Raw genomic sequence first — 111,303 nt, forward strand, 5'->3', positions numbered from 1 at the left:
GGCCGCGGGGTGCGCTCCCCGCTGTGGGCACCCGACTTCCTCGGCGGCGACGGCCGCAGCCGGGACGGCCGGGTGACGGACGGTCCGTTCGCCGCGTCCACCGGCGCCTGGCCGATCACCGTGCGGGTGGACGGCCGCACGTACCTCAGACGTGCGCTCGGCGCCGGCGGACGCTCTCTGCCGACGCGCGCGGAGGTCGAGTCCGTGCTGTCGATGCCCGTCTACGACACGCCGCCCTGGAACAGCGGCTCGGACGGCTTCCGCAACCACCTGGAGGGCTGGCGCGGCGTCAATCTGCACAACCGGGTCCATGTGTGGGTGGGCGGGCACATGGCCACCGGGGCGTCCCCCAACGACCCGGTGTTCTGGCTGCACCACGCCTACGTCGACAAGCTGTGGGCCGAGTGGCAGCGCCGGCACCCCGGTTCCGGCTACCTGCCGGCCGCCGGGACGCCGGATGTCGTCGACCTGGACGAGACCATGCGTCCGTGGCACGACACGACCCCGGCGGACCTGCTGGACCACACCCCGCACTACACGTTCGACACCTGAGCGGCCCGGTCAGGCACCGGCCGCCGTACGGCACTCGGGGTGGCCCCAGCCCTTGTCGTTCCGGGCGATGGCCTCGCCGGCCGCGTAGGAGCGTCCGCACGGGCAGCGCCCCGGGAACTTCGCCTTGACCGTGCGGGAGGACGATCCGCCGGCACGCTGCCGGGGTGCCTTCTTCCCGCCGGACCCGCGCCCGGCCGCACCCCCTGACGGGCGGTCGGGGGCAGGCGGCGGTTCGGGCGATCCCAGCGCGCTGCCGGCGTCCTCCTGGGCGGTGGCCGCCTGGCCGGCCGCCCGGTCGGCGAAGTCGTTGAGCCGGTCACCGTCGACCTGGTGGGCGGGGACGTAGCGGAACTCCACGGAGCGGTCCTGCAGCAGACCGTCGATGCGCACGACGAGGTCCTGGTTGGCGACCGGTTTGCCGGCCGCGGTGCGCCAGCCGTTGCGCTTCCAGCCGGGCAGCCAGGTGGTGACGGCCTTCATGGCGTACTGCGAGTCCATCCTGACCTCGAGCGGCACGTCCGGGTCCGTGGCCGTCAGCAGCCGCTCCAGGGCGGTGAGTTCGGCGACGTTGTTGGTGGCCCTGCCCAGCGCCCCCGCTTCCCAGCGGACGGGCGTCCCGGACGCGTCGGCGATCACCCAGCCCCAGCCGGCGGGTCCCGGGTTCCCCTTCGAAGCCCCGTCGCACGCGGCCACCACACGTTCACGCATGCCTCCGATCATGCCATGGCCGCGCGGACGGTCCGGCCCCGCTCAGTCCACGTCGGTGGTCCGCGGCGGCTCGCCCGTGGTGGCCGTGGTGTCGATCACCGAGAAGTGGGCGCCCTGCGGATCGCTGAGCGCCGCGAAGCGCCCGAACGGCGTGTCCATCGGCCCGAACCGCAGCACGCCCCCGCGCCGGGTCGCCCGGGCGACGGCCTCGTCGCAGTCGGCGACGGCGAAGTAGACGTTGATGTACGGCGGCACCTCGGGCGGGAAGTCGTCCGTCATCCTCATCCGGCCGAGCACGCTGCGCTCGCCGAGGTCGTAGATCCGGAAGTCCGGCTCGTCCGGGTCCTCGAACCGCTTGGAGCGGTAGGAGAAGACGGCGGGGAAGAACGCGTCGGACTTCTCCGGCTCACGGGTGAAGACCTCCGCCCAGCAGTACGCGCCGGGTTCGTCCACCGCCTGGAATCCCTCGTGGGTGCCGGCCTGCCAGAGGCCGAAGACGACCCCGCCCGGGTCGCGGGCCAGGCACATGGTGCCGAAGTCACCGACCGGCATCGGCTCCATCAGCAGCTCGCCGCCGTTGTCGCGGATCCTCTCCGCGGTCGCCGCCGCGTCCCGCGCCGCGAAGTAGAGGCACCACTGCGAGCTGCCCTCCTGGCCCGGCATGGGCGGAACGACGGCCGCCACCGCCTTGCTGCCGGCGTAGGCCTGGGTGTAGTTGCCGTACTCGGGCGACGTGTCGCCGAAGGTCCAGCCGAGGACGTCGCCGTAGAAGCCCTTGGCTGCCTCGATGTCGTCGAACATCGCGTCGGCCCAGCACGGGGCCCCTTCCGGTGGTGCGGCCATGGCTGCGGCCCTTTCGCGAGGGGTGTCGGTCCGTTTCCTCACGCTAGTCACCCCCGTCCCGGCCCGCGCGCCGGGCCGTCGCCGGGCCCGGTGGCACCCGCGTCTTCCCCGCCGGCCCCGGTTGTGCTTGCCTGGGGGGCCGTTTCGCCGGCCGGGGGGATGCCGCCGTATGCGCAAGCCGTGGATCGTGCCCGTGGTGCTCGCCGCCGCGCTGCTGGGCGGGTGCACCGATCCGTCGTCCGGGCCGGAGGCCCGGCCCGCTCCGGCGGCCCACTCCCCCGGGCCCTCGGCCACCACGCGGCAGCCGGCGCCCGCCGCCCCCGCCCCGCCCGCGGCCCCGCCGACGGTGCTGTACCTGGGCGACTCCCTGGCGACGGAGAACCAGCAGGTGCTCGGCGACGAACTGCGTGAACAGCTGCGGGCCGACTACACCGGCGCCCCGTACTCGGGCACCACCGTCTGCGACTACCTGGAGGGGTCGGCCGGGCGGTCCCTGGTACCGGCGTCCGACAAGGCGGCCGCGCTGGTGCGCGAGCTGCGCCCGGACTACGTGGTGCTGCAGTTCTGGGGCAACTCCTGGGGCTACACACCGTGCATGGACGGGATCACCTACGACGGGGCACCGGAGCGGTACTTCGCACGGTACGCGGCCGACGTGCGGCGCCTGACCGACCAGATCCGCTCCGCGGGCGGGCGGAACGGCCCGCGGATCGTGTGGGTGCTCCAGGGCCCGGACCCGGTCACTCCCGAGCGGGTGCGCCGGGTCAACGCGCTCTACGAGCGGCGTGCCGCCGGTTCCGGCGACCTCGTCGCCGACGCGGGCGCGGCCGTGAGCCCGGCGGGGGCCCGGTACACCTGGGCGCAGTACCTGCCGTGCGACGCCTACGAACGTGCCCGCCCCGGCCACTGCACCGAGCCCGGCCGGGACCGTACGGCGCTGCACCTCGACGAGGACCCCCTGCACTTCTGCCTGGCGCCCACGACGTCCGAGCCCCGGCCGTGCCCGGTGCCCTCGCCCGGTATCCGGCGCATCGCCCGGGAGATCACCCGGGTGATCGCCGGACACGTCCGCGCGGGCTGAGCCGACTCGGGAAAACCGTTCGACACGCGCGTGCGGGCGGCGCTGTGATGGACCGCATGTGCGCGCTGAGGATGCGTCCCGACGAAGTGGACGTCGACGCCCCGCTGATACACCGGCTGATCGCGGACAGCTTCCCGCGGTGGGCCGGGCTGCCGGTGCGGCGGCTGCGCTCCTCGGGGACCGAGAACGCCATGTTCCGGCTCGGTACGGAGCTGGTGGTGCGGCTGCCCCGGCATCCCGGCGCCGTCGGCAGCGTGGCGCACGAGCAGCACTGGCTGCCCCGGCTCGCGCCGCTGCTGCCGTTCGCGTCGCCGGAGCCGCTGGGCCGGGGGGAGGCCGCTCACGGGTTCCCGTGGCCGTGGTCGGTGTACCGCTGGCTGGACGGCGTGAACCCGGTCGCGGGCGAGGTGGAGCATGCGGACGCGCTCGCCCGGGACCTCGCCGCGTACCTCACCGCGCTGCGCGCGATCGACACGGCGGAGGCACCGGCCTGTTCCCGCGGCGTGCCCCTCTCCACCCGGGACACGCCGACGCGCGAGGCGATCGCGCGGCTCGCCGGGCGGGTCGACCGGCGGGCGGTCACCCGGCTCTGGGAGGAGGCGCTGACGGCACCGGAGCACACCGGGGCGCCGGTGTGGGCACACGGCGACCTGTCGCCGGGGAACGTGCTGACCGGCGGCGGCCGGCTCCGCGCCGTCATCGACTACGGCTGCGCCGGGGTGGGCGATCCGGCGGTCGACCTGATCGTCGCCTGGAACCTGCTGCCCGCCGGGGCCCGGGGGGCCTTCCGCGAAGCGGTGGGCGCCGACGACGCGCAGTGGGCACGCGGGCGGGGCTGGGCCCTGTCCGTCGCGCTGATCCAGCTGCCGTACTACTGGGACACCAATCCCCCGCTGGCGGCGAACTCCCGTCACACGATCGGGGAGATCCTGGCCGAAGGGCGGTAGCCGCGGGACCGGGCGGCCCCGGTCCCGCGCCGCCCCGGCCCCCTCACTCGCCCGCGTACGCCTTCTCCAGGGCGGCGATGTCGAGCCTGCCCATCGTCATCATGGCCCGCATGGCGCGGTCGGCCTTCTGCCGGTCGGGGTCGCTGATCATCTCGGTCAGCCGTGCGGCGTTGACCTGCCAGGAGACGCCGAACCGGTCCTTGAGCCAGCCGCAGGGGCCGTGTTCGCCACCGCCCTCGACGAGCTTCTCCCAGTAGTGGTCGACCTCCGCCTGGTCGGCGCAGTCCAGCTGGAAGGAGATCGCCTCGCTGAAGGTGAACTGGGGTCCGCCGTTCAGCGCGACGAACTTCTGGCCGTTGGCCGTGAACTCGACCGTGAGCACGGAGCCCTCGGCGCCGGGCGCGGCGCCGGTGTTGCGGACGACCTCGCCGAGCTTCGCGTTCTCGAAGACCGAGACGTAGAACTTCGCGGCCTCCTCGGCCCGGCCGTCGAACCAGAGACACGTGGTGAATCCGTCGGTGTTCATGCATACCTCCCGGGGCGTGGAACGCGGTCACCAGTGTCGACCGGTGCGGACCGGAGAACTCATCGGTGGCCGGGCGACGGGGACTACGGAGCGGCTCTGCCCGTGGCGAATCTGCCGCGGGCAGAGTTCTCCCCGCTCGCCGCCCCGGCCGGTCGACAGTGGGAGGCACGCGGTCGTCCCGGCCGCGTGTCCACCAGCCATCACAGGAGCGCCGATGTCCCGACTCATCGCCGTCCCCCGGCCGGCCCCGCTGCCCCGGGCCGCGGAGGGCGACACCCCGCCGACGCCGTACGACGACCATCTCGCCGCCCAGCTGCTCGCGCAGCGGATCGTGCTGCTCGGCACCCAGGTCGACGAGGTCTCCGCGAACCGGGTCTGCGCCCAGCTGCTGATCCTGTCCGCCGAGGACCCCCGCACCGACATCAGCCTGTACATCAACAGCCCCGGCGGCTCGGTCCACGCGGGGCTGGCCATCTACGACACCATGCGGCTCATCCCCAACGACGTCTCCACGCTGGCGATGGGCTTCGCGGCCAGCATGGGCCAGTTCCTGCTGTGCGTCGGCACGCCCGGCAAGCGGTACGCCCTGCCGAACGCGCGCGTGATGATGCACCAGCCCTCGGGCGGCATCGGGGGCACCACCGCCGACATCGAGATCCAGGCGGAGAACCTGGAGTTCACCAAGCGGACCGTCGAGCGGATCACCGCCGAGCACACCGGGCAGAGCGCCGAGACCATCTCCCGGGACGGCGACCGGGACCGCTGGTTCACCGCCGAACAGGCCAGGGAGTACGGGATGGTCGACCGGGTGGTGGAGTCGCTGGAGGACGTCCGTCCCGCCGCGACACGGCACAGGGCGGGGCTGCGGTGATGGGTTCCTACACGATCCCGCACGTCGTCGAGCGCACCCCGCAGGGCGAGCGGTCCTACGACGTCTTCAGCCGGCTGCTGTCCGAGCGGATCATCTTCCTCGGGACCGAGATCGACGACGGCGTCGCCAACGTCGTCATCGCCCAGCTGCTCCACCTGGAGTCGGCGGCGCCGGAGAGCGAGATCGCCGTCTACATCAACTCCCCCGGCGGCTCGTTCACCTCCCTGATGGCGATCTACGACACGATGACGTTCGTCCGGGCCCCCGTCTCGACGTTCTGCGTCGGGCAGGCGGCCTCCACGGCTGCGGTGCTGCTGGCCGGCGGGGATCCGGGACGGCGGTTCGTGCTGGAGCACGCGCGGGTGCTGCTCGGGCAGCCGGCCGCGGACGGTGCGCGCGGCACGGCGTCCGACCTGTCGCTGCGGGCGAAGGAGATGGTGCGGATCCGGTCCCAGGTGGAGGAGGTGCTGTCCCGGCACACCCCGCACGACGTGGCGACCCTGCGGGCGGACATGGACCGCGACAAGGTGTTCACCGCCGGGGAGGCCGTGGCGTACGGCCTCGCCGACGAGGTGCTGACCCGGCGCCTGGTGGGGGTGTAGCCGCCGGGATGTCCTTCAGGCGGCCAGGCACAGTCCGCCGTGCGGTGCGGAGGCGGGCACGCCGCGCGCGGCCGGGGCCCGCAGGGCGGTGACGCGGACCAGTTCGCCGTGGGCCCGGGCCAGCAGGTCGCCGAGGCCGAGACCGAGGGCGTGGGCGGCGGCCGCGAGGACCTCCGAGGAGGCCTCCTTGCGTCCCCGCTCGACCTCGGAGAGGTACGGCACGGAGATGCGGGCCTCGTCCGCGACGTCCTTCAGCGTGCGCTCCTGGGCGAGCCGCTCCCTGCGCAGCACGTCGCCGACGAGGTCGCGCCACAGCGGCTCTCTGGGCGCGGGCCCCGGAGCGGTCCGGGCCGCAGGCGGTCGCAGGGGAAGGACGGAGGTGTGGTTCGGCACTCGACTGGTCACCCGCTCAGCCTAGGAAGTTCGGTCCGCAGGGGAAGGGAGCGGCGTTCCGCCCTGAGTGAAGCCGTCCGGCGAAGAGGCGCCGCGCTGCCCCGCGCGACGCTTCGGCGTACCCTCGGACGCAGGACATGCGAACCGGTGCGCACCACGTCTTTCGAATCGGTCGGAAGGTGGTGTGCATGGATCGGCATGGGCTGGGTACTCGCGAGGCTCAGGCAGTCGCAGCCGTGACGTTCGTGGGGAGAGGAAATGGGGACCGCCGTGATCCGGTCGCAGGCACGGGTAGTGGATGAGCGCGCCGAGGCCGGGACGGGTGACGGCGAGCTGCGGAGGATCGATCCCCGGACCGTCGCCCCGCGCGACGCGCGGGAGCTGTCCCGCCAGTTCTTCCACCGGCTGACCGAGCTGGAGGAAGGCACGCGCGAGCACCAGTACGCGCGCAACACCCTCATCGAGATGAACATGTCCCTCGTGCGGTTCGCGGCCGGGCGGTTCCGCGGCCGCGGCGACGACATGGATGACATCGTGCAGACCGGCATGATCGGCCTGATCAAGGCGATCGACCGGTTCGAGCTGTCCCGCGAGGTGGAGTTCACCTCCTTCGCGCTGCCGTACATCGTGGGCGAGATCAAGCGGTTCTTCCGCGACACCACCTGGGCCGTGCACGTGCCCCGGCGGCTCCAGGAGCTGCGGGTCGAGCTGGCCAAGGCCCGCGAGGAGCTCGCCAGCAGGCTGGACCGGGAACCCACGGTCGCCGAGCTGGCCACCCTGATGAACCTCACCGAGCAGCAGGTCGTCGAGGGGCAGATCGCCGCGAACGGCTACAACTCCTCCTCCCTGGACGCGGCCCTCACCGGTGACGGCCCGGAGAACGGCGAGTCCGTCCTCGCCGACTTCATCGGCGTCGAGGAGGAGGGCCTGCGACTCGTCGAGGACTTCCACGCGCTGGCCCCGCTCATGACCGAGCTCAGCGACCGCGACCGCGAGATCCTGCACCTGCGGTTCGTGGAGGAGGCCACCCAGGCGGAGATCGGCGAGCGCCTGGGCTGCTCCCAGATGCACGTCTCCCGGCTGATCAAGCGGATCATCGCCCGTCTGCGCGAGGGCATGTTGGGCGAGCTCGGCTGCGCCTGAGACGGCGGCGGGCCGGGTCGGTCAGGCGTCGTCGAGGCTCAGTACGGCACGCACGCGCTTGCCGACCGGGACGCGCTCCACGGAGACGTCCAGCGCCAGCGCCCGGACGATCTCCAGTCCGTGCCGTCCGACGCGCTGGGGGTCGCGGGGGAAGACGCGCGGCAGGGTCGCGCTGCTGTCGTAGACGGCCACGGTGACCGAGGCGTCCGTGCCCTCCAGTTCGAGGATGTACGGGCCCTCACTGTGCCGGTCGGCGTTGGTGACCAGTTCACTGACCACCAGCAGCACCGCACCGTCCGACCGCGCGTCGATCGTGGCGCACCACTCGGTCCTGAGCTGCTGGAGGAACGCCCCCGCGAAGGACCGGGCCTCGGCGATGCATCCCGGCTCGCCGGTGAAGTGTGCGGCCCGCCGCAGCGGTTCCACGGGTACGTCGAAACCAGTCGGTATCACTGCCCCGTCCAAGTGATAGGTCATGCGCGTTCTCTCTGCGTAGCCGGCCCGGCCGGACGATGTGCACCAGTCCTGGTACCCCGACATCGGCGGCACAGTCCACCTGATCCGTGTGCGTCTCCGCCACGCGGGGAACCCGGTTCGCGCCGGTTCCGGCGGAAGAGGGTGCCATGAACGAACTGACGGCGGTGCGGAGCCTCGCGACGCTGCCCGTGGTGACGCTGGGCGGGGACGCCGTGGCCCACGTGAAGGACACGGTCTTCGACCCCTCGGCCGGGCGGATCGCGAGCTTCACGCTGACCGGACGGACCCTGCTGTCGGGGCCCCTGCCGCGGGATCTGCCCTGGCCCGCGGTGCACTGCCTGGGCCGCGACGCGGTCATGGTGCGTGACGCGGGGGCGCTGTGCGACCTGCCGCTGTCCGCGGTGCGCCGCGACACGGCGCGCGGGCGGCTGCTCGGCGCGCAGGTACTGACCGACGAGGGCGAGACGGTGGGGACGGTGCTCGACGTCCTGGTCGAGGGCGGTACCAGCGGCCGGCTCGTCGCGTTCCGGCTGGCGGCCCACCGGGAACTGGTGCACGGCTCACGGCACCGCCGGCACCGGGTGTACGTGCCGCGGGGCGAGGCGCTGAGCGTCAGCGGGCGGACGCTGGTGATACCGGCGCACGCCACGGCGTACGTCAGCGACGACGTGCCGGCCTTCACCGCGCGCGTGGGTGCCCGGCACGACCGCGGAAGGGGTGCGGCGCGATGATGCTGTTCTCCCGGGTGCGGGGGCTGCCCGTGCTGACTCCGGGGGACGCCGGCCGGGTCGGCGTGGTGCGGGCGCTGACCGTGGGCGGAGCGCCCTGGCGCGTGACGTCCGTCCGGATCGCGCGCGGGCGGTTGCGCAAGGACGCGGCGGTGGCCTGGAGCGCGCTGGGCGCCGCCGGAGCGGACCTGCTGATCGCCCGCTCGGGCGGGGGGTCCGACCCGGTCCCGGCCGGCCGCGAACTCGTCGGGAGCCGGGTGCTCACGGAGTGCGGCGAGGAGCGCGGCACGGTGCTCGACGCGGCGTTCGACCCGCTCACCGCCCGCATCGAGGCGGTCCTGACGACGTCCGGCGAGCTGCCGCCCGACCGCCTGCTGGGCCTCGGTGACCACGCCCTGGTCGTCCGCGCCCCGTCGGGCCGGGCGCCGGGCTGAGGCGCGCGGACGGACCTCCCGGCAGGCGGCACCGGCCCGCGCTGCTTAGCGTGCACACGTGAGCGCACGCACCTCTTCCGGCCCGGTGGTCTCCCGCCACGGCTGGGCGCACGCCCTGGTCACGGTCATCGGCGCGCTGGCCGCCATGGGCGCGGTGGCCGCGCTCGGCCTGTGGGCGGCCGGCGCCGCGGACCTTCCGGGCGGCGCCTTCCCCCAGGTGCTCGCGGCGACCCTGGTGACGGCCGTCGGCGGCACGGTGCGGCTGTCCGGGGACGCGGGCGGGCTGGCCGGCACGGAGGGCGGTCTGGCGGTCATCCCGTTGTCCGTCACCCTCGCCGGTGCGCTCGCCGTCGGCTGGGGCTTCCTGCGTCCACTGCGCCGGCGGGCGGTCGCCGGAGCACCCGAGCTGGGCGGGTGGGCGGCGCGGATCGCCGTGCTGTGGCTGCTCGTGCTCGTCGGGCTGGGGCTCGCCGCACGGCACACCTTCGAGATCCCGCTCGGGGACGGGCCGCTCGGGGACCTCGGTGAGCTGTTCGGCTTCAGGCCGGTGGTCGGCTTCGCCGCCGACGTGCCGCTGACCGTGCTCATCGGCCTGGTGTGGCTGGCGGGGGTGCTGCTGGTGGCGCTGATGGTGTCCGGCGGCGCGCCGCTGCCCGGGGGCCTGCTGCGCTTCCAGGCGTCGGTGCGTCCCGCGGCGCGGGCGATGGTGCGGCTGCTGCTCGCCGCCGTCGTCATCGCTCTCGTGGTGGCGCTGGTGGTGGCCGCCACCCGGGGCCACCCGGTCGAGACGTTCGCCCTGATCCTGCTGGGGCTGCCCAACGTGGCGTGGCTCGCGCTGACCGTCGGGCTCGGTGCCACCTGGGACGGCAGGGTGGAGGGACCGTTCGGGCTGCCCATGCCGCAGGTCCTCGACGAGGTGCTGCGCACTCCTGAGCTCTCCGAGCTGAACCTGGGCACCCTCGTCGAGCACGACGGGGCGAGGTGGTGGTGGCTGCTGGTGGCCGACGCGGTGCTGCTGCTGGCCGCCGCGTTCATGATGGCGGCCCTGTCCCCCGCGGACGTCCGGGTCCGGCAGCACGCCGTGCGCCTGGCGGTGGCACTGGCGCTCACGGTGCTGATGATCTGCCTCATGGCCCGGGTCTCCGCGCGGATCGGCCTGTCCGTGCTCGGCATCGGTGATCTGGGCGAGGGGTTCTCCGGGGAGGTCCTGCTGACGCCGCGGCTGTGGAGCGCCCTGGGACTGGCCCTGCTGTGGGGACTGGCCGCCGGGTTCGCGGGGGCGTCGGCGGCACGGGTGCTGCGCCGGCGGGGCGGCGGCGGGACCGGCCGCTGAGGCGCTGTCCGGCGGGACGGACGGGTCCGTCCTCAGGCGACCGGGACGCCGAGTGCGCGGGCGGCGCGCTGCATGCGCAGGGCGTCCACGGATTCGGCGAGCAGTTCGTACTCGGTGGTCTCGTCCCCCGTGGCCAGGCGCACCAGGCGCCCGGCGGCGAGCGCCTCGGCCACTTCTTCCTGCCGCACCGCGTCGCCGCACCAGGCACGCAGCACGGCGGGTACGTCGGGCACGCCGTCGGGGACGGGGACGAGCGCGCCCGGCGGTAAGTGCTCGGCCTCGGGCCGCGGGTCGAGCCGCTCGGCGATCCAGGAGGCACGGTCGCGCAGCCACCACAGGGCCAGGGCCAGGGTGGGCGCGCGGTAGGTGCCCAGGGGCACTCCTATGCGCCGGCCGTCGCAGACGCCGTAGGCCGTGACGTGGCACAGGAATTCGTCGTGCACGTTCCCTCCCCCGCTGCGTCGCGGGCCCGCCGGTACGGGCCGGCTGCCCGCCCGTGCGGCTCGCGTGCTGTGCGTGAGGGCGCCGTCGCGCGGTGTGAAGCGCTCTCCTTGTCGAGTATGTTCACGGCTGAATCACTGTCACCATGTGTTTCCGGCCAGTCTCCTGGCATATTCACGGTGCCGGCTGGCCGAAACGATGCGGTGCGTGGCCGGCGGCGCGCGTGACCTCGGGGGTCACCGGGCGCGCCGCCCGCACGGGGCGGGGTGGGCGCGGCCGGCCGGCCGCCGCGGGACCGCCTCGGCGCGGCGGCGGCGCCCCGGGCGCGGTCTCCGGCTGCCCCGGCGGCGCGCCGTCGCCGGCGGTGACGCCGGCGCGCGGAGGGGCCGGTTCGGTCCCGTCACCGGATCGCGGGCCATCACGCGCGGCGCCGGGGCCCGGGTCCGTGCCGGGACGGCGTCGCCGGCCGGGTGCCGACGGGGGCGGATCCGGCCGGGCGGGCCGTGACTACCCCTTGACGACCGCGTCGATGCGGGACAGCTCGTCGTCGCCGAAGTCGAGGTTGCGGGTGGCCGCCACGCTGTCCTCGAGCTGCTCCGGGCTGCTCGCCCCGACCAGCGCGGAGGTGAGCCGGCCGCCGCGCAGCACCCAGGACAGCGCCATCTGGGCCAGCGTCTGGCCGCGGCCGGCGGCGATGCCGTTGAGCTCCCGCAGCCGGCCCACCAGCTCCCCGGTGAGGGCGTCGGTGTCCAGGAAGGGGCTGTCGCTCGCGGCCCGGGAGTCCTCGGGGATGCCGTCGAGGTACCGGGCGGTGAGCAGGCCCTGCTCCAGCGGGGAGTAGGCGATGGAGCCGACTCCCAGCTCGTCCAGGGTGTCCATCAGTCCCTCGTCCTCCGGACGGCGGTCGAGCATCGAGTAGCGGGGCTGGTTGATCAGCAGCGGTGTCCCCAGCTCGCCGAGGATGCGGGCGGCCTCGCGGGTCTGCCCGGCCGAGTAGTTGGAGACGCCGACGTAGAGCGCCTTGCCCTGCTGGACCGCCGAGTGCAGGGCGCCCATCGTCTCCTCCAGCGGAGTCTCCGGGTCGAAGCGGTGCGAGTAGAAGATGTCGACGTGGTCCAGGCCCATCCGGCCCAGGCTCCGGTCCAGCGAGGACAGCAGGGACTTGCGCGAACCCCATTCGCCGTACGGGCCCGGCCACATCAGGTATCCGGCCTTGGTGGAGATCACCAGTTCGTCGCGGTACGGCGCGAAGTCGGCCCGCAGCGCCTCGCCGAGGGCGGACTCCGCCGCACCGGGCGGCGGCCCGTAGTTGTTGGCCAGGTCGAAGTGGGTGACGCCCAGGTCGAAGGCGCGGCGCAGGATGGCCCGCTGGGTGGCGGCCGGACGGTCGGGTCCGAAGTTGTGCCACAGGCCGAGCGAGAGCGCGGGGAGCTTCAGGCCGCTGCGTCCGGTGCGCCGGTAGGGCATGTCCGCGTAACGGTCGGGGTGTGCGGTGTACAACGCGACTCCAGGGGGTTGACACACGTCTCGGCGGTTCCGGCGAACCGCTCGCCCCACTCTGTCGTGACCTGCGGGCAGTGGTCCAACAGAAGAATCCGATGATATTCAGCGGATACGCTTCTCAATCATGGAACTGCGTCACCTCCAGCACTTCGTCGCCGTCGCCGAGGACCAGCACTTCACCCGCGCGGCGGAACGGCTGATGGTCTCCCAGTCGGGCCTGTCCGCGTCCATCCGCGCCCTGGAGCGCGAGTTGCAGACGCCGCTGTTCGTCCGGACGACCCGCAGGGTGACGCTCACCGAGGCCGGGCGGGCGCTGCTGGCGGAGGCGGAGCGGGTGCTGGCCCAGGTACGGGCCGCTCACGAGGCGGTGGCGGCGGTGCAGGGCGTCCTGCGCGGCACCCTGGCGCTGGGCTCGGAGCAGTGCATCGCCGGGGTGCACGTGGCGCAGCTGCTCGCCGCGTTCCGGCGCCGGCACCCCGACGTGGAGATCCGGCTGCGGCAGTGGGGGTCGGCCGCGCTGGCCGAGGAGGTCGCGGCGGGCCGGCTGGACCTGGCGTTCGCCTACCGGACGGAGGCGGACCCGGAGCAGCTGCGGTCGGTGCCCCTGACCAGCGAACCGATGACCGTGCTCTGCCATCCCGGCCACCGGCTCGCCCGGGCCGGGACGCCGGTGACCCCGCGGGACCTGGCCGACGAGGTGTTCGTCGACTTCCACCCCGACTGGGGCCCGCGCCGCGCCACCGACGCCGCCTTCGCCGCCGCCGGCGTACGGCGCACGGTGGCGCTGGAGGTGAACGACGTGCACAGCCTCCTCGACCTGGTGGACGAGGACCTGGGCGTCGCCGTCGTGCCGCGGCACTTCCGGCACAAGCGCGAGGCCCTCACCGCGCTCCCGCTGAAGGACACCGACGAGGCCGTGTACGAGACGGTCGCCCTGGTGCCGTCGCCGCGGGCGGCCAGTCCGGCGGCGCGGGCACTGATGGGTCTGCTGGACGGCGGGGGCGCGTGAGGCGCCCGGATGCGCGAAGGTGGGGGGCATGCATGCCAAGGACATCCTCATCGACGGCTTCGGCCGTGTCCGGGAAGAGGTCCACGCCGCCGTCGAGGGCCTCGGCCCCGACGGGCTGAACGCCCGGCCCGGCCCCGACGCGAACTCCGTGGCCTGGCTGGTCTGGCACCTCACCCGGGTCCAGGACGACCATGTCGCCGACGCCTTCGGCCACGAGCAGGTGTGGCTCTCCGAGGGCTGGGAGAAGCGCCTCGGACTCGGTCTGCCCCGGCACGACACCGGGTACGGGCACACCTCGGCGAAGGTCGCCGGGGTGCGGGTCGGCTCCGGCGACCTGCTGACCGGCTACCACGACGCGGTGCACGAGCGGACCCTGGGCGCGCTGCGCGCCCTGACCGCCAAGGACCTGGAGCGCGTGGTCGACGAGCGCTGGGACCCCCCGGTGACGCTGGGCGTCCGGCTGGTGAGCGTCCTGTCCGACGACCTTCAGCACGTCGGACAGGCCGCCTACGCCCGGGGGCTGGTGCGCAGCGCCGCGTCGTAGCCGGGCAGGACCACGTCCCGGAGCAGGGCGTTGCGCTCGTCGAACGGGAGGAAGGCGCTCTTCACGGCGTTCACCGTGACGGTCCGCAGGTCCTCGACGCTCCAGCCCGCCTCCTCGACCAGCAGGGACATCTCACGGGTCATCGTGGTGCCCGAGACGAGACGGTTGTCCGTGTTGAGGGTGACACGGAAGCCGAGGTCCTTGAGCGCCGTCACCGGGTGCCCGGCGATCGAGGTGGCGGCGCCGGTCTGCAGATTGGAGGTGGGGCACATCTCCAGGGCGATCCGGCGGTCACGGATCCAGGCGGCGACGCGGCCGAGCTTGCCGCCCGCTAGGTCCGGGATGTCCTCGGTGATGCGCACCCCGTGCCCGATGCGCTGGGCGCCGCACACCTGGACGGCCTGGTGGATGCTGGGCAGGCCGTGGGCCTCGCCGGCGTGGATGGTGAACGGCACGTTCTCGCGGCGCAGGTACTCGAAGGCGGCGAGGTGGTCGGCGGGCGGGAAACCGTCCTCGGCGCCGGCGATGTCGAAGCCGACGACGCCGGCGTCCCGGAAGGCGACGGCGAGGTCGGCGGCCTCACGGACGCGGTCGAACATCCGCATGCCGCACAGCAGGGTGCCGACCCGGACGGGCGTCCCGGCGGCCGCCGCCTTGGCCATGCCGGCGGCGAGGCCCTCCTGGACGGTCTCCACGACCTCGCGCATCGTCAGCCCGCCCCGGGTGTTCAGCTCGGGGGCGTAGCGCACCTCGCCGTAGACGACACCGTCGGCGGCGAGGTCGAGGACGTACTCCTCCGCGGTGCGCAGCAGGCCCTCGCGGGTCTGCATGACGGCGAGGGTGTGCTCGAAGGTGGCTATGTAGCGCACCAGGTCGCCGGAGTTCGCGGCCTCGACGTACCAGGCGGCGAGTTCGCCGGGGTCGGTGGTGGGCAGGGTGTGGCCGACCTCCCGCGCGAGCTCCACCACGGTGGCGGGGCGCAGTCCGCCGTCGAGGTGGTCGTGCAGGACGGCCTTGGGGAGCTGGCGGATCACATCGGCGTCTACGCGCGTAGCGGTCATGGCGGGGGCCTTCCTTGAGCGGGCGGTTCCGAGCGGAGGGAGAGAGGTCAGGCGGCGGGCTGGAGCAGGTCCCAGCGGTTGCCGTACAGGTCCTGGAAGACGGCGACCGAGCCGTACGGCTCCAGGCGCGGCTCCTCCAGGAAGGTCACGCCGGCGGCGGTCATCCGCGCGTGGTCGCGGGCGAAGTCGTCGGTGTACAGGAAGAAGCCCACGCGTCCGCCGGTCTGGTCGCCGACCCTGGCCCTCTGGGACTCCCCGTCGGCGCGGGCGAGCAGCAGGGCCGTCCCGGTGTGCCCGGCGTCCGGTTCGACGACCACCCAGCGGCCGCCGCCCGGCCGGGGCGTGTCCTCGGCGAGCCGGAACCCGAGGGCCCCGGTGAAGAAGCCGACCGCCTCGTCGTAGTCGTCGACGACGAGGGTGACCAGGGGGATGCGTCTCATCGTGACCTCTCGCAGGGGTGATTGACCGGAGAGGTTATACGTAAAACCGGCGCGTGCGCCAATCCCGTTCCGGGACGGTTTCCCCGGAACGGGACCGGTCGTCCGGCTACGGGAGGACGTACGTGTTGAGGGCGGTGACGGCGGAGGCGGGGTCACCCAGGTCGTAGCGGTCCACGGCGAGGTAGGTCGGCTTCTTGCGGGCGGCCGGCTGACAGAAGCGGCGGGCCCGGTCGGCGAGCTTGGCGTTGTCGGTGCCGGCCGTGGAGGCGACGGCGGCGTCCCGGAAGTGGTTCATGACGAACAGGGGGCGGAAGCCGGGCTCGGTGCGGGTCAGCGGGATGTTGGTGCCCGCGTCGTACCAGCGGCTGTAGCAGGACCAGTCGGAGGTGCCCACGCCCGGCCCCATGGACCAGTGGTTCTCGACCGTCCACTCCCGCTGGTACATGACGCCGAAGGTGTCCCGGGTCAGTCCGGCAGCCCGGTCGGCGGCGCGACTGCGGTCGGTGAAGATCAGCAGCCGCTGCCCCGCGGCGGCCAGCTCACCCATGGCCGGCCAGCCGTTCTCCCGGACCCCGGTGCGGTCCGGCCGGTACAGCACCTCCGACAGCCCCTGGACGCGGGCGAGTTCGGCGCGCAGCACGCCCGGGTCGACGTAGTCCTCCAGGAAGACGGTGACGAACTGGTCGGGACGGGCGCGCAGGAAGTCCACCATCCGCTGGAGGCCGACCCACAGGGCGACGGGTCTGCGGACGAGGGTGCAGCTGTTGTGGCAGAGGATCGCGCCGTCCGGGGTCTGGTGCACGTCCATCATGAATCCGCGGACACCGTCGGCGAGTTGGCGGTCGATGCCGCGGTTCTGGTTGGGGAAGAGGTCGATGAAGGGCGGGGCGAAGCCGCCGTCGACGCCGTTGGCGTAGGCGTTGTGGGCGGTGAGGAAGGTGACCTGGTCCAGGGTGCGCCGCTCCCACGGCGGCGCGGCCCGCGTCACCGGGTCGGCCGGGGTCAGGTACCAGCCGGCGAGGTCGCCGGTGCCGGTGCCGACGGCGAGCGGGGCGGGGTGGTTGGCGCCGGAGGGCTTGGGGGCGACGGTGAGGCGGTGGCCGGTGCCGGGGACGGCCAGCGTGAACCGGTCGGCTCCGGCGGGGCCGATCTCCCACCGTGCGTCCGGGCTCGCGCACGGGACGGTCCGGGCCAGGTCGCCGGTCCGGCCGAGGCAGGTGCCGGGGCTGTCGGCGCTCTCCAGGGTGCCGTCGGCGCGCAGGTTCCACTGCTGGCGGTCCTCGTCGCCGCGCGGCCGGTGCTGTTCGACCGCTCCCGAACGGTCGGCGGCGTTGAGTCCGGTGACGGCGCTCTGGACGTAGTAGGTGCCCGGGGGCGGGACGGCGTCCGCGGCGGAGACGGGTGCCGGTGCCACGACCGCCGCGGCCAGCGCGGCGGCCGAGACGGTCGTGGCGAGCAGGGCGTGGGGGGTGCGCATGGTGGGTGCCCTTCGTCCGGGCACGGCCGGGCGCCGCGGGGTGCGCGCGAGCCGGCCGTGCGGATGGTCAGGGGCATGACACCATGGCGGGCGGCGCCGCGTCAGCAGTACAGGTTGCCGCCGGGTGTGGTTCCGAGGAGCTGGGTGAACTGCTGGTACTTGGTCACCCGGCTCTGCACCTGCGCCGGGTTCTTCCCGTCGCACTCGACCCAGCCGTTGATGGCGCGGATGGTGTGACCGAATCCGGCCTGGTTGACCATGGCGCTGTGGGCGGTCATCGAACCGGGACCGGTCTGGGTGTTCCAGTACCACAGGGCCGTCTTCCAGGCGACGGCGGAGTCGTTCTGCACCAGCCAGGGGTTGTTCAGCAGGTCGATGCCGAGCGCGTCGCCCGCGGCCTTGTAGTTGTAGTTCCAGCTCAGCTGCACCGGCCCGCGGCCGTAGTACGCGGCCTGGCCGGCCGGACAGCCGAACGGCCGTCCCCAGTCGCAGTAGTGCGGGTAGTTGGCGGTGTTCTGCTCGACGATGTGCACCAGGCCGCCGGTCTCGTGGTGGACGTTAGCCAGGAAGGCCGCGGCCTCCTGCTTCTTCACCGTTTCGCTGCCGGTGGTGGTGAAGCCGGGGTAGGCGCTCAGCGCGGCGACGAGCCCGCTGTAGCTGTAGAAGCCGTTCCGGTTCGGGAACATCTGGTTGAACTGGGCCTCGGTCACGATGAACTTCCCGACGGGCGTGCCGGGCCCGTTGTCGCACGCGTACGGCTCCCAGTACCAGGTGCTGATGACCGGGTCGTAGCCCGGATTGGCGTGCTCGGCGACGTAGGCCCGGCCGTCGGTGTAGCGCACGACGTCTCCGGCGTTGTACCACTTCCCGGCCACCCAGCCGGGATAGCTGGAGCAGGCGGCGGCGGGGGCGGCGGACGCGGTGGCGGCGGGGAGGAGCACGGGGGCGCTGCCGGCGAGGACGAGGGCGGCGGTCACGGCGGCGATGCGGCGTCTCGACAAGGGGTCAACTCCTTCGCGGAACACGGCCGCCGCCGGGCCGGGACATGCCCGGCCGGATCCCGCGCGGGCGCGCCGGCGGGGCCGGGCGCGGCGTGGGGGCGGCCGTGGTGGGGGGTGTCGAGCACACTCAACCGCTTTGGTCTGTACCAGTCAAGGGTTCAGACCAGTGATCATGCCGGTGCCCGGTGACTCCCTGGGGAGTCACCGGGCACCGGCGGGTCGGGAGGGCGGGTCAGCCGTCCTCTTCGGACGGGACCACCACCAGGAAGGCGTCCGACTCCAGATCCATGACGACCGTCGCGGGTTCGCCTCCGGCGCGGTGCCGGGCCGCGCACTCCTCGGCGGGCCAGGATCCGCGGGGGGATCCTGCGGGGAACCGCTCCAGCACCTTCGCTTCCGTCACGGTTGTCATGTCGGTGGACACCTCCTGTCGGCCCGCGGCCCGGGGCCCTGCCCGGCGCCGCCCTTCGTCCGTGGGGTGCGTTTGCCCCGGATCGCGGGGGACATGTACGGGCCGCCGCCCACGCCCGACGGACCCCGTCCGCGGGACGGTCAGTCCCGTGCCTTCTCGCGTTCCCTGGAGATCCGGCCCGGCCACCAGGCCACCGGCCCGAGGTCCAGGGCGAGGGCGGGCACCAGCAGCGAGCGGACGACCAGCGTGTCGAGCAGGACACCGAAGGCGACGATGAAGGCGACCTGCGCCAGGAAGGCGAGGGGGATCACCCCGAGCGCCGCGAAGGTCGCGGCCAGCACCACGCCGGCCGAGGTGATCACGCCGCCGGTGCTGACCAGTCCGCGCAGCACGCCCTGCCGGGCCCCGTGCCGCAGCGACTCCTCCCGGACCCGGGACATGAGGAAGATGTTGTAGTCCACTCCCAGGGCGACCAGGAACACGAAGCCGTACAGCGGCACCGACGGGTCGGTGCCCGTGAAGCCGAACAGCGGGAAGACGAGGGCGGAAACCCCCAGCGTGGCCAGGAAGTTGACCGCGACGGTGGCGACGAGCAGCGCGGGCATCAGCAGCGAGCGCAGCAGCACGGTCAGCACCAGGAAGATGACCACGAGGACGACCGGGACGATGAGTCCGCGGTCCCGCTCCGCCGTCCGCAGGGTGTCGTACTGCTGGGCGGTGTAGCCGCCGACGAGGGCGTCGGCGCCGGGAACGTCGTGCAGTGAGGTGCGCAGCCGGGCGATGGTGTCCTTGGCCGCGTCACTGTCGGAGGCGGCGTCGAGGGTGACGTCGACGCGGACCCGCCCGTCGACGACCAGCGGTTCGCCGCCGGGGCGCCCCGAGGCCGTGACGCCGGCCGCCGAGGCGACCCCCTCGGTGTCCTCGGCGGCGGCCACGACCTGCTCCAGCCGGCCGGCGTCGGCGATGACCACGGTGGGGTTGCCGGAGCCGCCGGGGAAGTGCTCGGAGAGGGTCTCCTGGGCGGCCACGGAGGGCGCGTCGTTGACGAAGGTCTCGTCGAGCGGGACGCCCTTGGAGGTGAGCGCCGGCGAGAAGGCGGCGAACACGACGAGGCCCGCCAGCGTGAACGCCCACACCTTGCGCGGGGCGCGGTCGACGAGGGAGGCGACCCGCTGCCACAGGCCCTGGCCGGCGCGCCGTTCCTCGGCGCTGTGCGGCTTCGCCGGCCAGTAGGCGGCGCGGCCGAGCAGGACCAGCACGGCGGGCAGGAAGGTCAGGGTGCTGAGCACGGCGCAGACGATGCCGATCGCGCCGACCGGTCCGAGCGCCCGGTTGTTGGTGAGGTCGCTGAGCAGCAGGGCCAGCAGACCCAGGACGACGGTGGCGGCGCTGGCCACGACGGCGCCCCAGGTCTGCCTCAGCGCGGACCGCATGGCGGTGTACCGGTCGTGGACCGCCAGTTCCTCCCGGAAGCGGGCGGTGAGCAGCAGGGCGTAGTCGGTGGCGGCGCCGATGACGAGGATGGACAGGATGCCCTGCACCTGGCCGTCGACCCGCACGATGTCGTTCTTCGCGAGCGCGTACACCACCGCGCAGGCCAGGGCGAGCGCCATGACCGAGGAGATGATGATCACCAGGGGCAGCAGGACGCTGCGGTACACCAGGACGAGGATCACCAGGACGGCCGCCAGGGCGACGCCGAGCAGCAGGCCGTCGATGCCGGCGAAGGCGTCGCCGAGGTCGGCCTGGGTCGCGGCGGGCCCGGCCACCTGGACCGTGGTCCCGTCCACCTCACCGGCCGCCGCCCGGATGCGTTCGAGCACTTCGGCGAGCTGGTCGCCGTCGGCGGGTTCCAGCTGGACGACGCCCTGGAGCGCCTCCCCGTCCTCGGAGGGGAGCGCCGGGGAGACCTTGCCGGTGACACCCGGGGTGTCGGCGAGGGAGGCGAGCGCGCGGGTGGCCTCGCCCTGCCGGCCGGTCACCGGACCGCCCCCGTCGGCGGTCCACAGCACGATCGCCGGGAGCGTCTCGTCCTGCCGGAAGGCCTTCTGCTCCTCGATGACCTCCGTGGACTCGGCGCTGCGGGGCAGGAAGCCGGCCTGGTCGTTGGTGGCCACCTCCCCGAGCCTGCCGGCGTAGGAACCGAAGGCCCCGCCGACGCCGAGCCACACGACGACCAGCAGGAGGGGGACGAGCCGGCGGGCCCATCGTGTTGAGGCGTTCATCGCTCTCCAGGTGCGGCGGTAATCATCTGAATGAAAAACAATCTCAATGATTGAAATAGATTGCGGGTGTGATCGTAGACCACACCGGTTCCGCCGGTGCCGTCAGGCCCGTCGGTCAGGGTCGCCCGAAGGCTTCACGGAGCGCCAGTTCCTCGTTCAGCGCGGTCAGAAACCTCAGCGCCACGGCGAGCTCTGCGTCGTCGAAGCGGTCGAGGGCCGCACCCGCCGCCTGCGCGAGCGGACGGAAGTAGGTCCGGGCCGCCGGCCTGGCGTCGGCCGCGTAGTACAGGTGGACCACCCGGCGGTCGCTGCTCTCCCGGACCCGGGTGACGTGTCCGGCGCGCTCCAGCCGGTCCACGCAGGCGGTCACCGCCCCCGAGGTGAGCCCGAGGTGTTCCCTGAGGCGGCCCGGGGTCATCGGTTCGTCGGCGTCGAGGATCGCCGCGAGCGCCTGCACGTCGGTGACGTGCAGGCCGTTGTGGTGGGCGAAGCCGTGGACCATGCGGTTGATCTCGCCGTTCATCCGGCGCAACTGGACCGCGAAGGCCTGGAGGTCGGCCGGTTCCGGCGCCGGGGGCCCGTCCGGTCCGCCGCGTCCCGCCCTCTGCCGCCCCGTGTCGTCTGCTCTGGCCACGGGATCACCCTAGTAGAAACCCGCCGGTCACCCCGCCCGCAGCCCTTCCCCACCCAGCTCTACACATAAGGGAAAAATAAGTACAGAATGGAAGGGCGCGGCACTCACCGCACACCGCACACAGCGGTCCGGCCCGCTAGTCGAAGGAGACGACTCATGGCCAACGTCTCGCACCCGCGCGGTGACATCAGGAGCCACCCCGACGCACCGGAGATGCGGGCCCGGTACGACCGGATGCTCGGCGGTCGCGATGTGGCCCTCGTGGACGGTCCGGTGTTCCTGCTCGGCGTCTACTGCGCGGTCTCCCCGTGGATCCTCCACTACACGACGAGCCAGCCCGCCCTGGTGCCCCACAACCTCGTCGTGGGCATCGCGATCGGACTGCTCGCCCTCGGGTTCACCGCGGCCCCCGCGCGCATGTACGGCCTCAGCTGGGCCATGTGCGCCCTGGGCGTGTGGATGATCATCTCGCCGTGGATCGTCGGCAGCAACCCGGACGCCGGCGTGATCTGGAACAACATCGTCATCGGCGCCCTCGCCGTGGTGCTGGGCGCGGTCTGCGCCGCCACGGCGGCCAGGAGCGGGCCCAAGCCGTAGGCCCGCGGCGGCGGAAGGAGAGCCGGGCGCCGGTCCGCGTCACTCGCGGGCCGGCGCTTTCCCGTGCGGCGCGGAGTGTCCGTGCGGCGAGGGGGCAGACGCACTTCAGCGGAAGACGCGAGGAGAAGGGGCGAGATGGAGATCGACGGCATCATCAGTGCCATCGTCATCGGCATTGTCATCGGCATTCTGGGCCGGCTCGTGGTTCCGGGCCGGCAGCGCATCGGCATCCTGTGGACGATCCTCGTCGGCATCGCCGCCGCACTCCTCGGGTCGGCGATCGCCGCCGGCTTCGGGGTGGCCGACACCGACGGTGTCGACTGGGTCGAGTGGCTGATCCAGATCGGTCTGGCCGCGGTGGGCGTGGCCGCCCTGGACCGCTCCAAGGTCGGCCGCTAGGCCGGCCGGATCGCACGACGCCGGCATCCGGCGGCACCGTCGAGGGGTGCCGCCGGATGCCGGCGTCGTGCCGCGGAGGCGAGGAGGCCGGCGCGGCCGTCTCCGTCACGGGGGGGGCGACTGGGGGCGGCGCCTCACCGTACGGGCGCGTACAGATAAGGGGTGGTCGTGGTCAGGGGCGTGAATCCGAGGCGTTCGAGGATGGGACGGCTCCGGTCCGAGGCGTCCACCTGGAGGTAGCGGTAGCCGCGGTCGGCGGCGACCCGGGCCCGGTGCGCCACCAGGGCGCGGTAGATTCCCCGTCCGCGCCGGCCCGGTACGGTGCCGCCGCCCCACAGACCGGCGAAGCGGGCCCCCGGTGCCATCTCCAGGCGGGCCGCGCTCACCGGCTCGTCGCCGGCCAGGGCGAGCACGGCTACGACGGTGCCGGGAAAGTCGGCCAGCTGGTCGAGCAGCTGCCCGCGCAGCCACGAGGCGTCGGCGCCGAAGGCCCTCTCGTGCACCCCGGCCACCAGGTCGACGCCGGCCCGGTCGGTGACGGGCACGAGGCGCACCCCCTCGGGCGGCCCGGCGCCGAGGGTGAGTGCGGCGCTCTCGCCGGCCATCAGCGTCTCCTCCGGCTCCGGCGTGAACCCCGCCGCCACGAGCCGCTGCCCGAGGTCCGCGGGCAGGTCGTGGCCGTACAGCTTCCACTCGAACTTCCGCCCGAGCTCCGTGAAGTACGCGATCTGCTCCGCGATCACCGCGTCGGCGTCCGCCGCCGTCAGGGCGGACCAGAGGATGCCGTTCCAGCCGTGCCCGGGGGCGGTGCGGCGCACCACCGCGCCCACCCGCTCGACCCGGGCGCCGGGGCCGTCGGGCCGCGCCCCCTCGCGCATGTCGCGGTCGAACAGGGCGAGTACGGCGGCGTTGTCCATGCGGGCGACTCCAGCACGGACCGGCGCCCGCGGGCAACGGGATTAGGGTGACCGTGGAGTCGGATCCCCGTGAGGAGGCAGGACCATGGTCGTGAAGGATGACGAACTGCCGCACCTGCGGCGCTGTGTGGAGCTGGCGGCCGAGGCGCTGGAATCCGGTGACGAGCCGTTCGGTTCGGTCCTGGTCGCCGGGGACGGCACGGTGCTCGCCGAGGACCACAACCGCGTCGCCTCGGGGGACCGCACCCGCCATCCGGAGTTCGAGCTGGCGCGCTGGGCCGCGGCACGCCTCTCCCCCGCCGAACGGGCCGCGGCCACGGTGTACACCTCCGGCGAGCACTGCCCGATGTGCGCCGCCGCCCACGCCTGGGTGGGCCTCGGACGCATCGTGTACGTCGCCTCCTCCGAGGAGCTGGCGTCCTGGCTGACGGAACTGGGGGTGCCCGCCCCGCCGGTGCGGACGCTGCCCGTCGCCGAGGTCGCCCCGGGTGTCACCGTGGACGGCCCCGTCCCCGCGCTGACCGGGGAGATCAAGGAGCTGCACCGGCGCTTCCACCGGGGCCGGAGCTGACCCCGTGCGCTCGTGCCGGCCGCTCGTCCGCGCGCCGGTCGCGGCCGCGGGGCCCCGCCGGCCCGGCTGCCGGGGCCCCGCACGCCTGATCGTTCCTCCGGCCGGTCAGCCGACCGCCCCCGCCCTGGCCCGGCGGTACAGCGCCACCCCGCTCAGGAAGAGCGCCGCGCCGGTCGCGAGCACCGGCAGCGTCCGGTCGGCTCCCGTTTCGGCGAGGGCGACGGGCTCCCGCACGGCCGTCTGCGGGACCGGGGCGGGCAGGTTCCGCGGCGGGGTGGAGGGTTCGGGCCGCTCCGGGCGGTCGGGCCGCTCGCCGGTGTCGGCGGAGGAGTTGCCGGTGGAGGCGTTGCCGACGCCGACCACGTTCACGCTGTTGCCGGTGACATTGACCGGCAGGTCCACGGGCACCTGGACACCGTTGCCGGACAGCACGCCCGGGGAACCCTGAGTGCCGCTCCCGGCGGTCGCCCCGGTGGAGGAGTCCCCGGGGGCGCCCTGCTCCCCCCTGTCCTCGTTGACGCAGGTGTTGCCCGCGGCGGGGTTGAGCACACCCACCACGTTCACCGTGTTCCCGCACACGTTCACCGGGACGTGCACCGGGAGCTGGAGGGTGTTCCCCGCCACCACCCCGGGTGAACCGGCCGCGGCACCGTCCGCCCCGGCGCCGGCGTACGCCGGCATCGCCACGGCCATCGCGCCCGACGCGGCGGCGACGGCGATCACACCGTTACGGGTAACCCGTCTCATAGGTTCCCTGCCCTTCCAGACATGGTCGCGGGCGCTCGCCCGCACCGGATAGAACGCGGCTGCGGCATCCGGGTTATGGCTCATCCGTATGCCGCAGCCGGTTCACCCCATCGGGGGTCCCGCCGGTCGAACCGCGGGCAAAGCCCCTCGAACTGCCGGGGGACGAACACACGGACCTCGCGCGCGGGGACGCCCCCGGTCCGGCCGACAGGCAGGGGCCGCGGGGCCCGCTTATGGTGGGCGAGGATGCCGGTCGGAGCGTCCCTGGAGGCATCGATGCTGGTCAAGCTGTCCGAGCGACTCCGTCTCCGGCGGTGCGCGATGCGCCCCTCGGTCCGCCGCTGCGCGACCGCGGGAGTGGTCGGACTGGCGCTGCTGGGCACCGGCCTGACGGCGACCGGCCGCACCGGCTCGGACCTCGACCGGTTCTACGACCAGAGGATCACGTGGTCCGCGTGCGAGGGCCTGGACCTGCCGAAGGACCTGCAGTGCGGAAGGCTCACCGTTCCGCTCGACTACGGGGATCCCGGCAAGGGCACCCTCGAACTGGCCCTCGCCCGCTACCGGGCGACCGCCGGCCCGCGCGGCTCGGTGGTGCTGAACTTCGGCGGCCCGGGCGGTTCCGGGATCCTGGGACTCGCCCACGGCCGCAAGGACTTCCTGGGGCTGACCGACGACTACGACGTGGTCTCCTTCGACCCCCGCGGCGTCGGGCTCTCCTCACCGGTCAGCTGCGGCACCGACGCGACCCAGCAGGCGCTGGAGGCGACCGACGGCGAGGAGATGGCCGATCCGGGCGAGGTGCTGCGGCAGTTGCGCGGGGTGGCCGCCGAGTGCGCCGAGCACTCGGGGCCCGTACTCGGGCACATCGGCACCGTGGACGTCGCCCGCGACCTGGACGTGATGCGTCAGGCGCTCGGCGACAAGAAGCTCAACTACCTGGGGTTCTCCTACGGGACCCGGCTCGGAGCGGTGTACGCGGCCAAGTTCCCCCGGAAGGTGGGCCGGATGGCACTGGACGGCGTGGACACGCTGACGGAACCGCTGGCCGAGCAGGGACTGGCGAGTGCGCGGGGGCAGCAGACGGCTCTGGAGAACTTCCTCACGTGGTGCACCGAGGAACTCTCCTGCCCGTTCGGACAGGACGCGCGCAGCGCCCGCACGCAGGTCGTGGACCTGGTCGAGTCGCTCGACGAGAACCCGGTGCCGACCGACTTCGGCTACGAGTTCACCGGTCAGGACCTGGTCGGCGCCATCGCGCAGGGCCTCTACACCAAGGAGATGTGGCCGCTGCTGCAGCGGGCGCTCGCCGAGCTCGTCGAGGACGGGGACATCAGCGGGGTCGAGGCACTGGCGACCGGCGGTGCGGGCATGCCCGTGCCGCGGCGTGCCGACGAGCCCCTGACCGACCCGGAGGACGTGCCGCTGGACAACCTGCCGGCGGCGCTGATGGCGGTGAACTGCGCGGACGACCCCGACCGGCCGGACGCCGAGCGGCTGACCCGGGACGTGGCCCGGTTGCGGGAGGCCTACGAGGATGCCTCGCCGGTGTTCGGCCCGTACCGGCTCGCCCAGGTGGTGCTCTGCTACGGGCGGCCCAGGGGCACCGACTACATCCGGGAACGGGTCAAGGACGTCGACACGGCGCGGATGCTGCTGGTCGGCACCCGGGGCGACCCCGCGACACCGTACCGGTGGACGGTGGAGACGGCCGAGCGGCTCGGCTCCGCGGCCGTCGTGCTGGACAACCGCAGCGAGGGGCACACGGGCTACGGATCGTCCGACTGCGTCCACCGCACGATCGACGACTTCCTGCTGCACGGTTCCCTGCCGCCGAACGGCAGTTCCTGCGGCGGCGAGAACGAGGACCGGCTCTGACCGACGGGGCCGCCCGCCCTGGCCACCACCCCGCCCGCGGCGACGAAGGCGTGGAGACATCACGGCGCTGCCGCTCTCCGCGCCGACCGGCCCGGCCCTCCTCCCGCCGGCGGGCCGGCGCGTGCGACCGGCGCGCCGGCGGCCGTGCGTGCCTCCGGCCGCCGGGTGGCGCCCCCGGCGCACGGGCGGCCGGTCCCCCGAACCGCCGGAGAGCGCTCGAAGGGCCGTCTTCTCCGCCGGTCACCGGCCCGGACGGGCCGCCCCCGCCCGTGCGGGGCTTTGCCCCAAATGCCCTGGCGCGGAATCCGCCCTATGGTGCTGTCATGGAGCACGATCTGAGTCCCGCGACCCTTGCCGAGCTTCGCCGTCCGCGCCCCTACCCCGCGGTGTCCCTGCTGACGCCGACGCACCGGCGCGATCCGCTCGACACCCAGGACGCCGTCCGGCTGCGCAACATGGTGGCCGAGGCGAAGAAGAAGCTGGAGGCCGATCCCGCGGTCACCCGGGACCGGCGCGCCGACGTGGCCCGGCAGCTCGACGAGGCCCTGGCGGAGGTGGACCTGTCGCACACCGAGGACGGCCTGGCGATCTTCGCCGCGCCGGGTGAGCACCAGGTGTGGTCCCTCGCCCGCAGCGTGCCCGAACGAGTCGTCCTCTCGGACACCTTCCTGACCCGCAACCTGGTCTCCGCCCACACCGCGGAACAGCCGTTCTGGGTGCTGTCGGTGTCCGCCGACCGGGCCACCCTGTGGAGCGGCGGCGTGGACCGTGTCACCGAGGAACGGATCGGCGCCTTCCCGCTCGTCCGGCAGCAGCCGAACTTCGACCCCGAGCGGCAGGAACGGGCCGGCGACCAGCCCAGCAACTTCCGCGACGAGGACACCCGCCGGTTCCTGCGCGAGGCCGACACGGCGATGGGCGCCGTCCTGCGCCACCACCCGCGGCCGCTGTACGTCACCGGTGATCCCGCCGCCCTGTCCCTGCTGGGCGAGGCCGGCAGCGCCACCGCCAAGGACGCCGTGCACGTCCCGCACGGCGGGCTGGCGCACGGGACGCCCCAGGCGGTGTGGCAGGCCGTGCTGCCGGTCCTCGAGGACGAGGCGCGCAAGCGCACCGAGGACGTGGCCCGCTCGCTCGAATCGGCTCGCGGGCGCAAGGAGTTCGCGGCCGGTGTGGACGAGCTGTGGCAGAGCGCCCGGGAGGGCCGGGTCCGGCTGCTGGCGGTCGAGGAGAACTACCGGATCACGGTGCGGGACGCCGGCGAGCACCTGATCGTCGCCGAGGACGGCGACCTGGACGCCCGCGAGGACATCGTGGACGAGATCGTCGAGCAGTGCCTGGAGACGGGCGCCGAGGTCCGTTTCGTCCCGGACGGCACGCTCGGTGACGCGGACGGAATGGCCGCGGTCCTGCGTTACTGATTGCGGGGCTACCCGCCGGTCACCCCACGGACAAACACCTGAACGTCGAACGTGTGAGTGAGCAGATCCGCGACCCCGATTCGACCTCAAATCACTTGCGTATCATGAGAGTTGAGGCCGCGAACGCATCCCGGACGCAGGCTCCGAAGTGACCCCGAGAAGACGGTGGCATATGCCAACGGCACCGCCTTGTCGGGTGTTGCCGAATCTCTTACGGGCTGTCGCGGGCTGTGCAACAGTCGTAACGGTCCCTCCGTCCGCCCGAAGGCCGAACCGTCCCGCATCGGAGTGCGTCATGCCGTCCCACCTCTCCGCGGACCGCCCCGCCGCCCAGCCGCCACCGCGCGGCCCGGTCGACGCGCTCATCTCGCAGGCCCGGCGGCTCAAGGGCGACGTGGACGCCGTACGGCGCGGCACACCGGACGACGCGACGGACCCGAGGGAACGCTGGCGGCGCGCCCTGTACGACCTGGCACTGCACCAACTGGACGATCTGGACCAGCACTTGGCGCAACTGCGTGACGACCCGGCACCCGTGCCCGGTCCGTCGGGCCCGCCCGGCGCGGAGCCCGCCGCGGCGCCCGAGCCGCACCCCGACTCCCTCCTCGCCCGGGTCGGCAGCGCCGAGTGGAACCTGCTCACCGACGAGGTGAGCTGGTCCGGCGAGCTCTACCGCATCCTGGGCCGCGACCCGTCCGCGCCCCCGCTCACCCTCGACGAACTGCCGTCACTGGTCGTCGACGAGGACCGGCCCTCCCTGACCGCGATGGTCACCGGCTGTCTCGTCGACGGCCGCCCGATCGACGGCGAGTTCCGCGTCCTGCGCCCCGGCGACGGCGTCCGGACCGTGCACATGATGGGCGAACCGGTGCTCGGCGCCGACGGCGGCACCGCCTCGATGTGGGCCGTGCTGCGGGACGTCAGCGCACTGCGCCGCTGCCGGCGGGCGGTGAGCGAGACCCGTGACTCGCTGCACCACCACCGGCACGCCGCCGCGCGGACCGGGCACCGGCTCGCGGCCGGACCGCAGGAGGCCGGGCCGCCACCGTGGCACGGCTCCCTGCGGCTCCCGCCCGACGGGGCGCGGGTCCTGGACATCGCCGCCGCCCACCTGCCGGCGTCCGCACCCGCTCCGGTCGACGGCGACTGGTACGACGCCCTCGAACTGCCCGACGGCACCACGCTGTTCGGTGTCGGCGAGCTGACCGGACAGGGCGCCGGCGCCGCCCTGGACACGGCCATGCTGCGCGGCGCCGTGCGCGGCATGGCGATGACCGGCGCCGAACCGGGCCCGCTGCTCACCTGCCTCAACGGATTACTGGAGGCCGGGGCGCAGCCGGCCCTCGGCAGCGCCCTCTGTCTGCGCTACCGGCCCGCGACCCGCTCCCTGGCGTGGGCACAGGCCGGACACCCCGCACCGCTGCTGTTCCGCGACGGGACGGGGCGTGCCCTGGAGGCGCCCCGGGGCGTCCCGCTCGGCGCCGCCCCGGGCTCCTCCTACGGACAGGCCGAGGAGACCCTCGAGGCCGGTGATCTGCTGCTCCTGCACACCGACGCACTGGTGCCCGGGCACGCCGGAACGGGAGCTGCCCACCGGCTCCTCCCCCTCGCTCCCGTCCTCGCCGGAATCCGCACCGCCCGGGACTGCGTCCGGGCCGTGGTGCGGGAGTACGGCGGGAGGGAAGAACGCACCGGCCACGCCTGCGTACTGGTGGCGCGGATCGCCTCCTGACCCGGACCCGCAGGCGCCGGGCCGTCACGCCCGGGCGGTGTCGCCCTTGCGGGGCCTGGGCAGCGCCGACTCGATCTCCTCCCTGAGCTCCTGGATCTTCGGATAGGAGGAGTACTCGGCGGTGAGACGGTACATCTGGCGCAGCCGGTCCCAGGTGCGGCGCGAGGAGTTCTGGCCCATCGACACCAGGGCGAGCCGCGCGAACCGGTCCGCCTGTTCGGGATCGTCCGCGATGAAGCAGGCGGAGGCCATGGACAGGAAGTCGAAGATCTTGGACCGCTGCTGCGCCTCGACCCGGAGCGCCAGTGCCTTGTCCGCGTAGTGCTGGGCGTGCGCCGCGGCGTCCGGCTCGAACTCCGCGAGCGTCCGGTACGCCAGGGCCTGCATGCCGTACAGGTCCGCCTCGTTGAACAGCTGCATCCAGTTCGGCGGCGGCACGTCCCCCTTGTCGGAGACGAACAGGTCCTCGGCCCGGCCCAGGGTGCGGCGCATCGCCTGTCCCTTGCCCATGGACGCCTGCGCCCACGCCTCGATGGTGTGGAACATCGCGCGGGTGCGCGGCAGCACCTCCTCGCCCGAGCCGGACTGGGCGAGCTTCATCAGGTCCAGTGCCTCGTCGGGCCGCCCGAGGTGCACCATCTGACGGGCCGCCCGGGACAGCGCCTCACCGGCGCGCGGGCGGTCGCCGCCCTCCCGGGCCGCGTGGGCGGCGATGACGAAGTACTTCTGCGCCGTGGGTTCCATGCCGACGTCGTGGGACATCCAGCCGGCGAGCACGGCGAGGTTGGCGGCGACGCCCCACAGGCGCCGCTGGAGATGGGGCGGGTGGTGGTAGGCGAGCATGCCGCCCACCTCGTTGAGCTGGCCGACCACCGCCTTGCGCTGGAGGCCCCCGCCCCGGGCGGCGTCCCAGGCACGGAACACCTCCACGGAGCGCTCCAGTTCCTCGATCTCCTGCGAGCCGATGGGAGCGGCCTCGTAGCGGTCGAAGCCCGCGGGGTCGGCGTGCAGGGGATCGTGGAGACGGGGAGCGTCGGCGGTCAGGGCCGGATCGGTGTGCAGCCAGTCGTGCATGGCGCTGCTGAGTGCGGAGCCCGCGGTGAGCGCGGCGCCCGCGCCCACCAGGCCGCGTCGGTTGAGCATGAGGTCCATTCCCGTGAATTCGGTGAGGACCTCGGCTGTCCGCTCGGGCGCCCACGGCACTCCGTCGGGATGTTCCGCACTCCCGGGGCGTGGCCGTTTCCCCGTACGCCCGTGCCGGACCAGACCGAGATCCTCGATGGTCACGACACGGCCGAGACGCTCGGTGAACAGGGCCGCCAGCACCCGCGGCACGGGATCGCGCGGGATCTCTCCCATGTCGATCCACCGCCGCACCCGGGAGGTGTCGGTCGCCAGCTGGGGGTGGCCCATGGCCGCCGCCTGCCGGTTGACCAGCCTCGCGAGTTCGCCCTTGGACCAGCCGGCCAGGCCGAACAGGTCCGAGAGCCGGGTGTTGGGTTGTCCGCTCACGTCAAGCCCCCAGGTTCTCGGCTGAGTTGACAGTAGCCCGGTGCAGGTTGCCGGGCGACTATTCGCCAGGGTTCGCCAGGGTCCGCCAGATGGTGTGCCAGGGGTCATCCGGTGTCGAGTAGGAACGCGCCACCACGACCCCGTCGCCGCAGGGGCATTCCCCCAGGGTGCGCCCGGGCGGCAGGGCCGGGTGGTGCACTGACGTCACAGGCACACGAAGGGATCTGTATCACCCATGTACGCAGCATCGTCCTCCGTGTCCGCCCCGCCCCGGCCGCTGCGCCCGCGTCCGTCGGACAGCGGCCCCTACCTCTCCCCCGCGCGCCCGGCTGCCCCCGTCCTCGGCGCGGGCAGCCCACGGCGCACGGCGGGACCGGGTACCCAGCCGCTCAGCGGGAGGCTCGACCTGTCCGGCCCGCAGGGCGCCCAGCTGCGCACCGCGCTCGCCTCGGTGCACCGCATCTGTCCGGAGTTCGCCCCGGTCCAGGTGCTGCGCCGCACCGGCAGGTCCGTCCTGCTGGTCGGCACCACCGGGCGCAGCACCGCGGTCGCCAAGTGCTTACTGGACCACTCCCCCGCGTGGAGCGAGCGGATCCGCCACGAAATAGCGGCATACCGCTCGTTCGTCCGGCACCGCCCCCCCGTGCGGGCGCCCCGGCTGATCGCGGCGGATCCGGACAACTGCACGCTGGTGATCGAGCGGCTGCCCGGCCGCGTGGCGGCGCTCCAGCGGCACCCGGTGGAGGCGCCACCGCGGGCGGACATCAGGGCGGCACTCGGCGCGATCTGCCGGCTGAACTCCTGGCGGCCGCCGGCCGGTACGTTCGACGCGCCACTGGACTACGCGGCCCGTATCTCCCGCTACCACGAACTGGGGCTGCTCACCGACCGCGACCTCGGCGACCTGCAGAAGCTCCTGCACGGCATCGCGCTGGCGACCGGACGCCAGGGCATGGGCCAGTTCTGCCACGGCGACGCGCTGCTGTCGAACATCCTGATCTCACCGGCCGGACCGGTGCTGGTGGACTGGGAGCACGCGGGCTGGTACCTGCCGGGCTACGACCTGGCGACACTCTGGTCGGTCCTCGGGGACGCTCCGGTGGCCCGCCGCCAGATCAGCCAGATCGCCCAGTCGGCCGGGCCCGCCTCACGGGACGCCTTCCTGGTGAACCTGATGCTGGTGCTGACCCGGGAGATCCGCACCTACGAGACGGCGGTGCAGCGCTCCATGCACGAGGCGGCCCCGGCCCCTCACCCCGGTGGCACGCCCTCCGGCGAGGAGCAGCGGCTGCTGCTGCGCCGTCTGCACGACGACTGCCAACTCGCCCGGCGGGCAGTGCGCGCGGCGGTGGGCACCCGCTGAACCCGTGTCGGCTGCCCGCGACGGCGGGCAGTCGGGTGCGGGAGACCCACCGGGCCGGACGGACCGGAACACCCGCGCCGGGGCGCTCACCCAGGGGACCATTGGTGTACGCCACTGACGCACCGCAGGCCGGGACCGGCCGGTGAAGGCGGGCTCCTGAGCATGATTGACGGATGGTCAGCCGACCGGTAGCACTGACTCGCACCGCTCGGCTCCACACGGCGTTCCGTGCCCGTCCGTCCCAGGAGGCTGCCTTGCGACCACCCCCCGCCGACCCCGCGCGCGCGACCGGCCGGACCCGGCGCGCCCCCCTCGCCCGCGCTCGGCTGCGCTCGGCCGGGAGGACCCCCGTCGCCCTGCGCGCCCTCGTCGCCGCGGCCCTGACGCTGCCCCTGCTGGGCGTGGCGCCCACGCCCGCACCGCCGGCCCCCTCCCGGCTGCAGGAGGCGTTCGCCGCCGCGTCCGCCCGGTACGACGTGCCGCAGAGCGTGCTGCTGGGCGTCTCCTACCTCCAGTCCCGCTGGGACGCGCACGGGGGTGCGCCGAGTGTGACCGGTGGCTACGGGCCGATGCACCTCACGGACGCCCGGGCCGCGCTCGCCGCGTCCGGGCACCACGGCGAGGGCACGGAGGACCCCCGGGGCGACGACGCCCGGCCGCCGCTTCGTCCGCAGACGCGGGCGCCACGCACCGCCGAGCTGCCGGACCGGCTGACCACACTGCCCGAGGCGGCCCGGCTGACCGGGCTCGGACCCGAGCGGCTGCGCGAGGACCCGGCCGCGAACGTGGCGGGCGGCGCCGCCCTGCTGGCCGAGGCGCAGCGACGGCTGGGTGCGCCGGCGAGCGACGACCCGGCCCACTGGTACGCGGCCGTGGCGCTCTTCTCCGGCGCCGACGACACGGCGACGGCCGCCGCGTACGCGAACGACGTGTTCGAGGTGATCCGCGCCGGTGGGCAACGGGTCACGGACGCGGGGCAGCGCGTCGCGCTGGCCGCCCGCCCCGGCCTGGTGCCCGACACCTCGGCGCTGGCGCGCGCCGGACTGCGGGGGGCGTCCGCGGCCGGGACGGAGTGCCCGGAGACCGTGTCGTGCGAGTGGATCCCGGCACCGTACGAGGAGTTCGGGGAGGGTGACTACGGCAACCACGACCTGGGGAACCGGCCGTCCTCGCAGCCGATCCGGTACATCGTCGTCCATGACACGGAGGGCGCCTGGGAGGGTGTCCTCGACATGGTGCAGGACCCCACCTACGTGTCCTGGCAGTACAGTCTGCGCTCCACCGACGGTCACATCGCCCAGCACGTGAAGGCGAAGGACGTGGCCTGGCACGCGGGCAACTGGTACGTCAACGCGGCGTCGATCGGCCTGGAGCACGAGGGTTTCCTGGCGGAACCGGACGCCTGGTACACCGAGGCGATGTACCGGTCCTCGGCCCGGCTGGTGAGGTATCTGGCCGGGAAGTACGGCATCCCACTGGACCGGCAGCACATCCTCGGCCACGACACGGTGCCGGGGCCGACCACGGCCACCGTTCCCGGCATGCACACCGACCCGGGGCCGTACTGGGACTGGCGGCACTACTTCGAACTGCTGGGCCGTCCCCTGAAGGCGACGGCAGGCCGGAACGCGGGCGTGGTCACCATCCGCCCCGACTACGCCGCCAACCGGCCGGTCTTCACCGGCTGCGAGAGCGCGGGCGAGCCCTGCGCGACGCACGGGTCCAGCGCGGTGCGACTGTACTCCGACCACGACGAGAGCTCCCCGCTGATCCGGGACATCGGCCTCGGCCCGGCCCCGACCACCGGGGTGAACGACCTGTCCTCCCGGGTCTCCACCGGACAGCAGTACGCGGTCGCCGACCGCTGGGGCGACTGGACGGCCATCTGGTACCTCGGGCAGAAGGCCTGGTTCCGCAACCCCGCTGAGCGGCCCACCGCGGTGCCCGCCCGGGTCGAGGTCGTCACGCCGAGGAAGGGGCTCGACTCCGTGCCCGTGTACGGCAGGGCGTACCCGGAGAAGGAGGCGTACCCGGAGGGCGTGCCGGCGCAGGCGGTGTCACCGCTGCCGTACACGGTGCCGAAGGGACAGAAGTACGTGACCGGGGGCAAGGTGCCGGGCGAGTACTACTACGCGGTGACCTTCGACGGGGCGTCGCACCGGGTGGTCCGGGGCGAGGACCGGTACTACCAGATCCAGTTCGGCCACCGGGTCGGCTTCGTGCGGGCGGCGGACGTGACCGTCACGCCGTCGTAGCGGCGCGGGGGGCGTCATGACGCGGGCCGGGTTCCGGAGGGACCCGGCCCCGGGCGTCAGCCCTGCTGGAACAGTTCCGCGGGCAGGGGCTTGAGGAGGGCGTACAGGTCGTCGGTGATGGGGCGGTCCCAGGCGGCGATGGTCACCAGGACGTTGTCGCTGCGGTCGAACTGGACGCAGGAGATCCGGCCCTCGGACAGCTTGACGCGGCGCACGATCAGCAGGTTGTCGCCCTGCATCACCGGCACGTCCTCGGTGCCGACGACGGTCACCTCCTCGTCGTTCTCGAGCGCCAGCAGCAGCTGTCCGACCTCGAAGGGCACCTCTCCCTCGGGGACCTCCCGGGCCGGCGAACCCTCGGGCAGATTGCCGATGATCATCGCGGGGCCGCGGCCGCCGAACAGGTCGTACCGCAGGAAGACGCCCTGGCAGCTTCCGTCGGGGGCGGGCAGCAGCCCGGCACCCAGGTTGCCGGGCCAGTCGCCCGGGTCCATGGCCAGGACGTCGAAGTCGGGCCCGGCGGGCGTGGCACTGCGGCGGCGGAGGAACGACATGCCGCCATGGTACGTGCCCGGACCGGCATTCGGACGTCCGGGCGAGCCCCTCGGTCTACCCCGTCCGCCGGTGCCGCTCGTGGTGGCGGGCCACCCGGGCGCGGTTGCCGCAGGAGGGCTTGCACCACTCCTGGCGCGGGTGTTCCTTCAGGAAGTAGCGCACGCAGCGCGGGGCGTGGCAGGCGCGCAGCCGCTCCCGCTCGGGGCCCGCGAGGAAGGCGATGGCGGCCCGTGCGAGCACCGCGGTCAGCTGGTCCTCGCCGTCCGGGACGGGCCGGCGCCCGACGACGGGCTCCCCGCCCTCGTCCCAGGCGAGGACCGGGACGGTGGGGGTGCGGGCGGCCGCCTCGTTGAGGCGCCGCAGCGCCTCGGGGACGGGGAGGAGGCGGGCGCCGTCCGCGGGGCTGGGCCGCGCCGGGCGGACGGCGTGGGCGAACAGCGTGCGGACGGCGCCGCGCAGGTCACGGACGGCGGTGAGCGCGTGGGGGTCGGCGGTGTGGCGCCCGGCGCCGGGGAGCGTGTGGGGGTGGGCGTGCACCCAGGCGGTGAGGCCGGCGGGGTCGGTCAGGTCGTCGGCGACTTGGCCGGCGCCGTCGTGGCGGAGGGTGGAGGCCAGGTCCAGCACGAGCTGGGCGTCCCTGCTGATCGGGTCCCGCATGCACCCGATGATAGGGGGCTTCCGCCTTCGACCCGTCCGGCCCGGGAGCGGGAGCCGTCCCGTCGCGGGGGCCCGGGTCGAGGGGCCCGTCCGGCCCGGGAGCGGGAGCCGTCCCGTCGCGGGGGCCCGGGTTACGAGTCCTCTCCCGGAGCCGGGGGCACCACGGCCACGGGGCTCTCCGCGTGGAGCAGGACCGCCTGGGTGACCGAGCCCATCATCCGGGCGGGCGCCAGCAGACGGCGCCGGTGGCGCCCGATGATCACCAGTGCCGCCTCCCGGGACGCCTCGACCAGATGGCCCGCGGCGTCCCCCGGCAGCACCACGACCTCGGTCGTGACCCCGGCGTGCCGTTCCCGGTGCGGTGCGAGGAACCCCTCGGCGAGGACCCTCGTCTCGTGTTCGACCGCGTCCTGGTCGATGTCCGGGGGCGGCATCTCCCCCGGCAGCATCCAGGTCTGCAGCGGCCACGGATACGCGGCGACGATCCTGAGCCGGCCGCCGCGGAGCGCGGCCTCGGCGAAGGCGAAGCCGAGCGTGGCATCGTCGGGACTGTCGGCGTTCATGCCGACCACCACCGGCCCGCCGTCAGCGGCGGACGGGGCGGGCGGGGCGTCGTCGCCCCGCGCCGGGCGGGGCACCACGACGACGGGGCACTCCGCGTCCCGGGCCGCGGCCAGGGAATTGGAGCCGAGCAGCAGGCTCGCGAAACCGCCGCGTCCGCGCGAGCCGAGCACCAGCAGCCCGGACGTCGCCCCCAGCTCGGGCAGCAACGCGCCGGGCGCCCCCTCGAGCGCGACGTACTGCACGGCGGGCAGGGCGTCCTGCTTCGCCAGGTGGGCGCGCACCTGTTCGAGGACCGGGTCCTCGCCGGGGTCGGGCGGTCCGGCCGCGAGCACCTCCGGCTGGGTCCAGGGGGCGAGCTGGCGCACGTGCACGATCCGCAGCGTCGCCTCGCGCCGGCGGGCGGCGTCGAGGGCCCACTCCAGGGCACGCAGGCTGTCTTCCGAACCGTCGACCGCCGCGACGACCGGCTGGGTACTCATCATTCCTCGCCTCCGGAGTACGGACCTTCGCCTTGACCGGGCCAGCCTGACTCAGGCGCGGCCCGGCGACGGCACTTCAGCTCGCGTGTCCGGAAAAACGCGCGGAACACGTCCCGCGGCGGCCGGGGCTCAGGTCAGGTCGAACTCCCCTTCGCGGGCGCCCGACACGAAGGCGCCCCATTCGGCGGGGGTGAAGATCAGGGAAGGGCTCTCCGGGCGGCCACTGTTGCGCATGGCGATGAAACCCTCCACGAAGGCGATCTGGACATCGCCTCTGCCCCGACTGCTGGACTGCCAATGCGCGTTGCTGAGGTCCAGGTCCGGCTTGTCCCAGCCCGTGAGCGGGCGCTGCTGGGTGGTGCTCTCGGCCACGTCCGTGCTCCTCCCGATTCGTCGTCCGCGGTCAGCCTAGCGACAGGGTCCGGCCGCCGACAGGCCGTGGAGGAAGTACCGGCGGGCGGCGTGGGCGGGCGCGGGGTCCGGGCCGGCTACCCGTCGGCCACGATCCGTTCGACCGCGGCCCGCACCAGCCGGTCGCGCTCCTCCGGCGGGAGGACGTCGGGCAGGGTGAGCTGTTCGACGATCAGCCAGTTGAGCGCGAGGTACAGCAGCTTGACGGCGGTCGCGTCGCCGGGGAGACCGGACTCCTCGTGATAGCGGACGTTGGCCTCCATGTCGGCGCGGACCCGTTCGGTGAGCACCTGGCGCAGTCCGGGCCGCCGGGTGGCCTCCAGCCGGAGTTCGAGGAGGGCGAGGTAGCCGGTGCGGAACGAGGCGATGCGGCCGACCAGTTCGCGCATCAGCGTCACGTAGACCTGCCGGTCGCGCCCGGCGGCCCGCTGCCTGGCGACGGTCTCCTCGTCCGGCTGGAGCCGCTCGTAGACCCGGGCGCCGGCCTGGGTGAGGAGGTCGTCGCGCGAGGTGAAGTAGTTCGACGCGGTGCCCGGGGGCACGGCGGCCCCGGTGTCCACCGCCCGGAAGGTCAGTCCCCGGGCGCCGTCCCTGGCCAGCACCTCGATCGCCGCGTCGACCAGCGCGGCCCGCCGCTGCTCGTTCCGTCTCACCACTGCCGCCACCCCGCCTGCCGGTCGTCCCCTCACACCACTCCGGTCAGAGTACTGCGCCTGGAGTCGTCCCTTCCCCGCCGGGACACCCCGGGCGGCCGCGCACGCCCCATTGACACCGGACGCCCATGACAGGAAAGTTTCACCCCGCACGGGGATCGGCGAAAAATTCTTCCAGCCCTCGCGCGAGGGCCCGGCACGGGAGGAACCTGATGGCGGACGACGGGGCGAGAGGCATCACCCGGCGCCGGCTGGGCGCGGGCACACTGGCCCTGGGCGGTGCGCTGGCGTTCGCGGCCCTCCCGGCCGACCCGGCGTCGGCGGCCGCACCGTACCCCGACGGCCGTCCGACCCTGCGGTACGGACCGGCGCACCGCGCCGGCCTGCTCTCCGCCCCGCTGCGGCAGCTGGTCACCGACGCCGAGGCGTTCCTCGCCCCCTCCCCCGCACACCCCTGGTACGCGGGGGCCGTACTGCTCGCCGGCCGCGGCGGCACGGTGGCCCTGCACCGGCCCATCGGCATGGCGGTGCGCTACCGGGCGTACGACGAGAAGACCGACAGCGGGGTGGAGTTCCCGCCGGACCAGCAGATCCCGATGGCCGAGGACACCGTCTTCGACCTGGCGTCGGTGTCGAAGCTGTTCACCTCGATCCTCGCCGTGCAGCAGATCGAGCGGGGCCGGCTGGCGCTGGAGGGGGCCGTCGCCACGTACCTCCCGGAGTTCGGCCGCGCGGGCAAGCAGGACATGACGATCCGTCATCTGCTCACTCACACCTCGGGTTTCCGGGCCTGGATCCCGCTGTACGACGCGCCCACCCACGAGGAGAAGGTGCGGCTCGTCCTCGACGAGGCGCCGACCGCCCCGCCCGGGACGGTGTACCGCTACTCGGACCTGAACCTGATCTCGCTCCAGCTGGTGCTGGAGGAGGTCACCGGCCGTCGCCTCGACGTCCTCCTGCGCGAGGAGATCACCGGCCCGCTGGACCTGCGCAGTACCCGCTACAACCCGCCCGCCTCCTGGAGGTCCCGCATCGCGGCGACGGAGGACGCCCGCAGGCCGTGGTCCGGCCTGGACCGGGGGCTGGTGTGGGGCGAGGTGCACGACGAGAACGCCCACAGCCTGGGCGGGGTCGCCGGCCACGCGGGGGTGTTCTCCGACGCCTGGGACCTGGCGGTCCTCGGGCGGACCCTGCTCAACGGCGGTGCCTACGGCCGGGCGCGGATCCTGGCGCGGGAGTCGGTGGAGCTGATGTTCACGGACTTCAACACCGCCTTCCCGGGCGACGAGCACGGCCTGGGCTTCGAACTCCACCAGCACTGGTACATGGGCGCGATGGCCACCCCGCGCACGGCGGGCCACACCGGCTTCACCGGGACGTCCCTGGTGCTCGACCCGACGACCGACTCGTTCCTCGTGGTGCTGGGCAACTCCGTGCACCCGGTGCGCAGTTGGCGTTCCGGTTCGGCGCCCCGAGTGGCCGCGGCGAACCGGTTGGCCCGCGCGGTGCCGGTCCGGCCGGCCCGGGGCCGCACCGCGTGGTTCTCGGGGATGGCGAGCTCCGCCACGGCCACCCTCACCCTGCCCGCGCTGGACACCTCCTCCGGCGCGGCCCGGCTGCGCTGCCCGCTGTGGTGGGACACCGAGCCCGGCGCCGACGCCCTCGCCCTGGAGGCCGGCACGGAGGACGGCGCCGGGTGGCGGCCGGTGCCGTTCACCACCGTGCGGCGCGGCGCCGAGCCGGAGCCGCACCCGTCCGGGACGGCCACCGGCTGGTCCGGACGGGTCTGGCACGAACTGACCGCCGTGCTGCCCGCCGCGCGCGCCCTCACCCTGCGCTGGCGGTACACGACGGACCGGCTGTACGTAGGACGCGGCGCCTACGTCGGCACGCTGCGCGTCGAGACGCCCGGCGGGCGGCTCTTCGACGAGAGGCGCCCGGCCGACGCGGCGCGCCTGCGGGCGGAGGGCTGGACGCGGTCGGCCGACTGACCCCCGGCGCGTCACGCCTCCCCCGCCTCCAGGACCGCCATGGCCGCGTTGTGCCCCGGCACTCCGCTCACCCCGCCGCCGCGCACCGCGCCCGCGCCGCACAGCAGGACGTTGGCGTGCCGGGTCTCCACGCCCCAGCGGCCGGTGCCCTCCTGGGCGTGGGGCCAGGAGAGCTCGCGGTGGAAGATGTTGCCCCCGGGCAGCCCGAGGTCACGTTCCAGGTCCAGCGGGGACCTGGCCTCCAGACAGGGGCGTCCGTCGGCGTCGGTGGCCAGGCAGTCGGCGAGGGGCTCGGCCAGGTGGGCGTCGAGCTGGGCGAGCGTCGACGTCAGCAGTTCCCCGCGCACGGCGTCGTTGTCCCGCTCGAACAGCCGCGCGGGGGTGTGCAGTCCGAACAGGGTGAGGGTGTGGAAGCCCCGCGCGGCCAGGTCCGCCCCGAGGATCGTCGGGTCGGTGAGGGAGTGGCAGTAGATCTCGGAGGGCGGTGCGGCGGGCAGCTCACCGGCGGCGGCCTGGGCGTGCGCGGTGCCGAGTTGTCCGTACCCCTCGGCGATGTGGAAGGTGCCGGCGAACGCCTCGCGCGGGTCGACCGAGCTGTCGCGCAGCCGGGGCAGCCGCTGGAGCAGCATGTTCACCTTCAGCTGGGCGCCCTCGGCGGGCGGCGGGGGCGTGTCGCCGGTGAGCCGCGCGAGTTCCCGCGGGGAGGCGTTGACCAGCACGTGCCGCGCGCCGACGACGCCCTCGCCGTCGGCGGTGCGGTGGGTGACCTCGGCCGTGCGCCCGTCGGTGTCGACGCGTACCGCCTCGTGGCCGGTGGCGACGACCGCCCCGGCGGCGCGGGCCGCGTCGGCCAGCGCGTCGGTGAGGGCGCCCATACCGCCCACCGGCACGTCCCAGGCGCCGGTGCCGCCGCCGATGACGTGGTAGAGGAAGCAGCGGTTCTGCGCGAGCGAGGGGTCGTGGGCGTCGGCGAAGGTGCCGATGAGGGCGTCGGTGAGGACGACGCCGCGCACCAGGTCGTCGGCGAAGCGCTCCTCGACGGCGATGCCGAGGGGCTCCTCGAAGAGGATCCGCCAGGCCTCCTCGTCGTCGACGGCGCGGCGCAGTTCGTCCCGGGTGGGCAGGGGCCCGGTGAGGGTGGGGAAGACGCGGCGGGCGACGCGCCCCGTCAGGTCGTAGAAGCGCTGCCAGGCCAGGTACTCGCGGTCGGACCCGGTGAGCCGGGCGAACGCCTCGCGGGTGCGCTGCTCGCCGCCGCCGACGAGCAGCCCGGTGGGGCGTCCGCCGCGTTCGGTGGGGGTGTAGGAGGAGATGGCGCGGGTGCTCAGCCGGACGTCGACATCCAGGTCGCGGAGGATCTTCCGGGGCAGCAGGCTGACCAGGTACGAGTACCGGGAGAGCCGTGCGTCGACGCCGGCGAACGGGCGGGTGGAGACGGCCGCCCCGCCGGTGTGGTCCAGCCGCTCCAGCACCAGCACGGAACGCCCGGCCCGGGCGAGGTAGGCGGCGGCGACGAGGCCGTTGTGGCCTCCGCCGACGATGACGGCGTCGTACGTCCGGGGTTCCACGGGTGCGGTCATGGTCCTTCGTAACACGCGGTGATCCGCACCGGCCAGACGCGGTGCCCCGTCACGCCCCGCCGGCCGCTCCCCGCTGCCGGAGCGCAGCCACCCCGCGGTACAGCTCGGCGGCCTCCTCGTCGCGGCCCAGCCGCTCCAGGCAGTGCGCCTCGTCGTTGCGGGCGGCGAGAGTGTCGGGGTGGTCCTCGCCGAGGAGCCGCTCCCGGGCCTCGGCGACCGTCCGGTACTCGGCCAGGGCGTCCGCCCAGCGGCCGAGCCAGCCCAGGCCCACGGCGACCTCGCGGCGGCTGACCAGCGTGTCCGGATGGTCGGCGCCGAGGGCCCGCTCACGCAGCGCGCACACCTCACGGCTTTCGGCGAGGGCGTCCACCCAGTGGCCCAGCCGGCCGAGGTTGACGCCGATGCCGTGCCGGGCGCGCAGGGTCTCGGGGTGGGTGGGCCCCTGCACCCGGGTGCGGTCCGCGACGAGCGCCCGGTACAGGTCGAGGGCCTCGCCGGTGCGGCCGAGCCGGCCCAGGCTGATGCCGGTCTCGTGGCGGGCGGCGAGGGTGTCGGCGTGGTCGGGACCGAGCGCCCGGGCGCGGGCCGCGGCCACGTCCCGGTAGGTCTCCAGGGCCTCCGCCCAGCGGCCCAGCCGGCCGAGGGTGTAGGCGACCTCGTAGCGGGTGACGAGGGTGTCGGGGTGTTCCGGCCCGAGCACCCGGGCACGGGCTCCGGCGACCTCGCGGGCGGTGGCGTACGCGTCCTCGAGGCGGCCGAGCCTGCCGAGGTTGAAGGCGAGGTTGTGGCGGCAGCGCAGGGTGTCGGGGTGCTCGGTGCCCATGGTCCGCTCGCGTGCGGCGAGTACCGAGAGGTAGACCTGGTGGGCGTCGAGGGACCGGCCCAGCTGGGCGAGGACGTACGCCATCTCCTGGCGGGCGGCCAGGGTGTCGGGGTGGTCGGCGCCGAGCGCGCGGATCCGGGCCCCGGCCACCTGCTTGTACGTGCGCAGGGCGTCGGCGGCGCGGCCGGTGCGGCTGAGGGCGAAGGCGACCTCGTAGCGGCTGGCGAGGGTGTCGGGGTGCTCGGGGCCGAGGAGGTGTTCGCGCTCGGCGGCGACCGCGCGGTGCACCTCGCCGGCCTCCGTCCAGCGGCCGAGGCGTCCCAGGCTCAGGCCCGCGTTGTGCCGTCCGGCGAGTTCGGTGAGTGCCTCCGGCGCCGGGGCCGGCCGCTCCTCGGTCACGGTCGGCGGGCGGTGCCCGGTGGCGGGGCGGGCGATCCATTCGCCGGACAGGCCGGCCGCCGGGTCGGGGGGTGGGGTGCGCAGGACGGCGCCGGCGGCCTTGCGGCCGGTGGTCATGCCGCGCGTCCAGGACGGCAGGCGGCCCGCACGGCCCGGCGGCGCGGGGTCCTCCACGCCGGCCGCCCCGGCCGTGCCCGCGGCCTCACCGGGCGGCGCGCCGGGGCGCGCCCCGGCCGCCACCGGGGCGGCCCCCAGCGCACCGATCCGGCCGGCGAGTTCACGGGCGTTGTCGGGCCGCTCGCCGGGCTCCTTGGCCAGCAGGTCCAGGATGATCCGTTCCAGGCGCTCGGGCAGCTCGGCGCGGTGCCCGCGCGGCGGGCGGGGCGGGGTGTCGCGGTGGCCGACGAGGATCGCCCAGGCGTCGTCGAGGTCGAACGGCGGTGCCCCGGTGGCGATCTCGTAGAGCACACATCCGAAGGAGTACAGGTCGCTGCGCCGGTCGACCTCCGAGCCGCTGATCTGCTCCGGCGACATGTAGTGCGGGGTCCCCATGGCGACGCCGGTGCCGGTCAGCCGGGAGGTGAAGCCGATGTCGTGGCCGAGCCGGGCGATGCCGAAGTCGCAGATCTTCACCGTGCCGTCGTCCAGCCGCACGATGTTCGCGGGCTTCAGGTCGCGGTGCACGACGCCCTGGTCGTGCGTGTAGGCGAGGGCCGCGGCGACCTGCCCGGCCACGTCCACCACCTCCGCGACCGGCAGCGGATGCTGTTTGTTGTCCTCCAGGAGCTGGCTGAGGTTGCGGCCCTGGAGCAGTTCCATCACCAGGTACAGGACGCCTTCGGACTCGCCGAAGTCGTGCACGACGGTGATCCCGCGGTGCTGAAGGGCCGCGGCCACCCGGGCCTCCCGCCGGAACCGCTCGCGCAGCACGCGGCCGACGGCCCGGTCGGCTTGCGCGCCGACGGGTTTGAGGCACTTCACCGCGACCTGCCGGCCCAGCGACTCGTCCCGTGCCCGCCAGACCTCTCCCATGCCGCCGCGTCCGATCCGGTCGAGCAACCGGTACCGGCCGTGGAGCAGCCTGCTGTCCCCCATCTCCTCCGCCCGCCCCCGTCGCTGTCCGCCGCGCCCTCCCCTGGCCCGTCCAGTATGGCGACAAGCCGCCCGGTTCTGTACGGTGCCGGACGTGCGGCCCGCGCGACCGGGGGCCGGTCAGTCGAGGGTGGCGAGGAACTCGGTGCAGGCCCGGGCGCAGGCGCGGCAGGCCTCCGCGGTCTCCTCCGCACCGGGGTGCCCGTCGAACGCCTGAGCGCTCTCCAGGCACACCTGCCGGCACCACTCGACCTGGACGCGGATGGTCTCCTCGTCCACCTGGTTCTGTTCGGACAGCACACGGCAGGTCGCGTCGCAGACCTCCGCGCACATGATGCCCTTGCGGCGTACGAGTTCCTGGTTCCCGGATCCGTCGGGGTCCACCAGACTGGCCCGGGTCGCGCAGGCCCGTGCGCACTCGGTGCAGGCCTGGGCGCAGGCGAAACGGTCCTCCAGGAACCGGAACAACTCTTCCTGCGATGTCGTGGTCACATGGCGCGGGTTGCCGCCGCCCGGGCGGCCAAACGTCGGTACGGCGGACGGGGCGGCGCGGGCGTCCGCCGCGTCGGGGTGAGCTGGTTCGTGCCCGTGAGCGGGGGTACCCGCGAGCCATGACGAACACCGCATGGATGGAGACGGCGGCGGACCTCGCGGCGAGCCGCGGCGCGCTCGGCATCGGCCTCGGGGCGGCGGCCCTGGTGGTGGTGGCCCTGTTGATCGGCATGTTCGCCTTCGGCAGCCGCCGGACCAGAAACGGCAGCCGCAGGCCCCGGCCCGAGGAACAGCCCCGGATGCCCGCGGGCGGACCGGTCCGTGAGGTACGGGAGCAGCGCGAGCCGGACGAGGTGCCGAGGAGCGACGAGCGGATGACGCCGCACGAGCTGAACGGTCACGGCAACGCCGGCAGCCGCACCGGCGCCGCGCAGGAACGGCCCCGCTGGGACGAGGGCAGCAGCGGTTCGTTCGGCAGCGGCGGCCCGGGCAGCCACTGACCGGTCCGCCCCCGCGCGGGGCGGGCCGAAGGACCGCAGTCGGACAGGGGCCGACCCGTCACTCCACAGGGCGGGCCGTGCGCTTCACCGATCGCCGGAAGGCGGTCGTGGCGCACGGCCCGCCCTTTCGCATGCCCGGAGGTGAGGTGGATCACAGCCGGCGGGTGCATCGTTTCGCCGGGTCCCGGGTCTTTGAGGGGGTGTAAGGGGTTGTCCGCAGGCGGGACGGTGGGGATGGAGCGGTATCGGGCCGACGGCTTCGACGAGTTCGTGGCCGCGCGCTGGTCGGCGCTGCTCCATGTCGCGCGTCTGCTCACCGGCGGCGACCGGCAGCGCGCCGAGGACCTCGTCCAGGAGGCCCTGGTGAAGCTGTGGTTCGCGTGGCCGAGGGTCGCCGAGCAGGCCCCGGAGGCGTACGTGCGTCAGGTGCTGGTGCGGATGGCGGCGCGTTCGGCCCGCCGGCGCTGGTGGGGCGAACGTCCGGTGGGAGAGCTTCCCGACCGGGCCGGGCCGGGCGATGTGTCCGCGGCCGTCGCGGAACGGTCGCGGCTGGAGGCCGCGCTGGCCCTGCTGCCGCCGCGGCAGCGGGCCGCGGTGGTGCTGCGCTACTGCGAGGACCTGCCCGAGGGCCAGGTGGCACAGGCCCTCGGCTGTCCGGTGGGCACCGCCCGCTCCCACGCGTCGCGCGGAGTGGCTCGGCTGCGGCAGCTGCTGTCCGACTCCGTCAGACCCGTGGGGTGAAGGGAGAAGCGATGGATGACTTCGAGCGCGAGCTGACGCGCCTGATGCACGACGGCCGGCGGCACGCCCCCTTCGAACCCGGGCAGCGCGCCCGGTTGTACGAGGGAATCAGGGTGCGGCGCAGGTCGCGGGTGCTGTGGCGGGCCGGGGGCTCGGCGCTCGCCGTGGCCGGACTCGGCATCGGGCTGGCGCTGCTGCCCGGCACCGGTACCCGGTCGCTGCCCGCCGACCGGCCTCCCCTGCCGGCGACGAGTCCCACGCCGCCCCCGCTCTCCCCGGTGCCGACGAGCCCGGCTGCGAGCACCTCGCTCCCGGCCACCGGCATGCCCGGCACCACGGCGCCCGGCCACGCCGCCCCACCGACCTTCCCGCCGTCCGGCACACCCGACGCGTCACCCTCGGCGACGCACACCCCGTCCTCACCGCCGGTCTCCACCCGGCCGCCGGACACACCGCCGGCCACGCAGGAAGCCACACAGGAGGCCACTCAGGAGGTGTCCCCCTCCATGACGGCCGGCGGCGGCTGACACCCGCACCGCGTCACCGCCCGGGGTCTCTCCCCGGGCCACCCCCGGGGCCCGCCCGCCCCGGGTCACTTCACCCGACCAGCACCCGGGCGCCCCCGGCATGCCCGCACGGGCCCCCACCGGGGTTCCGCCATGCCGCGCGCCGGAGGAGACCGTGAGATCCGTCATGACCACCGCGAAGCGGCCGGCCCGGGCCGGCCGCCGCACGACCGCCGCGTCCGACGCACGCCGGGCGCTGCCGCGCCGGGCCCCGCTGACCACGCCCCACCCGGATCCCGTCCTGGAGGTGGTGGTGCCGGTGCACAACGAGGAGAACGACCTCGAGCGCTGCGTCCGCCGGCTCCACGCCCACCTGACCGGGACGTTCCCCTACCCCTTCCGGATCACCGTCGCCGACAACGCCAGCACCGACCGCACCGGGCACATCGCCGAACGGCTGGCCCGGGAGCTGCCCGACACCGCGTGGCTGCGGCTGGCCGAGAAGGGGCGCGGCCGTGCCCTGCACACCGCCTGGTCCCGCTCGTCCGCCCCGGTGCTCGCCTACCTGGACGTGGACCTCTCCACCGACCTCGCGGCCCTGCTGCCGCTGGTGGCCCCGCTGATCTCCGGGCATTCGGACATCGCCATCGGCACCCGGCTGGCCCGCGGCTCCCGGGTGGTGCGCGGACCCCGGCGCGAGATCATCTCGCGCTGCTACAACGGGCTGCTGCGCGGCACCCTCGCCGTGGGGTTCACCGACGCCCAGTGCGGTTTCAAGGCCGTACGCCGTGACGTCGCCGAGCGGCTGCTCCCGCTGGTCGAGGACCGGGAGTGGTTCTTCGACACCGAACTGCTGGTGATCGCCGAACGGGCCGGACTGCGCATCCACGAGGTGCCGGTGGACTGGGTGGACGACCCCGACAGCCGGGTGGACGTCCTCGCCACGGCACTGGCCGACCTGCGCGGCATGGCCCGGCTGGGGTGTGCCCTGACCCGTGGCCGGCTGCCGCTGACCGCGCTGCACCGCACCGACGGGCTCGACGCCGGACTGCCGCCCGCGCTGCTCCCCCAACTGCTGCGCTTCGCCGCCGTCGGTGCCGCCAGCACCCTGTTCCACCTGCTGCTCTTCCTCGCGCTCCGGCCCGCGACGGGCGCCCAGGCGGCCAACGCGCTCGCCCTGCTGGCCGCCGCGGTCGCCAACACGGCCGCCAACCGCCGGCTCACCTTCGGGGTGCGGGGGCGCGGCGGGGCGCTGCGCCACCAGCTCAAGGGGCTGACGGCCTTCCTGGTCGGCCTCGCCCTCACCAGCGGTTCACTGGCCGTCCTGCACCGCGCCGCGCCCGGCGCCGGTCCCCGCGTGGAACCGGCGGTGCTGGTCGCCGCCAACCTCGCCGCGACCGTGGTGCGCTTCCTCCTCCTGCGGGCCTGGGTGTTCCCCGGTCACCGCTCCCGCCGTGCGACAGGACCCTCCGCCTCATGACCACCGTCGGGACACACGGGGCCGGCCCCGCCGCCGTCCTCCTCCCCCACCCCCCGCCGCCGGCCGCCCCCTCCCCCCGCGAGCGGCTGCGCCGGGCCGCCGTGTACTGCGGTCCCGTGTTCGCGGTGTACGGGGCGCTGAAGCTCGCGGGTTTCGCCGTCTTCATGTTCCTGCTGGACTCCGCGGGCGACTTCCGTGAGAAGCATCCGCGGTTCGGCGGCGGCGCGCGTCCCTGGGACGTGCTGGGCAGCTGGGACGGCTGGTGGTACCAGCAGATCGCCCTGCACGGCTACGACCCGGCGCTGGTGCCCGTCCCCGGCGCCACCGGCATGATCACCCTGGAGGGCAACTCCGCCGCGTTCTTCCCCCTGTACCCGGCGCTGATGCGGATCGTCTCGGAGCTCACCGGTCTCGGCCCGTACGGCGCCGGCCTGACCGTGTCAATCGTCTTCTCCTTCGTCGCGGCGCTCGGCATCCACGCCGTCACCGCCCGGCTGGCCGGACACCGGGCCGGTCTGGTCGCGGCCGGGCTGTGGGCGGTGTGGCCCGGCTCGGGCGCGGAGTGGGCGGTGTACTCCGAGTCCGTCTACACGGCGTCGGCCGCCTGGGCCTGCTACGCCGTGATGACGCGCCGCTGGCTGACCGCCGGGGTGCTGGTCTGCGCCGCCGGGCTGGCCCGGCCCACCGCGGCCACCCTGGTCGTGGCGCTGGCGGTCGCGGGACTGCTCGCGATGCGGCGCGGGGAGGGCGTACGGCGTCCGCTGACCGCGGTGCTGATCGCCCCGCTGGGCGCGGCCGGCTATCTGGGCTGGGTGGGCCACCGGATGGGTGACTGGGGCGGCTACAGCAAGCTCCAGGAGGGCGCCTGGGGCCACACGTTCGACTACGGGCGGCACAGCTTCGACGTGCTCACCTCCGTCCCCGTGGGTCACTTCGACTACCTGTTCGCGATGCCGATGGAGGACACGATCGGCGTCGGGGTGGTGCTGCTGGTGCCGGTGCTGACCGTGCTGCTGATCCGGCTGCGCCCGCCCGCCGTTCTCGTCGTGTACACGGTGCTGTCGTACCTGATGGTGATGGCCACGCAGCAGTACTTCGGCAACGTCTCGCGCTACCTCCTCCCGCTGTTCCCCCTCCTGATCCCCCTCGCCGCGGCCATGAGCCGGCTGCGGTGGCCCTCCCTGCTCGCCGTCCTGGGCACGGCGGCCCTCGCCTCCGGCTCGTACGCGGGATACGTCCTGTTCGAGCTCGGCGTGCCGTAGCGACGCCGTCGGCGGCCAGCGCGGCGGCGAGCCGTCCGGCAGGCGCCGTCAGTGCTTCGGGGACGGCGTCGAGCGCCCGGCCGGTCGGGGTTCCGGGGCCGGTGAGTGTGGCCTCCAGGGCGGCCAGGGCCGTGCGGCCCCGGCGGGCCCGCACGCCGGTGCCCAGGTCGAGTTCGACGTCGGTGGGGCCTGCGGCCTCCTGCACGGCCTGCCGGGCCGCGTCCGAGAGCGGGGCCCGGCCCAGGACGGTGTGCAGAAGCACGCCGGTGGCGTTGATCACCGGCCGCAGTCCGCCGGCCGACCCCGGCAGCAGCGACACGGCTGTGTCGGCGACCGCCTCCGGCGGCAGGGCGCCCTCGCGCGCCCGCTGCTGGGCCGTGGACCGCCGACTTCACCCGGCCGGTCCCCAGCCGGTGCGCGGCCCGCAGCAGCCGCGGATCGCGCAGCACGGCGTCGGTGCGCGGGATCAGCCGCCGTGCGTCCGCTTCCGCGCCTGTGCCTGCGCCTGTGTCCGGGGGGTCCCCCCGCGTCCTTTCGGTCGGGCCCGGTGGCCGGACGGTCGGACCTTCATGGTCCACCAGTGCCCCGGCCCGGGGACCCGGCACGCCGGTGCGCAGGGGGCCCCGCGCACGCGGCGGGACGCACGCCGGGTGCGGGCGGCGGGGCCGCAGTACGCTGGCCGCATCCGGCCCACGGGAGTCCCGATGTGGAAGCGCAGGAAGCACGCACGGCGTCCGGAGACCGTCGCACCGGAGCTGTGCGACCTCTGCGCGAGGACGTTCCCCGAGGCGGAGGCGGTGCGCGGATACGTGGCGGACTCCTCCTCCGCCCACCCCACCGACGAGTGGCACGACGGCCTGCGCCGCGTCACCGCCTGCTGCGGGGCCCACCTGGACGTGTTGCGCGAAGCGTACGGGCGGCGCCCGTTCGTCGTCGAGGAGCTCTGGGCCGCCAAGATCAGCCGGGTCATGATGGCCGGCCCGCCGGAGCTGTCCATGGAGCGGCTCGCCTGCCGCACCGGCCTCGACGAGCCCGACATCCGGCGGGCCATCGCCTGGCACAACGAACGGCGGCGTCGGCTGAACGGGTGATCCGGGCGGCCGGGCGACGTCGCTCCTCCTCTCCCCCGCCGTCCCGCGCGTGGGGCGTGCCGCCGCCGCGGGGCGGGCGCGCCCCCACGCGCGGGCGCCCCGCCCGGCGGGCGCCGGGCGGGGCGTGGTGGGACCACGGAGCGACGCGGTCCGCCGGGCGGTCCCGGACCGCTAGGCCGCCTGGGGCTGCAGGAAGCGGGCCAGCAGGTCGTCCAGGGTCACCAGGCCGGTCAGGTCGCCGGAGGCGTCCCGGACGACGGCGAGCGAGGAGCGGCGGCGGCGCAGCAGGTCGATGGCCTCGGCGACCGTCGCGTCCTCGGTCAGGCCGGGTACCGGGCGGGCCAGCGCGCGGGCGCTGGTGGCGCGGCCCCGGGCGCGGGCGACCACGGCGTCCCGGGCGTGGACCGAGCCGAGGACGGTGTCGTGCTCGCGGACCAGCAGCCGGGTGCGGTCCCGGGAGGCCGCCACGCGCAGGATCTCGTCGAGGCCGGCGGCGCCGTCCACCCAGACGATCCCGGCGGCCGGCACCTGCAGCTCCCGTACCGGGGTCTCGGGTTCGGTCAGTGAACGGGTCAGCAGTTCCGAGTCCGTCTCGCTGATCAGGCCGAGCCGTTCGGACTCCACGACCAGGTGGGTGAGCTGTTCCCGGTTGTGCACCGAGGCCAGCTCGTCGCGCGGGGTGACCCGGCACAGCCGTACGAGGGCGTTGCTCACCGCGTTCAGCACCCGGATCAGCGGCCGTACGACCTTCACCACGGCCCGGAAGGACGGGGAGAGCAGCATCGCGGAGCGCTCGGGGTGGGCGATGGCCCAGGACTTGGGGGCCATCTCGCCGACGACCATGTGCAGGAACACCACGACGATCATGGCCACGGCGAAGGCCACCGCGTAGCTGAGCGCGCTGGGCAGGCCCAGGCTGTGCAGCAGCGGGTCGAGTTCGTGGGAGATCGCGGGCTTGGACACCGAGCCCAGGCCCAGCGTGCACACGGTGATGCCGAGCTGGGCGCCGGCCAGCATCAGGGACAGCTCGCGCATGCCGGCCAGGGCCGCCTTGGCCCCGCCGCGGCCCTCGGCCGCCGCCTTCTCCATGCGGTGCCGCTTGGCGGCGACCAGCGCGAACTCGGCGGCCACGAAGAATCCGCTGCCGATCAGCAGCAGCAGGGTGACGAAGAGCGCCATCGGGAAACTCATGCCTGCTCCTCCGTGTCCACGGCCTCGGCCCGCCGCTCGATCCGCACGCGCTCGGGCACGTGCCGGTCGAGGGTGCGTACGTCGATGACGGCGCTCGCGCCGTCGGACAGCCCGACGGTGAGCCGGTCCCCGATGGCCGGGAAGCGGCCGAGCCGGTCGACGATCAGGCCGGCGACGGTGTCGTAGTCGTCCTCCTCGGGCAGCTCGACGCCGGTGGCCTCGGCCACCTCGTCGATCCGGCGCCCGGCGTCCACCAGCCAGCCGTCGCCGCTGGCGACGGCGACCTCGGTGACGGTGTCGGACTCGTCCGCGATGTCGCCGACGAGTTCCTCGGCGATGTCCTCGTAGGTGACGATGCCGGCGATGCCGCCGTGCTCGTCCAGGACGACGGCGAACTCGTCGTCGCGCTCGCGCATCTGGGTCACGGCGTCGGGCAGCGGCAGGGTGTCCGGCAGCAGCAGGGGCCGCCGGGCGACCGCACCGGCCGTGGTGGCGGCGAGGCGGCCGGCGGGCAGCCGCATCAGCTCGGCCACGCCGAGGACACCGCCGATGTCGTCGGGGTGGTCGCCGAGGACGGGGTAGTTGGAGTGGCCGTGGGCGGCGATCAGGTCGACCGCCTCGGCGGCGGTGGCGTCCCTGCGGACGAAGACGGCGTCCACGCGGGGCACCATCACCTCGTTCAGTGTCCGCTCGGAGAACTCCAGCGCGTGGTCGAGCAGGGCGGCGGTGTCCTTCGGCAGGGCCCCCTGCTCGTGGGACTCGCCGATCAGGTGGCCCAGTTCCTCCAGGGTGGCGCCGTGGTGCAGTTCCTCGACCGGTTCGATGCCGACCCGGCGCAGCAGCTTGTTCGCCGTGCTGTCGAAGACGTGCACGAGGGGGCCGACGACCTTCAGGTAGGCGAGCGTGGAACCGGCCAGCGCCTTGGCCAGCCGCTCCGGCACGGCGATGGCGAGGTTCTTCGGGGCCAGTTCGCCCAGCACCATCTGCACGACCGTGGCCAGCACGAAGGCGAGCACGATCGCGATGCCGCTCACGGCGGCGTCGGGGATGCCCGCGCCCGACAGCACCGGCCTGAGCAGCGCGGACACCGAGGGCTCGGCGATGAAACCGACCACCAGGCCGGTGACGGTGATGCCGAGCTGGGCGCCCGACAGCATGAACGACAGCCGCTCCAGCACCTTCAGGGCGCGGGCGGCTTTGCGGTCACCGGTCTCGGCCTCGCGGGCCAGGGCGAGGCGGTCGGCGGAGACGTAGGCGAACTCCTGGGCGACGAAGTAGCCGGTGCCCGCGGTCAGGACGAAGACGGCCAGGACGCCGAGGAGGGCGTTCGCGGCACTCATCGAACACCATCCCGCCGTGTGCCGTGCTCAGGTGCTGCCTGGCGGGATGGTCGGGGACTGTGCCCCGGGGGGTCCGTCGGTCTGGCGGACAAGGACGTGCTCCTTCAGTGGGTGTGCGATGTGCCAACGCTCCCGGCCGGTGCGTTGTTCCCGGCCGGGCGGGTCAGGCGGTGGCCGGGGCCGCCGGTCCGACCAGTTCGGACAGGACGTCCTCCATGGTCACGAACCCGATGACGGTGCCACTCTCCCCGACGACGGCGGCCAGGTGGCTGCCCTCGCCGCGCAGGGCGGTGAGCGTGTCGTCGAGCGGGGTGTCGATGCGGACCCGGGTGACCTTGTGCAGCGCGGTGCGCGGGAACGGCCGGTCCCGCTCGGTGACCCCGAGGGTGTCCTTGACGTGCAGGTAGCCGAGGAGGGCGCCGTCGGGGCCGGTGACCGGGAACCTGGACAGGCCCGCCTCGGCCGCCAGCCGTTCCAGCCGGGCCGGGGTGACCGTGTGGTCGGTGGTGCGCATCCGCTGCACGGGGACCAGGATCTCGCCGACCGGGCGGGTGCCCAGCTCCAGGGCGTCGCGCAGCCGCTGTCCGTCGGCGGGGCCGAGCAGGCCGGCCTCGCTGGAGTCGAGGACCATGCGGGCGAGCTGGTCGTCGGTGAACACCGACTCGACCTCGTCCTTCGGTTCGACGCGCAGCAGCCGCAGCAGGACGTTGGCGAAGGCGTTGATGCCGAAGACGAACGGCCGCACCGCCCGGGTGAGCGCCACCAGCGGCGGGCCCAGCAGCAGGGCGCTGGGCACGGGCGCGGCGAGGGCGATGTTCTTGGGCACCATCTCGCCGATCAGCATGTGCAGGTAGGTGGCGAGCGCGAGGGCGATGACGAACGCGATCGGGTGCACCAGGGCGTCCGGGATGCTCACCGCCGCGAAGCCGGGCTCCAGCAGGTGCGCGATGGCGGGTTCGGCGACCGCGCCGAGCACCAGGGAGGAGGCGGTGATGCCGAGCTGCGCGGTGGCCATCATCGCGGACAGGTGCTCGAGCGCCCAGAGGGTCATCCGGGCGCGCTTCTCGCCCGCCTGGGCGCGCGGTTCGATCTGGCTGCGGCGCACGGAGATCAGGGCGAACTCGGCGCCCACGAAGAACGCGTTGGTCAGCAGGGTCAGGGCGCCGATGGTGAGCTGCAGGGCGGTCATCGGGCGCCCTCCAGGGCCTGGGCGAGCGGGGCCGGGGCCGGCTCGGTGACGCGTACGCGGTCGGCGCGGTGGTGCTCGACCTCCAGCACCTCCAGCCGCCAGCCGTCGAGTTCCACCACGTCACCCTTGACGGGGATGCGGGACAGGTGGGTGGCGATCAGTCCGGCGACGGTCTCGTACGGGCCGTCAGGCGCGGTGAGCCCGATCCCGGCGAGCCGGTCGAGGCGGACGCTGCCGTCGGCCTCCCACACGGAGCGCCCGTCCCCGGTGTGCGGGGCGGGGGCCAGGTCGGGCGTCTCGACGGGGTCGTGCTCGTCGCGGACCTCGCCGACGACCTCCTCGACGATGTCCTCCACGGTGGCCACGCCCGCCGTGCCGCCGTACTCGTCGATGACGACGGCCATGGTGCGGTGCGCGCGCATCCGTTCCAGCAGGCGGTCGGCGGGGAGGCTGTCGGGGACCAGCAGGGGCGGGGCGGTCAGCTCGGTGACCCGCGTCCCGGCCCGCCGCTCGGGTTCCAGGGCGAGGACGTCGCGGATGTGGACGGTGCCGACCACCTCGTCGAGGCTGTCGCGGTAGACGGGGAAGCGGGACAGTCCGGTGGCGTGGCTGAGGGCGGCGGCGTCGGCGGCCGTGGCGTGCACTTCGAGGGCCCTGACGTCGACCCGGGGGGTCATCACGTTCTCGGCCGTCAGCTCGCTCAGGTGCAGGGTGCGCACGAACAGCTCGGCGGAGTCCGCCTCCAGGGCGCCCTCGGCGGCCGAGCGCCGGGCGAGCGCGCCCAGTTCCTCGGCGGTGCGCGCGGAGGCCAGTTCCTCGGCGGGCTCCAGGCCGACGCGGCGCACGAAGCGGTTGGCGGTGCTGTTGAGGTGCCCGATGAACGGGCCGAAGGCGGCGGTGAACGCCCGCTGGGGTCCGGCGACGACCTTGGCGACCGCGGCCGGCCGGGAGATCGCCCAGTTCTTCGGGACCAGCTCGCCGACCACCATCAGCACCACGGTGGACAGCGCCACACCCAGCAGGGTCGCCACGGTCGGGGCGGCGCCGCCCAGGCCGAGGGAGCGCAGGGGGCCGCGCAGCAGGGCGGCGAGGGAGGGTTCGGCGAGCATGCCGATCACCAGTGAGGTGACCGTGATGCCGAGCTGGGCGCCGGACAGCTGGAGGGTCAGGCGCCGCACCGCGCGCAGTGCGCCCTCGGCCCCGCGCTCGCCGGCTTCGGCGGCACGCTCCAGCTCACCGCGCTCGACGGTGGTGAGGGAGAACTCGGCGGCGACGAAGACCGCGCAGGCCAGGGTCAGCAGCAGAGCGAGCAGGAGCAGCAGGACTTCGGTCACCGTGCCACCCCCGCTCCCCTGCTGGCCTTACGGCGCGGACGGGCGGTGGTGGCACGGCGGCTACTGGGAGGATCACCCATCGGGAGACCGTCGCTCCTTCTCGGACGCGTGGGAGGAATGGTGTGGAAGCAGGATGGCCTGTTTCTACGCCAACTGTAAAGGAGCCGCAAAGTCACCGGTCCGGGCACCACGCCCGCGGGGCACCGCCGCGCGCCGCGCGCGGAGGGGGCGCGCACCCGTCCGGGCGGGTCCGGTGGCCGCCTTAGGTGATCTCCAGCACGTCCCGCACGGGGCGGCGGGGGGTGGCCGGGCCGCGGGGGCCGTAGCCGAGGCGCAGCACCATGTGCACCTGTCCGGTGCCGGACGCCGGGTCCCGGGCCAGCAGGCGCAGCTCCCGGTCCTCCAGGGCGTGCGAGGTGAGGGACGTCGCCAGGTCGGCCAGGGTGGCCTCCAGCAGGACGCGTTCCAGTGCCTGACCGGCCCGCAGCCAGTCGGCGGGACCCTCACCGCGGGTGCTGAGCAGTGCCAGGTGCGGGACGTCCTCGAACGCGGTGGTGCCGCGGTCGGCGACGGCGCGGCGGCCCGCGAAGTCACGGACGGGAGCCCGGCCGTCCTGCTTGCGCGGCCCGAAGGCGTACTCGGGGACGCCGTCGACGGCGGTGTCCGCCTCCGCGCCCAGCCGGGTCCAGCGGACCACGTCCTCCTCGGCGCCGGGGTCCGCGAGGTCCCGGCTCTCCGCGTCGCGGACCAGGTCGAGCACCGTCTCGGCGTGCCAGGCGCCGGGGAAGACCAGCTCGGCCCCCTCCTGGGCGGCGGCGTTCTCCAGGGTCGTCCGCACCTCGCCGGGGAGGTCCCGCTCGGCGAAGGGATGACGGCTGGTGCGCCGCCGGCTGATCGCCGGGTGCAGCCGGCTCAGCTCCGTGTCGGCGGGGCGGTGCGGGAGCGGGGCCGACAGGCGGACGGCGGCGAGCAGCAGGGGGTCGCCCGGGTCGGGCAGGAGGCCGGTGTCCGCGACCAGGTCCGCGTGGGCGGCGGCGACCCGCAGGTTGAACAGGGCCGCCCCGCAGCCGATGTGCAGGGACCGGTCGCCGGGGTCGGAGTGGGGCATGGCCCGTTCCGGGTCGGCGCGCAGCAGCAGGAGGTGCTCCGCCCCGCGGTAGTGGAAGCGCCACGGCTGGGCGTTGTGCATGGACGGTGCCGCGGTCGCCGCGGCGACCAGTGCGGTGACCGTCCTCTCGTCGAGCGGTCGCGATGCCATGCCGTCCTCCTCACCTCACGGTGCCGGCGCCGGTACACCGGCGGGTTCCCCTTCGTACCTCCCGGAACCGGGTGGCCCCGGCCGGCGTGCGGCCCGGGGTGGCGGTCAGTCCTCCACCCTCGCCGGCTCCACGCCGCCCTGGGGGCGTCCGCCGGCGAGCTCGCGGCCGGTGACCGGTTCGGGCTCGATCCGGACGAGGACCTCGTGCCGTGCCGGTACCCGGGAGACCGGGCCGCTCCGCAGCGGCCGGTCGCGCGCGGCGGCGTCGGTGACCACGGCGGCGGGGCCGGTGACGGCCACGCTCCGGGCCGCCCGGCGGGCCACGTCGACGTCGCCGGTCCTGAAGGCGGCCACCGCGCGGTCGATCGCGCGGGCCGGTGCGGAGCGCCGTGCCTCCGAGTTCGCGGACACCGTCCTGGGGGTGCATCGGCCCGTCCGTCCGTTCGTCTCCGGTGCAGCGGTGCTGCGTACCGCGACCCTGCCACGGGCGGGCCCGGGAGGTGAGGGCCCGTCGGTCCCCTTCCCGGCGGCGAAGGGCCCGGCATCGGGTCCGCGGGGCGGCTCAGGGGCCGGCGAAGGGCTGTTCGGTCCAGATGACCTTGCCGGTGGAGGTGTGCCGGGTGCCCCAGCGGTGGGCGAGCTGGGCGACGATCATCAGTCCGCGTCCGCCCTCGTCGGTGGTGCGGGCGTGGCGCGGGCGCGGTGAGGTGCCGCTGCCGTCGGAGACCTCGCAGACGAGACTGCGGTCCCGGACGAGGCGCAGGCCGACCGGTCCGGAGGCGTGCCGGATGGCGTTGGTGACCAGTTCGCTGACGATGAGCTCCGTGGTGAAGGCCAGGTCGTCCAGGCCCCACTCGGACAGCTGCCGGACGGCGGCGGCGCGGGCGTCTCCGACGGCGGCCGGGTCGCTGGGCAGATCCCAGGAGACGACCCGGTCCGGCGGGAGGACCCGGGTCCGGGCCAGGAGCAGGGCGGCGTCGTCCGCCGGCGGTCCGGTCAGCAGCGTGCCGACGGCGCCCCGGCCGAGTTCGTCGAGGGTCCTCCCGGGCACGGCGAGCGCGCGGCCCAGCCGGGAGATCCCGACGTCGATGTCCCGGTCGGCGGTCTCCACGAGGCCGTCGGTGTAGAACGCCAGGAGGCTGCCCTCGGCCAGCTCCCGTTCGGCGGATTCGAACGGCAGGTAGCCGAGGCCCAGGGGCGGTCCCGCGGGCAGGTCCAGGATCTCGGCGTCGCCGTCCGGGGTCACCAGGACGGGCGGGAGGTGGCCGGCGCGGGCCAGCGCGCACCGCCTGCCGACGGGGTCGTACACGGCGTACAGGCAGGTCGCTCCCATGAAGCCGGCGCCCGCGGCGTCCGTCTGCCCGCTGTCCTCGTGCGCGCCCATGAGTCCGATGACCAGGTCGTCGAGGTGGGCGAGGAGTTCGTCCGGGGGGAAGTCCAGATTGGCGAGCGTGCGCACCGCGGCGCGCAGGCGGCCCATGGTCGCCGCGGCGTTCATGCCGTGCCCGACGACGTCCCCGACGACGAGGGCGACCCGGGCCCCGGACAGCGGGATGACGTCGAACCAGTCACCGCCCACGCCGCTGGGCACGCCCGCCGGCTGGTACCAGGAGGCCACGTCGAGCGCCGAACCGCCGGTCAGCGCCTGGGGCAGCAGGAACTGCTGCATGGCACGGGAGGCGGTGCGCTCGCGGGTGAAGCGGCGGGCGTTGTCGACGCTCACCGCCGCGCGGGAGACGATCTCCTCGGCGAGGCGCACGTCGTCGTCCTCGAAGGGGGAGACGTGCCGTGACCGGGCGAAGGTCGCCACGCCCAGGGTGACGCCGCGCGCCCGCACCGGGACCACCATCAGGGAGCGGAAGCCGTACTCGAGGATCGACGCGCCCAGGGAGGGGTCCTCGGTCACCCAGGGGCTGGAGGTGCGGTCCAGCGTGCGCTCCACGAGGGTGCTGCTGCGCTGCAGGCAGTGCGTCACGGGCGAGGAGGGGGCGCGCCGGACCGCCTCCCCCACGGCGAGGGAGCCCTCCGGGCAGCCCTCGCGCAGGGACGCCTGCCCCGCGCGCCGGATGACGGGTGCCATGCCGACCGGCCCGGGGGCCGGTTCCTCGCCCCGCATGACGGAGTCGAGCAGGTCGACGGCGACGAAGTCGGCGAGCAGCGGCACGGTCGCGTCGGCCAGTTCCTGCGCGGTCCGCGGGATGTCCAGCGTGCTGCCGATCCTGGAGCCCGCGTCGTTGAGCAGGGCCAGGCGTTCCTGGGCACGCCGGCGTTCGGTGACGTCGATGAGCATGTACAGGATGCCCACGGTGCGGTCGCGGCGGTCCTTGAGGTCGAAGAAGGACGCGGAGATGGCGCGGGAACGCTCGGGGGTGCCGACGGTGGTGAGGAACTCGTGGTCCATGACGGGACGTCCCGTGTTCAGCACCGAGCGCATCTGCTCCTCGAAGAGCGCGGCCTCCGCCTCGGGCAGGACGTCACCCGCCCGCCGCCCCAGGCGGTCCCTCAGCGGCACCAGGCGTTCCAGGGGGTCGTTGACCCAGACGTAGCGCAGGTCGGTGTCGAGGACCGCCAGGCCGACCGGCGCGTGCGCGAGGAAGGAGGTGAGCATGAGCTGGCTCATGCCTCCCCCGGGCATCCGCCAGAAGGCCCGTTTCGGCGGGCGGCCGGCGAAGCGCCCGAACACGAGGGCGGCGGCGGTGGCGACCAGGACGCCGGGGACCATCTCGTAGAGGTTCGACTCCAGCGGTCCGAGCAGGGGATTGATCCGGTCCCACAGGAGCACGGTACCGGCGCCGGCCACGATGCCGGCCATGGCTCCCGCCCAGGTCATGCGGGGCCAGTACAGCGACAGCAGGACGACCGGGCCGAAGGCGGCGCCGAACCCCGCCCAGGCGTGGGCGACGATGCTCAGCAGTCCGCCGCCCCTGAGCGCGACGGCGAAGGCCACGAGGATCACCAGGACCACCGTGGCGCGCCCCACCCACACCAGGGCCCGGTCGGTGGCGCGCCGGTTGAGGAACGCCCGGTAGAAGTCCTCCGTCAGCGCGACGGACGAGACGAGGAGCTGGCTGTCGGCGGTCGAGATGACGGCGGCGAGCACGGCGATCAGCATCACGCCGGCGACCCACGGGTTGAGCAGGGCCTGGGACAGGGCGATGTAGACCGTGTCGGGCGCGGCCAGCGAGGGGGCGAGCTCCCCGATGCCCGCGAGGCCGACGAGTGTGGCACCGGCCAGTACGACCACGACCCACGCCGTGCCGACGCGGCGGGCGGCGGGGACGTCCCGGGCGCTGCGGATGCTCATGAAGCGGGCCAGGATGTGGGGCTGCCCGAAGTAGCCGAGGCCCCAGGCGAGCAGCGAGACGATCGCCACCGCGCCGAGCGTCCCGTCGGCCGACCACAGACCGCCTCCGTAGTCGACCCGGGCGGCGGGGTCGCGCAGTGCCGGCTCGCGGGCGTCGAGGGCGTTGCCGAGGGCGTCGAAGCCGCCGAGGGCGACGACGGCGGTCACGGACAGCACGATCAGCGCGAGAGCCATGACGGTGGCCTGCATGACATGGGTGAGGCTCACCGCGAGGAAGCCGCCCAGGCACGAGTAGACGACGATGACCAGTGCGGTGACGGTGACGCCCAGCCCGAAACGGAGGTCGAAGACGGTTTCGAACAGCAGTCCCCCGGCCACCAGGCCGCTGCTGACGTAGAGGGTGAAGAACACCAGCGTGACCGCCGCCGAGACCAGTCTGAGCGTGCGGGTGCGGTCCTCGAACCGTTCCTCCAGGTAGGCGGACAGGCTCACGGCGTTGCCGGCCCGCTCGGTGTAGGTGCGCAGTCTCGGGGCGACGAAGAGCCAGTTCAGGTAGGTGCCGACGGCGAGGCCGAGGGCGATCCAGGCGGAGCCGATGCCCGCCGCGTAGACGGCGCCGGGCAGCGCCAGGAAGAGCCAGCCGGACATGTCGCTGGCGCCGGCGGACAGGGCGGTGACGGAGGGCCTGAGGCGGCGCCCGCCCAGGGCGAAGTCGGAGAAGGTGCGCGTGCGGGTCCGGGCCCAGAGGCCGGTTCCGACCATCGCGGCCACGTACAGGGCGAACGTGGTCACGATCGGCGCACTCAAGTTGAACATAGGTCCTCGCCCGGGACGTCCGCGATCAGGGGTACGCCCATCCGTCCGGCCGGTATTGCGTTACTTTGCCGCCAAATGTACCGACGTCACCCACGGTCAACCATGCGGCGGCCCCGGGACCGGCCCCCGGGCCGCCGCCGGACGGACTCGCGCCGCGCCAGGGCACCGCGGTTTCACAGGTGCGGCACGACGGCCACGGGGCAGTTGGCCTGCTGGAGCAGGGCGTGGGTGACCGGGCCGGTGCGCGGCGCCCTCGGCCGGCCGGTGAGCCGGTGGCCGACGACCAGCAGGTCCGCGGTGGACGCCGCCCGCAGCAGGGCATCCGCCGGCTTGCCCCGCACCACCGTCTCCAGGACGTCGACGTCGGGGTACTTGTCACGCCACACGCGCAGCACCGCGGTAAGGAAACCCAGCCATTCCTCCGCCCTGCCGGGGTCGCCGGCCAGGCCGACCTCGCCGGGGCCCAGGGTGAGCGGGCCGGGTGCGCGCCAGGCGTGCAGCACCCGCAGCCGTGCCCGGCGCAGGCGGGCCGACTCGAAGGCGCACCCGATCACCTCGTCGCACGGTTCGGTGACGTCGAGGCCGAGGAGGACGTCCCGCCGCCCGGCACCGGTCCCCTCGTCGCGGACCGGCGGTGTTCCGGTGTCCGCGCGGACGAGAACGACGGGGTGGGTGGCCTTCGCCACCACACCGAGGGCGACCGAACCCATGAGGTGTCCGGTGATCCGGCCCGGCCCGCGGGAGCCGAGCACCAGTGGGCCGGCGTCCCCGGCCGCCTTCACCAGGACGTCCACGGCCGGCCCCTCGACCTGGTCGTCGCGCAGACGCACCCCGGGGCTCGCGGCGAGGGCGTGTTCCTCCGCCTGCCGCAGCACCCGCCGGGCCTGGGTCCGGCGGGCCGCGCCGGCGATCGGCGCCTCATCGCGCGCCGCCCCCTCACGCACATGGAGCAGGTGGAGGGGCCGGCCGCGGCGGGTGGCCTCGCGCGCCGCCCAGGCGGTGGCGGCCAGGCTCTCGGCTGAACCATCGACTCCGACGACAACGGGCGACAGCATGATGCGCACCTCCGGGACGGGAGCTTCTTCCCCGCTTCCAGCGTCGTCGCCGCGACCTCGCCGGCCCAGGGCCCACCGGGTCGTCCACCAGGGCCGTCCGGCCCCGGACGGGCGGACCCAAGGGCCGTACGAGTGGCCGGGGACGTACGCCTGTGCGAACCCAACCGGCGCCCTTCGAGGGCGACTTGAGTCGGGTCGTGAGGACAGGGCCCGGTCGGACCCTCTATGCTTCTACGCGTTTGTAGAACGAGCGTCGCACGCCTCCGGGCGGGCGGCGCCGTCCTCCCGGAACGCACGTACGTCCAAAGGAGCGGACGCCCTCATGGTGTTCAAACGACTGCTCGGCTCGCTCGGCGTGGGCGGCCCCACCGTCGACACGGTCCTCACTCCCGGTGCCGTCCGGCCCGGCGGGGAACTGACCGGCCGGGTCCGCATCGAGGGCGGCGGTGCCGCCTTCGACATCGAGCACATCACGCTGGAGCTGGTGGCGCGGGTGGAGGCCGAGCACGAGGAGGGCGAGAGCGAGGGCGTCGTCCCCTTCGGCCGGTTCACCGTCGGCGGCGGCTTCCGGCTCGCCGAGGACGAGGTACGCGAGGTGCCGTTCGGCGTGACGCTGCCCTGGGAGACGCCGGTCACCGAGCTGTACGGACAGCCGCTCGGCATCGTGCTCGGCGTGCGCACCGAACTGTCCGTGGCGGGCGCCAGGGACAAGGGGGACCTCGACCCGCTGGCCGTCGGCGCGCTGCCCGTCCAGGAGGAGATCCTCGACGCGTTCGGCCGGCTGGGCTTCGGCTTCGCGTCGGCGGACCTGGAGTACGGGCACATCGGCGGGACGGGCCAGCAGCTGCCCTTCTACCAGGAGATCGAGATCACCCCGTCGCCCGAGTACGCGCACCGGGTGAACGAGATCGAGGTGACCTTCCTCGCGCACCCCGGCGGGATGGAGGTCGTGCTGGAGGCGGACAAGCGCGGCGGTCTCCTCTCCGGCGGTCACGACGCGCTCACCCGGTTCACCGTCGGCCACCACGACACCCGCGACTGGAACAGCGAGGTCGACGGCTGGGTGCGCCGGCTGGTCGAACAGGGCGGCCACGGCGAGCACGCCGGACTCCACGGGCACGGCGGTCACCACCACGGCGAGCCCCACCGCTCGGGCCCCGGCATGGGGACGGTCGTGGCGGCGGGCGCTGCCGGACTGGCCGTCGGTGTCGTCGGCGGCATGGTCGCGGCCGAGGTCGTCGACGAGGTCGGTGACTTCTTCGAGGGCGACGAGGAGGACTGACGGGGGCGGGTCCGCACCGGCCCGCCGCGCCCGCGCACCGGCGGGCGTCCGGGTCACAGGGGAGTGGCCGCGTACAGGATCAGCGCCATCGTCACGGCGGAGTTCGCGGACGACATCGCGGACATGACGGCCCCCGCGGTGGCGCCCCAGGCCGCCAGCCCCACCACCGTGAACAGCGACGGCCACCGCCGCACGGCCGGAGCGGGTCCCAGCAGGGCCGCCACCCGGCGCGGAACCGGACCGGCCGCGGCGAGGCCCGCCAGGGTGGGCACCGGAGTGCCCCGCGAGACCAGGGCCGCCCTGCCGATCGCGTGCGCGACGGTCCGGCGGCTGCCGACCCGCTGCGCGGCGTCCTCGTCCGCCCACCGTTCCGCCGTGTACGCCACCGCGGTCCGCAGCGGCCGAAGGAACGGGTTGGCCCGCGCGGCCAGCTGGACCGCCAGGAGGAACCGGTGGTGACGGCCCGCGAGATGGGCCCGCTCGTGCGCGAACAGCGCCCGGCGTTCGGCCGGCCCGAGCTGCTCCAGCAGACCGGTGGTCACCACCACCCGGTCCCGCCGCCCGCCCGGCAGCGCGTACGCGTACGGCACCGCGTCCGGGAGGACCGCCACCTCCGTCCCGCGCAGCCCGGCCAGCGCCCGGTGGGCACGGCGGCGCACCCGGCCGTGCCGCCACAGCGTCCGGCCGCACGCCACCACCACCGCGCACAGGGCGGGGATCGCGGCCTTGCCGACGACCTCGTCGAACGGGACGGCGGCACGCACCTCGGGGTCGGACCAGCCGTCGGGCAGGGGGTTGCCGGGCAGCTGGGCCGTGCCGACCACCATCACCAGGGCCAGGCACACGGTGCTGCACACCGCCATCACCGCGGCCACCCCGGTCAGCAGCCGGGTCGCGGTACGCGGGTGCAGATGGTGCTCGGCGAGGCGCGCGATCGGCCAGGCGGTCAGGGGCAGCACCAGCGGCAGGAAGACGAAGACCCCCATGGCGGCTCAGTCTTCCCCGTCGCTCTCCGGCCGTTCCAGCAGCTCCCTCAGGAGGCGCTCGTCGGCCGGGGCGAGACCGGTGACGAAACTGGCCAGTACCGCCTGCCGGTCACTCTCGCCGTCCAGCACCTTGCGCATCCGGTGCGCGGCCAGGCCCGCCTGGTCCGATGCGGGCGTCCACGCGAAGGACCGGCCCGCACGCCGGCGGGTGACCACGCCCTTGGCCAGCAGCCTGGTCAGGATGGTGATGACGGTCGTGTAGGCGAGGTCCGTGCCGAGGCGCTCCTGCACCCAGCCGGCCGTCGCCGGGCCGTCCGCCTCCCGCAGCGCCGACAGGACCATCGCCTCCAGTTCGCCCTGCCCCCGCCGCCGGGAACGCTGCTGTTCCTCCGCCACGCCCTGACTCCCTTCCGTTCACCGCCGCTCAGCCGGGCAGACATCGTATAGACGCCCTCCCGGAACGCCCGCGCAGCCCACGGAACCCCCCTCCTCATCTACAGTGATGTAGATTCACGCCCCGGTCCAGGAGAAGGAGCAGGACACCATGTTCGGACTGAGCGAGCTGGCCCTCGTCCTCGTCGTCGTCATCGCCGTCCTGGCGGTGAAAAAGGGTCCGGACCTCATCCGCTCGGCGGGCAAGGCGACCCGCATCCTCAAGGCCGAGACCCGCACCCCGAGGACACCCGGGCCCGGCGCGCCCGAGCACCCCGGCGGCCCCTCTCCGCGGGACGGCAGGCCGTGACCCGGCCCGCGTGAGGCCCCTCTCCCGGGAGGGACGGCGGGCCGCTCCGGCGAGGACATGAACGGGTACGGCGGCGGGCAGGAGGGTCACCGGCGGCGACGCGAACGGTCCCGGGCCGGGCGTCGCCCGGCGTGACCTTCGGTGCCGCAAGGCCGATACTGCCCATAGCAGGATCTCCCGCCCGTCGCCCGACCCTCTTAGGAGATACCCGTGAAGATGCTCATCAACGTACCGGAGACCGTGGTGGCGGACGCGTTGCGCGGCATGGCCGCGGCGCATCCCGAACTGGCGGTGGACGTGGAGAACCGGGTGATCGTCCGCAAGGACGCCCCGGTGGCCGGGAAGGTGGGCCTGGTGTCCGGCGGAGGCTCCGGACACGAGCCCCTGCACGGCGGGTTCGTGGGTCCCGGGATGCTCTCGGCGGCCTGTCCGGGCGAGGTGTTCACCTCTCCCGTCCCCGACCAGATGGTGCGGGCCGCCGCGGCCGTGGACAGCGGGGCCGGGGTGCTGTTCGTCGTGAAGAACTACACCGGTGACGTGCTCAACTTCGACATGGCCGCCGAACTGGCCGAGGACGAGGGCATTCAGATCGCGAAGGTGCTGGTCAACGACGACGTGGCGGTGACCGACAGCCTGTACACGGCCGGGCGCCGGGGCACCGGGGCGACGCTGTTCGTGGAGAAGATCGCGGGCGCGGCGGCCGAGGCGGGGCAGCCGCTGGAGCGGGTGGAGGCCGTCGCCCGCCAGGTGAACGAGAACTCCCGCAGCTTCGGCGTGGCGCTGAGCGCCTGCACCACCCCGTCCAAGGGCACGCCCACCTTCGATCTGCCCGAGGGAGAGCTGGAACTGGGCATCGGCATCCACGGCGAGCCGGGCCGGGAGCGGCGTCCGATGATGACCTCCGGTGAGATCGCCGAGGCGGCCGTCGACGCGATCCTGGCGGACATCACCCCGCGCAACCCGGTGCTGGTCCTGGTCAACGGCATGGGCGCCACCCCGCTGCTGGAGCTGTACGGCTTCAACGCGGAGGTGCAGCGCGTGCTGGGCGAGCGCGGGGTCCCCGTGGCCCGCGTCCTCGTCGGCAACTACGTCACGTCGCTCGACATGGCGGGCGCCTCGGTCACCCTGTGCCAGATCGACGAGGAGCTGCTGCGGCTGTGGGACGCCCCGGTGCGTACCGCGGGGCTGCGCTGGGGCATGTGAGAAACGCCGGGTGACGGTTCCGGTGTACCTACCACGCGAGGAGTTCCCGTGCTCGACGCCGACTTCTTCCGCCGCTGGATGACGGCCGCCGCCGCGTCCGTGGACCGCGAGGCCGACCGGCTGACCGCCCTCGACTCGCCGATCGGGGACGCCGATCACGGCAGCAACCTGCAACGCGGATTCCGGGCGGTGCGGGACGCGCTCGACAAGGAACCGCCCGCCACCCCGGGAGCGGTGCTGACCCAGGCCGGGCGCCTGCTCATCTCCACCGTGGGCGGGGCGTCGGGGCCGCTGTACGGGACACTGCTGCGCCGCGCCGGCAAGTCGCTCGGGGACGCCGCCGAGGTGGACGAACGGCAGCTGGCCGAGGCGCTGCGCGCCGGGACGGACGCGGTGATGCAGCTCGGCGGGGCGGCACCCGGGGACAAGACGATGATCGACGCGCTGGTGCCCGCGGTCGACGCGCTCGGCGACTCGTTCGCCGCCGCCCGTGACGCGGCGGAGCGGGGGGCCGTCGCGACGACGCCGTTGCAGGCCCGTAAGGGCAGGGCCAGTTACCTCGGTGAGCGCAGCATCGGTCACCAGGACCCGGGGGCGACGTCGTCGGCGCTGCTGATCGCCGCGCTCCTCGACGCCTCGGGCCCGGAGGCGGGCCGTGAGTGACGACGGGCGGGTGGGGATCGTGCTGGTGTCGCACAGCGCGGCGGTCGCCGAGTCGGTGGCGGAGCTGGCGAAGGGCCTGGCGGGCTCCGGCGACACGGTCGCCGTGGCCCCGGCGGGCGGCACGGCGGGCGGTGACCTCGGCACCAGCGCCGAGCTGATCTCGGCGGCGGCCGCCTCGGTCGACCGCGGGGCCGGGGTGGCGGTGCTCACCGATCTCGGGAGCGCGGTGCTCACCGTGAAGACGCTGCTCGCCGAGGGGGACGAACTGCCCGAGCACACACGGCTGGTGGACGCTCCGTTCGTCGAGGGGGCGGTGGCCGCGGTGGTCACGGCGTCCACGGGCGCCGACCTGGCCGCGGTGGAGGCGGCGGCCGCGGAGGCGTACACCTACCGCAAGACGTGACGGGCGCGGTGCCGCCCGGCCCGCCCGGCCCGCCCGGTCAGCCGACGCCGTCGACGAACGCGCGGGCCAGCCGCTCCCCCTCGGCGACCGCGGCCCCGTGGTCCTCGACGGGGGTCACCCGGCTGTCCCTGAACACGATGTAGGTGACCCCCGAGGGGGTACCGCCGCCCCGCGGGTCCGGGTCGATGCCGAGCGACTTCGCCGCGGCGTGGGAGGCCTCACCGATGATGCCCGCGGGGCCGGTGTCGCCCACGACCGCGTAGCGCACCCGGTCGCGGTACACCAGGGCCGCGACCGAACCGCCGCGCACCCCGTCGGAACGGTGGTTCCAGACGGCGCTGGGGGCGGGCACCACGACGTAGGGCAGTTTCTCGGCGCTCAGCGGCCGGCCGTCGGACTGGGCGAAGGCGGTGGAGGCGGAGAAGTGGGGGTCGGTGCGGGCGTTGCAGCGGCGGCCCGGCCGGCCGTCGCAGTCGATGTCCATGTCGGCCTTCCAGAACACGGCGTCGCGGGTGCCGCAGACCGGCACCGTGGCCCGGGCTCCCTGGTCCGTGCGGTAGCGGCCCCGGGAGACGGGCGTGCAGGTGCGCACCCTGTCCAGCAGTTCGGCGGCGCCGACGGGGGCCGCACCCCGCTCCGGTACCGGAGCGGCGCGGCGCGCGACGGCGGGGTCGGTGCGGCGCGCGGCGGCGGGGTCGGTGCGGCGCGGCGAGTCGGGGTCGGTACGCGCGGTGGCGGGCTCGGGGCGCCGCGGGGAGAGCGGTGCGGCGCGCCGCCCGGAGACGGGCGCGAGTTCCGGGCGCCCCGCGGTGACCGGTGACATCTGCCGTGGGGCGACCGGGTGCGCGCGCCGTGCCGCCTGTTCGGTGCGGGGCTGCGGCGCGGCGCCGGGCGGCGACGAGGGGGCCAGCAGCGCGACTCCGGCCAGGACCAGGGTGAGCGACGGGACACGGGACACGGTCAAGGGGGCCTTTCGTCGGGGACATGGACGCACACACTCGGGCACTTTGCCCCATTTCGCACGAATGTGACGACGTGACGGCCCCGTCCGGGGCGGACGGCACACGATCGCACCGGCGACCGCTCCGCGAGCCGGCATGCGGGGCGGCTCCGGCCCCGGCCGCCCCGCCGGCGGCGCCGGCACGGTGGCCCGCGACACCGGCGATGCGCACCGCGGGCCCAACTCGCTTGCCACGCCCGGCGGTTCGGGCACCCCGGACGCCGGATGCATCCGCACGCGAGCGCCCCGGCTCTCCCGCCCTCTTGAAGTGACCGCGTCAGCAGCCCCATATTGGTACGGACCAATATCGGGTCGTTCCGTGGTTCCCCCAGGGAGGCGAAGTCGTGCGTGGCGTTCCCCCAGCCGTGTCCCCGCGTCGCCTCCTCGCGCTCTGCGGTGTCCTCCTGCTGGTCGCCTCCTGCCGGTGGGGCGGCTCCGGGGACGCGGGGAGCGAGCGGCTGCCCGCGGCGCCCACCGGCGTCACGGCCGAGGCCGGCAGCGCCACCGGCGTGCACGTCATGTGGAACGCCGTCGCCGCCACCGGCGCGGAGGTGAGCGGGTACGAGGTGTACCTGGACTCCACCAAGGTCGAGGAGGTGCCCGGTTCCGCGCACATGGTGGACGTCACCGGGCTCCGGCCCGCGACCGCCCACGTCTTCACGGTGCGGGCCCGGGACGCGGACGGGCGGCTCGGGCCGCCCAGCCGGGAGGTGAGGGCGACCACCCCCGCGGCGTCCGCGGCCGACGACTCCCCGCCCTCACGCCCGGCCGGGACGCGCGGCCGGGCGGCCGGGAGCAGGGCGGCCCAGCTGTCGTGGTCCGCCTCCACCGACGACCGGGACGTGGTGTCGTACGACATCCACCAGGGCGGGACGAAGATCCACAGCGTGGGCGGGGGACAGACCGCCGCCGTCGTCACGGGGCTGCGGCCGGGCACCCGGTACGCCTTCACCGTCCGGGCCAGGGACGCGGCCGGCAACGTCTCCCCGCCGGGGGCCACGGTCCGCCTCACCACCGCGGGCGGCGCGGACGACGGCGCCGCCACCGCTCCCACCGAATTCCGCGCCACCACCAGCCGGGAGTCCGACGGCGCCCACCACCTCGCCCTGACCTGGGTGCCGCCACGCGTCGACGGAGTGATCACCGAGTACGAGGTGCAGCTGGACGGCCGCACCGCCACCTCGCTCGTCTACGGCGGCACCCCGCCGCGCGACCGGGCGGCCCACCGCTTCTACCTGGGCGAGGAGGCGGGAGTGACCCACCGGGTGCGGATCCGGGCGATGTTGCCCGACGGGACCTGGGGCGGCTTCTCGCCCGAGCGCACGGTGACCACCGGCGAGCCCTCCTGATCCGCCCCCGGACGCCGGGCGGGCGGGCGTCACCTGCCCGGATGCGGCCGGAGTGCGCGGCGGCCCCGCTGCCCTTTGGCTGGCTTCGTGACGGCACGGGCGCTCCCCGACCTCGGCGGCGCTAGGGATGTACCGCCGGCCGTGCCGCCGGAAGGCAGTCCACATGCGCATCTCGAAGCCACCGCTCCGCCCCGCACCCGCCATGGCAGCCGCCGCCGCGCTCGCCCTGATCCCGGCCGGGCCGGCCGCCGCGGCCGGGATCTCGGTGAGCACCACCGGGTCGACGGTCTCGGTCAGCACCAGCGCGTGCACCCAGGTCAACGGCCAGTGGGGTACGGCCTCGCTGCTCGGCAGCGGCCAGACCAGCTTCTCGCAGGGCCGCCAGGTGGCGCTGACGGGGACGGCCTCGGGCCAGTCCGCCGCCTGGTCGAACGTCGGCGCGGGCACCTACACGGTCGTCGTGGTGTGCTCCGACGGCAGCACCGCGGGTACCCAGGCCGTCGTCGTCTCCCCCGTGTCCAGCCCGACGGCCACCCCCACCGCCTCCCCCACCCGCGGGGTGATGGGCGGCGTCGGCGGCGGCTCCACGGACTACGGCACGGTCACCCTGGTGGCGGGCGGCGCGCTGGTCGGCAGCGGTCTGCTCGCCACGGCCTGGTACCTGCGCCGGCGCGCCAGGCCGCGCCACCTCTAGGCCGGCGCCGGCCGCCATCACGTCCGACGCGCTCCGGTCGGGCGGCCGGCGTCCTCTCGTCCCGGCGGCCGGGCGGTCACGCCTTCCGCGCGCCCGGCCGCTCCCCCTCGTCCGGCTCCGGCAGCCGGTCGAACTCCTCGATCGCGTGGTCGAGCCACCGGGTCCAGAACGTCTCCAGGTCGATGCCGGCCCGCAGCACCAGATGGCGCAGCCGGTCCTGCGGCCCGTCCTTGCCGGGCGGGAAGTCCCGCCGCTCGATCTCCCGGTACTCCTCCAGCTGCCGTCCGTGCAGCTCACGGTGGCGCAGCAGGTCGGCCCGGAGTCCCTCGGTGCCGACCACGGCCGCCGCCCTCAGCCGCAGCAGCATCACGTCCCGGTGCGGCTTGGGGTCCTGGGACGCGGCGGTCCAGCGGGCCAGTTCGTCCCGGCCCGCCGGCAGCACCTCGTACGCCTTCTTCTGCCCCCGGGCCGGCTGCTCGGAGAGCAGGGCACGGATCAGGCCCCCGGCCTCCAGCCGGCCCAGCTCGCGGTAGATCTGCTGGTGCGTCGCGGACCAGAAGTAGCCGATCGACCTGTCGAACCGGCGGGTCAGCTCCAGCCCCGACGACGGCTTCTCGAGCAGGGCGGTGAGGATCGCGTGCGGGAGTGACATGCGCTCATCCTAGGGACGGGCCGCGCCGCCCCTACAGCGCCGCCGCCAGCTCCGTGCCCTGCTTGATGGCACGCTTGGCGTCCAGTTCGGCGGCCACGTCGGCCCCGCCGATCAGGTGGACCGGGCGTCCGGCGGCCAGGAGCGTCTCGTACAGGTCGCGGCGCGGCTCCTGCCCGGTGCACAGGACGATCGTGTCGACCTCCAGGACGGTGCTCTCGCCGTCGACGGTGACGTGCAGTCCGGCGTCGTCGATGCGGTCGTAGCGCACGCCGGGGACCATGGTGACCCCGCGGTGCTTGAGTTCGGTCCGGTGGATCCAGCCGGTGGTCCTGCCGAGCCCGGCGCCGACCTTGGAGGTCTTGCGCTGGAGCAGGTGGACGGTGCGCGGCGGGGCGGGGCGCTCGGGTGCGGCGAGGCCTCCGGGGGCGCGGTAGTCCAGGTCGACGCCCCAGGACCGGAAGTACGTCTCGGGGTTCTCGTGCGCCTTGTCGCCGGCGTCGGTGAGGAACTCGGCGACGTCGAAGCCGATGCCGCCCGCGCCGAGGATCGCGACCCGGCCGCCGACGGGGGCCCCGTCACGGAGCACGTCGAGGTAGCCGAGCACGCTCGGGTGGTCCACCCCGGGGATGTCGGGGACGCGCGGGGTGACACCGGTGGCGACGACGATCTCGTCGTGCCCGGCCACGTCGTCGGCGGTGACCCGGGTGTCCAGGCGTACGTCGACGGCGAGTTCGGCGAGCCGGGTGCGGTAGTAGCGCAGGGTCTCGTCGAACTCCTGCTTGCCGGGCACCTTGCGCGCCACGTTGAGCTGACCGCCGACCTCGCTCGCGGCGTCGAAGAGGGTGACGTCGTGGCCGCGTTCGGCCGCGCTGACCGCGCAGGCCAGGCCGGCCGGTCCGGCGCCGACGACGGCGACGCGCTTGCGGCGGCGGGTCGGGGACAGCACCAGCTCGGTCTCGTGGCAGGCCCGCGGGTTGACCAGGCAGGAGGTGATCTGTCCGCTGAAGGTGTGGTCGAGGCACGCCTGGTTGCAGCCGATGCAGGTGTTGATCGCCTCGGGGCGGCCGTCGGCGGCCTTGGCGACGAAGTCGGGGTCGGCGAGCATCGGGCGGGCCATCGACACCATGTCGGCGGTGCCCTCGGCGAGCAGTTGCTCGGCCAGTTCCGGGGTGTTGATCCGGTTGGTGGTGACGAGCGGAACGGACACCTCGCCCATGAGCCTCTTGGTGACCCAGGTGTAGGCCCCGCGCGGCACGGAGGTCGCGATGGTGGGGATGCGGGCCTCGTGCCAGCCGATGCCGGTGTTGATGAGGGTGGCGCCGGCCTCCTCGACGGCCCGGGCGAGGGTGATCACCTCGTCCAGGGTGGAGCCGCCGGGCACCAGGTCGAGCATGGACAGCCGGTAGATGACGATGAAGTCCTCGCCGACCGCCTCGCGCACCCGGCGGACGATCTCGACGGGGAAGCGCATCCGGTTCTCGTAGGAGCCGCCCCAGCGGTCGGAGCGGTGGTTGGTCTGCCGGGCGATGAACTCGTTGATCAGATAGCCCTCGGAGCCCATGATCTCGACGCCGTCGTAACCGGCCCGGCGGGCGAGGCGGGCGGCGCGGGCGTAGTCCTCGACGGTGCGCTCGACCTCGGCGTCGGTCAGCTCGCGGGGCGGGTAGGGGCTGATCGGGGCCTGGAGGGGGCTGGGGGCCACCAGGTCGCGGTGGTAGGCGTAGCGCCCGAAGTGCAGGATCTGCATCGCGATGCGTCCGCCCTCGCGGTGCACCGCCTCGGTGACCACCCGGTGCCGCTCGGCCTCGGCCTCGGTGGTGAGCATGGCGCCGCCCTCGTAGGGCCGCCCCTCGTCGTTGGGGGCGATGCCGCCGGTGACGATGAGGCCCACTCCTCCGCGCGCCCGGGCGGCGTAGAACTCGGCCATGCGGGCGAAGCCGCCCTCGGCCTCCTCCAGGCCGACGTGCATGGAGCCCATGAGGACCCGGTTGGGCAGGGTGGTGAAGCCCAGGTCGAGGGGGGTCAGCAAGTGGGGGTAACGGCTCATCGGGCCCTCCGTGCGCGGTGTCGTGCCTGTAGTTGTAAGGCACGGGCACCCGCTTATGCAACTAGTTGCATAAAGGTGACGGAGGGCACAGTGGGCCGGGTCTCACCTGCTTTCGAGCCGGACGTGCAGCTCCCGCTCCTGGTCGCCGGAGACGGTCGTGAGGTCGTGCACGGTGAACAGCGAGTCGAGGGTGGTGCGGAACCGGTCGATCGCCCAGTAACCGCCGTGCACGTCGGCGTCGACCGACGAGGACAGCCGCGCGGGACGGGTGCCCTCGTGCGCGTCGGCGACGTCGAACGTGCCCAGCCACACCGTGGGCCTGGTCCGGTGGAGCTCCTCGGGAACGTCGTCGGAGCACCGGTCGGAGGCGAAACACGCGCAGAGCGCGTCGAAGACGATCCGTGCGTCGTCCTTGCTGCACCCGCTGATCTCGACCGAGACGGACTCCGGGTGCGATTGCCGGCTTTCCATCGTGATCGCTCCTTCCGTGGTCACGCGGCCGTCCCCACCCCTCACTCAGCAAAGCACCACATGCCGGGCAGCACTACCCGCGCGCCGCAGGCCCCGGTGCCGGTTTCGCGGGCGCCCGCCACGCCGGTGGGAGAAGCTGGAACCGAACGCCGGGAGCGGCGGAGAATCGCCCCCGCGCGGTAGAACGAAAGGGGTGCCGGCGAGGTGCCGGGGAATCGGCGAAGGCGGGGCGCGGGATGAGTGCAGCGGGGCCACTCCCGGCCGGCGGTGACCGGCCGGATCCCGGGCCCGTGCGTCCCAGCGGCCTGCTGGACGTGCTGCGGGTCGCCTCGGTGGTCCTGGACACCGAGGGGCGCATCACGCTGTGGAGCCCGCAGGCCGAGGAACTGTTCGGCTACGGAGCACGGGAGGCGCTGGGCCAGTACGCGGCCCGGATCATGGTGCACGAGGAGCACCTGGACCTGGTGGTGAAGCTGTTCGCCGACGTGATGCGCACCGGTCAGAGCTGGGCGGGGGCCTTCCCCATCCGGCGCAAGGACGGCGGCACCCGGCTGGTGGAGTTCCGCAACATGCGGCTGCTGGACGACCGGGGGGACGTGTACGCCCTCGGCCTCGCGGTGGACCAGTCGACCGTGCGCCGGCTGGAGCGCGACGTGGCGCTGTCCACCCGGATCGTCGCCCAGTCCCCCATCGGACTGGCCGTCCTCGACTCCGGCCTGCGGTACGTGTCGGTGAACCCGGCGCTGGAGCGGATGAACGGCATCCCCGCCGAGCGGCACCTCGGCCGCACGGTCCGGGAGGTCGTGCCGCTGCTGGTCGTGGACGCGATCGAGGAGGCCGCGCGGGAGGTGCTGGAGACCGGCCGACCCGCCGTCGACCTGTTCACCACCGGCCGCACCCCGGCCGACCCGGACGAGGACCATGCCTGGTCGGTCTCCCTGTACCGGCTGGAGAACGCGCTCGGCACGGTCCTGGGGGTGGCCCTGTCGCTGGTGGACGTCACCGAGCAGTACCGGGCGAACGCGGAGGCCGAGAGCGCCCGGCGCCGGCTCGCCGTGATCGCCGACGCCACCGCCCGGATCGGCACCACCCTGGATCTCGACCGCACGGCCGGCGAACTCGCCGAGGTGGCCGTGCCGGAACTGGCCGACGCGGCGGCGGTGGACCTGCTGGACGCGGTGGTGCGGGGCCGCCGCAGCACCCTCGGCCCCGCCGAGCCGGCCGTGATGCGGCCGCTCGCCCTCCGCTCGGTGGACCCGGCCGACGTGGTGGCCGCGGCCGACCCGCCGGGCCGGGTGACCCGCTACGCCCCGGACCGGCTGATCACCGAGTGCGTACGCACCGGACTGCCGGTCATGGTGCCGCAGGTCCGGGACGAGGACCTGGTGCGCATCGCCCGTTCCCCGGAGGCGGCCGCGCTGCTGGTGCGGGCGGGTGTCCACTCGTACCTGGCCGTGCCGCTGATCGCGCGCGGGGAGGTGCTCGGCGCCCTCGACCTCAAGCGCACGCGCACCACGATCCCGTTCGGCGAGGACGACCTGCTGCTCGCGCGGGAGCTGGCCTCACGCGCGGCGGTGCAGATCGACAACGCCCGCTGGTACCAGACCGCCCGGGACACGGCCCTGACCCTCCAGCGCAGTCTGCTGCCGAGCCACCCGCCCGTGACGGGCGGCCTGGAGGTCGCCTCCCGCTACCAGCCGGCCGGTGCCACCAGCGAGGTGGGCGGCGACTGGTTCGACGTGATCCCGCTGGACGACGACAGGACGGCGCTCGTCGTCGGGGACGTCATGGGCAGCGGCATCCCCGCCGCGGCCACCATGGGACGGCTGCGCACGGCGACCCACACCCTCGCCTCGCTGGGGCTGGACCCGGCCGTGCTGCTGGATCATCTGGACCGGATCACCGGCGGCCTCGACCAGGCGATCGCCACCTGTGTGTACGCCGTCCACGATCCGCGCGAGCGGCGGTGCACCCTCGCCAACGCCGGGCACCTGCCGCCGGTCCGGGTGCGGTCCGGCCACCCGCCCGAGCTGCTGGAGCTGCCCACCGGCGTGCCCCTGGGCGTGGGCGGGGTGGCCTTCTCCACGACCGCCGTCGCGCTGGAGCCGGGCGACCGGCTGGTGTTCTACACCGACGGTCTCGTCGAGACCCGCCGGGATCCGCTGGACGAGCGCCTGGACCGGCTGCTCGACCTGCTGGACCGGCCCGGCGACTCCCTCGAGGAGGTCTGCGACCTGCTCCTGCGCACCCTGCACGAACCCGACAACGCCGACGACGTGGCCCTGCTGATCGCCCGTGCGACGACTCCGGGCGACTGAGCGCCGCTACGTCCTGACCCCGACCACGACATGGGCGTACCGCTCCTCGCAGACGGCCAGCCGGGTGCGCAGTCCGGCACCGGTGAAGGCGTCGACGGCGGCGGGGGCCTGCCGGCTGCTGGTCTCCACCAGGAGCCGGCCCCCGGGCGCCAGCCATCCGGGCGCCCCCTCGGCGACCCGTCGCAGCACGTCGAGGCCGTCCGCGCCGCCGTCGAGCGCCACGCGGGGCTCGTGGTCGCGGGCCTCCGGCGGCAGCAGGGCGATGTCGTCGCTCGGCACGTAGGGCACGTTCGCCGCGAGGATGTCGACACGGCCCCGCAGCCCGCCGGGGAGCGCCTCGAACAGATCCCCCCGGTGGACCCGCCCGCCGAGCGCGGCGACGTTGCGGCGGGCGCAGCGGACCGCCGCCGGGTCGATGTCGGCGGCGTGCAGCTCGGCCGTGCCGAGTCCGGCCGCCAGGGCCGCCCCCACGGCACCCGTGCCGCAGCACAGGTCGACCACGACGGCCGCACCGCCCGGCTGCGCGAGAGCCTGTTCGACGAGGAACTCGGTGCGGCGGCGGGGGACGAAGACGCCCGGCTCCACGGTGACGCGCCGGCCGTGGAACTCCGCCCAGCCGACGACGAGTTCGAGGGGCAGTCCGGCCGCCCGCCGCTCGACCATCGGCGCGATGTCGGCCGGGGTGGGCGCGGCGGCGACGATCAGTTCGGCCTCGTCCTCGGCGAAGACGCAGCCGGCGGCGCGCAGCGCCGCGACGACGGAGTCCCGGCTCGGGGGGCCGGGCACGGCTGCCGGAGGAAGGGGACGGCGTGGCGACGAGGGTCCGGACGGTGTGTGCGGTGTGTGCGGCAAGAGCCTTTGGCCTTTCGGGAGCCGAAGGGCGCTCCCGCGGTCACCCGGTCACCCGCTGCCGGTGAACCGCGTCGCTTCGAGGAGGGAGCACCCGATCTGACAAGCGGTGATGGGTCCCACCTCCTTCGGCCTCCCGGCCGGGTCGGTCCGCAGCCGGACGGCCACCCTACCCGACGGCGTCCGGGGCTCCGCACGGTGCGAGCGGCCCGGCGGCGCACGGCACGCGGTCACCGCGTACCGTTGAACTCGGAACACTTGAGCACCCGGCGTAACGGAAAACACCGATCACGTGAACATCACCCGAGGCTTCACCGGCCGCCCCCGTGTGGACAATCCCGGACTGCCGCCCGGTCAGTACGACGCGCGCGACGACTGGCCCGTCCTCTCCGCCGAGGTGACACCCGACCTCGCGCCGGCCGACTGGACCTTCCGGATCGACGGGCTGGTGGCCCGGCCCCGTACCTGGGACTGGGACGGGGCGCACGAGCTGCCCGCCTCGGCGTACGAGGGGGACATCCACTGTGTGACCGGCTGGTCGAAGTTCGGGGTGCGGTTCGGCGGCGTCTCGCTGGACGCGTTCCTGGACGCGGTCCAGCCCCATGACTCGGCGACCCACGTGGTGGCGTACGCGCACACCGGTTACACCGCGAACCTGCCCCTCGCCGATGTGACCGGCGGCCGGGCGTGGGTCGTCTGGGACCACGACGGACGGCCGCTCCCCGCCGAACACGGCGGCCCTGCGCGGCTGGTGGTGCCGCACCTGTACTTCTGGAAGAGCGTCAAGTGGCTCGCCGGGCTGCGGCTGCTGGACCACGACGAGCCGGGCTTCTGGGAGGGCAACGGGTACCACCCGCGGGGCAACCCCTGGGAGGAACAGCGGTACTTCGGTGACTGAGCGGACGAGACGGGCGACGGGAACGGCTGACATGACGGAGGCGTCCGGGACGGCGGCGGTGACGGGTGCGCGGGAGAGGTTCGCCCCGCCGACGCGGTTCGCCGTGCCCGGCCGTATCGGGGTGGGCCGGCAGGAGGCCTCGGTGTGGCGGACCGCCACCCTGACCGGCATCCGCCGCGAGACGCCCCGCGTGTCCACCTTCCGGTTCGCCGTGCCCGGCTGGACGGGGCACCTGCCCGGCCAGCATCTGATGCTGCGGCTGACCGCCGGGGACGGGTACGTGGCGCAGCGCCACTACTCGATCGCGTCGGCGCCGGACGACTCCGGGCACATCGAGCTGACGCTGGACCACGTCGAGGGCGGTGAGGTCTCGGGCTGGTTCCACACGGTGGCCCGCCCCGGGGACCGGGTCGAGGTGCGGGGCCCGCTCAGCGGCTTCTTCGCCTGGCCGGCCGACCGGCCCGCGCTGCTGGTGGGCGCGGGGTCCGGGGTGGTCCCGCTGTGGTCGATGGTGCGGCATCACCGGTCGCGGGACATGAGGATGCCGCTGCGGCTGCTGGTGTCGGCGCGCAGTCCGCGGGATCTGGTCTTCGCGCGGGAGATGCGGGCGGAGACCACACCGGTGTTCACACGGAGCGCGCCGGCAGGCGTGACCGTGGGCCGCATGACGGCGGACCACCTGGCGCCGTTCATGGAGAAGCAGCCTCCCGCCGGGTGGGAGGCCTACGTGTGCGGCTCCAACTCCTTCGTCGAGCACGCCTCCCGGCTGCTGGTGGCGGCCGGCCAGCCCGTGGAGCGGATCCGGATCGAGCGCTTCGGCTGAGCGCCGGCGGCCCGTCCGCCCGGGGAGTTCGCCGGAAAGGGCTTGCTGGTGCCTTCACCTGCGCTTTCCCTCGAACCCTCTGGCGGCTTTCCGGGTGATCCACGTACGGTGTCATCGCTTCGCACTGTCTCTTCACGAAGGCGGTCCCTGATGGCCCTGTTCGACCTTCCCCTCGACGAACTGCGCGAGTACCGCAGCGCGTCCACGGCGCCGGAGGACTTCGACGCGTTCTGGTCCAAGACGCTCGACGAGGCGCGCGAGCACGACCTGGACGCGCGTTTCGAGCCGGTCGACACGGGGCTGTCCACGGTGCGGGTGTTCGACGTGACGTTCGCCGGGTTCGGCGGTCACCCCGTGAAGGGCTGGCTGACCCTGCCCGCCGGGGCGGACTCCCCGCTGCCGCTGGTGGTCGAGTTCATCGGGTACGGCGGCGGCCGCGGCCTTCCCCACGAACACCTGCTGTGGGCGTCCACGGGCCGGGCGCACTTCGTGATGGACACCCGCGGACAGGGCAGCGCCTGGGGCGCCGGCGGCGGCACCGCCGACCCGGTGGGCGGCGCCCCGGCCTACCCCGGGTTCATGACCCGCGGGATCGACGCGCCCGAGCACTACTACTACCGCCGGGTGTTCACCGACGCCGTGCGCGCGGTCGAGGCGGCACGGTCGCATCCGCTGACCGACGCGAGCCGTACCGTCGCCGTCGGCTCCAGCCAGGGCGGGGGCATCACCCTCGCGGTGGGCGGGCTGGTGCCCGACCTGGCGGGCGTCGCGCCCGACGTGCCGTTCCTGTGCGACTTCCCGCGGGCGACCACGCTCACCGACCGGCACCCCTACCGGGAGATCGGCCTGTACCTGAAGACGCACCGCGGCCGCTTCGACGACGTCCTGCGCACCCTGTCCTACTTCGACGCCGTGCACTTCGCCGCCCGCGGCCGCGCCCCCGCGCTGTTCTCGGCGGCTCTTGAGGATCAGACCTGCCCGCCCTCGACGGTGTTCGCCGCGTTCCACGCCTGGGCGCACGAGGACAAGGCCATCGAGGTGTACGACTTCAACGACCACGAGGGCGGCGGGCCGTTCCACGAGGCGGCCAAGCTCCGCTGGATGCGCTCGTACATCTGACGCCGACGGGCCGTCGCGGGGCCGCGTCCGCTCCCGCCGACCGCACGGTTCCGGCCGAACTGCCGGACCGCTCTTCCCTGCTGGTGTAGACCAATGGTAGATGTGGTGGCGCAACGAGCCCGAGCGGCTACGGACCGTCATCACCAGGAGGCGCGGCATGGCCCGCACCACCCCGCAATCCCACCCGCTGACCGAGGGGGAGCCCCTCTACCGCAGGATCGCCGCGCAGTTGCTCGGCGAACTGCACGACGGGACCACTCCGCCCGGCGAACGCCTGCCAGGCGAACGGCAGTTGGCCGAACACTTCGGGGTCAGCCGGGAGACCGTCCGGCAGGCGCTGCAGTTGCTGCGCCGGGAGGGGCTGGTCGCCACCGACCGGCGGGGCAGCCATGCCGCGCTGCCCGGCCTCCCGGTGGGGACACCGGCCTCCGACGGCTTCCCTCTCGGCTCCGGGCGCGCCGGCCGGGGCGCGGTGACCCGGGCCGGCGTCGCCTGGGAGGTACCACCGCCCGCGCACGCCGAGGCGCTGGGGGTGGCGCCCGGCCGGCCGACGCTGATGCACCGCTACCGGTCGGCTTCGGCGGACGGGCGGGAACTGCGCACGGCAGTGACATCGTTTTCCCCCGTGGCGCTCGCGGAGGTCGGGGAGCTCGCCCGCTACCGCGACCGGGCCGACGGCACCGGAGCCGCGGAACTGCGGCGGACCTACGACTGGATGCGCCGGGCGGGCCTGACCCTGCACCACCGGGACACGATCACGCCGATCGCGGGGACGCCGGCGGTCCGGGTCACCCGACGGGTGCACGACCAGTACGCGCGTCCGCTGGAGATCACCGAACTCGTCATGGACGCGCAACAGGACGTCCTGGTCTACGAGTTCACCGTACCGGCCGCGGTCTGAGCCCGGCTGCCCGGCGCCCGCCCGCACCCGGCGCCCGTCGGGCACCCGCTACCCCGCCGCCCGCTCCGCGACCACCAGCCGCACCTTCGGGCTGCCGTCGGACCGCCGCCCGAACTCGGTCAGGGGCCAGAACCGCACCGTGAATCCGGCCCAGATCAGCTCGCGCCACATCTCGCCGAAGCGGAAACCCCGGTAGTACATGACGAACGGCGGCCGCCACACCGCGTTGCGCACCCGCATGACCGCGTCGAACCCCCACAGCAGCCCGTACGTGTACGAGCCCGGCCGTGGCGGCGCGACGACGGGGAAGACGAAGCGCCCGCCCGGCCGCAGCACCGAGTGCACCTGCCCGAACAGCCCCGGCAGTTCCTCCGGCAGGAAGTGCCCGAAGGCGCCGAAGCTCGTCACGAGGTCGAAGTCCCGGCCGAACGGCAGGTCCCGTGCGTCCGCCCGCGCCCAGGTGACCGGCGGTCCCGGCGGCCGCGTACGGGCCCGTGCCACGTCCAGCATGCCCGCGCTGAAGTCCAGGCCGGTGACGCTCTCGTCGCACACCTGCCGCAGCACGTCGACGCCCGCCCCGGTGCCGCAGCACAGGTCGAGTCCCGTGCCGAACGGTCCCGCCCGCCGCAGCGCCGCCTCCGTGGCGTCGAGGACCGAGTCCGGCGTGCGGAAGGGGGTGTGGTCGAATTTCGGCGCGAGGAGGTCGTAGCCACGCTCCACGGACGACAGCGCCTGGACGGCGAGCTCACGCAGGCGAGGGCCTTCGGGGCTGAACATCGGCTCAGCCTACCTTCGGGGCTGGACATCGGCTCGGCCTGGAGGAGGACCGCGTCGGGAGCGCTCCGCGGCACCGGCGTGCGGCATCCGGGTGCTCGGCGGACCGCTCCGGCCGGGGCACCGCGGGGTTCCGGGGTGCCGTTCCTACGTTTGCAGTATGACTATCGGATTTGCTTCACGGGTGGCTGGGCCGGCCTGCGCGCTCTGCACGACGGGCCTGCTCGTGCTGGCACCGGCCGCGGCCGCCACCGGTGCGGGAGTGGATCCCGGGCCGCGGGCGAGGCCCGCGGCCGCCTCGCTGCTGTACCGGCCGGGCACGCACGTCCGCCCGCACCCCGGAACGCCCGAGGTCCCGGATCTGTCCGCCCGCTCGTGGCTGATCGCCGACGCCCGCACCGGTGAGGTGCTGGCGGCACGCGACGCGCACCGCAGACTGCCGCCCGCCAGCACCCTCAAGACCCTCTTCGCCCTCACCGTGCTGCCGGCCCTGCCGTCCGGCATCCGGCACCGGGTCGGCGCCGAGGAGCTGCAGGGCGTCGGCCCCGGCAGCAGCCTCGTCGGAGTGGCGGAGAACCGGACGTACCGGGTGGCCGACCTGTGGAACGGGGTCTTCCTCAGCTCCGGCAACGACGCCGTGCGGGTGCTGGCCGAGCTGACCGGCGGCTGGCGGGCCACCGCCGAACGGATGCAGGCCAAGGCCCGCGCCCTGGGCGCCCGCGACACCCGGGTGAAGTCGCCCGACGGCTACGACGCCCCCGGGCAGGTGTCGTCCGCCTTCGACCTGGCCGTGTTCGGCCGGGCCGGGCTGCGCAACCCCGAGTTCGCGCGGTACTGCGCGCTGCGGGAGGCGCGGTTCCCCGGACGCGACGGCGGCACCTACGGAATCGTCAACACCAACCGGCTGCTCACCGGCGCGGACGGCGTCGCGCCCTACCGGGGCCTGATCGGGATCAAGAACGGCTACACCAGCGGCGCCGGGAACACCCTGGTGGCGGCCGCGCGGCGCGAGGGACGCACACTGGTGGCGACGGTCATGAACCCCCGCTCGGGCGACGGGTGGGCGGTGTACGAGGAGACGCGCTCGCTGCTGGACTGGGGTTTCGGGGCGGCCGGGCGGGTCGACCCGGTGGGGTCGCTGGACGCCCTGCGGGCCGGACCGCTGCGGGGACCGGAGGCGGAGTCCGCGGCGGTGCCGGCCGCCCGGCGGGAGGAGGACCCGGGCCGGCCGGTGTCCTGGACGATCGCCGGCGCCGCCCTGCTGGGCGGGGCGGGGACGGCGTTGTTCCTGCGGCTGAGGTGGGGTCCGGTGCCGACGGGCTGACCGCGGGGCGGGGGTCAGAAGACGGACAGGCCGGTGAGGGTGGTGAAGCGGTCCAGGGCGGCGACGCCGGACACCGAGTTGCCCCGCTCGTCCAGTCCCGGCCCCCACACGCACAGGGTGCAGCGGCCCGGGACGACGGCGATGATCCCGCCGCCGACCCCGCTCTTGCCGGGCAGGCCCACCCGGTAGGCGAAGTCACCGGCCGCGTCGTACGTACCGCAGGTCAGCATGACGGCGTTGACCTGCTTGGCCTGGCTGCGGCTGAGCAGCCGGCTGCCGTCGGCGCGGACGCCGTGCCGGGCGAGGAAGCCGGTCGCCAGGGCCAGGTCGGCGCAGGACGCGGCGACGGAGCACTGCCGGAAGTACTGGTCCAGCAGGACCGGCACCGGGCTGGCGATGTTGCCGTAGGACGCCATGAAGTGGGCCAGGGCGGCGTTCCGGTCGCCGTGGGCGTCCTCGGAGGCGGCGACGTCCAGGTCGAAGGCGAGCCCGGGGTTGCCGCTCTCGGTGCGCAGGAAGGTGAGCAGCTCAGCGGCCGCGTCACCGGTACGGGTGTGCAGGCGGTCGGTGACGACCAGCGCGCCCGCGTTGATGAACGGGTTGCGCGGGATGCCGCCCTCGTACTCCAGCTGCACCAGGGAGTTGAAGGGGTTGCCGGAGGGTTCGCGCCCGACGTGCTCCCACAGGGCGTCGCCCTCCCGGGCGAGGTCCAGGGCCAGGGTGAACACCTTGGTGACGGACTGCGCCGAGAAGGGCGTGCGCCACTCCCCCACCCCGTACACCGTGCCGTCCGGCTCGGCGACGGCCATGCCGAAGCGTGCCGGGTCGCAGGCCGCGAGCGCCGGGATGTAACCGGCGGGGCGGCCGCGGTCCGGCATCCGCCCGATGTCCTCGGCGATGCGCTCCAGGACCGGCTGAAAGGTCATCGACGACGTCATGATCACCCTTGTTCAGGAGGTGTCCGGACCCTTCTCCCCGAAGGGCCCGGTGCGGGGCGCGACCGCGCGACGGTCCGCCGGGGGCGGGAGGACCCGGCCCGCGGCACGGACGTCACGCGCAGGCCGACGCCGCCACCGGATCGAGCGCCGGCACCGGGCGTACCTCGCCGACCGGCCGCCCGCCCCCGAGCAGCGGCTCCCCGGCGAACGCCGCGAGCGACGGGGCGTCCACGCCCGCGCGTGCCAGCGCCCCCGCGGTCACCGGGACGCGCGCCCGGGACGCGCCGTCCGCGATCTTCACGGCGACGGCGCGGCCGTCGGGCAGGGCGGCGACCTGCACGCCCTCGAAGCCGTCCTTGGCGAGCAGTCCGGGGACGGCCCGCATCAGCGCGGCCACGTCACGGCCGGAGCCGGAGGCCATCTCGGCGTGCTCGCGCATCGCGTCGGCGACGCGGGCCTCGGGGGTGCCGGGCGCGGCCGTGGTGAGCCGGGCCGCGGCGACGGCGAGACCGCGCAGGGAGACCGCGAACAGGGGCGCGCCGCAGCCGTCCACGGTGACCGTGGCGACCCGCTGCCCGGTGAGGTCCTCGACGATCTCCGCGATCGCCTGCTGGAGGGGGTGGGCGGGGTCCAGGTAGCCGTCGAGGGACCAGCCGTTCAGCCGGGCCGTGTACAGCATGGCGGCGTGCTTGCCGGAGCAGTTGTGGGCGAGCCGGGACGGCGGCCGGCCCTCGCGCACCCAGGTGTCGCGGACGGCCGGGCCGAACGGCAGGTCGGGGATGTTGCGGAGGTGGTCCTCGGTCAGTCCGGCCCGTTCCAGGATGCGCCGGGTGCCGGACAGGTGGCGCTGCTCGCCGGAGTGGCTGGCCGCGGCGAGCGACAGCAGCGCGCCGTCGAGAGGGAGCCCGGCGCGGAGCATGGCCACCGCCTGGAGGGGCTTGAGCGCCGAGCGCGGATAGCAGGCCGCCTCGATGTCGCCGAGCTCGAAACGGACGTCGCCGCCGGCGTCGAGGACGACGACGGAGCCGTGGTGGACGCCTTCGACGACCCCGCCGCGTATCAGGTGGGCGACGGGGGCGTGGAAGGGCGCGCGGATCGGGGGCGGGTCCGCGGGGAGGCTGCTGTACATCACACTGCCTGGGGTCGGTCGTGGTGCGGTGTCGGGCGCACGATGTGGGTGAGGGTGTTCTCGACGCGGTCGAGGTGGTGGGTCATGGCGTCCACCGCGTCGCGCTCGGAGCCGCTGGTCAGCGCGTCCAGGATGGCCCGGTGCTCGCGGTCGGACTGCTCGCGGCGGTCGCCGAGTTCGTTGAGGAACGCGGACTGGCGGGCCAGTGCGTCCCGGATCTCCTCGATGACCCGCCGGAACACCGGATTCCGGGCGGCCTCGGCGACGGCCAGGTGGAACAGGGCGTCCATCGCCACCCACACGGTGGTATCGCTCTCCCGCTCCATCCGGTCCAGGAGATGCGCCAGGCGGTCCAGGTTCTCCGGGGTGCGGCGCCGGGCGGCGTACCCGGCAGCGGGGATCTCGATGTGCCGGCGCACCTCCATCAGGTCGCCGGCCGCGTAGTCGCCGAAGGTGGGGTCCTGCACGGCGTCGGCCACGACGAACGTGCCCCGGCCCGTCCGGGAGACGGTCAGGCCCATGGCCTGCAGCGCCCGCAGGGACTCGCGCAGCACCGGCCGGGAGACCTCCAGGGTGCGGCACAGCTCCGCCTCGGAGGGCAGCTTGTCCCCGATGGCGTACTCACCGCGCTCTATGGCTCCGCGGAGGTGGGCGAGCACCGCCTCCATCGCGCTGACGCGCCGCGGGGCCCCACCTCCTGTCTGGCTGTCTGACAGGTTCACCCGCCGATCGTGAGTCCCGCGCGGCAGCGCTGTCAAGGCGGGGCGGGGTGACACGTACCGGCGAGGCCGGCGGCCGACCGACCCGGTTCGTCACCAGGACCGCGGCACCCTACCCCATGACCTTCCCGCGCACCGGGCTTCACAGAACCTCCATCACGGAGCTCGGTGCGTACTACAGTCATCTCGGCGCGACTCGTCATCCCGTGTCGCGCAGAGGGGCGGATGATGCGGGATCGTCCACATGCCCTGGGTACGCCGTTGGGGGGCTCTGTGCAGGAAATGGTCAAGGGTTCGAATGTCGCCCTGGCGGACTTGAGCGACGAGGTCGGCTCGGTGATCGTCAGTCTGGGCTGGGTCAGCCCTACCGGCGAGGGCGACGCGGACGTGTCGGTCCTGCTGCTCGACGCGGACGGCAAGGTGCGCAGCGACAGCGACTTCTACTTCTACAACCATCCGGTGGCCGCTGACGGGAGCGTGCAGCTCCTGGGCAAGACGCCGACAGCGGACGGCAGTGAGGACCGGATCAGTTTCGATCTCACCGCGGTGCCGGCGGAGATCGACCGGATCGTCGTCGCCGCGAGCAGGTACGACGAAGCCCGCTTCGGCGAGCTGGAGGACGTGCGGATCACGCTCGGCGACGCGGCCGGCGAGGGCCTGCTGCGGTTCGCCGTCGACGACGTCGGCGCCGTGACGGCGGTCATCTTCGGTGAGCTGTACCGGCGGGGCGACGGATGGAAGTTCCGTGCCGTCGGACAGGGCTACGAAAGCGGCCTGGCGGGCCTGGCGACCGACTTCGGGGTCGACATCGAGGACGACGCGGCCGAAGACGTGCGGACGGAGGCGGCGCTCGACGCCGAAGCCGACGCACAGACGGCTGCAACGCCCCCGGTACCGGCCGGGGAGCCGGGCCCGGCGACGGCGACGACCGCCGTCCCCGCTCCTCGCCGGCCGGAGGCCGAGGCCGTCGAGCCGGCGAAGCCGGCTGCGCGTCCCCGTACCGCGAAGAAGAAGGTCACCCTCCCCAGGACGGTCAAGAAGACCCTGGCGGAGAACGACTCCTGGAAGGCTGCCAGGCTCTTCCCGGTGTCGGTGCTCAAGAGCGACCGGGACCGTGAGATGCGAGCCACCTCGGTGCTGCTGTCGGTGATGGCTCAGGTGCCCGAGTTCAGCAGGAGGCTCACGGCCGGGTTCGGAGCTCCGGCGGGCCGCATGGAGACGTTCACCGAGGTCACCCTGCCCCACGGCGACAGCCCGCGGCGCCCGGACGGAGTGATCCGGGTGGAGCGGGCCGGCAAGTTGTGGACGGCGCTGGTCGAGACGAAGACCAACGGCAACGCGCTCAAGGCCGACCAGGTGCAGGCGTACATGGACATCGCCGCGCGCCGGGCCTACGAGGCGGTGATCACTCTGACGAACGACGTCGCACTGGAGGGAAGCCCGCTCGTCGACGTCAAGATCGACAAGCGGCGCAAGCACAAGGTGGCCCTCTGGCACCTGTCCTGGGCGGAAGTCGCCCACCAGGCGCAGATGCTGATCAGGCACGAGGGAGTGGGCAACGCGGCGCACGCCTGGCTCCTGCAGGAACTGCTGCACTACCTGCAGCACGAGAACTCGGGCTGTCACGGCTTCCAGAACATGGGTCCGGCATGGGTGCCCGTGCGCAACGGCATCGACGACGAAACCCTCTGCCAGGGCGACGCCCGGGCACTGGAAGTGGTGGAGAACTGGGAACGGCTCATTCGCCAGGTCTGTCTCAGGCTGGGCGGTGAACTCGGGCAGAAAGTACTGCCCGTGCAGCGGGCCAAGCGTGGAACCGACCCCAACGAGCGCCGGAACCGCCTTGCCGACCAACTCTGCCGCGACGGACGGCTCCAGGCGGAGCTGCGTATCGACGGCACCCCCGGCGTCCTGGCCGTCAGTGCCGACCTGCGCACAGGCAAGCTGCGCACCGGCATCGAGATCCCGGCCCCCGAGCAGGGGTATCCCCTGAGCTGGGCCAAGCGGCTGGTCCGGCGTCTGGCCGAGGCACCGGCGGACCTGCACGTCGAGACCCTCGTCGACAACGAGATCGGAGGCCCGCGCGGGACCCTGGAGAAGTTGCGCCCCGAACCGGCGGACCTGCTCCCCAAGGACAGCGGTACCGGCATCACCGGATTCCGCCTGTCCCTGCTCAAGAGCATGGGAAGCGGCCGCGGCAATGCCGAGACCGGCTTCATCCGCAGCGTCGACGACGCGGTGCACCGCTTCTACACCACCGTCGTGGTCCACCTGGACACCCCGGCGACGCGCCGGGCATCGTCCAGGGAGCGTTCGGCAGCGGGGTGAGGCGGGGGCGCGGACAGCAGGGCAGCCGTCTGCGCCCAGCCCGAAACCGTCCTCTCATACAGGTCCGCACCGGCGCGATGTGCCGGTGCGCTGCTTCTGAAGAGGCGCGGCCGAGACCTCCTCGGATGCGCGTCACCACTACGGAGGAGTGATCCCGACGAACGGCACGGAGCGGGCAGCAGCCGTCAGCCTGGCCAAGATGCAGGAGAGAGCACCCGACCTGGTCAGCCTGTACAAGACGGCGGGTTCCAGCGTTCGCCGGTACGGGCTGGAACAGGTGAGGGCCGCGGTGTACCTGGTACTGGACCGCTCCGGGTCGATGCGCCCGTACTACCGCGACGGCACCATGCAGCACCTGGCCGAGCAGGTTCTGTCACTGTCGGCCCACCTCGACGACGACGGGACCGTTCCGGTGGTGTTCTTCTCCACCGACGTCGACGGAAGCACCGACCTGACCCTCGGCGGACACCGCGGCCGCATCGACAAGCTGCACGAGAACCTCGGTCACATGGGGCGCACGAACTACCACTGGGCCATGGACGAGGTCATCGACCACTACCTGGAGTCGGGCAGCCGCTGCCCCGCCCTGGTCGTCTTCCAGACCGACGGGGGTCCCAGCAGCAGGTTCGCGGCCGAGCGCTACCTGTGCAAGGCCGCTCATCTGCCCCTGTTCTGGCAGTTCGTGGGCTTCGGCGACCCCGACGACAACGAGTTCGCGTTCCTGCGTAAGCTGGACGCGCTCGCCGTCCCGGCCCGCCGCATCGTCGACAACGCGGGCTTCTTCCACGCCGGCCGCGCCCCCGGGCTCATCCCCGACCACGACCTCTTCGACCGGCTGCTGCAGGAGTTCCCCGACTGGCTGGCCGCGGCCCGCACCGGCGGCATCCTGGGGTGACACGTCCAGGCCCCCGGCATCACGCTCCCGGAGTCCCGGCCGAGCCGCTGATCGGCAGGTCTTCGGCGCCAGGGCGTCGTTCGACGCTCCGACGGGCGTATTACGACCACAGCGTCTCCCCCAGGGCCGTGCCGGCGGTGGCCGCGGTCAGGCCGGCTGTCATGTTGGCCGCGACGTTCAGCACCGCGTAGCCGCGGGCGCCGGTCTCGGCCAGGCGGAGGGTCTCGTAGGAGAAGGTGGAGTAAGTGGTGAGGGCGCCGCACAGGCCGGTCCCGAGCAGCAGGCGCAGCTCCTGGCCGGCGGCGCCCGCGGTGGCCGCTCCGGTGAGCAGGCCGAGGGCGAGGGAACCGGTGACGTTCACGGTGAACGTGCCCCAGGGGAAGACCGAGTCGTGCCGGGACTGCACCGCGCGGTCGGTGAGGTACCGCAGCGGGGCGCCGACCAGGGCGCCCAGCACCACGTACAGCCAGTTCACCGGTGTCCTCGGTCCGGTCGGGCGGTGCCCGGGCGGCGGACGGCCTCGCAGTGGTCGAGCAGGACCAGTCCGTCGGGGACGAGCGTGTCGAGTTCCGGGAGGAAGGCCCGTACGCGTTCCTCGGTGTCCACGACGACGACCGCCACCGGGAGTTCGTCGCCCAGGGACAGCAGCCGGGAGGTGTGCACGACGGAGGACGCGCCGAAGCCTTCGACGCCGCGGAAGGCGCTGGCGCCCGCGAGTCCCGCCGCGTGCGCCCGGTGGACGATCTCCGAGTACAGGGGGCGGTGCCGCCAGGTGTCGTTCTCCCCGACGAACACGGTCAGGCGCGTCACGGTGCCGGTCGGTCGTGTCATGGGTGCCTCCTGACGAGAACACTGCGGGTCGCCGCGGCGGCCGTCCAGACGGCGGTGAGGGCCGCGACCGGGGTCACGACGAGACAGGCCACTCCTGCGGCCGCGTGCCCGCCGCCCAGCAGGTCACGGACGTCCACGGCGTACGTCGAGAAGGTGGTGAACCCGCCGAGGACACCGGTGCCGAGGAACGGGCGGACCAGGGGGTGGGCGGTGCGGACCTCGGTGACGATCACCATGAGGACGCCGATGAGGGCGCAGCCGGCCACGTTGACGCAGAGGATCGTCCAGGGGAAGGCGCCCGCCGGCGTCGGCCACCCGAGGCCGGCGGCGTAGCGGGCCGCGGCTCCCGCCGCCCCGCCGAGGGCGACCGCGGCCACGACCGGGGCCTGGGCACACGTGCCGGGCCGGGCCCGGGGGCCCTCGGTTTCCGGGGCTTTCACCGTCGTACGTCTCCCACTCGCTCGGGATCAGCGTAACGGCAGGCCGGCGCCGCGGGGCGGTCGGCCGTGTGCGCTACCAGCCCTTGTCGAAGACCTGCGCCACCTCGGCGATCCGCATCTCGTCGCGCCGGTAGCGCAGCCGGTCGGCGGAGGTGCGCAGCAGGCCGAGGGCCGTGAGCAGCCGGAGGTGGGTCAGGGCGGCCGGGCGGGGTACGCCGAGCCTCGTGGCGACGTCGTCCGCGGTGAGACCGTGCTCGGCGACAGCGGGGTCGCTCAGCCACGCCAGGATGCGCAGCCGTGTCCCGTCGACGGGATTCCTCAGCATCTCGTACACCTCCGCGCCGGGCTTCCTCCTCCGGCGCCCCACCACTGTCCCGCGACCGGGGCCCCGGTGTCCCGGACTGCCGGCACCTTGTCCGGGACCCAACGTCCCTGCGGCACAGGGCCGTTCGGGCCACTGGTGGTGGCGGGGCGGCGGTCCGGAGCGCGGCGGCCCCCGCCCCGGACCGGCCGGGGCGGGGGCCGCGGGCGTCACCGGTGGCGGAACCAGGCCGTCGCCGGCAGGGCGCGGTCGTCGTAGCCGAAGAGCGCCTGGTTCTCCCAGCCGTTGCCGGAGGACGGGTCGGCCGGGTCCCAGCCGTTGCCGTCGCGGGCGGTCCAGGTGGCCTCCCAGTAGAAGACGCCCAGGCCCCGGCCGTTCGGGACGGCTTCCACGATGCTCGCCACGTCGTTCATCCAGCGGGTCTGGCCGGCGGTGGACGCCGGGTAGCCGGGGACGAGTTCGGTGTCGAGGTCGATGATGTTCTCCAGGCCGTCCTCGCTGTCCAGGCGGAACGGGTAGGCCGTCTCGGCGACGAAGACGGGCTTGCCGTAGCGGGCGGCGGTGTCGTCCAGGGTCGTCTGGAAGTCGTGCAGGGTGCCGTGCCAGTAGCCGTAGTACGACAGGCCGACGGCGTCGAACCGCACGCCGTGGGCGACGGCGTTGTCGAACCACCAGCGGGTGCCCTCCAGGTCACCGCCCTCGGCGAGGTGCAGGGCGACGACCGTGGCGGGGCTGACCGCCTTCGCGGCGTCGTAGCCCGCGCCGAGCAGCCCGGCGAGCCGGTCCCAGTCGGCCGTCGAGCCCTCGTCCCAGAGCATGCCACCGTTGATCTCGTTGCCCACCTGCACCATGTCGGCGGTGGTCCCCTGCGCCCTGAGGGCGTCGAGCACGTCGTACGTGTGGTCGTAGACGTCCTTCTTGAGCTGCCCGTAGCCGTGTCCGGACCAGGCGGCGGGCTTGTACTGCTTGCCCGGGTCGGCCCAGGTGTCGGAGTAGTGGAAGTCGACCAGCAGCTTCATGCCGTGCGCCTTGATCCGCTGGGCCATGGCCAGGACGTGCGCCTTGTCGTTGTAGCCGTCGGCCGGGTTCACCCAGACCTTCAGGCGGGCGTAGTTCATGCCCGCGGACCGCAGGATGGCGACGGGGTCCCCGGCGGAGCCGGACGCGGTGCGGTAGACGCCGCCCCTGGCCTCGCTCTTGGGCAGGGAGGAGATGTCGGCGCCCTTGACGGGCAGGCCCGAGGTGCCCCGGGCGAAGGTCAGGTCGTCGACGTTGATCCAGTCGCCGGCGCGCGCGTCGCTGTGGACGCTGATCGTGCACCGGTTGTTCGTCACCCGGACCGGGACGACGATCCGTATCCAGCCGGTGCCGGACACCGGCAGGGCGGTGCGCTGTTCGGCGCCGCCGCAGTTCTTCAGGGCGAGACGGGCGGAGTTCTGGCCGCCGCCGGAGCGGACCCAGGCGGTGAGCCGGTAGTCGCCGTTGGCCAGGCCCGACAGGTGCTGGTACGTCTCCACCTCGTAGGCGGAGGACGACCAGTGGGAGAGGCGGTGGCCGCCGTCGCGGCCGCCGGACTCCGTGTACGAGGCGGCCGTGTCGCCGGACTCGGACCAGCCGGCCGGGGTGGCCGTGCCCGAACCGCCGCTTTCGAAGCCGCCGTTGGCGAGGGTGCTCGCGGCCGTCGCGGCCGGGGCGGGCAGGGTCGTGAGGGCGAGCCCGGCCAGGAGCGGCGGCAGCAGGGCGCGGAGCGTGCGTCTGGGATGGAACATGGGCGTTCGTCGTCCCTTCGACGTGGGGAGGGGGTGCCCCGGCCCCGGACAGGGGTGGGGCCCCCTCCGCCCGCGGCCGGTGTGCTCGCGCGGGCGGAGGGGAGTCGCGGCTCAGCCGTCGAGTCGGACGACCCGGACGGCTCCGGCCGGGACCGCGAGACGGCCCGCGGCGCGTTCACCGGTCAGCAGCTCGGTGCCGGACGTGTCCAGCGGCACCTTGGCGTCGGTGGCGGTGTGGTTGATCGCGAACAGGAAGGTGCCCGACTCGCCTGTGCGGCGCACCACTTCTACGTCGCGGGGCAGGTCGGCGCGCGGGGCGACGCCGGCGTCCTCGGCGGCCCGGCCGAGGAGCGCGGCGAGGCCCTCGGCGCCGAGGCGGGTGGAGACGTACCAGGCGGTGCCCTCACCGAGGCGGTGCCGGGTGACGGCGGGACGGCCGGCGGTGAGCCCGTCGGTGTAGGTCCACACGGTCTCGGCGCCCCGCGGCACCACGAACTCCGTCCAGACGTCGGCGTCGAGTTCCGCGCCGCCGGGGCCGGTGAGGCGGACGCGCTCGCCCCGCAGCAGCGGGGAGAACTCCTCGACGGTCAGTCCGAGCACGTCGCGCAGGGCGCCCGGGCAGGGGCCCTCGTGCACGGCGTCGTACTGGTCGACGATGCCGGAGAAGTACGACACGACGAGGGTGCCGCCGCCCTCGACGTACTCCCGGAGGTTGTCCCCCGCCGCCTCCGTCATCAGGTAGAGGGCCGGTACGACGACAAGGGGATATCTCGACAAGTCGGCTTCGGGGTGGGCGAAGTCGACGGTGAGGTGGTGGTCGTAGAGGGCCTCGTAGTAGGCGTCGGCGCGCTCCCGGGCGTCGTGGTCCTCGCTGGGACGCCAGTCGAGGTTCTGCGCCCACCAGGACTGCCAGTCCCACAGCACGGCCACGTCGGCCTCGGTGCGGGTGCCGCGGACCGGCGCCAGCGCGCCGACGGCGGCGCCGAGTTGGGTCACCTCGCGGAAGACGCGGGTCCCGGTGCCGCCGTGCGGCAGCATCGCGGAGTGGAACTTCTCGGCGCCGCGCCGGGACTGGCGCCACTGGAAGAACATCGCGCCGTCGGAGCCGCGGGCCACGTGGGCGAGGGAGTTGCGGGCCATCTGCCCGGGGGCCTTCGCGGGGTTGCGGGGCTGCCAGTTGACGCCCGAGGTGGAGTGTTCGAGGAGCAGCCAGGGGGCGCCGTCGCCGACGGAGCGGGTGAGGTCGGCGGCCATGGCGAGGTTGACGTGGGTGCGGCGGCCGTCGGTGATCAGGTAGTGGTCGTTGGTGACGAGGTCCACCTCCCGGCCCCAGGCCCAGTAGTCGACGGAGTCGCACTGGCTGAGGGCGGTCATGAAGTTCGTGGTCACCGGGACGCCGGGCGTGAGGCGGTGCAGGATGTCCCGCTCGGCGGTGAAGTTCTCGCGCATGGTGGCGTCGGCGAACCGCCGGTAGTCCAGGGCCTGGGCCGGATTGCCGACCGTGGGCGTCGTGCGCGGCGGGTTGATCTCCTCGAACGAGGCGTAGCGCTGGCCCCAGAAGGCCGTGCCCCAGGCCTCGTTGACGGCCTCGACGGTGCCGTACGCGGTCGCCAGCCAGCGGCGGAAGTGCGCGGCGCAGGAGTCGCAGTAGCAGGCGGAGACGGGGACGCCGTACTCGTTGTGGACGTGCCACATGGCGAGCGCGGGGTGGTCGCCGTAGCGTTCGGCGAGCCGGGTGGTGATGTTCGCGGCGGCGGCCCGGTAGTCGGCGTTGCTGTGGCAGATGGCGCCGCGGGAGCCGAACTCCAGGCGTACGCCGTCCGCGGTGACGGGCAGCGCGCCGGGGTGGGCGCGGTAGAACCAGGCGGGGGGCACCACGGTGGGCGTGCCCAGGTCGACGCGGATGCCGCCCGCGTGCAGCAGGTCCAGGCTGCGGTCGAGCCAGCCGAAGTCGTACACGCCGGGCGAGGGTTCCAGCAGGGCCCAGGAGAAGATACCGGCGCTCACCATGGTGACGCCGGCCTCCCGCATCAGCCGGACGTCCTCGTCCCAGACGGTCTCCGGCCACTGCTCGGGGTTGTAGTCCCCACCGAAGGCGAGCCCGGTGAGGCCCCTGGGGGTGGTCTCCGGCATGGATTCTCTCCCGACGAGTCGAAGTTCTCTGAGACGTTCTGAGAACGTGCACACACATTCTCGGCGACGTGAACCCAACATAACCGCACAGCAACAACCATTGACAAGTGTCCGATGTGTTTCTCTACTGTGAACGCTCACAGAAGCATGGCTGGTCTTCGCATCGGGCGGAGGCCCCAGGTCAGGGGAGAGATCCATGCCGTACACGAAGCACCGTCGCCTCGTGGGTACCGCCGTCGCCGTCACGCTCGGCGCCTCCGCACTCGCCGCCTGCGGCTCGTCGTCCGACGACGACGGCGAGGCCCGGTCGGGTCCGGTCTCACTGACGTACTGGACCTGGACTCCCGGCATGGACAAGGTCGTGGACCTGTGGAACAAGGGGCCGGGCAAGAAGGAGCAGATCACCGTCACGGTGAAGAAGCAGGCGTCCGGCGACACACTGGTGACCAAGATCCTCACCGCCCACAAGGCCGGCAAGGCGCCCGACCTGGTGCAGGCGGAGTACCAGGCACTGCCCACCCTGGTCAGCAATGACGCGCTCGCCGACATCGGCGACGCGGTGGGCGACGCGAAGAGCAGGTTCGCCGAGGGCGTCTGGCAGCAGACGACGCTGGGCACCGACGCCGTCTACGCGGTCCCCCAGGACATCGGGCCGATGATGTTCTACTACCGCGAGGACCTGTTCAAGGAGTACGGCCTCACCGTCCCGGCCACCTGGGACGAGTTCGCCGAGACCGCCCGCAAGCTGAAGAAGGCGGCGCCGGACAAGGACCTGACCACCTTCTCCGCCAACGACTCCGGACTGTTCGCGGGCCTCGCCCAGCAGGCCGGCGCCCGGTGGTGGACCACCTCCGGTGACCGGTGGAAGGTCGGCATCGACGACGAAGCGACGAAGAAGGTCGCCGAGTTCTGGGGCGGCCTGGTCGCCGAGGGCGCCGTCGACAACCAGCCGATGTACACCCCGGCCTGGAACAAGGCGCTCAACACCGGCAAGCAGATAGCGTGGGTGAGCGCGGTGTGGGCGCCCGGCACGCTGACCACGGCGGCGCCCGACACCAAGGGCAAGTGGGCGATGGCCCCGCTCCCCCAGTGGACCGGTGGCGAGAGCAGCACCGGCAGCTGGGGCGGCTCCTCCACCGCCGTGACGACGGACTCCGCGAACAAGGACGCGGCCGCGAAGTTCGCCGCCTGGCTGAACACCGACGGCGAGGCGCTCAACGCGCTGGCGAAGGAGAGCGGCATCTACCCGGCCTCCACCTCGGCCCAGCTCAGCGGCGCCTTCACCAACCCGCCGGAGTACTTCGCCAACCAGCCCGACTTCTACGACAAGGCCGCCGACATCGCGAAGACCACCGCGCCGTCCGCCTGGGGGCCGAACGTCAACGTCGCCTACACGACGTTCAAGGACGCCTTCGGTGCCGCCGCGAAGAACAAGTCGGACTTCACCGCCGCCCTGGACGCCATGCAGCGGGACACGGTCGCCGACCTGAAGAAGCAGGGCTTCGGAGTCGCGGAGTGAGCTCCCCCGCCCGCTGGACGCCGCACGGGGCCGGCCGGGCCCCGCACGGCCGTCCCTCTCCCCCCGCTCGCAGGAGGGCGCGCGGCGCCCCGTACCTCTTCCTGGTCCCGGCGGCCCTCCTGTTCCTGCTCTTCTTCGCGCTGCCCATCGGGTACGCCGTCTGGCTCAGCTTCCGCAAGGTACGGGTGTCCGGCCTGGGGCTCGGCGCCGGCGCCCGCGAGGAGGTGTGGGCAGGACTGGAGAACTACACCGGTGCCCTCTCCGACAGCGAACTGCTGAACGGCGCGCTGCGCGTGCTCGGTTACGGCGGCATCGTGGTGCCGGTGATGCTGGGCCTGGCCCTGCTGTTCGCGCTGATGCTGGACTCCGAGCGGGTCCGGCTCGCGCCGTTCACCCGGCTCGCGATCTTCCTGCCGTACGCCGTTCCCGGTGTGGTGGCGGCCCTGCTGTGGGGCTTCCTGTACCTGCCGGACGTGAGCCCCTTCTTCTTCGTGCTGGACCGGCTGGGGCTGCCGCAGCCGGACCTGCTGGACGGCGGCCCGCTGTACCTGGCGCTGTCGAACATCGCGGTCTGGGGCGGCACCGGCTTCAACATGATCGTCATCTACACCGCGCTGCGGGCGATCCCCGCCGAGGTGTACGAGGCGGCCCGGCTGGACGGCGCGGGGCCGCTGCAGATCGCGCTGCGGATCAAGATCCCGATGGTGGCGCCCTCGCTGGTGCTCACCTTCTTCTTCTCGATCATCGCGACGCTCCAGGTGTTCAGCGAACCCACCACCCTCAAGCCGCTCACCAACTCCGTGTCCACCACCTGGAGTCCGCTGATGAAGGTGTACCAGGACGCCTTCGGCAACGGCGACATCCACGCGGCCGCCGCCCAGGCGACCATCATCGCGCTCGTCACCCTCGTGCTGTCCTTCGGGTTCCTGCGGGCCGCGAGCCGGCGCACCAAGCAGGAGGCCGCACGATGAGTACCCTCGCCCCGACCGGGGCCCCGCCTGCGGCCGGTACCTCACGGGGGCCGGGACGCCGCCGCCGGATCGCGCTGGTCCCCACCGTGACCCTGCTGCTGGGCGCGCTGTACTGCCTGCTGCCGGTGGCCTGGGTGGTCATCGCGTCCACCAAGTCGGGCTCGGAGCTGTTCTCCACCTTCACCTTCTGGCCCGGCACCGGTTTCGCGGAGAACCTCTCCGACCTCGGCGCCTACCGCGACGGCGTCTACTGGCAGTGGATGGGCAACTCCGCCCTGTACGCGGGCCTGGGCGCGCTGCTGTCGACGTGCGTGTCGGCGGTCAGCGGCTACGCGCTGGCGACCTACCGGTTCCGGGGCCGCGAGGCGCTGTTCAACGTGCTGCTCGCGGGTGTGCTGATGCCTCCGGTGATCCTCGCCGTCCCCCAGTACCTGCTGCTGGCACAGGCGGACCTCACCGACTCCCACCTGTCCGTGCTGCTGCCGCAGATCCTCTCCCCGTACGGGGTCTACCTCGCGCGGATCTACGCCGCGGCCGCGGTGCCGGCGGACGTGGTGGAGGCCGGGCGGATGGACGGCGCGGGCGAGTGGCGCATCTTCACACGGGTGGCGCTGCCGATGATGCTGCCCGGTCTGGTGACGGTCTTCCTCTTCCAGTTCGTGGCGATCTGGAACAACTTCCTGCTGCCGTACATCATGCTCAGCGACGACGAGAAGTTCCCGATCACGCTCGGTCTGTACACGCTGCTCGAGCAGGGCGCCAGCACCCCGGCGCTGTACACCCTGGTGATCACGGGTGCCTTCCTCGCGGTGTTCCCGCTGGTGGCGCTCTTCCTGGTCATCCAGCGGTTCTGGAGCCTGGATCTGCTGTCCGGGGCCGTAAAGTCATGACCATGGGCAACACGGGGGGCAGGCGCAAGCCGCCGACGATCCACGACGTGGCGCGTGAGGCCGGTGTCTCGCGCGGCACCGTCTCGCGGGTGCTCAACGGCGGCCACTACGTCAGCCCCACCGCGGCGGAGGCGGTCAACGCCGCGATCCGCAGGACCGGTTACGTCGTCAACCGGCACGCCCGCTCGCTGATCACCGGCCGCTCCGACTCGGTGGGCTTCCTGCTCACCGAACCCCAGGAGCGGTTCTTCGAGGACCCCAACTTCAACGTCCTGCTGCGTGGTTGCACGCAGGCGCTGGCCGCGCACGACATCCCGCTGCTGCTGATGCTGGCGGGGACGGTCGACGAACGGCGGCGCATCACGCGGTACATCACCGCGGGGCACGTGGACGGCGTGCTGCTGGTGTCCAGCCATTCCGGTGACCCGGTGGCCGAGGAGCTGCGGGCGGCCGGTGTGCCGCTGGTCGCGTGCGGCAAGCCGATCGGGCTGGGCTCGAAGGTGAGCTACGTGGCCGCTGACGACCGGGACGGCGCGCGGGACATGGTGCGGCACCTGCTGGCCCTGGGCCGGCGCCGGATCGGCGTGGTGACCGGCCCGCAGGACACCCCCGGCGGTGTGGAGCGCCTCGCCGGCTACCGGGAGGTGCTCGCGGAGGCGGGCGTGGAGTGCGACGAGCGGCTGGTCGTCTCCGGCGACTACAGCAGGGCCAGCGGTGAGGCGGGCGCCAAGCGGCTGCTGGCGCGGGCCCCGGACGTGGACGCCGTGTTCGTCGCCTCCGACCTGATGGCGCAGGGGGTGCTCACCGCGCTGCACCGGGCGGGGCGCCGGGTGCCTCAGGACGTCGCGGTCGGCGGTTTCGACGATTCGCCCGCGGCCGTCGCGGCGAGCCCGGAGCTGACCACGATCCGCCAGCCGTGGGACCGCATCAGCGCGGAGATGGTGCGGGTGCTGCTGGCCCAGATAGGCGGTGAGGACCCGGCGGCGGTGATCCTGCCGACGGAGCTGGTGAAGCGGGACTCGACGTGACGGGTCCCCGTCCGCGACCTGCGCGTACGGGCCACTCCACCCCCGTTCATTGAATCTCGAACGAGTGTTACCGTGCGGGTATGGGAGCGACGGCGGACGGTGCGCGGCTCGAGGAGCGGTGGCGTGACATCCTCGCGGTGCACGCCCGCACCCTGGGCGAGATCGACCGTGCGCTGACCCCGTACGGCATCGGCGCGTCGGACTTCGAGGTCCTGGACCTGCTCGCGGCCGGGACGCCCCGGGAGGACGGACAGTGCCGGGTGCAGGACCTGACCGGCCGGGTCCATCTCAGCCAGAGCGCGCTGTCCCGTCTCATCGCCCGGCTGGAGCGGGACGGCCTGGTCGAGCGCGCGGCGTGCCCGGAGGACCGGCGCGGCGTGTACGTGGGGCTCACGCCCCGGGGACGCGCCCGGCACGCCGAGGCGCTGCCGGTGCAGCGTGCGGCCCTGGCCCGCGCCCTGGGCGGCTGAGCGGCCTCCCGCCTCGCACCGTGCCCGGCCGGCGACCGCAACGCGGTCGGTCGCACGCGTGGCGACGGGATGCGGCGCGACTCCTCGCGTGTGCATGGTGGAGTGGTCGCGGCCGGAACCGTGCGGGAGCGCGCCCGGCCGACGCCCTGCCACGCCGTCTCGCCCTGGCGGCGTCCCCGCTCGGTTCGTCGGGTGCCCGGCGCCTGAGGCGACCACCGGCCGGCCCCGCTCCCTTTCCGCACAGGCAGGTGATCCCCGTGAACGACTCGGCTCGGCAGCCGTCGTCACCGGCTTCGGTGCGGCCCCCTCCACCGTCGCGCCGCACGCGGCTCGTGCCCTGCTGTGTCCGACGGTGTCCGAGGGCTTCGTCTCCGCCGACGGCGTGCTGATGCCCTCCCCCGACGCCGACAGCCGTCCGGTCTTCTCCGGCCCGGTACCGGGAACGCGTCCGACGGGCCGGACGAGGGCCCGGGCAGGGCGGCGGTTCGGCGCCGCGTGGGTCCCCGCCGGCATCGTCGCGGGCGGCGGCTCCACCGTCGTCGCGGGACTCGTGCACTGATCACGCCGGCGCAGGCATCCCCCGCGATGTGAGGCCCTAGGAATCGCCATGTCGTACGACAACCTGGTCATCGTCCTCGCGATCGCGGCGGGAGTCCCGTTCCTCCTGGCCCTGGCACCGCGGCTTCCCCTGCCGGGCCCCGTCCTGGAGATTCTGGCCGGCGTCGTCCTCGGCCCGGCTGTGCTCGATTGGGTGCAGCCGGACGCGACGGTGCGGACGTTGTCGGTCATCGGACTGAGTTTCCTGCTGTTCCTCGCCGGACTCGAGATCGACATCCAGCATCTGCACGGCCCACCGGCGAGACTCATCGCGATCGGTCTGGCCGGCACCGTCGTGCTGGCCGGGATCACGGGCTGGGTGTTCGACGTCGCCGGCCTGGTCGAGAGTCCCCTGCTCATCGGCACCGCGCTGGTCGCCACGTCCCTCGGGCTGCTGGTCCCCCTCCTGAAGGACTCCGGCGCCGTCGACCGGCCCGTGGGACAACTCACCATCGGTGGCGCCTCAGCGGGAGAGATCTGCGCCGTGGTGCTGCTGTCGCTGTTCTTCTCCGAACATTCCTCCAGTCCTGCCTCCCGGCTGCTCCTGCTGCTCGGGCTCGCCTGCATGACCGCGCTCATCGTGGTCACGTCCCTGCGGGCGGGGCGGTCCATGTGGCTGTCCCGGACGGTCACGAGGCTGGCGGACACGAGCGCTCAGGTGCGCGTACGTCTGTCGATGCTCCTCGTCGTCGGTCTGTCCGCGGTCGCCATGCACCTGGGATTCGAGGCCATCCTGGGAGCCTTCGTCGCGGGCGCCGTGCTGCGGCTCGTCGACCCGGACGCCGAGAGGGCCCATCCCCGGTTCCACGTCAAGCTCGACGGGATCGGCCACGGCTTCCTGGTCCCCGTCTTCTTCGTGACCAGCGGCCTGCAGTTCGACCTGGAGGCCCTGTTCGCGGACGCCGCGACCCTGCTGCGGGTGCCGATCTTCCTGGCCGCGCTCCTCGTGGTGCGGGGACTGCCCGCGCTGGTCTACCGCAGGGCGGGGCTCACGCGTCCGGAGATCGTGGCCAGCGGACTCCTGCAGGCCACGTCCCTCCCCATGATCGTGGCCGCGACCACCATCGGCGTGCGGCTGGACGCCATCCAGCCCGCCAACGCGGCCGCGCTGGTCGCGGCGGGCCTGCTGTCCGTGATCGTGTATCCGCCGGCGGCGCTCTCCCTGCTCAACCGGTCACGTCCACCGGCGCGTTCGGGTCCCGAGAGCGGTGCCGGGCGATGACCCGGCCGACACCGGCGGAGAGGTGTCAGGAGCGCCGCCCGAGATGCTGCGCCGGGCGATGTCCTGGAGGATGGAGACGGCCGACCCCGGTGGATTGGGGGAACGACATGTCCGTTGTTTCGCGCGGATTCCGAGGCCGTGCGCGGGACGCCCGGCACACCTTGCCTCCAGGACAGTACGAGACCCATGGCTTCCCGGTTCTCTCCGCGGGGCCCACCCCCAGGGTCGACCTCGACGAGTGGGAGTTCACCGTCACGACCGAGACCGGTGACCGGTACAGCTGGGACTGGGCTCAACTGATGGCGCTGCCTTCTCGGACGCCCACCGTCGATCTTCACTGCGTCACCAAGTGGTCGAAGTTCGACACGGTGTGGGAGGGCGTCTCCCTGGACGTCCTCCTGGAGGACGTGGAGACCGCCGCCGATCACGCGCTCGTCCGGTCGTACGGCGACTACACCACCAACCTGCCCCTGGAGGACCTCCTCGACGGGCAGGCGTGGATCGCGTACCGCTTCGACGGCGAGGCGCTCGACCCCGAGCACGGCGGGCCGGCCAGGCTGCTGGTCCCCCACCTCTACTTCTGGAAGTCCGCCAAGTGGGTGCGCGGCATCCATCTGCTCGGCGAGGACGAACCGGGCTTCTGGGAGAGCGTCGGCTACCACAACTATGGGGACCCATGGCGCGAGCAGCGGTACCAAGGCGACTAGGCGACCGGCTGAGCTGGAAGACGGCCCGCCTCACCGACCGTCGCGAGGAGTCCTCGGCCGCGCGCACGCTCGGCTTCGAGGTGCCCGGCTGGCCGGGACACCTGGCGGGGCAGCACGTCGATGTGCGGCTCACGGCCGAGGACGGTTACAGCACGCAGCGCAGCTACTCGGTGGCGTCGGCGCCCGACGGGGAGCGCGTCGAGCTGACGGTGCAGCGCGTGGACGACGGCGAGGTCTCGCCGTACCTCACGGACGAACTCGCCGTGGGGGACGTGGTGGAGGTGCGAGGACCGGTCGGAGGCTGGTTCGTGTGGCGGCCCGAGCAGACGGAGCCGGTCTATCTCCTGGCCGGCGGCTCCGGTCTGGTGCCGCTGATGGCGATGATCCGCGTGCGCCGTACCGTCGGCAGCAGGGCTCCCTTCCGGCTGCTGTACTCCGTGCGCAGTCCCGAACACCAGTTCTTCGAATCCGAGCTCAGGCTGGATTCCTCGGGTCTTGACAGGACCTACCTGTACAGCCGGTCCACCCCAGCCGGCTGGCCCCGGCCCGCAGGGCGCTTCACCGCCGCCGACCTCGCGGCCGCCGGGTGGCCACCGGACTTCGAACCCACGTGTTACGTGTGCGGGTCCACCGGTTTCGTCGAGCGGGCCGCCGGCCTGCTGGTCGCCGTCGGGCACCACCCGAACCGGATCCGCACCGAACGCTTCGGATGAGGAGGAGCTGAATTCTCATGGCACCACCCGCATTTCTCGACGGGAACGCGGCAGCCGGCGACCTCGAGCTCGCCTTCGGGACCGACATGACGATGGCTTCGGGAAGATGCGCCGGCTGCGGCGAACAGATGATGCTCGCGCAGACCCACGCCTATCTCGGCGGCCCCGGAACGGTGCTGCGCTGTCCGGTGTGCGGGAGCGTTCTGCTGCGCCTCGTGCGTTCTCCCGGGCAGACCTGGCTCGACGCCGGCGGACTGGGCCATCTCAGGATTCCGGCACCGGCGTAGGGACTCCCCGGCGTGGAGAGTTCCACACCGGGGAGTGCTCTCCTCCCTCAGCGGCCAGGAGCCCGCTGTGTCACCTCCTGGAGCACCCAGCCGTTGCCGTCCGGGTCGCTGAAGGTGGCGAAGGAACCGTAGGACGCCCGCTCGGGATGCGGACCGGCCAGCCGCTCCTGTTCCTGACCACCGTCGTGAACGATGTCTCCGGCTTCGTGGCCGTGGTAGAGGAGGCCGCCGGCGTCGTGGAACACCTCACTGACGTCGATTCCGCGGCCGGCGAGGTCCGCGCGGGCCTCCTCGATGTCGGGGACGACGAGGTACAGCCCCTGGGCCGAGCCGGGCTCGGCGGCCGTGAGCCCCGTACCGAACATGACCGAGCATTCCGACCGGGGCGGCGTGAAGTGCACGGCACGCCACTTCTCACTGACGGGACGATCGAGGTCCAGGCGGAACCCCAGCGCCTCGTAGAAGGCCTTGGCCCGGTCCACGTCCGAGACGGGCAGCACGACGACTTCGAGTTTCAGATCCATTGAGGGACCTTCTTCCAAGCGGTGATTCCACCGGCTGCGTGAGGAACTCACGCGACACGGATGACCGTCTTGCCGCCCGTTCCCCTCTTGGCGCGGAACGCCTCGGGGGCGCGCTCCAGAGGATGGACGGCGCCGACCGACGGGCTGAGACGGCCCCTGCGGTGCCTGCCGATGATGTCCAGGAGGTGATGCCGGTCGGGTTCGACGATGAAGTACAGGGCGCGGCCGTTCTCGGGCTGTACGGGCGGGGGCTGAGCGATGGTCACCAGCGTGGCCCCTGCGCGGAGGACGGCGATCGACCGTGCGAGAACCCCGCCTCCGACGGCGTCGAAGACGAGATCGACGCTGCCGACCGCACGCTCCCACCCGGGCTCCCCGAGATCGAGGAAGTCCTCCGCACCGAGTTCCAGCACCTGCTCCCGGTTTCTCGTGCGCCCCGTCCCGATCACGCGTGCCCCGGCCTCGCGGGCCAGTTGCGTCGCGGCCGTTCCCACTCCTCCTGCCGCTCCGTGCACCAGGACGCTCTGTCCGGACTGCAGACCTCCGTGGACGAAGAGGCCCTGCCAGGCGGTGAGGCCGGGCATCGGCAGAGCCGCTGCCCGCACGTGGTCGATTCCCGCCGGCAGGGGCGCGAGATTCCGCGCCTCCACCGCCACGTACTCGGCCAGAGTGCCGTCCCGGCTCCAGTCGGTGAGCCCGACGACACGCTGTCCGACGGAGAGCCCGGTGGTTCCGACCGCGAGGTCGGCCACCTCACCCGACACCTCGTGTCCCGGGATGACGGGTGCGCGGTCCCTGCCGCCGCGATCGAGCCAGGTGGCGGGCCAGGTCAGCTCGTCCGGGGTGAAGGAGGCCGCGTGGACCCTGACGACCACGTCGCCCTCACCGGCAAAGGGATACGGTGCGTCCTCCACGACCAGGCCGTCCACTGCCGCGTCACGGTCGTGAGCTCGAGTCGCCCTCATCGTCCTTCCCCTCCGGAAGGAGGTCACCCCCTACCGTTCCAGGATGACCGCGCGAGGCCCGCACGGCCAATCGGAGCGGGGGCCCACCTGGGCCCGGCATCCATCAGGCGTCCCGTGCGCCCATGGAGGAAGATGGAGAAGCGCTGCCGCGACGTCGAACGAGTTCCCTCGTCACGCAGTGGCCGTTCCCGTCCGCGCGTCGCTCAGCGGCCGACAGCCGACTCGAGAACGGGAGCAGGCATGAACGGCAGCTCGCGCGTCTACGACGTGGTGGTTCTGGGCGCCGGCCCAGCGGGAGAGAACCTGGCCGACCGCACGAGCGCAGCCGGGCTCACCTCGGTCATCGTGGAGAACGAACTGCTCGGCGGGGAGTGCTCGTTCTGGGCCTGTGAGCCGAGCAAGGCACTTCTGCGCCCGGCGCTGGCCCGTGCCGACGCCCTTCGGGTACCGGGCCTGAGGCGAGCGGCGGACGCCCCGCTGGACGTCCCGGCGGTCTTCGCCCACCGCGACAGGATGGCTTTCCACTGGAAGGACGACGACCAGGCCGACTGGCTGGACTCCATCTCCGTGGACCTGGTGCGAGGGCACGGCCGGCTGGACGGCCCGCGCCGGGTCGTGGTCGGCACCGCGGACGGTGACACCCTGAGCCTGACGGCCCGGCACGCCGTCGGTGTGTCCACCGGCACCCGCACGGCCCTCCCCGGCCTGCCGGGACTCGATCAGGTCCGCCCCTGGACGAACCGTGAGGCGACCTCCGCCCGGCAGGTGCCCGACCGGCTCGCCGTGGTCGGCGGCGGGGTGGTGGCCGTCGAGATGGCAACGGCCTACCGGGCCCTCGGATCACAGGTGACGATGCTCGTCCGGGGGCACAGGGGACTGCTCAACCGGATGGAACCGTTCGCCGGGGACATGGTGACGGACGCCCTGCGGGCAGCGGGCGTCGATGTGCGCTTCGGCACCTCGGTGACCGGCGTCGCCCGGGAAGCCGGTCCGGGCGGGACCGTACGCGTCGAGACGGACGAAGGAGAGGCACTGGTCGCCGACGAGATCCTCTTCGCGACCGGCCGTGCGCCGCGCACGGGGGACATCGGCCTGGAGACGCTCGGGCTGACCCCCGGCGACTGGCTCACCGTGGACGACTCCTACCGGGTGACCGGCGTGCCCGGCGGGTGGCTCTACGCGGTCGGCGACGTGAACCACCGGGCGTTGATGACGCATCAGGGCAAGTACCAGGCGCGCATCGCCGGGGGCGTGATCGGAGCACGTGCCGAGGGACGGGAGCTCGACGACGGGATGTGGGGCGCCCACGCCTCGACCGCCGACAGCGCCGCCGTACCTCAGGTCGTCTTCACCGAGCCGGAGGTGGCCGCGGTGGGGCTGACGTCGCAGGACGCCGAGCGCTCCGGGCGGCGGGTCCGCGTGGTGGACTACGACATCGGCCGCGTCGCCGGTGCCGTCCAGTACGCCGACGGTTACCGGGGAAAGGCGCGGGTGCTCATCGACGCCGAACGCGGCACGGTCGTCGGTGCGACCTTCGTGGGTCCCGGGACGCAGGAGCTGCTGTATTCGGCGACCGTCGCGATCGCCGGAGAGATCCCCGTGGAGCGGCTCTGGCACGCCGTCCCCGCGTTCCCGACCATCAGCGAGGTGTGGCTGCGCGTCCTCGAGACGTACCGGGACAGCGGTGGCACCCTGATCTGAGCCACGTCCGGTGCCCACCTGCCGGCGCGGCCGGCGCGGCGCTACTCGCCCCGCCAGATGTTGTCGAAGGCCGCCTGCTCGCTCGCCCGGCGTTGCCGTTCCCCGGCCAGCTCCGTCACCGCCCCGTGGACGCCGGCGAGCACGGTGCTCTGCTCGTCCGTCAGTCCGGCGTACGAGGTGGTGTGCGCGTCGGCGACGCCTGTCGCGGACAGGAGGCCGGCCAGCACCGGCCCGGCAGCCGTCTCCCCGGCCGCACGGTGACGGGGCGGAGGATCCGCGGGCGCCGTACGGGCTCGGCGGAACGGGTTGCGCCGGGTACGGGCGGGCGTCAGCAGTCCCTCCGCCTCGAGCGCGGTCCGATACCGCGCGGCGAGGTGACGGCCGCGTCGCCACAGCCAGTCCCGCACGGTCTCGCCGGGTTCCTCCCGGACGAGCAGCGATGCGGCTTCCCGCAGCAGCGGGTCGCCGGTCTCGGGCGGCGCGCCGGGGACGATCCGGTCGTCGTCGAGGGTGACGGCGCGCAGTGCGACGAGGTCGATCAACTCGGCGCCCGCGAGCGCGAGCGAGAGGTCCCCCTGTTCCGGGACGGGGGTGGCGTCCGGGGCGGCGGCGAGGATCGAGAGGTCCCTGGCAGTGGTCATGAGCGGCTCCAAGTCTCTTCCCACGATAAGTGCGGTGCGGGGGCCGGTGCCGTGCGGGCACGCTCGCCGTGGACCGGCCCGTGCAGACTCTGCGGGTCCTTCCCCCCGACGGTACGGTGAAGGAGCGCCCCGAAAGGTTCCACCGCGGAGGCTGCCCGTGCTCACCTGGGCTTTCCGGTTTCAGCTGCGGCAGTACGTCAGAGCCAGTCTCTGGATCATGCCGGTGCTCGGCCTCGTCGTCGGAGTGCTACTGGGCGAAGTCGCCCTGGGCGTGGACGGGATGACGGGTGTGCCCGCGGGCTGGCGGTACACCGCGATGACGGCGACCGGCGTCCTCACCGCCATCGTGGGCGCGATGGTCGCCCTGCTGGGGTTCGTCGTCACCATCGGGGTCCTCGTGGTCCAGCAGGCCACCGGGACGCTGTCTCCGCGCTACATGCGCCTGTGGTACCGCAACCGGTTGCAGAAGGCCGTCCTGGCGACCTTCGCCGGCACCTTCGCCTTCTCGTTCACCCTGCTGCGGAGGATCGACAGCGGCTCGGTGCCCGACCTCGGCGTCACACTTGCCGGGCTGGCCGTCGCGGTGAGCCTGACGATGCTGCTGATCTACCTGAACCGCTTCACCCACGACCTGCGCCCCGTGGCGATCGCCGACCTGGTCCGCCGGACGGGCCTGCGGGTGCTCCACGAGTCCATGCCGAGGAGACGGGGTCCCGTGCTCCTCGACGATCGGGCCCACCGGCCCGATGGTGCCCCGACCGCCGTCGTGCGGTCGGAGAGCGGAGGAGCCGTTCAGGCGCTGGACGTGTCGGGACTCCACAAGGCAGCCGTGCGGCACGGCTGCGTGCTGGTGGTGGTCCCCCTCGTGGGGGACTTCGTCCCGCCCGGGGCGGTTCTGATCGAGGCGCACGGAAGGGCTCTCGCCCCTTCCGAGGCACGACGGCTGGCCGGCCTGGTGGCGCTGGGGGCGGAGCGGACCATCGACCAGGATCCCGCCTTCGCCCTGCGCATCCTCGTCGACATCGCCGTCCGAGCCCTCTCCACCGCCGTCAACGACCCGACCACGGCCGTTCAGGTCCTCAACCACATCGATGCCTTCCTGCACACGGTCGGGCGGGCGGAGCTGCGCGGCCGTCATGTGCTGGGCGAGGAACGGGGCGAGCCACGCCTGGTCCTGCCGGGACGCGGCTGGGCCGAGTACCTGGAGCTGGGCGTCACGGAGATCCGCGAGTACGGGACGGGCTCGCTCCAGGTGTGCCGCCGGCTGCGCGCCGTCCTGGAAGGCCTGCTGGCCGCCCTGCCCCAGGAACGGCGAGGCTCGGTGCGCGGCGAGCTCGCCCTGCTGGAGGCGGCCGTGGAACGGGAGTACCCGGAACCGCTGCGCCGTGCCGCGGCACGGGCCGCCGACCGGCAGGGCATCGGCGGCGGGACGTGAGCCCCGGCGCACACCCGCGGACGATGGAGGGAGACTCGCGCCACCCCCGTACACCGACCACCGGAGGGCGCAGTGGAGGACGAGAGGACGATCCCCGCGGACCAGGGCGGTGTGCTGGCCGCCCTCGGCTGTGCCACGCTCGTCGACGCGATGGGGCGCGTACACGGCCATCGGGCGCACATCCTCCCGATGGCGAGCCCGGATCCGGGAAGACCTCTGTTCGGCCTCGCGGCCACCATCGCGTACATGCCGTGGAGGGACAACCTGGAACAGTCGTCCAGGACCTTCGCCGACTTCTACTACTCCGCCCTCGGGAGCACTCCTTCGGGGAAGGTGCTCGTGCTGTCGAGCGGCGGCTTTCCCGAGGCGTCCCACGGCGGAGGGACCAAGCTCTCCCGCGCCGCCCACCACGGGCTCGCCGGTGTCCTCGCGGACGGGCGTCTGCGGGACTTCGGCCAGTTGCGCGCGTACCCCTTCCCGACCTGGTGCCGGGGAGAGGCCACGCGCTGGGGCGGCGACACGGTGATGCCGTTCATGGCGGACGTCGCCGTGGAGTTCGGCGGGGTGTGTGTGACACCCGGGGACTACGCCTTCGCCGACGCGTCCGGCGCGGTCATCATCCCCGCGCGGAGCCTGGAGCGCGTGCTGGACGCGGCACGCCGAATCGAGGCCGAGGAGGACCGGGCGGCACGGGACATCCGGCGGGAGGAGTACCCCGGGGCGTGATCCGGTGACGGCACCCGGCCGTCACCGGATCCCCAGGGGTGTGCGGTGGTCGCCGGCGCCGCGGGGCGCCGCCCGCCGGAGCGTGCCCGGCCCGGGCCGACCCCTGGTGCCCGGGACGGGTCACGGGCGGGCCAGCAGGGTGCGTACTCCCTCCGAGGTGAGCGTGAGCCGGTGCTCGGAGCTGCCGTCGATGGTCAGCGACAGGTCGTCGGCCGGCCACTGGGCGGCCAGCGCCCCGAGCGGGACCAGGCGGTAGCGGGAGACGAACGGCAGCAGGCCCGCCATCTCCAGCTCGGAGGTGAACACGGGCACCACCTGGTCGCCGCCCGGCTGCTCCAGCACGGGCAGGGCCACGGCGCCCGGGTCGGCGGCCTCCTCGTCGCCCGCGTCGTCGGGCACCGGGATCAGTACGTCGCTGTTCGCGAGGGCGTCCAGCGCGGCCGTGTCCTCGGTGTTCTCGGACAGGGTGTCCAGGGCCCGCTGGGCGGGCGTGGGGGCGTTGTTCTCGTGCGCGGGTGTTTCCATGACAGATTCCCTGTTCGCGGCGGTCGTGCGGACCGCCCGGGACATGACCGGCCCCGGGCACAGTGCTGGACGCGTACCCGATCGGATGTCGCGCAACCCTGCGAATCCCCGTGCCGCGACGGCCGGCCGGAAGCCCCTCGGGGCCCCCGCGGGACCGCCCGACCGGCATGGCTATCATATGAGCACCCTCTAGCTCGAAAGATGATCCTGTGACTGTCAACGAAGACTCGTTCACCAACTGGAAGCACCGCGAGGAGATCGCGGAGTCGATGATCCCGATCATCGGGAAGCTGCACCGCGAGCGGGACGTGACCGTCCTGCTGCACAGCCGCTCCTTGGTGAACAAGTCGGTGGTCAGCATCCTCAAGACCCACCGCTTCGCCCGGCAGATCGCCGGTGAGGAGCTCTCGGTCACCGAGACGCTGCCCTTCCTCCAGGCGCTCACCGCCCTCGACCTGGGTCCGTCCCAGATCGACATCGGTCTGCTCGCCGAGGCCTACCGGGCCGACGACCGGGGCCAGTCGGTGGCCGAGTTCACCGCGGAGGCCGTCGCCGGGGCCACCGGCGAGAACAAGATCGACCGCCGTGAGCCGCGCGACGTCGTCCTCTACGGCTTCGGCCGCATCGGCCGGCTGCTGGCCCGGCTGCTGATCGAGAAGTCGGGTTCCGGCAACGGACTGCGGCTGCGCGCCATCGTGGTCCGCCGGGGCGGCGAGCAGGACATCGTCAAGCGGGCCTCGCTGCTGCGCCGGGACTCCGTGCACGGCCAGTTCCAGGGCACGATCACCGTCGACGAGGCGAACAGCACGATCGTCGCCAACGGCAACACCGTCAAGGTCATCTACGCGAACGACCCGACGGAGATCGACTACACGGCGTACGGCATCAAGAACGCCATCCTGATCGACAACACCGGCAAGTGGCGCGACCGCGAAGGGCTGTCGCTGCACCTGCGTCCCGGTGTCGACAAGGTGGTGCTGACCGCGCCGGGCAAGGGCGACGTGCCCAACATCGTGCACGGCGTCAACCACGACACCCTCAAGCCGGACGAGCAGATCCTGTCCTGCGCGTCCTGCACCACCAACGCGATCGTGCCGCCGCTGAAGGCGATGGCGGACGAGTACGGGGTGCTGCGCGGACACGTGGAGACGGTCCACTCGTTCACCAACGACCAGAACCTGCTGGACAATTACCACAAGTCGGAGCGCCGCGGCCGTTCCGCGCCGCTGAACATGGTGATCACCGAGACGGGTGCGGCCTCGGCCGTGGCCAAGGCGCTGCCCGACCTCGACGCCACCATCACCGGCAGTTCGATCCGGGTCCCCGTGCCGGACGTGTCGATCGCCATCCTCAACCTCCAGCTGGCCCGCGCGACCGACCGCGAGGAGGTGCTCGACTACCTGCGCAACGTGTCGCTGACCTCGCCGCTGAAGCGCCAGATCGACTTCATCAGCGCGCCCGACGCGGTCTCCAGCGACTTCATCGGCTCGCGGCACGCCTCGATCGTGGACGCCGGTGCGCTGAAGGTCGAGGGCGACAACGCCATCCTGTACCTCTGGTACGACAACGAGTTCGGCTACTCCTGCCAGGTCGTCCGGGTCGTCCAGTACGTCTCGGGCGTGGAGTACCCGACGTACCCGGCCCCCCAGGCCTGATCACGGGAGTCAGCCGCCGCTCGGCGCGGCGACGGGGCGGGGCCGGTGAGATGTCCGGCCCCGCCCGGGTCTGCCCGTCCGACCGGCGGTAAGGGCCAGATCGATAACGATCGCCCCGTCCGGCTTGCCGGGGCACCCGCAGTTCCTAGTCTTCGCACATGTCCCTCTTCAGCAGTCGCACCAGCAGACGTCCCCGCATCTCCCCCGCCCTCGACGACGCCGAACTCGCGCGCGTCCTGGGGAAGCTGAGCAAGCGGAGCGGCAGCGGCAAGCCGGCCGACGTGGCGCTGGTCGCCGCCCTGCTGGAGGAGACCGGGGACGACTGGGACCGCCGCAGCCACCGGATGGCCGTACTGGCGGAGGCGACGGCGGACACCGGGGTGGCGGCCGCCTGGCTGACCAGGGAGCCGGACAGCGCCGACGCCCTGGTGTTCCACGCCAGGTCCGGGCTGGCGCGCGGGCTGCGGGACGGGCGCCTGGAGGACGCCGGGGAACTGGTCTCCCAGTGCCGCAGGGCCTCCGAACTGAACCCCGAGGACCCCCTGCCGTGGGTGGTCCTGCTCGGTGTGTCACGGGTCGAGCGGTACGGCCGCAACGACGTCAACGCCGTCTGGCGGGAGGCCACCGGACGCGACCGGTGGCACCGTGAGGCGTACCTGCAGATGCTCGCGTACCTGTCGCCCGAGGAGGGCGGCTCCAGCGCGTCCGTGCTCGACTTCGTCGACGTGGTGCGCACCCGTATCCCGGCCAACGCGCCGTGCGCGGCGGTGGAGCTCACCGCCGCCGTCCGCCAGTACCAGGGACTGCTGGCGCAGGGCGGTGTGCGGGCCATGACGGCCGGTCAGCTGTGGGAGGGCGGACAGGTCGCCGCCGCGCTGGAGCAGGCCGCCGCGCTGTGGGCGAAGCCGGGCTTCTTCCAGCACGCGGCGGCGCAGGCCGATCTGAACGTACTGGCGTACGCCCTGTGCGCGGCGGGACGTGCCGCCGACGCGCATCCCGTCTTCCAGACGCTGCAGGGCACGGTCACGCCCTGGCCGTGGAACGGCGACGGACCCGCCGTCCAGCGGTTCGAGCAGCATCAGGACAAGGCGGAACGGGGACGGCAGGGCGGCGTCGGCGGGGCGTGACGCCCGCCGCCCGCCGCTCCCCCGTCAGTTGTTCCGCGCCAGGACGGCGGCGAGTGCC

At 73.7% G+C, this 111,303-nt stretch carries 111 protein-coding genes and 2 pseudogenes (2 of these 113 running past the window's edge); 56 read left to right on the plus strand and 57 right to left on the minus strand.

Annotated features, from left to right (window positions below):
• Positions 1-552, plus strand: the 3' portion of a protein-coding gene (gene melC2, locus IE118_RS16770; RefSeq protein ID WP_189558718.1) for a tyrosinase MelC2. It extends 276 nt beyond the left edge of the window; the window shows 552 of its 828 coding nt (coding positions 277-828); its start codon lies off the left edge, out of view; it ends in the stop codon at positions 550-552.
• Between the two features lie 9 nt (positions 553-561).
• Here the strand turns inward: melC2 and IE118_RS16775 are convergent, their stop codons facing one another.
• Together IE118_RS16775 and IE118_RS16780 are read right to left on the minus strand one after the other, a co-directional pair.
• On the minus strand, positions 562-1,272 hold the full coding sequence (locus IE118_RS16775; RefSeq protein ID WP_189558719.1) for a ribonuclease H family protein: 711 nt from the start codon (positions 1,270-1,272) through the stop codon (positions 562-564).
• 30 nt (positions 1,273-1,302) lie between these two features.
• Positions 1,303-2,103 (minus strand): VOC family protein, encoded by an 801-nt coding sequence (locus tag IE118_RS16780; RefSeq protein WP_189558720.1) that lies wholly within the window; start codon positions 2,101-2,103, stop codon positions 1,303-1,305.
• Positions 2,104-2,272: 169 nt separating this feature from the next.
• Between IE118_RS16780 and IE118_RS16785 the strand changes: the two genes are divergently transcribed.
• Both IE118_RS16785 and IE118_RS16790 read left to right on the plus strand, forming a co-directional pair.
• Positions 2,273-3,184 carry an SGNH/GDSL hydrolase family protein gene (locus IE118_RS16785; protein WP_189558721.1) on the plus strand — a complete coding sequence of 304 codons (912 nt, stop codon included), beginning with the start codon at positions 2,273-2,275 and terminating at the stop codon, positions 3,182-3,184.
• A 47-nt stretch (positions 3,185-3,231) separates the two neighbouring features.
• Positions 3,232-4,131 (plus strand): aminoglycoside phosphotransferase family protein, encoded by a 900-nt coding sequence (locus IE118_RS16790; protein ID WP_373298376.1) that lies wholly within the window; start codon positions 3,232-3,234, stop codon positions 4,129-4,131.
• Positions 4,132-4,174: 43 nt separating this feature from the next.
• On the opposite strand, the gene IE118_RS16795 is transcribed toward IE118_RS16790, so the two are convergent.
• Positions 4,175-4,657, minus strand: coding sequence for a VOC family protein (locus IE118_RS16795; protein ID WP_189558723.1), 483 nt, complete (start codon positions 4,655-4,657; stop codon positions 4,175-4,177).
• 214 nt (positions 4,658-4,871) lie between these two features.
• Here IE118_RS16795 and IE118_RS16800 point away from each other — a divergent pair, with 214 nt between their 5' ends.
• The gene (locus IE118_RS16800; protein WP_189558724.1) at positions 4,872-5,528 is read left to right on the plus strand and encodes an ATP-dependent Clp protease proteolytic subunit; all 657 of its coding nucleotides are present in this window, start codon (positions 4,872-4,874) and stop codon (positions 5,526-5,528) included.
• The gene (locus IE118_RS16805; RefSeq protein WP_189558725.1) at positions 5,528-6,130 is read left to right on the plus strand and encodes a ClpP family protease; all 603 of its coding nucleotides are present in this window, start codon (positions 5,528-5,530) and stop codon (positions 6,128-6,130) included. The genes IE118_RS16800 and IE118_RS16805 overlap by 1 nt, the downstream gene beginning before the upstream one ends.
• A gap of 15 nt (positions 6,131-6,145) precedes the next feature.
• On the opposite strand, the gene IE118_RS16810 is transcribed toward IE118_RS16805, so the two are convergent.
• Entirely contained in the window at positions 6,146-6,535 is a 390-nt protein-coding gene (locus IE118_RS16810) for a helix-turn-helix domain-containing protein (RefSeq protein ID WP_189558726.1), read from the minus strand.
• A 246-nt stretch (positions 6,536-6,781) separates the two neighbouring features.
• On the opposite strand from IE118_RS16810, the gene IE118_RS16815 reads away from it, so the two are divergent.
• Positions 6,782-7,666 (plus strand): SigB/SigF/SigG family RNA polymerase sigma factor, encoded by an 885-nt coding sequence (locus tag IE118_RS16815; protein ID WP_189558727.1) that lies wholly within the window; start codon positions 6,782-6,784, stop codon positions 7,664-7,666.
• A 21-nt stretch (positions 7,667-7,687) separates the two neighbouring features.
• On the opposite strand, the gene IE118_RS16820 is transcribed toward IE118_RS16815, so the two are convergent.
• Entirely contained in the window at positions 7,688-8,143 is a 456-nt protein-coding gene (locus IE118_RS16820; RefSeq protein ID WP_189558728.1) for an ATP-binding protein, read from the minus strand.
• Between the two features lie 146 nt (positions 8,144-8,289).
• On the opposite strand from IE118_RS16820, the gene IE118_RS16825 reads away from it, so the two are divergent.
• Genes IE118_RS16825 through IE118_RS16835 form a run of 3 tightly spaced genes read left to right on the plus strand, consistent with a single transcriptional unit; the run spans position 8,290 to position 10,638 of the window.
• Positions 8,290-8,874, plus strand: coding sequence for a PRC-barrel domain-containing protein (locus IE118_RS16825; RefSeq protein WP_189558729.1), 585 nt, complete (start codon positions 8,290-8,292; stop codon positions 8,872-8,874).
• Positions 8,871-9,305 (plus strand): PRC-barrel domain-containing protein, encoded by a 435-nt coding sequence (locus IE118_RS16830; protein ID WP_189558730.1) that lies wholly within the window; start codon positions 8,871-8,873, stop codon positions 9,303-9,305. Before IE118_RS16825 ends, IE118_RS16830 begins: the two co-directional genes overlap by 4 nt.
• 58 nt (positions 9,306-9,363) lie before the next feature.
• Complete coding sequence (locus IE118_RS16835; RefSeq protein ID WP_189558731.1) at positions 9,364-10,638, plus strand: streptophobe family protein; 1,275 nt, start codon at positions 9,364-9,366, stop codon at positions 10,636-10,638.
• 32 nt (positions 10,639-10,670) lie between these two features.
• Here the strand turns inward: IE118_RS16835 and IE118_RS16840 are convergent, their stop codons facing one another.
• Entirely contained in the window at positions 10,671-11,081 is a 411-nt protein-coding gene (locus IE118_RS16840; protein WP_189558732.1) for a hypothetical protein, read from the minus strand.
• A gap of 505 nt (positions 11,082-11,586) precedes the next feature.
• The gene (locus tag IE118_RS16845) at positions 11,587-12,579 is read right to left on the minus strand and encodes an aldo/keto reductase (protein WP_306430384.1); all 993 of its coding nucleotides are present in this window, start codon (positions 12,577-12,579) and stop codon (positions 11,587-11,589) included.
• A gap of 127 nt (positions 12,580-12,706) precedes the next feature.
• On the opposite strand from IE118_RS16845, the gene IE118_RS16850 reads away from it, so the two are divergent.
• Both IE118_RS16850 and IE118_RS16855 read left to right on the plus strand, forming a co-directional pair.
• Complete coding sequence (locus IE118_RS16850) at positions 12,707-13,591, plus strand: LysR family transcriptional regulator (protein WP_189558733.1); 885 nt, start codon at positions 12,707-12,709, stop codon at positions 13,589-13,591.
• A gap of 28 nt (positions 13,592-13,619) precedes the next feature.
• Positions 13,620-14,135 carry a mycothiol transferase gene (locus IE118_RS16855; protein ID WP_189558734.1) on the plus strand — a complete coding sequence of 172 codons (516 nt, stop codon included), beginning with the start codon at positions 13,620-13,622 and terminating at the stop codon, positions 14,133-14,135.
• Here IE118_RS16855 and IE118_RS16860 read toward each other — a convergent pair.
• The 7 genes from IE118_RS16860 to IE118_RS16890 all read right to left on the minus strand — a co-directional run bounded on the left by IE118_RS16860 (position 14,099) and on the right by IE118_RS16890 (position 21,385).
• Positions 14,099-15,196, minus strand: a complete 1,098-nt coding sequence (locus tag IE118_RS16860; protein ID WP_189558735.1) for an adenosine deaminase — start codon at positions 15,194-15,196, stop codon at positions 14,099-14,101. The two genes, IE118_RS16855 and IE118_RS16860, sit on opposite strands and share 37 nt — an antisense overlap.
• Before the next feature lie 47 nt (positions 15,197-15,243).
• Positions 15,244-15,636 carry a VOC family protein gene (locus IE118_RS16865; RefSeq protein WP_189558736.1) on the minus strand — a complete coding sequence of 131 codons (393 nt, stop codon included), beginning with the start codon at positions 15,634-15,636 and terminating at the stop codon, positions 15,244-15,246.
• A 106-nt stretch (positions 15,637-15,742) separates the two neighbouring features.
• Positions 15,743-17,113 carry a phosphoinositide-specific phospholipase C-related protein gene (locus IE118_RS16870; protein WP_189558737.1) on the minus strand — a complete coding sequence of 457 codons (1,371 nt, stop codon included), beginning with the start codon at positions 17,111-17,113 and terminating at the stop codon, positions 15,743-15,745.
• 101 nt (positions 17,114-17,214) lie between these two features.
• Positions 17,215-18,114 carry a glycoside hydrolase family 19 protein gene (locus IE118_RS16875; RefSeq protein ID WP_189558738.1) on the minus strand — a complete coding sequence of 300 codons (900 nt, stop codon included), beginning with the start codon at positions 18,112-18,114 and terminating at the stop codon, positions 17,215-17,217.
• Positions 18,115-18,346: 232 nt separating this feature from the next.
• Positions 18,347-18,526 (minus strand): DUF8839 family protein, encoded by a 180-nt coding sequence (locus IE118_RS16880; RefSeq protein WP_189558739.1) that lies wholly within the window; start codon positions 18,524-18,526, stop codon positions 18,347-18,349.
• Between the two features lie 140 nt (positions 18,527-18,666).
• Positions 18,667-20,751, minus strand: coding sequence for an MMPL family transporter (locus tag IE118_RS16885; protein ID WP_189558740.1), 2,085 nt, complete (start codon positions 20,749-20,751; stop codon positions 18,667-18,669).
• Positions 20,752-20,866: 115 nt separating this feature from the next.
• On the minus strand, positions 20,867-21,385 hold the full coding sequence (locus tag IE118_RS16890; protein WP_189558741.1) for a MarR family winged helix-turn-helix transcriptional regulator: 519 nt from the start codon (positions 21,383-21,385) through the stop codon (positions 20,867-20,869).
• A 156-nt stretch (positions 21,386-21,541) separates the two neighbouring features.
• On the opposite strand from IE118_RS16890, the gene IE118_RS16895 reads away from it, so the two are divergent.
• Together IE118_RS16895 and IE118_RS16900 are read left to right on the plus strand one after the other, a co-directional pair.
• The gene (locus IE118_RS16895) at positions 21,542-21,982 is read left to right on the plus strand and encodes an SPW repeat protein (protein ID WP_189558742.1); all 441 of its coding nucleotides are present in this window, start codon (positions 21,542-21,544) and stop codon (positions 21,980-21,982) included.
• Positions 21,983-22,117: 135 nt separating this feature from the next.
• A complete protein-coding gene (locus IE118_RS16900; protein WP_189558743.1) occupies positions 22,118-22,381 on the plus strand; it encodes a GlsB/YeaQ/YmgE family stress response membrane protein in 264 nt (87 codons plus the stop codon).
• Positions 22,382-22,515: 134 nt separating this feature from the next.
• On the opposite strand, the gene IE118_RS16905 is transcribed toward IE118_RS16900, so the two are convergent.
• A complete protein-coding gene (locus tag IE118_RS16905; RefSeq protein ID WP_189558744.1) occupies positions 22,516-23,298 on the minus strand; it encodes a GNAT family N-acetyltransferase in 783 nt (260 codons plus the stop codon).
• An 85-nt stretch (positions 23,299-23,383) separates the two neighbouring features.
• Between IE118_RS16905 and IE118_RS16910 the strand changes: the two genes are divergently transcribed.
• On the plus strand, positions 23,384-23,869 hold the full coding sequence (locus IE118_RS16910) for a nucleoside deaminase (protein WP_189558745.1): 486 nt from the start codon (positions 23,384-23,386) through the stop codon (positions 23,867-23,869).
• A gap of 105 nt (positions 23,870-23,974) precedes the next feature.
• Here the strand turns inward: IE118_RS16910 and IE118_RS34620 are convergent, their stop codons facing one another.
• A complete protein-coding gene (locus IE118_RS34620; RefSeq protein ID WP_229846838.1) occupies positions 23,975-24,592 on the minus strand; it encodes a chaplin in 618 nt (205 codons plus the stop codon).
• 300 nt (positions 24,593-24,892) lie between these two features.
• Here IE118_RS34620 and IE118_RS16920 point away from each other — a divergent pair, with 300 nt between their 5' ends.
• The 3 genes from IE118_RS16920 to IE118_RS16930 all read left to right on the plus strand — a co-directional run bounded on the left by IE118_RS16920 (position 24,893) and on the right by IE118_RS16930 (position 29,647).
• Positions 24,893-26,494, plus strand: coding sequence for an alpha/beta hydrolase (locus IE118_RS16920; RefSeq protein ID WP_189559109.1), 1,602 nt, complete (start codon positions 24,893-24,895; stop codon positions 26,492-26,494).
• 323 nt (positions 26,495-26,817) lie between these two features.
• Positions 26,818-27,915 carry a baeRF3 domain-containing protein gene (locus IE118_RS16925; RefSeq protein ID WP_189558747.1) on the plus strand — a complete coding sequence of 366 codons (1,098 nt, stop codon included), beginning with the start codon at positions 26,818-26,820 and terminating at the stop codon, positions 27,913-27,915.
• Positions 27,916-28,210: 295 nt separating this feature from the next.
• Positions 28,211-29,647 carry a PP2C family protein-serine/threonine phosphatase gene (locus tag IE118_RS16930; protein WP_189558748.1) on the plus strand — a complete coding sequence of 479 codons (1,437 nt, stop codon included), beginning with the start codon at positions 28,211-28,213 and terminating at the stop codon, positions 29,645-29,647.
• A gap of 24 nt (positions 29,648-29,671) precedes the next feature.
• Here the strand turns inward: IE118_RS16930 and IE118_RS16935 are convergent, their stop codons facing one another.
• On the minus strand, positions 29,672-31,159 hold the full coding sequence (locus IE118_RS16935) for a DNA-binding protein NsdB (RefSeq protein WP_189558749.1): 1,488 nt from the start codon (positions 31,157-31,159) through the stop codon (positions 29,672-29,674).
• Between the two features lie 235 nt (positions 31,160-31,394).
• Here IE118_RS16935 and IE118_RS16940 point away from each other — a divergent pair, with 235 nt between their 5' ends.
• Positions 31,395-32,522 (plus strand): aminoglycoside phosphotransferase family protein, encoded by a 1,128-nt coding sequence (locus tag IE118_RS16940; protein WP_189558750.1) that lies wholly within the window; start codon positions 31,395-31,397, stop codon positions 32,520-32,522.
• 254 nt (positions 32,523-32,776) lie between these two features.
• On the plus strand, positions 32,777-34,777 hold the full coding sequence (locus IE118_RS16945; protein WP_189558751.1) for an N-acetylmuramoyl-L-alanine amidase: 2,001 nt from the start codon (positions 32,777-32,779) through the stop codon (positions 34,775-34,777).
• A 56-nt stretch (positions 34,778-34,833) separates the two neighbouring features.
• On the opposite strand, the gene IE118_RS16950 is transcribed toward IE118_RS16945, so the two are convergent.
• The 5 genes from IE118_RS16950 to IE118_RS16970 form a co-directional block, all read right to left on the minus strand.
• Positions 34,834-35,331, minus strand: a complete 498-nt coding sequence (locus IE118_RS16950) for a glycosyltransferase family protein (protein WP_189558752.1) — start codon at positions 35,329-35,331, stop codon at positions 34,834-34,836.
• 55 nt (positions 35,332-35,386) lie between these two features.
• Positions 35,387-35,989, minus strand: a complete 603-nt coding sequence (locus tag IE118_RS16955) for a CGNR zinc finger domain-containing protein (RefSeq protein ID WP_189558753.1) — start codon at positions 35,987-35,989, stop codon at positions 35,387-35,389.
• A 131-nt stretch (positions 35,990-36,120) separates the two neighbouring features.
• Complete coding sequence (locus IE118_RS16960) at positions 36,121-37,032, minus strand: universal stress protein (protein WP_189558754.1); 912 nt, start codon at positions 37,030-37,032, stop codon at positions 36,121-36,123.
• A gap of 129 nt (positions 37,033-37,161) precedes the next feature.
• On the minus strand, positions 37,162-37,404 hold the full coding sequence (locus IE118_RS16965) for a DUF397 domain-containing protein (protein WP_189558755.1): 243 nt from the start codon (positions 37,402-37,404) through the stop codon (positions 37,162-37,164).
• 116 nt (positions 37,405-37,520) lie between these two features.
• A complete protein-coding gene (locus IE118_RS16970) occupies positions 37,521-38,099 on the minus strand; it encodes a TetR/AcrR family transcriptional regulator (RefSeq protein WP_189558756.1) in 579 nt (192 codons plus the stop codon).
• Between the two features lie 209 nt (positions 38,100-38,308).
• Between IE118_RS16970 and IE118_RS16975 the strand changes: the two genes are divergently transcribed.
• The gene (locus tag IE118_RS16975; RefSeq protein ID WP_189558757.1) at positions 38,309-40,087 is read left to right on the plus strand and encodes a serine hydrolase domain-containing protein; all 1,779 of its coding nucleotides are present in this window, start codon (positions 38,309-38,311) and stop codon (positions 40,085-40,087) included.
• 11 nt (positions 40,088-40,098) lie between these two features.
• On the opposite strand, the gene IE118_RS16980 is transcribed toward IE118_RS16975, so the two are convergent.
• The 3 genes from IE118_RS16980 to IE118_RS16990 form a co-directional block, all read right to left on the minus strand.
• Entirely contained in the window at positions 40,099-41,667 is a 1,569-nt protein-coding gene (locus IE118_RS16980) for a phytoene desaturase family protein (protein WP_189558758.1), read from the minus strand.
• A 49-nt stretch (positions 41,668-41,716) separates the two neighbouring features.
• Positions 41,717-43,984 carry a serine/threonine-protein kinase gene (locus IE118_RS16985; protein ID WP_189558759.1) on the minus strand — a complete coding sequence of 756 codons (2,268 nt, stop codon included), beginning with the start codon at positions 43,982-43,984 and terminating at the stop codon, positions 41,717-41,719.
• Positions 43,985-44,101: 117 nt separating this feature from the next.
• Positions 44,102-44,473 (minus strand): four-helix bundle copper-binding protein, encoded by a 372-nt coding sequence (locus IE118_RS16990; RefSeq protein WP_189558760.1) that lies wholly within the window; start codon positions 44,471-44,473, stop codon positions 44,102-44,104.
• A 119-nt stretch (positions 44,474-44,592) separates the two neighbouring features.
• Here IE118_RS16990 and IE118_RS16995 point away from each other — a divergent pair, with 119 nt between their 5' ends.
• From IE118_RS16995 to IE118_RS17015, 5 genes are all read left to right on the plus strand, one after another.
• A complete protein-coding gene (locus IE118_RS16995) occupies positions 44,593-44,973 on the plus strand; it encodes a DUF6479 family protein (protein ID WP_189558761.1) in 381 nt (126 codons plus the stop codon).
• Between the two features lie 234 nt (positions 44,974-45,207).
• Positions 45,208-45,714, plus strand: coding sequence for a SigE family RNA polymerase sigma factor (locus tag IE118_RS17000; protein ID WP_189558762.1), 507 nt, complete (start codon positions 45,208-45,210; stop codon positions 45,712-45,714).
• A gap of 11 nt (positions 45,715-45,725) precedes the next feature.
• Complete coding sequence (locus IE118_RS17005) at positions 45,726-46,241, plus strand: cellulase (protein ID WP_189558763.1); 516 nt, start codon at positions 45,726-45,728, stop codon at positions 46,239-46,241.
• A gap of 166 nt (positions 46,242-46,407) precedes the next feature.
• The gene (locus tag IE118_RS17010; protein WP_189558764.1) at positions 46,408-47,700 is read left to right on the plus strand and encodes a glycosyltransferase; all 1,293 of its coding nucleotides are present in this window, start codon (positions 46,408-46,410) and stop codon (positions 47,698-47,700) included.
• Positions 47,697-48,962, plus strand: coding sequence for a putative hexosyltransferase (locus IE118_RS17015; RefSeq protein ID WP_189558765.1), 1,266 nt, complete (start codon positions 47,697-47,699; stop codon positions 48,960-48,962). Before IE118_RS17010 ends, IE118_RS17015 begins: the two co-directional genes overlap by 4 nt.
• Before the next feature lie 175 nt (positions 48,963-49,137).
• Here IE118_RS17015 and IE118_RS34745 read toward each other — a convergent pair.
• Positions 49,138-49,281, minus strand: a pseudogene (locus tag IE118_RS34745) (L-seryl-tRNA(Sec) selenium transferase); the annotation flags it as partial.
• A gap of 103 nt (positions 49,282-49,384) precedes the next feature.
• Positions 49,385-49,687, minus strand: a pseudogene (locus IE118_RS34750) (hypothetical protein); the annotation flags it as partial.
• On the opposite strand from IE118_RS34750, the gene IE118_RS17025 reads away from it, so the two are divergent.
• Positions 49,667-50,053, plus strand: coding sequence for a nucleoside/nucleotide kinase family protein (locus IE118_RS17025; RefSeq protein ID WP_189558766.1), 387 nt, complete (start codon positions 49,667-49,669; stop codon positions 50,051-50,053). The pseudogene IE118_RS34750 and the gene IE118_RS17025 overlap by 21 nt on opposite strands.
• A 171-nt stretch (positions 50,054-50,224) precedes the next feature.
• Here IE118_RS17025 and IE118_RS17030 read toward each other — a convergent pair whose 3' ends face one another.
• From IE118_RS17030 to IE118_RS17065, 8 genes are all read right to left on the minus strand, one after another.
• Entirely contained in the window at positions 50,225-51,244 is a 1,020-nt protein-coding gene (locus IE118_RS17030) for a hemolysin family protein (RefSeq protein ID WP_189558767.1), read from the minus strand.
• Positions 51,241-52,584 (minus strand): hemolysin family protein, encoded by a 1,344-nt coding sequence (locus IE118_RS17035; RefSeq protein ID WP_189558768.1) that lies wholly within the window; start codon positions 52,582-52,584, stop codon positions 51,241-51,243. The genes IE118_RS17030 and IE118_RS17035 overlap by 4 nt, the downstream gene beginning before the upstream one ends.
• A 163-nt stretch (positions 52,585-52,747) precedes the next feature.
• Entirely contained in the window at positions 52,748-53,773 is a 1,026-nt protein-coding gene (locus tag IE118_RS17040; RefSeq protein ID WP_189558769.1) for a hemolysin family protein, read from the minus strand.
• The gene (locus tag IE118_RS17045; RefSeq protein WP_189558770.1) at positions 53,770-55,107 is read right to left on the minus strand and encodes a hemolysin family protein; all 1,338 of its coding nucleotides are present in this window, start codon (positions 55,105-55,107) and stop codon (positions 53,770-53,772) included. Before IE118_RS17045 ends, IE118_RS17040 begins: the two co-directional genes overlap by 4 nt.
• A 262-nt stretch (positions 55,108-55,369) precedes the next feature.
• Positions 55,370-56,365, minus strand: a complete 996-nt coding sequence (locus IE118_RS17050; RefSeq protein ID WP_189558771.1) for an Acg family FMN-binding oxidoreductase — start codon at positions 56,363-56,365, stop codon at positions 55,370-55,372.
• Between the two features lie 105 nt (positions 56,366-56,470).
• Complete coding sequence (locus IE118_RS17055; RefSeq protein ID WP_189558772.1) at positions 56,471-56,776, minus strand: hypothetical protein; 306 nt, start codon at positions 56,774-56,776, stop codon at positions 56,471-56,473.
• Between the two features lie 151 nt (positions 56,777-56,927).
• Entirely contained in the window at positions 56,928-60,485 is a 3,558-nt protein-coding gene (putP, locus tag IE118_RS17060) for a sodium/proline symporter PutP (protein ID WP_189558773.1), read from the minus strand.
• A 173-nt stretch (positions 60,486-60,658) separates the two neighbouring features.
• Complete coding sequence (locus IE118_RS17065; protein ID WP_189558774.1) at positions 60,659-61,540, minus strand: universal stress protein; 882 nt, start codon at positions 61,538-61,540, stop codon at positions 60,659-60,661.
• A 322-nt stretch (positions 61,541-61,862) separates the two neighbouring features.
• Between IE118_RS17065 and IE118_RS17070 the strand changes: the two genes are divergently transcribed.
• Positions 61,863-62,822, plus strand: coding sequence for a sporulation protein (locus tag IE118_RS17070; protein WP_189558775.1), 960 nt, complete (start codon positions 61,863-61,865; stop codon positions 62,820-62,822).
• Between the two features lie 53 nt (positions 62,823-62,875).
• Here the strand turns inward: IE118_RS17070 and IE118_RS17075 are convergent, their stop codons facing one another.
• Both IE118_RS17075 and IE118_RS17080 read right to left on the minus strand, forming a co-directional pair.
• Positions 62,876-63,808, minus strand: a complete 933-nt coding sequence (locus tag IE118_RS17075) for a M56 family metallopeptidase (protein ID WP_189558776.1) — start codon at positions 63,806-63,808, stop codon at positions 62,876-62,878.
• 6 nt (positions 63,809-63,814) lie between these two features.
• Positions 63,815-64,204 carry a BlaI/MecI/CopY family transcriptional regulator gene (locus IE118_RS17080; protein WP_189558777.1) on the minus strand — a complete coding sequence of 130 codons (390 nt, stop codon included), beginning with the start codon at positions 64,202-64,204 and terminating at the stop codon, positions 63,815-63,817.
• Positions 64,205-64,352: 148 nt separating this feature from the next.
• On the opposite strand from IE118_RS17080, the gene IE118_RS17085 reads away from it, so the two are divergent.
• From IE118_RS17085 to dhaM, 4 genes are all read left to right on the plus strand, one after another.
• Positions 64,353-64,550, plus strand: coding sequence for a twin-arginine translocase TatA/TatE family subunit (locus IE118_RS17085; RefSeq protein WP_189558778.1), 198 nt, complete (start codon positions 64,353-64,355; stop codon positions 64,548-64,550).
• A 210-nt stretch (positions 64,551-64,760) separates the two neighbouring features.
• Entirely contained in the window at positions 64,761-65,753 is a 993-nt protein-coding gene (gene dhaK / locus IE118_RS17090; protein WP_189558779.1) for a dihydroxyacetone kinase subunit DhaK, read from the plus strand.
• Between the two features lie 48 nt (positions 65,754-65,801).
• Complete coding sequence (gene dhaL / locus IE118_RS17095) at positions 65,802-66,416, plus strand: dihydroxyacetone kinase subunit DhaL (protein ID WP_189558780.1); 615 nt, start codon at positions 65,802-65,804, stop codon at positions 66,414-66,416.
• Entirely contained in the window at positions 66,409-66,819 is a 411-nt protein-coding gene (gene dhaM, locus IE118_RS17100; RefSeq protein ID WP_189558781.1) for a dihydroxyacetone kinase phosphoryl donor subunit DhaM, read from the plus strand. Before dhaL ends, dhaM begins: the two co-directional genes overlap by 8 nt.
• A gap of 37 nt (positions 66,820-66,856) precedes the next feature.
• Here dhaM and IE118_RS17105 read toward each other — a convergent pair whose 3' ends face one another.
• Positions 66,857-67,777 (minus strand): glycoside hydrolase family 75 protein, encoded by a 921-nt coding sequence (locus tag IE118_RS17105; RefSeq protein ID WP_229846855.1) that lies wholly within the window; start codon positions 67,775-67,777, stop codon positions 66,857-66,859.
• Positions 67,778-68,163: 386 nt separating this feature from the next.
• On the opposite strand from IE118_RS17105, the gene IE118_RS17110 reads away from it, so the two are divergent.
• Positions 68,164-69,168, plus strand: coding sequence for a fibronectin type III domain-containing protein (locus IE118_RS17110; RefSeq protein WP_189558783.1), 1,005 nt, complete (start codon positions 68,164-68,166; stop codon positions 69,166-69,168).
• Between the two features lie 163 nt (positions 69,169-69,331).
• Positions 69,332-69,862: a hypothetical protein gene (locus IE118_RS17115; RefSeq protein WP_189558784.1), complete on the plus strand. Its 531-nt coding sequence runs from the start codon at positions 69,332-69,334 to the stop codon at positions 69,860-69,862.
• A 76-nt stretch (positions 69,863-69,938) separates the two neighbouring features.
• On the opposite strand, the gene IE118_RS17120 is transcribed toward IE118_RS17115, so the two are convergent.
• The 3 genes from IE118_RS17120 to IE118_RS17130 form a co-directional block, all read right to left on the minus strand.
• The gene (locus tag IE118_RS17120; protein WP_189558785.1) at positions 69,939-70,514 is read right to left on the minus strand and encodes a PadR family transcriptional regulator; all 576 of its coding nucleotides are present in this window, start codon (positions 70,512-70,514) and stop codon (positions 69,939-69,941) included.
• Positions 70,515-70,545: 31 nt separating this feature from the next.
• Positions 70,546-72,561, minus strand: a complete 2,016-nt coding sequence (locus IE118_RS17125) for an NADPH-dependent 2,4-dienoyl-CoA reductase (protein ID WP_189558786.1) — start codon at positions 72,559-72,561, stop codon at positions 70,546-70,548.
• A 102-nt stretch (positions 72,562-72,663) separates the two neighbouring features.
• Positions 72,664-73,032 carry a hypothetical protein gene (locus IE118_RS17130; protein WP_189558787.1) on the minus strand — a complete coding sequence of 123 codons (369 nt, stop codon included), beginning with the start codon at positions 73,030-73,032 and terminating at the stop codon, positions 72,664-72,666.
• A gap of 236 nt (positions 73,033-73,268) precedes the next feature.
• On the opposite strand from IE118_RS17130, the gene IE118_RS17135 reads away from it, so the two are divergent.
• On the plus strand, positions 73,269-75,350 hold the full coding sequence (locus IE118_RS17135) for a SpoIIE family protein phosphatase (protein WP_189558788.1): 2,082 nt from the start codon (positions 73,269-73,271) through the stop codon (positions 75,348-75,350).
• A 6-nt stretch (positions 75,351-75,356) separates the two neighbouring features.
• Here IE118_RS17135 and IE118_RS17140 read toward each other — a convergent pair whose 3' ends face one another.
• Complete coding sequence (locus IE118_RS17140) at positions 75,357-76,136, minus strand: putative protein N(5)-glutamine methyltransferase (protein ID WP_221345321.1); 780 nt, start codon at positions 76,134-76,136, stop codon at positions 75,357-75,359.
• Between the two features lie 355 nt (positions 76,137-76,491).
• Between IE118_RS17140 and IE118_RS17145 the strand changes: the two genes are divergently transcribed.
• From IE118_RS17145 to IE118_RS17160, 4 genes are all read left to right on the plus strand, one after another.
• Positions 76,492-77,097: a sulfite oxidase-like oxidoreductase gene (locus IE118_RS17145; RefSeq protein ID WP_189558790.1), complete on the plus strand. Its 606-nt coding sequence runs from the start codon at positions 76,492-76,494 to the stop codon at positions 77,095-77,097.
• A 31-nt stretch (positions 77,098-77,128) separates the two neighbouring features.
• A complete protein-coding gene (locus tag IE118_RS17150; protein ID WP_189558791.1) occupies positions 77,129-77,920 on the plus strand; it encodes a ferredoxin reductase in 792 nt (263 codons plus the stop codon).
• A gap of 150 nt (positions 77,921-78,070) precedes the next feature.
• The gene (locus tag IE118_RS17155) at positions 78,071-79,039 is read left to right on the plus strand and encodes an acetylxylan esterase (protein WP_189558792.1); all 969 of its coding nucleotides are present in this window, start codon (positions 78,071-78,073) and stop codon (positions 79,037-79,039) included.
• A gap of 157 nt (positions 79,040-79,196) precedes the next feature.
• Entirely contained in the window at positions 79,197-79,940 is a 744-nt protein-coding gene (locus IE118_RS17160; protein WP_189558793.1) for a GntR family transcriptional regulator, read from the plus strand.
• Positions 79,941-79,988: 48 nt separating this feature from the next.
• Here the strand turns inward: IE118_RS17160 and IE118_RS17165 are convergent, their stop codons facing one another.
• Entirely contained in the window at positions 79,989-80,717 is a 729-nt protein-coding gene (locus IE118_RS17165) for a class I SAM-dependent methyltransferase (RefSeq protein ID WP_189558794.1), read from the minus strand.
• Positions 80,718-80,874: 157 nt separating this feature from the next.
• On the opposite strand from IE118_RS17165, the gene IE118_RS17170 reads away from it, so the two are divergent.
• Positions 80,875-82,038, plus strand: a complete 1,164-nt coding sequence (locus IE118_RS17170; protein ID WP_189558795.1) for a D-alanyl-D-alanine carboxypeptidase family protein — start codon at positions 80,875-80,877, stop codon at positions 82,036-82,038.
• A gap of 14 nt (positions 82,039-82,052) precedes the next feature.
• Here the strand turns inward: IE118_RS17170 and IE118_RS17175 are convergent, their stop codons facing one another.
• The 3 genes from IE118_RS17175 to IE118_RS17185 form a co-directional block, all read right to left on the minus strand.
• Positions 82,053-82,964, minus strand: coding sequence for a glutaminase (locus IE118_RS17175; RefSeq protein WP_373298373.1), 912 nt, complete (start codon positions 82,962-82,964; stop codon positions 82,053-82,055).
• A 124-nt stretch (positions 82,965-83,088) separates the two neighbouring features.
• Positions 83,089-84,105 (minus strand): asparaginase, encoded by a 1,017-nt coding sequence (locus IE118_RS17180; RefSeq protein ID WP_189558797.1) that lies wholly within the window; start codon positions 84,103-84,105, stop codon positions 83,089-83,091.
• Positions 84,105-84,827 (minus strand): FadR/GntR family transcriptional regulator, encoded by a 723-nt coding sequence (locus tag IE118_RS17185; RefSeq protein ID WP_189558798.1) that lies wholly within the window; start codon positions 84,825-84,827, stop codon positions 84,105-84,107. Before IE118_RS17185 ends, IE118_RS17180 begins: the two co-directional genes overlap by 1 nt.
• Before the next feature lie 279 nt (positions 84,828-85,106).
• On the opposite strand from IE118_RS17185, the gene IE118_RS17190 reads away from it, so the two are divergent.
• Both IE118_RS17190 and IE118_RS17195 read left to right on the plus strand, forming a co-directional pair.
• Positions 85,107-87,152, plus strand: a complete 2,046-nt coding sequence (locus tag IE118_RS17190) for a TerD family protein (protein ID WP_189558799.1) — start codon at positions 85,107-85,109, stop codon at positions 87,150-87,152.
• A gap of 199 nt (positions 87,153-87,351) precedes the next feature.
• Positions 87,352-88,047 (plus strand): vWA domain-containing protein, encoded by a 696-nt coding sequence (locus IE118_RS17195; RefSeq protein ID WP_189559110.1) that lies wholly within the window; start codon positions 87,352-87,354, stop codon positions 88,045-88,047.
• A 100-nt stretch (positions 88,048-88,147) separates the two neighbouring features.
• Here the strand turns inward: IE118_RS17195 and crcB are convergent, their stop codons facing one another.
• From crcB to IE118_RS17225, 6 genes are all read right to left on the minus strand, one after another.
• A complete protein-coding gene (gene crcB, locus IE118_RS17200; RefSeq protein ID WP_189558800.1) occupies positions 88,148-88,522 on the minus strand; it encodes a fluoride efflux transporter CrcB in 375 nt (124 codons plus the stop codon).
• The gene (locus tag IE118_RS17205; protein ID WP_189558801.1) at positions 88,519-88,878 is read right to left on the minus strand and encodes a DUF190 domain-containing protein; all 360 of its coding nucleotides are present in this window, start codon (positions 88,876-88,878) and stop codon (positions 88,519-88,521) included. Before IE118_RS17205 ends, crcB begins: the two co-directional genes overlap by 4 nt.
• Positions 88,875-89,318 (minus strand): fluoride efflux transporter FluC, encoded by a 444-nt coding sequence (locus IE118_RS17210; protein ID WP_189558802.1) that lies wholly within the window; start codon positions 89,316-89,318, stop codon positions 88,875-88,877. Before IE118_RS17210 ends, IE118_RS17205 begins: the two co-directional genes overlap by 4 nt.
• Positions 89,319-89,391: 73 nt before the next feature.
• Positions 89,392-89,643 carry a helix-turn-helix domain-containing protein gene (locus tag IE118_RS17215; RefSeq protein WP_189558803.1) on the minus strand — a complete coding sequence of 84 codons (252 nt, stop codon included), beginning with the start codon at positions 89,641-89,643 and terminating at the stop codon, positions 89,392-89,394.
• A 206-nt stretch (positions 89,644-89,849) separates the two neighbouring features.
• Positions 89,850-91,409: a glycoside hydrolase family 53 protein gene (locus IE118_RS17220; protein WP_189558804.1), complete on the minus strand. Its 1,560-nt coding sequence runs from the start codon at positions 91,407-91,409 to the stop codon at positions 89,850-89,852.
• A gap of 111 nt (positions 91,410-91,520) precedes the next feature.
• Complete coding sequence (locus IE118_RS17225) at positions 91,521-93,542, minus strand: beta-galactosidase (protein WP_189558805.1); 2,022 nt, start codon at positions 93,540-93,542, stop codon at positions 91,521-91,523.
• Positions 93,543-93,738: 196 nt separating this feature from the next.
• Here IE118_RS17225 and IE118_RS17230 point away from each other — a divergent pair, with 196 nt between their 5' ends.
• From IE118_RS17230 to IE118_RS17275, 10 genes are all read left to right on the plus strand, one after another.
• Positions 93,739-95,061 (plus strand): extracellular solute-binding protein, encoded by a 1,323-nt coding sequence (locus IE118_RS17230; protein ID WP_189558806.1) that lies wholly within the window; start codon positions 93,739-93,741, stop codon positions 95,059-95,061.
• A gap of 101 nt (positions 95,062-95,162) precedes the next feature.
• Complete coding sequence (locus IE118_RS17235) at positions 95,163-96,032, plus strand: carbohydrate ABC transporter permease (protein ID WP_189559111.1); 870 nt, start codon at positions 95,163-95,165, stop codon at positions 96,030-96,032.
• Positions 96,029-96,922: a carbohydrate ABC transporter permease gene (locus tag IE118_RS17240; protein ID WP_189558807.1), complete on the plus strand. Its 894-nt coding sequence runs from the start codon at positions 96,029-96,031 to the stop codon at positions 96,920-96,922. Before IE118_RS17235 ends, IE118_RS17240 begins: the two co-directional genes overlap by 4 nt.
• Positions 96,919-97,950 (plus strand): LacI family DNA-binding transcriptional regulator, encoded by a 1,032-nt coding sequence (locus IE118_RS17245; protein WP_189558808.1) that lies wholly within the window; start codon positions 96,919-96,921, stop codon positions 97,948-97,950. The genes IE118_RS17240 and IE118_RS17245 overlap by 4 nt, the downstream gene beginning before the upstream one ends.
• A gap of 80 nt (positions 97,951-98,030) precedes the next feature.
• Entirely contained in the window at positions 98,031-98,420 is a 390-nt protein-coding gene (locus IE118_RS17250; RefSeq protein WP_189558809.1) for a MarR family winged helix-turn-helix transcriptional regulator, read from the plus strand.
• A gap of 352 nt (positions 98,421-98,772) precedes the next feature.
• Positions 98,773-98,979 carry a hypothetical protein gene (locus IE118_RS17255; protein ID WP_189558810.1) on the plus strand — a complete coding sequence of 69 codons (207 nt, stop codon included), beginning with the start codon at positions 98,773-98,775 and terminating at the stop codon, positions 98,977-98,979.
• A 48-nt stretch (positions 98,980-99,027) separates the two neighbouring features.
• The gene (locus IE118_RS17260) at positions 99,028-100,239 is read left to right on the plus strand and encodes a cation:proton antiporter (protein WP_189558811.1); all 1,212 of its coding nucleotides are present in this window, start codon (positions 99,028-99,030) and stop codon (positions 100,237-100,239) included.
• A gap of 107 nt (positions 100,240-100,346) precedes the next feature.
• On the plus strand, positions 100,347-100,946 hold the full coding sequence (locus IE118_RS17265) for a sulfite oxidase-like oxidoreductase (protein ID WP_189558812.1): 600 nt from the start codon (positions 100,347-100,349) through the stop codon (positions 100,944-100,946).
• Complete coding sequence (locus tag IE118_RS17270; protein ID WP_189558813.1) at positions 100,916-101,659, plus strand: ferredoxin reductase; 744 nt, start codon at positions 100,916-100,918, stop codon at positions 101,657-101,659. Before IE118_RS17265 ends, IE118_RS17270 begins: the two co-directional genes overlap by 31 nt.
• 17 nt (positions 101,660-101,676) lie before the next feature.
• Entirely contained in the window at positions 101,677-101,946 is a 270-nt protein-coding gene (locus tag IE118_RS17275) for a DUF6510 family protein (protein WP_189558814.1), read from the plus strand.
• 47 nt (positions 101,947-101,993) lie between these two features.
• On the opposite strand, the gene IE118_RS17280 is transcribed toward IE118_RS17275, so the two are convergent.
• Together IE118_RS17280 and IE118_RS17285 are read right to left on the minus strand one after the other, a co-directional pair.
• A complete protein-coding gene (locus tag IE118_RS17280; protein WP_189558815.1) occupies positions 101,994-102,470 on the minus strand; it encodes a VOC family protein in 477 nt (158 codons plus the stop codon).
• 47 nt (positions 102,471-102,517) lie between these two features.
• On the minus strand, positions 102,518-103,435 hold the full coding sequence (locus tag IE118_RS17285) for an NADP-dependent oxidoreductase (protein ID WP_189558816.1): 918 nt from the start codon (positions 103,433-103,435) through the stop codon (positions 102,518-102,520).
• 240 nt (positions 103,436-103,675) lie between these two features.
• On the opposite strand from IE118_RS17285, the gene IE118_RS17290 reads away from it, so the two are divergent.
• Positions 103,676-105,136: a dihydrolipoyl dehydrogenase family protein gene (locus IE118_RS17290; RefSeq protein WP_189558817.1), complete on the plus strand. Its 1,461-nt coding sequence runs from the start codon at positions 103,676-103,678 to the stop codon at positions 105,134-105,136.
• Positions 105,137-105,177: 41 nt separating this feature from the next.
• Here the strand turns inward: IE118_RS17290 and IE118_RS17295 are convergent, their stop codons facing one another.
• On the minus strand, positions 105,178-105,777 hold the full coding sequence (locus tag IE118_RS17295; RefSeq protein WP_189558818.1) for a GOLPH3/VPS74 family protein: 600 nt from the start codon (positions 105,775-105,777) through the stop codon (positions 105,178-105,180).
• A gap of 157 nt (positions 105,778-105,934) precedes the next feature.
• Here IE118_RS17295 and IE118_RS17300 point away from each other — a divergent pair, with 157 nt between their 5' ends.
• Positions 105,935-107,212, plus strand: a complete 1,278-nt coding sequence (locus tag IE118_RS17300; RefSeq protein ID WP_268248951.1) for a DUF2254 domain-containing protein — start codon at positions 105,935-105,937, stop codon at positions 107,210-107,212.
• Between the two features lie 72 nt (positions 107,213-107,284).
• A complete protein-coding gene (locus IE118_RS17305) occupies positions 107,285-107,938 on the plus strand; it encodes an RraA family protein (protein WP_229846841.1) in 654 nt (217 codons plus the stop codon).
• Between the two features lie 120 nt (positions 107,939-108,058).
• Here the strand turns inward: IE118_RS17305 and IE118_RS17310 are convergent, their stop codons facing one another.
• Positions 108,059-108,463: an SseB family protein gene (locus tag IE118_RS17310; RefSeq protein WP_189558820.1), complete on the minus strand. Its 405-nt coding sequence runs from the start codon at positions 108,461-108,463 to the stop codon at positions 108,059-108,061.
• A gap of 209 nt (positions 108,464-108,672) precedes the next feature.
• On the opposite strand from IE118_RS17310, the gene IE118_RS17315 reads away from it, so the two are divergent.
• Together IE118_RS17315 and IE118_RS17320 are read left to right on the plus strand one after the other, a co-directional pair.
• Entirely contained in the window at positions 108,673-110,118 is a 1,446-nt protein-coding gene (locus IE118_RS17315) for a glyceraldehyde-3-phosphate dehydrogenase (RefSeq protein ID WP_189558821.1), read from the plus strand.
• A gap of 158 nt (positions 110,119-110,276) precedes the next feature.
• Entirely contained in the window at positions 110,277-111,245 is a 969-nt protein-coding gene (locus tag IE118_RS17320) for a hypothetical protein (RefSeq protein ID WP_189558822.1), read from the plus strand.
• 24 nt (positions 111,246-111,269) lie between these two features.
• Here IE118_RS17320 and IE118_RS17325 read toward each other — a convergent pair whose 3' ends face one another.
• On the minus strand, positions 111,270-111,303 hold the 3' portion of the coding sequence (locus IE118_RS17325; protein ID WP_189558823.1) for an FAD-dependent oxidoreductase. 1,778 nt of this gene lie beyond the right edge of the window; only the last 34 of its 1,812 coding nucleotides appear in the window; its start codon lies beyond the right edge, outside the window; the stop codon is at positions 111,270-111,272.

It is taken from the genome of Streptomyces pilosus (assembly GCF_014649835.1).
Classification (GTDB): Bacteria; Actinomycetota; Actinomycetes; order Streptomycetales; family Streptomycetaceae; genus Streptomyces; species Streptomyces pilosus.

Excerpts from the sequence above, each read along its gene's own strand:
- IE118_RS16775 (WP_189558719.1), bottom strand. The coding sequence starts at position 1,272 with ATGATCGGAGGCATGCGTGAACGTGTGGTGGCCGCGTGCGACGGGGCT.
- IE118_RS16780 (WP_189558720.1), bottom strand. The coding sequence starts at position 2,103 with ATGGCCGCACCACCGGAAGGGGCCCCGTGCTGGGCCGACGCGATGTTC.
- IE118_RS16785 (WP_189558721.1), top strand. The coding sequence starts at position 2,273 with ATGCGCAAGCCGTGGATCGTGCCCGTGGTGCTCGCCGCCGCGCTGCTG.
- IE118_RS16790 (WP_373298376.1), top strand. The coding sequence starts at position 3,232 with ATGGACCGCATGTGCGCGCTGAGGATGCGTCCCGACGAAGTGGACGTC.
- IE118_RS16795 (WP_189558723.1), bottom strand. The coding sequence starts at position 4,657 with ATGAACACCGACGGATTCACCACGTGTCTCTGGTTCGACGGCCGGGCC.
- IE118_RS16800 (WP_189558724.1), top strand. The coding sequence starts at position 4,872 with ATGTCCCGACTCATCGCCGTCCCCCGGCCGGCCCCGCTGCCCCGGGCC.
- IE118_RS16805 (WP_189558725.1), top strand. The coding sequence starts at position 5,528 with ATGGGTTCCTACACGATCCCGCACGTCGTCGAGCGCACCCCGCAGGGC.
- IE118_RS16815 (WP_189558727.1), top strand. The coding sequence starts at position 6,782 with ATGGGGACCGCCGTGATCCGGTCGCAGGCACGGGTAGTGGATGAGCGC.
- IE118_RS16820 (WP_189558728.1), bottom strand. The coding sequence starts at position 8,143 with ATGACCTATCACTTGGACGGGGCAGTGATACCGACTGGTTTCGACGTA.
- IE118_RS16825 (WP_189558729.1), top strand. The coding sequence starts at position 8,290 with ATGAACGAACTGACGGCGGTGCGGAGCCTCGCGACGCTGCCCGTGGTG.
- IE118_RS16830 (WP_189558730.1), top strand. The coding sequence starts at position 8,871 with ATGATGCTGTTCTCCCGGGTGCGGGGGCTGCCCGTGCTGACTCCGGGG.
- IE118_RS16850 (WP_189558733.1), top strand. The coding sequence starts at position 12,707 with ATGGAACTGCGTCACCTCCAGCACTTCGTCGCCGTCGCCGAGGACCAG.
- IE118_RS16855 (WP_189558734.1), top strand. The coding sequence starts at position 13,620 with ATGCATGCCAAGGACATCCTCATCGACGGCTTCGGCCGTGTCCGGGAA.
- IE118_RS16860 (WP_189558735.1), bottom strand. The coding sequence starts at position 15,196 with ATGACCGCTACGCGCGTAGACGCCGATGTGATCCGCCAGCTCCCCAAG.
- IE118_RS16865 (WP_189558736.1), bottom strand. The coding sequence starts at position 15,636 with ATGAGACGCATCCCCCTGGTCACCCTCGTCGTCGACGACTACGACGAG.
- IE118_RS16870 (WP_189558737.1), bottom strand. The coding sequence starts at position 17,113 with ATGCGCACCCCCCACGCCCTGCTCGCCACGACCGTCTCGGCCGCCGCG.
- IE118_RS16880 (WP_189558739.1), bottom strand. The coding sequence starts at position 18,526 with ATGACAACCGTGACGGAAGCGAAGGTGCTGGAGCGGTTCCCCGCAGGA.
- IE118_RS16885 (WP_189558740.1), bottom strand. The coding sequence starts at position 20,751 with ATGAACGCCTCAACACGATGGGCCCGCCGGCTCGTCCCCCTCCTGCTG.
- IE118_RS16895 (WP_189558742.1), top strand. The coding sequence starts at position 21,542 with ATGGCCAACGTCTCGCACCCGCGCGGTGACATCAGGAGCCACCCCGAC.
- IE118_RS16900 (WP_189558743.1), top strand. The coding sequence starts at position 22,118 with ATGGAGATCGACGGCATCATCAGTGCCATCGTCATCGGCATTGTCATC.
- IE118_RS16905 (WP_189558744.1), bottom strand. The coding sequence starts at position 23,298 with ATGGACAACGCCGCCGTACTCGCCCTGTTCGACCGCGACATGCGCGAG.
- IE118_RS16910 (WP_189558745.1), top strand. The coding sequence starts at position 23,384 with ATGGTCGTGAAGGATGACGAACTGCCGCACCTGCGGCGCTGTGTGGAG.
- IE118_RS16920 (WP_189559109.1), top strand. The coding sequence starts at position 24,893 with ATGCTGGTCAAGCTGTCCGAGCGACTCCGTCTCCGGCGGTGCGCGATG.
- IE118_RS16925 (WP_189558747.1), top strand. The coding sequence starts at position 26,818 with ATGGAGCACGATCTGAGTCCCGCGACCCTTGCCGAGCTTCGCCGTCCG.
- IE118_RS16930 (WP_189558748.1), top strand. The coding sequence starts at position 28,211 with ATGCCGTCCCACCTCTCCGCGGACCGCCCCGCCGCCCAGCCGCCACCG.
- IE118_RS16940 (WP_189558750.1), top strand. The coding sequence starts at position 31,395 with ATGTACGCAGCATCGTCCTCCGTGTCCGCCCCGCCCCGGCCGCTGCGC.
- IE118_RS16950 (WP_189558752.1), bottom strand. The coding sequence starts at position 35,331 with ATGTCGTTCCTCCGCCGCCGCAGTGCCACGCCCGCCGGGCCCGACTTC.
- IE118_RS16955 (WP_189558753.1), bottom strand. The coding sequence starts at position 35,989 with ATGCGGGACCCGATCAGCAGGGACGCCCAGCTCGTGCTGGACCTGGCC.
- IE118_RS16960 (WP_189558754.1), bottom strand. The coding sequence starts at position 37,032 with ATGAGTACCCAGCCGGTCGTCGCGGCGGTCGACGGTTCGGAAGACAGC.
- IE118_RS16975 (WP_189558757.1), top strand. The coding sequence starts at position 38,309 with ATGGCGGACGACGGGGCGAGAGGCATCACCCGGCGCCGGCTGGGCGCG.
- IE118_RS16980 (WP_189558758.1), bottom strand. The coding sequence starts at position 41,667 with ATGACCGCACCCGTGGAACCCCGGACGTACGACGCCGTCATCGTCGGC.
- IE118_RS16985 (WP_189558759.1), bottom strand. The coding sequence starts at position 43,984 with ATGGGGGACAGCAGGCTGCTCCACGGCCGGTACCGGTTGCTCGACCGG.
- IE118_RS16995 (WP_189558761.1), top strand. The coding sequence starts at position 44,593 with ATGACGAACACCGCATGGATGGAGACGGCGGCGGACCTCGCGGCGAGC.
- IE118_RS17000 (WP_189558762.1), top strand. The coding sequence starts at position 45,208 with ATGGAGCGGTATCGGGCCGACGGCTTCGACGAGTTCGTGGCCGCGCGC.
- IE118_RS17005 (WP_189558763.1), top strand. The coding sequence starts at position 45,726 with ATGGATGACTTCGAGCGCGAGCTGACGCGCCTGATGCACGACGGCCGG.
- IE118_RS17010 (WP_189558764.1), top strand. The coding sequence starts at position 46,408 with ATGACCACCGCGAAGCGGCCGGCCCGGGCCGGCCGCCGCACGACCGCC.
- IE118_RS17015 (WP_189558765.1), top strand. The coding sequence starts at position 47,697 with ATGACCACCGTCGGGACACACGGGGCCGGCCCCGCCGCCGTCCTCCTC.
- IE118_RS17025 (WP_189558766.1), top strand. The coding sequence starts at position 49,667 with ATGTGGAAGCGCAGGAAGCACGCACGGCGTCCGGAGACCGTCGCACCG.
- IE118_RS17030 (WP_189558767.1), bottom strand. The coding sequence starts at position 51,244 with ATGAGTTTCCCGATGGCGCTCTTCGTCACCCTGCTGCTGCTGATCGGC.
- IE118_RS17035 (WP_189558768.1), bottom strand. The coding sequence starts at position 52,584 with ATGAGTGCCGCGAACGCCCTCCTCGGCGTCCTGGCCGTCTTCGTCCTG.
- IE118_RS17040 (WP_189558769.1), bottom strand. The coding sequence starts at position 53,773 with ATGACCGCCCTGCAGCTCACCATCGGCGCCCTGACCCTGCTGACCAAC.
- IE118_RS17050 (WP_189558771.1), bottom strand. The coding sequence starts at position 56,365 with ATGGCATCGCGACCGCTCGACGAGAGGACGGTCACCGCACTGGTCGCC.
- putP (WP_189558773.1), bottom strand. The coding sequence starts at position 60,485 with ATGTTCAACTTGAGTGCGCCGATCGTGACCACGTTCGCCCTGTACGTG.
- IE118_RS17065 (WP_189558774.1), bottom strand. The coding sequence starts at position 61,540 with ATGCTGTCGCCCGTTGTCGTCGGAGTCGATGGTTCAGCCGAGAGCCTG.
- IE118_RS17070 (WP_189558775.1), top strand. The coding sequence starts at position 61,863 with ATGGTGTTCAAACGACTGCTCGGCTCGCTCGGCGTGGGCGGCCCCACC.
- IE118_RS17075 (WP_189558776.1), bottom strand. The coding sequence starts at position 63,808 with ATGGGGGTCTTCGTCTTCCTGCCGCTGGTGCTGCCCCTGACCGCCTGG.
- IE118_RS17085 (WP_189558778.1), top strand. The coding sequence starts at position 64,353 with ATGTTCGGACTGAGCGAGCTGGCCCTCGTCCTCGTCGTCGTCATCGCC.
- IE118_RS17115 (WP_189558784.1), top strand. The coding sequence starts at position 69,332 with ATGCGCATCTCGAAGCCACCGCTCCGCCCCGCACCCGCCATGGCAGCC.
- IE118_RS17120 (WP_189558785.1), bottom strand. The coding sequence starts at position 70,514 with ATGTCACTCCCGCACGCGATCCTCACCGCCCTGCTCGAGAAGCCGTCG.
- IE118_RS17125 (WP_189558786.1), bottom strand. The coding sequence starts at position 72,561 with ATGAGCCGTTACCCCCACTTGCTGACCCCCCTCGACCTGGGCTTCACC.
- IE118_RS17130 (WP_189558787.1), bottom strand. The coding sequence starts at position 73,032 with ATGGAAAGCCGGCAATCGCACCCGGAGTCCGTCTCGGTCGAGATCAGC.
- IE118_RS17135 (WP_189558788.1), top strand. The coding sequence starts at position 73,269 with ATGAGTGCAGCGGGGCCACTCCCGGCCGGCGGTGACCGGCCGGATCCC.
- IE118_RS17150 (WP_189558791.1), top strand. The coding sequence starts at position 77,129 with ATGACGGAGGCGTCCGGGACGGCGGCGGTGACGGGTGCGCGGGAGAGG.
- IE118_RS17155 (WP_189558792.1), top strand. The coding sequence starts at position 78,071 with ATGGCCCTGTTCGACCTTCCCCTCGACGAACTGCGCGAGTACCGCAGC.
- IE118_RS17160 (WP_189558793.1), top strand. The coding sequence starts at position 79,197 with ATGGCCCGCACCACCCCGCAATCCCACCCGCTGACCGAGGGGGAGCCC.
- IE118_RS17165 (WP_189558794.1), bottom strand. The coding sequence starts at position 80,717 with ATGTTCAGCCCCGAAGGCCCTCGCCTGCGTGAGCTCGCCGTCCAGGCG.
- IE118_RS17170 (WP_189558795.1), top strand. The coding sequence starts at position 80,875 with ATGACTATCGGATTTGCTTCACGGGTGGCTGGGCCGGCCTGCGCGCTC.
- IE118_RS17175 (WP_373298373.1), bottom strand. The coding sequence starts at position 82,964 with ATGACCTTTCAGCCGGTCCTGGAGCGCATCGCCGAGGACATCGGGCGG.
- IE118_RS17180 (WP_189558797.1), bottom strand. The coding sequence starts at position 84,105 with ATGTACAGCAGCCTCCCCGCGGACCCGCCCCCGATCCGCGCGCCCTTC.
- IE118_RS17190 (WP_189558799.1), top strand. The coding sequence starts at position 85,107 with ATGGTCAAGGGTTCGAATGTCGCCCTGGCGGACTTGAGCGACGAGGTC.
- IE118_RS17195 (WP_189559110.1), top strand. The coding sequence starts at position 87,352 with ATGCAGGAGAGAGCACCCGACCTGGTCAGCCTGTACAAGACGGCGGGT.
- IE118_RS17205 (WP_189558801.1), bottom strand. The coding sequence starts at position 88,878 with ATGACACGACCGACCGGCACCGTGACGCGCCTGACCGTGTTCGTCGGG.
- IE118_RS17215 (WP_189558803.1), bottom strand. The coding sequence starts at position 89,643 with ATGCTGAGGAATCCCGTCGACGGGACACGGCTGCGCATCCTGGCGTGG.
- IE118_RS17220 (WP_189558804.1), bottom strand. The coding sequence starts at position 91,409 with ATGTTCCATCCCAGACGCACGCTCCGCGCCCTGCTGCCGCCGCTCCTG.
- IE118_RS17225 (WP_189558805.1), bottom strand. The coding sequence starts at position 93,542 with ATGCCGGAGACCACCCCCAGGGGCCTCACCGGGCTCGCCTTCGGTGGG.
- IE118_RS17230 (WP_189558806.1), top strand. The coding sequence starts at position 93,739 with ATGCCGTACACGAAGCACCGTCGCCTCGTGGGTACCGCCGTCGCCGTC.
- IE118_RS17240 (WP_189558807.1), top strand. The coding sequence starts at position 96,029 with ATGAGTACCCTCGCCCCGACCGGGGCCCCGCCTGCGGCCGGTACCTCA.
- IE118_RS17245 (WP_189558808.1), top strand. The coding sequence starts at position 96,919 with ATGACCATGGGCAACACGGGGGGCAGGCGCAAGCCGCCGACGATCCAC.
- IE118_RS17250 (WP_189558809.1), top strand. The coding sequence starts at position 98,031 with ATGGGAGCGACGGCGGACGGTGCGCGGCTCGAGGAGCGGTGGCGTGAC.
- IE118_RS17260 (WP_189558811.1), top strand. The coding sequence starts at position 99,028 with ATGTCGTACGACAACCTGGTCATCGTCCTCGCGATCGCGGCGGGAGTC.
- IE118_RS17265 (WP_189558812.1), top strand. The coding sequence starts at position 100,347 with ATGTCCGTTGTTTCGCGCGGATTCCGAGGCCGTGCGCGGGACGCCCGG.
- IE118_RS17270 (WP_189558813.1), top strand. The coding sequence starts at position 100,916 with ATGGCGCGAGCAGCGGTACCAAGGCGACTAGGCGACCGGCTGAGCTGG.
- IE118_RS17275 (WP_189558814.1), top strand. The coding sequence starts at position 101,677 with ATGGCACCACCCGCATTTCTCGACGGGAACGCGGCAGCCGGCGACCTC.
- IE118_RS17280 (WP_189558815.1), bottom strand. The coding sequence starts at position 102,470 with ATGGATCTGAAACTCGAAGTCGTCGTGCTGCCCGTCTCGGACGTGGAC.
- IE118_RS17285 (WP_189558816.1), bottom strand. The coding sequence starts at position 103,435 with ATGAGGGCGACTCGAGCTCACGACCGTGACGCGGCAGTGGACGGCCTG.
- IE118_RS17290 (WP_189558817.1), top strand. The coding sequence starts at position 103,676 with ATGAACGGCAGCTCGCGCGTCTACGACGTGGTGGTTCTGGGCGCCGGC.
- IE118_RS17295 (WP_189558818.1), bottom strand. The coding sequence starts at position 105,777 with ATGACCACTGCCAGGGACCTCTCGATCCTCGCCGCCGCCCCGGACGCC.
- IE118_RS17310 (WP_189558820.1), bottom strand. The coding sequence starts at position 108,463 with ATGGAAACACCCGCGCACGAGAACAACGCCCCCACGCCCGCCCAGCGG.
- IE118_RS17320 (WP_189558822.1), top strand. The coding sequence starts at position 110,277 with ATGTCCCTCTTCAGCAGTCGCACCAGCAGACGTCCCCGCATCTCCCCC.